The sequence below is a fragment of the Burkholderia sp. LK4 genome, from assembly GCF_001043615.1.
Lineage (GTDB): Bacteria > Pseudomonadota > Gammaproteobacteria > Burkholderiales > Burkholderiaceae > Burkholderia > Burkholderia cepacia.
This window is the reverse complement of record NZ_LDUL01000026.1, coordinates 1-96,979: the sequence shown is the minus strand read 5'-3', so window position 1 is coordinate 96,979 and position 96,979 is coordinate 1. Positions and strand designations below refer to the sequence as shown.

General features: G+C 67.7%; 92 protein-coding genes and 1 pseudogene. 36 read left to right on the top strand and 57 right to left on the bottom strand.

What is annotated here, in order from left to right:
* Nucleotides 1-476, bottom strand: a pseudogene (locus VK92_RS42895) (flagellar hook-length control protein FliK); the annotation flags it as partial.
* A 92-nt stretch (nucleotides 477-568) separates the two neighbouring features.
* Nucleotides 569-1,267: an MgtC/SapB family protein gene (locus tag VK92_RS13790; protein WP_021159681.1), complete on the bottom strand. Its 699-nt coding sequence runs from the start codon at nucleotides 1,265-1,267 to the stop codon at nucleotides 569-571.
* Nucleotides 1,268-1,382: 115 nt separating this feature from the next.
* Here VK92_RS13790 and VK92_RS13785 point away from each other — a divergent pair, with 115 nt between their 5' ends.
* On the top strand, nucleotides 1,383-2,492 hold the full coding sequence (locus tag VK92_RS13785; RefSeq protein WP_048023841.1) for an AGE family epimerase/isomerase: 1,110 nt from the start codon (nucleotides 1,383-1,385) through the stop codon (nucleotides 2,490-2,492).
* Here VK92_RS13785 and VK92_RS13780 read toward each other — a convergent pair.
* Nucleotides 2,465-4,084 carry a methyl-accepting chemotaxis protein gene (locus tag VK92_RS13780; protein WP_048023840.1) on the bottom strand — a complete coding sequence of 540 codons (1,620 nt, stop codon included), beginning with the start codon at nucleotides 4,082-4,084 and terminating at the stop codon, nucleotides 2,465-2,467. The genes VK92_RS13785 and VK92_RS13780 overlap by 28 nt on opposite strands.
* A gap of 271 nt (nucleotides 4,085-4,355) precedes the next feature.
* On the opposite strand from VK92_RS13780, the gene VK92_RS13775 reads away from it, so the two are divergent.
* On the top strand, nucleotides 4,356-4,799 hold the full coding sequence (locus VK92_RS13775) for a PaaI family thioesterase (protein ID WP_011353771.1): 444 nt from the start codon (nucleotides 4,356-4,358) through the stop codon (nucleotides 4,797-4,799).
* 93 nt (nucleotides 4,800-4,892) lie between these two features.
* Here VK92_RS13775 and VK92_RS13770 read toward each other — a convergent pair whose 3' ends face one another.
* From VK92_RS13770 to VK92_RS13760, 3 genes are all read right to left on the bottom strand, one after another.
* Nucleotides 4,893-5,174 carry a type II toxin-antitoxin system RelE family toxin gene (locus tag VK92_RS13770; RefSeq protein WP_048023839.1) on the bottom strand — a complete coding sequence of 94 codons (282 nt, stop codon included), beginning with the start codon at nucleotides 5,172-5,174 and terminating at the stop codon, nucleotides 4,893-4,895.
* Nucleotides 5,164-5,412 (bottom strand): type II toxin-antitoxin system Phd/YefM family antitoxin, encoded by a 249-nt coding sequence (locus VK92_RS13765; RefSeq protein WP_048023838.1) that lies wholly within the window; start codon nucleotides 5,410-5,412, stop codon nucleotides 5,164-5,166. Before VK92_RS13765 ends, VK92_RS13770 begins: the two co-directional genes overlap by 11 nt.
* Nucleotides 5,413-5,549: 137 nt before the next feature.
* Nucleotides 5,550-6,608 carry a CaiB/BaiF CoA transferase family protein gene (locus tag VK92_RS13760; RefSeq protein ID WP_048023837.1) on the bottom strand — a complete coding sequence of 353 codons (1,059 nt, stop codon included), beginning with the start codon at nucleotides 6,606-6,608 and terminating at the stop codon, nucleotides 5,550-5,552.
* Nucleotides 6,609-6,822: 214 nt separating this feature from the next.
* On the opposite strand from VK92_RS13760, the gene VK92_RS13755 reads away from it, so the two are divergent.
* Entirely contained in the window at nucleotides 6,823-7,557 is a 735-nt protein-coding gene (locus VK92_RS13755; RefSeq protein ID WP_048023836.1) for a hypothetical protein, read from the top strand.
* Between the two features lie 31 nt (nucleotides 7,558-7,588).
* Here the strand turns inward: VK92_RS13755 and prpF are convergent, their stop codons facing one another.
* The 4 genes from prpF to prpB form a co-directional block, all read right to left on the bottom strand.
* Nucleotides 7,589-8,782: a 2-methylaconitate cis-trans isomerase PrpF gene (prpF, locus tag VK92_RS13750; RefSeq protein ID WP_048023835.1), complete on the bottom strand. Its 1,194-nt coding sequence runs from the start codon at nucleotides 8,780-8,782 to the stop codon at nucleotides 7,589-7,591.
* 26 nt (nucleotides 8,783-8,808) lie between these two features.
* Entirely contained in the window at nucleotides 8,809-11,400 is a 2,592-nt protein-coding gene (gene acnD, locus VK92_RS13745; RefSeq protein WP_048023834.1) for a Fe/S-dependent 2-methylisocitrate dehydratase AcnD, read from the bottom strand.
* A gap of 82 nt (nucleotides 11,401-11,482) precedes the next feature.
* Nucleotides 11,483-12,655, bottom strand: coding sequence for a bifunctional 2-methylcitrate synthase/citrate synthase (gene prpC / locus VK92_RS13740; protein WP_031400290.1), 1,173 nt, complete (start codon nucleotides 12,653-12,655; stop codon nucleotides 11,483-11,485).
* A 114-nt stretch (nucleotides 12,656-12,769) separates the two neighbouring features.
* Entirely contained in the window at nucleotides 12,770-13,663 is an 894-nt protein-coding gene (gene prpB / locus VK92_RS13735) for a methylisocitrate lyase (protein WP_048023832.1), read from the bottom strand.
* A 170-nt stretch (nucleotides 13,664-13,833) separates the two neighbouring features.
* Between prpB and prpR the strand changes: the two genes are divergently transcribed.
* Entirely contained in the window at nucleotides 13,834-15,816 is a 1,983-nt protein-coding gene (prpR, locus tag VK92_RS13730; protein WP_048023830.1) for a propionate catabolism operon regulatory protein PrpR, read from the top strand.
* A gap of 47 nt (nucleotides 15,817-15,863) precedes the next feature.
* Here prpR and VK92_RS13725 read toward each other — a convergent pair whose 3' ends face one another.
* On the bottom strand, nucleotides 15,864-16,505 hold the full coding sequence (locus VK92_RS13725; RefSeq protein ID WP_048023828.1) for a CGNR zinc finger domain-containing protein: 642 nt from the start codon (nucleotides 16,503-16,505) through the stop codon (nucleotides 15,864-15,866).
* Between the two features lie 253 nt (nucleotides 16,506-16,758).
* Here VK92_RS13725 and VK92_RS13720 point away from each other — a divergent pair, with 253 nt between their 5' ends.
* Nucleotides 16,759-17,142 carry a VOC family protein gene (locus tag VK92_RS13720; protein ID WP_021159659.1) on the top strand — a complete coding sequence of 128 codons (384 nt, stop codon included), beginning with the start codon at nucleotides 16,759-16,761 and terminating at the stop codon, nucleotides 17,140-17,142.
* 189 nt (nucleotides 17,143-17,331) lie between these two features.
* Here the strand turns inward: VK92_RS13720 and VK92_RS13715 are convergent, their stop codons facing one another.
* Nucleotides 17,332-18,180 (bottom strand): ureidoglycolate lyase, encoded by an 849-nt coding sequence (locus VK92_RS13715; RefSeq protein ID WP_048023827.1) that lies wholly within the window; start codon nucleotides 18,178-18,180, stop codon nucleotides 17,332-17,334.
* A 665-nt stretch (nucleotides 18,181-18,845) separates the two neighbouring features.
* On the opposite strand from VK92_RS13715, the gene VK92_RS13705 reads away from it, so the two are divergent.
* Together VK92_RS13705 and VK92_RS13700 are read left to right on the top strand one after the other, a co-directional pair.
* A complete protein-coding gene (locus tag VK92_RS13705) occupies nucleotides 18,846-19,667 on the top strand; it encodes an IclR family transcriptional regulator (protein WP_048023825.1) in 822 nt (273 codons plus the stop codon).
* 208 nt (nucleotides 19,668-19,875) lie between these two features.
* Nucleotides 19,876-20,427 (top strand): hypothetical protein, encoded by a 552-nt coding sequence (locus tag VK92_RS13700; RefSeq protein ID WP_042975149.1) that lies wholly within the window; start codon nucleotides 19,876-19,878, stop codon nucleotides 20,425-20,427.
* A gap of 658 nt (nucleotides 20,428-21,085) precedes the next feature.
* Here VK92_RS13700 and VK92_RS13695 read toward each other — a convergent pair.
* The 5 genes from VK92_RS13695 to VK92_RS13675 all read right to left on the bottom strand — a co-directional run bounded on the left by VK92_RS13695 (nucleotide 21,086) and on the right by VK92_RS13675 (nucleotide 26,842).
* On the bottom strand, nucleotides 21,086-23,443 hold the full coding sequence (locus tag VK92_RS13695; protein ID WP_048023823.1) for a GNAT family N-acetyltransferase: 2,358 nt from the start codon (nucleotides 23,441-23,443) through the stop codon (nucleotides 21,086-21,088).
* 601 nt (nucleotides 23,444-24,044) lie between these two features.
* A complete protein-coding gene (locus VK92_RS13690) occupies nucleotides 24,045-24,344 on the bottom strand; it encodes an H-NS histone family protein (protein WP_021159650.1) in 300 nt (99 codons plus the stop codon).
* A 103-nt stretch (nucleotides 24,345-24,447) separates the two neighbouring features.
* The gene (locus tag VK92_RS13685; protein ID WP_048023821.1) at nucleotides 24,448-24,720 is read right to left on the bottom strand and encodes a hypothetical protein; all 273 of its coding nucleotides are present in this window, start codon (nucleotides 24,718-24,720) and stop codon (nucleotides 24,448-24,450) included.
* A 61-nt stretch (nucleotides 24,721-24,781) separates the two neighbouring features.
* The gene (locus VK92_RS13680) at nucleotides 24,782-25,309 is read right to left on the bottom strand and encodes a BON domain-containing protein (protein WP_048023818.1); all 528 of its coding nucleotides are present in this window, start codon (nucleotides 25,307-25,309) and stop codon (nucleotides 24,782-24,784) included.
* A 54-nt stretch (nucleotides 25,310-25,363) separates the two neighbouring features.
* Entirely contained in the window at nucleotides 25,364-26,842 is a 1,479-nt protein-coding gene (locus VK92_RS13675; protein ID WP_048023816.1) for a sigma-54 interaction domain-containing protein, read from the bottom strand.
* 326 nt (nucleotides 26,843-27,168) lie between these two features.
* On the opposite strand from VK92_RS13675, the gene VK92_RS13670 reads away from it, so the two are divergent.
* Entirely contained in the window at nucleotides 27,169-28,572 is a 1,404-nt protein-coding gene (locus VK92_RS13670) for a GntP family permease (RefSeq protein WP_048023815.1), read from the top strand.
* 256 nt (nucleotides 28,573-28,828) lie between these two features.
* The gene (locus VK92_RS13665) at nucleotides 28,829-29,092 is read left to right on the top strand and encodes a DUF4148 domain-containing protein (RefSeq protein WP_021159643.1); all 264 of its coding nucleotides are present in this window, start codon (nucleotides 28,829-28,831) and stop codon (nucleotides 29,090-29,092) included.
* A 77-nt stretch (nucleotides 29,093-29,169) separates the two neighbouring features.
* Here VK92_RS13665 and VK92_RS13660 read toward each other — a convergent pair whose 3' ends face one another.
* From VK92_RS13660 to VK92_RS13645, 4 genes are all read right to left on the bottom strand, one after another.
* On the bottom strand, nucleotides 29,170-29,535 hold the full coding sequence (locus VK92_RS13660) for a 5-carboxymethyl-2-hydroxymuconate Delta-isomerase (protein WP_042975155.1): 366 nt from the start codon (nucleotides 29,533-29,535) through the stop codon (nucleotides 29,170-29,172).
* 73 nt (nucleotides 29,536-29,608) lie between these two features.
* The gene (locus VK92_RS13655) at nucleotides 29,609-31,207 is read right to left on the bottom strand and encodes a thioredoxin family protein (RefSeq protein WP_048023814.1); all 1,599 of its coding nucleotides are present in this window, start codon (nucleotides 31,205-31,207) and stop codon (nucleotides 29,609-29,611) included.
* Nucleotides 31,204-31,488 carry a hypothetical protein gene (locus VK92_RS41735; protein ID WP_124468723.1) on the bottom strand — a complete coding sequence of 95 codons (285 nt, stop codon included), beginning with the start codon at nucleotides 31,486-31,488 and terminating at the stop codon, nucleotides 31,204-31,206. The genes VK92_RS13655 and VK92_RS41735 overlap by 4 nt, the downstream gene beginning before the upstream one ends.
* 13 nt (nucleotides 31,489-31,501) lie before the next feature.
* Nucleotides 31,502-32,002, bottom strand: coding sequence for a GNAT family N-acetyltransferase (locus tag VK92_RS13645; protein WP_048023811.1), 501 nt, complete (start codon nucleotides 32,000-32,002; stop codon nucleotides 31,502-31,504).
* Nucleotides 32,003-32,595: 593 nt separating this feature from the next.
* Between VK92_RS13645 and VK92_RS13640 the strand changes: the two genes are divergently transcribed.
* The 3 genes from VK92_RS13640 (at nucleotide 32,596) to VK92_RS13630 (ending at nucleotide 36,622) form a co-directional block, all read left to right on the top strand.
* On the top strand, nucleotides 32,596-34,929 hold the full coding sequence (locus VK92_RS13640; protein WP_048023810.1) for a phosphocholine-specific phospholipase C: 2,334 nt from the start codon (nucleotides 32,596-32,598) through the stop codon (nucleotides 34,927-34,929).
* Nucleotides 34,930-35,208: 279 nt separating this feature from the next.
* On the top strand, nucleotides 35,209-35,478 hold the full coding sequence (locus VK92_RS13635) for a hypothetical protein (RefSeq protein WP_011353737.1): 270 nt from the start codon (nucleotides 35,209-35,211) through the stop codon (nucleotides 35,476-35,478).
* A 151-nt stretch (nucleotides 35,479-35,629) separates the two neighbouring features.
* Complete coding sequence (locus VK92_RS13630; protein WP_021162447.1) at nucleotides 35,630-36,622, top strand: DedA family protein/thiosulfate sulfurtransferase GlpE; 993 nt, start codon at nucleotides 35,630-35,632, stop codon at nucleotides 36,620-36,622.
* 51 nt (nucleotides 36,623-36,673) lie between these two features.
* Here VK92_RS13630 and VK92_RS13625 read toward each other — a convergent pair whose 3' ends face one another.
* The 7 genes from VK92_RS13625 to VK92_RS13595 form a co-directional block, all read right to left on the bottom strand.
* Nucleotides 36,674-38,134: an OprD family porin gene (locus VK92_RS13625; RefSeq protein WP_048023808.1), complete on the bottom strand. Its 1,461-nt coding sequence runs from the start codon at nucleotides 38,132-38,134 to the stop codon at nucleotides 36,674-36,676.
* Nucleotides 38,135-38,299: 165 nt separating this feature from the next.
* On the bottom strand, nucleotides 38,300-39,319 hold the full coding sequence (locus tag VK92_RS13620) for an ABC transporter ATP-binding protein (RefSeq protein WP_048023805.1): 1,020 nt from the start codon (nucleotides 39,317-39,319) through the stop codon (nucleotides 38,300-38,302).
* Nucleotides 39,316-40,308, bottom strand: a complete 993-nt coding sequence (locus VK92_RS13615; protein WP_048023803.1) for an ABC transporter ATP-binding protein — start codon at nucleotides 40,306-40,308, stop codon at nucleotides 39,316-39,318. The genes VK92_RS13620 and VK92_RS13615 overlap by 4 nt, the downstream gene beginning before the upstream one ends.
* A gap of 1 nt (nucleotide 40,309) precedes the next feature.
* Complete coding sequence (locus tag VK92_RS13610; protein WP_021162451.1) at nucleotides 40,310-41,212, bottom strand: ABC transporter permease; 903 nt, start codon at nucleotides 41,210-41,212, stop codon at nucleotides 40,310-40,312.
* Nucleotides 41,213-41,225: 13 nt separating this feature from the next.
* A complete protein-coding gene (locus VK92_RS13605) occupies nucleotides 41,226-42,164 on the bottom strand; it encodes an ABC transporter permease subunit (protein WP_021162452.1) in 939 nt (312 codons plus the stop codon).
* 11 nt (nucleotides 42,165-42,175) lie between these two features.
* A complete protein-coding gene (locus tag VK92_RS13600; protein WP_042977043.1) occupies nucleotides 42,176-43,786 on the bottom strand; it encodes a peptide ABC transporter substrate-binding protein in 1,611 nt (536 codons plus the stop codon).
* Nucleotides 43,787-43,965: 179 nt separating this feature from the next.
* A complete protein-coding gene (locus VK92_RS13595) occupies nucleotides 43,966-44,547 on the bottom strand; it encodes a cupin domain-containing protein (protein WP_021162455.1) in 582 nt (193 codons plus the stop codon).
* Between the two features lie 499 nt (nucleotides 44,548-45,046).
* Here VK92_RS13595 and VK92_RS13590 point away from each other — a divergent pair, with 499 nt between their 5' ends.
* Both VK92_RS13590 and VK92_RS13585 read left to right on the top strand, forming a co-directional pair.
* A complete protein-coding gene (locus VK92_RS13590) occupies nucleotides 45,047-46,567 on the top strand; it encodes a peptide MFS transporter (protein WP_048023801.1) in 1,521 nt (506 codons plus the stop codon).
* Between the two features lie 117 nt (nucleotides 46,568-46,684).
* Nucleotides 46,685-46,891, top strand: a complete 207-nt coding sequence (locus VK92_RS13585) for a hypothetical protein (RefSeq protein ID WP_048023800.1) — start codon at nucleotides 46,685-46,687, stop codon at nucleotides 46,889-46,891.
* Nucleotides 46,892-46,925: 34 nt separating this feature from the next.
* Here the strand turns inward: VK92_RS13585 and VK92_RS13580 are convergent, their stop codons facing one another.
* The 4 genes from VK92_RS13580 to VK92_RS13570 form a co-directional block, all read right to left on the bottom strand.
* On the bottom strand, nucleotides 46,926-48,047 hold the full coding sequence (locus tag VK92_RS13580) for an OpgC domain-containing protein (protein WP_048023798.1): 1,122 nt from the start codon (nucleotides 48,045-48,047) through the stop codon (nucleotides 46,926-46,928).
* Nucleotides 48,048-48,222: 175 nt separating this feature from the next.
* Nucleotides 48,223-48,594, bottom strand: coding sequence for a hypothetical protein (locus VK92_RS42440; RefSeq protein ID WP_197094492.1), 372 nt, complete (start codon nucleotides 48,592-48,594; stop codon nucleotides 48,223-48,225).
* Nucleotides 48,549-49,448, bottom strand: coding sequence for an EamA family transporter RarD (gene rarD, locus VK92_RS13575; RefSeq protein ID WP_048023797.1), 900 nt, complete (start codon nucleotides 49,446-49,448; stop codon nucleotides 48,549-48,551). The genes VK92_RS42440 and rarD overlap by 46 nt, the downstream gene beginning before the upstream one ends.
* A gap of 16 nt (nucleotides 49,449-49,464) precedes the next feature.
* Nucleotides 49,465-49,761 carry an acylphosphatase gene (locus VK92_RS13570; protein WP_006480292.1) on the bottom strand — a complete coding sequence of 99 codons (297 nt, stop codon included), beginning with the start codon at nucleotides 49,759-49,761 and terminating at the stop codon, nucleotides 49,465-49,467.
* 164 nt (nucleotides 49,762-49,925) lie between these two features.
* Between VK92_RS13570 and hpnA the strand changes: the two genes are divergently transcribed.
* Together hpnA and VK92_RS13560 are read left to right on the top strand one after the other, a co-directional pair.
* Entirely contained in the window at nucleotides 49,926-50,933 is a 1,008-nt protein-coding gene (hpnA, locus tag VK92_RS13565; RefSeq protein ID WP_048023794.1) for a hopanoid-associated sugar epimerase, read from the top strand.
* A gap of 108 nt (nucleotides 50,934-51,041) precedes the next feature.
* On the top strand, nucleotides 51,042-52,496 hold the full coding sequence (locus VK92_RS13560) for a hypothetical protein (RefSeq protein ID WP_048023792.1): 1,455 nt from the start codon (nucleotides 51,042-51,044) through the stop codon (nucleotides 52,494-52,496).
* A gap of 102 nt (nucleotides 52,497-52,598) precedes the next feature.
* Here VK92_RS13560 and VK92_RS13555 read toward each other — a convergent pair whose 3' ends face one another.
* Nucleotides 52,599-53,786 carry a glycosyltransferase gene (locus VK92_RS13555; protein ID WP_048023790.1) on the bottom strand — a complete coding sequence of 396 codons (1,188 nt, stop codon included), beginning with the start codon at nucleotides 53,784-53,786 and terminating at the stop codon, nucleotides 52,599-52,601.
* A 402-nt stretch (nucleotides 53,787-54,188) separates the two neighbouring features.
* On the opposite strand from VK92_RS13555, the gene ispH reads away from it, so the two are divergent.
* Both ispH and hpnH read left to right on the top strand, forming a co-directional pair.
* Nucleotides 54,189-55,130 (top strand): 4-hydroxy-3-methylbut-2-enyl diphosphate reductase, encoded by a 942-nt coding sequence (ispH, locus tag VK92_RS13550; RefSeq protein ID WP_048023788.1) that lies wholly within the window; start codon nucleotides 54,189-54,191, stop codon nucleotides 55,128-55,130.
* Between the two features lie 12 nt (nucleotides 55,131-55,142).
* Nucleotides 55,143-56,303, top strand: a complete 1,161-nt coding sequence (gene hpnH, locus VK92_RS13545) for an adenosyl-hopene transferase HpnH (protein WP_021158681.1) — start codon at nucleotides 55,143-55,145, stop codon at nucleotides 56,301-56,303.
* A gap of 237 nt (nucleotides 56,304-56,540) precedes the next feature.
* Here hpnH and VK92_RS13540 read toward each other — a convergent pair whose 3' ends face one another.
* Both VK92_RS13540 and VK92_RS13535 read right to left on the bottom strand, forming a co-directional pair.
* Nucleotides 56,541-57,029, bottom strand: coding sequence for a hypothetical protein (locus VK92_RS13540; protein WP_048023786.1), 489 nt, complete (start codon nucleotides 57,027-57,029; stop codon nucleotides 56,541-56,543).
* Nucleotides 57,030-57,252: 223 nt separating this feature from the next.
* Nucleotides 57,253-57,630, bottom strand: a complete 378-nt coding sequence (locus VK92_RS13535; RefSeq protein WP_048023785.1) for a hypothetical protein — start codon at nucleotides 57,628-57,630, stop codon at nucleotides 57,253-57,255.
* Nucleotides 57,631-58,135: 505 nt separating this feature from the next.
* On the opposite strand from VK92_RS13535, the gene VK92_RS13530 reads away from it, so the two are divergent.
* The 3 genes from VK92_RS13530 (at nucleotide 58,136) to VK92_RS13520 (ending at nucleotide 60,462) form a co-directional block, all read left to right on the top strand.
* Complete coding sequence (locus VK92_RS13530) at nucleotides 58,136-58,489, top strand: DOPA 4,5-dioxygenase family protein (protein WP_021158679.1); 354 nt, start codon at nucleotides 58,136-58,138, stop codon at nucleotides 58,487-58,489.
* A gap of 138 nt (nucleotides 58,490-58,627) precedes the next feature.
* Complete coding sequence (locus VK92_RS13525) at nucleotides 58,628-59,059, top strand: nuclear transport factor 2 family protein (protein ID WP_048023784.1); 432 nt, start codon at nucleotides 58,628-58,630, stop codon at nucleotides 59,057-59,059.
* Nucleotides 59,056-60,462 carry an MFS transporter gene (locus tag VK92_RS13520; RefSeq protein ID WP_048023783.1) on the top strand — a complete coding sequence of 469 codons (1,407 nt, stop codon included), beginning with the start codon at nucleotides 59,056-59,058 and terminating at the stop codon, nucleotides 60,460-60,462. Before VK92_RS13525 ends, VK92_RS13520 begins: the two co-directional genes overlap by 4 nt.
* 227 nt (nucleotides 60,463-60,689) lie before the next feature.
* Here VK92_RS13520 and trhA read toward each other — a convergent pair whose 3' ends face one another.
* Nucleotides 60,690-61,310, bottom strand: coding sequence for a PAQR family membrane homeostasis protein TrhA (trhA, locus tag VK92_RS13515; RefSeq protein ID WP_021158676.1), 621 nt, complete (start codon nucleotides 61,308-61,310; stop codon nucleotides 60,690-60,692).
* A gap of 210 nt (nucleotides 61,311-61,520) precedes the next feature.
* Nucleotides 61,521-61,907, bottom strand: coding sequence for an ArsR/SmtB family transcription factor (locus VK92_RS13510; RefSeq protein ID WP_104768188.1), 387 nt, complete (start codon nucleotides 61,905-61,907; stop codon nucleotides 61,521-61,523).
* Between the two features lie 135 nt (nucleotides 61,908-62,042).
* Here VK92_RS13510 and VK92_RS13505 point away from each other — a divergent pair, with 135 nt between their 5' ends.
* A complete protein-coding gene (locus VK92_RS13505; protein WP_053076279.1) occupies nucleotides 62,043-63,200 on the top strand; it encodes an MFS transporter in 1,158 nt (385 codons plus the stop codon).
* Between the two features lie 116 nt (nucleotides 63,201-63,316).
* On the opposite strand, the gene VK92_RS13500 is transcribed toward VK92_RS13505, so the two are convergent.
* Nucleotides 63,317-63,523, bottom strand: a complete 207-nt coding sequence (locus tag VK92_RS13500) for a YbdD/YjiX family protein (RefSeq protein ID WP_006480280.1) — start codon at nucleotides 63,521-63,523, stop codon at nucleotides 63,317-63,319.
* Between the two features lie 12 nt (nucleotides 63,524-63,535).
* The gene (locus VK92_RS13495) at nucleotides 63,536-65,614 is read right to left on the bottom strand and encodes a carbon starvation CstA family protein (RefSeq protein ID WP_021158673.1); all 2,079 of its coding nucleotides are present in this window, start codon (nucleotides 65,612-65,614) and stop codon (nucleotides 63,536-63,538) included.
* 270 nt (nucleotides 65,615-65,884) lie between these two features.
* On the opposite strand from VK92_RS13495, the gene dapF reads away from it, so the two are divergent.
* Complete coding sequence (gene dapF, locus VK92_RS13490; protein WP_048023776.1) at nucleotides 65,885-66,703, top strand: diaminopimelate epimerase; 819 nt, start codon at nucleotides 65,885-65,887, stop codon at nucleotides 66,701-66,703.
* Nucleotides 66,704-66,934: 231 nt separating this feature from the next.
* Here dapF and VK92_RS13485 read toward each other — a convergent pair whose 3' ends face one another.
* The 4 genes from VK92_RS13485 to VK92_RS13470 all read right to left on the bottom strand — a co-directional run bounded on the left by VK92_RS13485 (nucleotide 66,935) and on the right by VK92_RS13470 (nucleotide 71,161).
* Nucleotides 66,935-67,363, bottom strand: coding sequence for a PRC-barrel domain-containing protein (locus VK92_RS13485; protein WP_042974211.1), 429 nt, complete (start codon nucleotides 67,361-67,363; stop codon nucleotides 66,935-66,937).
* A 188-nt stretch (nucleotides 67,364-67,551) separates the two neighbouring features.
* Complete coding sequence (locus VK92_RS38950; RefSeq protein WP_021158670.1) at nucleotides 67,552-68,508, bottom strand: hypothetical protein; 957 nt, start codon at nucleotides 68,506-68,508, stop codon at nucleotides 67,552-67,554.
* Between the two features lie 16 nt (nucleotides 68,509-68,524).
* Nucleotides 68,525-69,655 (bottom strand): 3-deoxy-7-phosphoheptulonate synthase, encoded by a 1,131-nt coding sequence (locus VK92_RS13475; protein WP_048023775.1) that lies wholly within the window; start codon nucleotides 69,653-69,655, stop codon nucleotides 68,525-68,527.
* Between the two features lie 189 nt (nucleotides 69,656-69,844).
* The gene (locus VK92_RS13470; RefSeq protein WP_048023773.1) at nucleotides 69,845-71,161 is read right to left on the bottom strand and encodes a lipase family protein; all 1,317 of its coding nucleotides are present in this window, start codon (nucleotides 71,159-71,161) and stop codon (nucleotides 69,845-69,847) included.
* A gap of 405 nt (nucleotides 71,162-71,566) precedes the next feature.
* Here VK92_RS13470 and VK92_RS13465 point away from each other — a divergent pair, with 405 nt between their 5' ends.
* Genes VK92_RS13465 through VK92_RS13455 form a run of 3 tightly spaced genes read left to right on the top strand, consistent with a single transcriptional unit; the run spans nucleotide 71,567 to nucleotide 73,837 of the window.
* Nucleotides 71,567-72,121, top strand: a complete 555-nt coding sequence (locus VK92_RS13465; protein WP_048023772.1) for a hypothetical protein — start codon at nucleotides 71,567-71,569, stop codon at nucleotides 72,119-72,121.
* Nucleotides 72,122-72,149: 28 nt separating this feature from the next.
* The gene (locus VK92_RS13460; RefSeq protein ID WP_048023770.1) at nucleotides 72,150-72,572 is read left to right on the top strand and encodes a hypothetical protein; all 423 of its coding nucleotides are present in this window, start codon (nucleotides 72,150-72,152) and stop codon (nucleotides 72,570-72,572) included.
* Nucleotides 72,572-73,837: a hypothetical protein gene (locus VK92_RS13455; protein WP_048023847.1), complete on the top strand. Its 1,266-nt coding sequence runs from the start codon at nucleotides 72,572-72,574 to the stop codon at nucleotides 73,835-73,837. Before VK92_RS13460 ends, VK92_RS13455 begins: the two co-directional genes overlap by 1 nt.
* A 91-nt stretch (nucleotides 73,838-73,928) precedes the next feature.
* Here the strand turns inward: VK92_RS13455 and VK92_RS13450 are convergent, their stop codons facing one another.
* Nucleotides 73,929-74,636 (bottom strand): YceH family protein, encoded by a 708-nt coding sequence (locus tag VK92_RS13450; protein WP_048023768.1) that lies wholly within the window; start codon nucleotides 74,634-74,636, stop codon nucleotides 73,929-73,931.
* A gap of 410 nt (nucleotides 74,637-75,046) precedes the next feature.
* On the opposite strand from VK92_RS13450, the gene VK92_RS13445 reads away from it, so the two are divergent.
* Nucleotides 75,047-75,811 (top strand): SDR family oxidoreductase, encoded by a 765-nt coding sequence (locus VK92_RS13445; RefSeq protein WP_048023766.1) that lies wholly within the window; start codon nucleotides 75,047-75,049, stop codon nucleotides 75,809-75,811.
* 13 nt (nucleotides 75,812-75,824) lie between these two features.
* Here VK92_RS13445 and VK92_RS13440 read toward each other — a convergent pair whose 3' ends face one another.
* From VK92_RS13440 to VK92_RS13430, 3 genes are read right to left on the bottom strand one after another with little or no spacing between them, the layout of a single operon-like run.
* The gene (locus tag VK92_RS13440) at nucleotides 75,825-76,532 is read right to left on the bottom strand and encodes an MOSC domain-containing protein (protein ID WP_048023765.1); all 708 of its coding nucleotides are present in this window, start codon (nucleotides 76,530-76,532) and stop codon (nucleotides 75,825-75,827) included.
* Nucleotides 76,529-77,425 (bottom strand): dihydrodipicolinate synthase family protein, encoded by an 897-nt coding sequence (locus VK92_RS13435; RefSeq protein ID WP_048023763.1) that lies wholly within the window; start codon nucleotides 77,423-77,425, stop codon nucleotides 76,529-76,531. The genes VK92_RS13440 and VK92_RS13435 overlap by 4 nt, the downstream gene beginning before the upstream one ends.
* A 49-nt stretch (nucleotides 77,426-77,474) precedes the next feature.
* Entirely contained in the window at nucleotides 77,475-78,257 is a 783-nt protein-coding gene (locus VK92_RS13430) for an aldolase (protein ID WP_048023762.1), read from the bottom strand.
* A gap of 133 nt (nucleotides 78,258-78,390) precedes the next feature.
* Here VK92_RS13430 and VK92_RS13425 point away from each other — a divergent pair, with 133 nt between their 5' ends.
* Together VK92_RS13425 and hutC are read left to right on the top strand one after the other, a co-directional pair.
* The gene (locus VK92_RS13425) at nucleotides 78,391-78,933 is read left to right on the top strand and encodes a helix-turn-helix domain-containing protein (RefSeq protein ID WP_021158662.1); all 543 of its coding nucleotides are present in this window, start codon (nucleotides 78,391-78,393) and stop codon (nucleotides 78,931-78,933) included.
* A 31-nt stretch (nucleotides 78,934-78,964) separates the two neighbouring features.
* A complete protein-coding gene (gene hutC, locus VK92_RS13420; protein WP_048023760.1) occupies nucleotides 78,965-79,702 on the top strand; it encodes a histidine utilization repressor in 738 nt (245 codons plus the stop codon).
* A 104-nt stretch (nucleotides 79,703-79,806) separates the two neighbouring features.
* Here the strand turns inward: hutC and VK92_RS13415 are convergent, their stop codons facing one another.
* A complete protein-coding gene (locus VK92_RS13415; RefSeq protein WP_048023758.1) occupies nucleotides 79,807-80,655 on the bottom strand; it encodes a phytanoyl-CoA dioxygenase family protein in 849 nt (282 codons plus the stop codon).
* 39 nt (nucleotides 80,656-80,694) lie between these two features.
* A complete protein-coding gene (locus VK92_RS13410) occupies nucleotides 80,695-81,498 on the bottom strand; it encodes an ABC transporter substrate-binding protein (RefSeq protein WP_048023756.1) in 804 nt (267 codons plus the stop codon).
* A 440-nt stretch (nucleotides 81,499-81,938) separates the two neighbouring features.
* Between VK92_RS13410 and VK92_RS13405 the strand changes: the two genes are divergently transcribed.
* Entirely contained in the window at nucleotides 81,939-82,418 is a 480-nt protein-coding gene (locus tag VK92_RS13405) for a helix-turn-helix domain-containing protein (RefSeq protein WP_048023846.1), read from the top strand.
* The gene (locus VK92_RS13400; protein WP_021158658.1) at nucleotides 82,415-83,104 is read left to right on the top strand and encodes a nucleotidyl transferase AbiEii/AbiGii toxin family protein; all 690 of its coding nucleotides are present in this window, start codon (nucleotides 82,415-82,417) and stop codon (nucleotides 83,102-83,104) included. The genes VK92_RS13405 and VK92_RS13400 overlap by 4 nt, the downstream gene beginning before the upstream one ends.
* A gap of 3 nt (nucleotides 83,105-83,107) precedes the next feature.
* Here VK92_RS13400 and VK92_RS13395 read toward each other — a convergent pair whose 3' ends face one another.
* Complete coding sequence (locus tag VK92_RS13395; protein WP_021158657.1) at nucleotides 83,108-83,782, bottom strand: ankyrin repeat domain-containing protein; 675 nt, start codon at nucleotides 83,780-83,782, stop codon at nucleotides 83,108-83,110.
* Between the two features lie 185 nt (nucleotides 83,783-83,967).
* Between VK92_RS13395 and VK92_RS13390 the strand changes: the two genes are divergently transcribed.
* Nucleotides 83,968-84,831: a LysR family transcriptional regulator gene (locus tag VK92_RS13390; RefSeq protein WP_048023755.1), complete on the top strand. Its 864-nt coding sequence runs from the start codon at nucleotides 83,968-83,970 to the stop codon at nucleotides 84,829-84,831.
* Nucleotides 84,832-84,938: 107 nt separating this feature from the next.
* On the opposite strand, the gene VK92_RS13385 is transcribed toward VK92_RS13390, so the two are convergent.
* The 3 genes from VK92_RS13385 to VK92_RS13375 form a co-directional block, all read right to left on the bottom strand.
* On the bottom strand, nucleotides 84,939-85,424 hold the full coding sequence (locus VK92_RS13385; RefSeq protein WP_048023753.1) for a nuclear transport factor 2 family protein: 486 nt from the start codon (nucleotides 85,422-85,424) through the stop codon (nucleotides 84,939-84,941).
* A 67-nt stretch (nucleotides 85,425-85,491) separates the two neighbouring features.
* A complete protein-coding gene (locus VK92_RS13380; protein ID WP_048023752.1) occupies nucleotides 85,492-86,676 on the bottom strand; it encodes an amidohydrolase family protein in 1,185 nt (394 codons plus the stop codon).
* Between the two features lie 102 nt (nucleotides 86,677-86,778).
* Nucleotides 86,779-87,978, bottom strand: a complete 1,200-nt coding sequence (locus tag VK92_RS13375; RefSeq protein ID WP_048023751.1) for an amidohydrolase family protein — start codon at nucleotides 87,976-87,978, stop codon at nucleotides 86,779-86,781.
* Between the two features lie 538 nt (nucleotides 87,979-88,516).
* Here VK92_RS13375 and VK92_RS13370 point away from each other — a divergent pair.
* Nucleotides 88,517-89,164 (top strand): glycine zipper 2TM domain-containing protein, encoded by a 648-nt coding sequence (locus tag VK92_RS13370; protein WP_021158654.1) that lies wholly within the window; start codon nucleotides 88,517-88,519, stop codon nucleotides 89,162-89,164.
* Nucleotides 89,165-89,377: 213 nt separating this feature from the next.
* On the opposite strand, the gene VK92_RS13365 is transcribed toward VK92_RS13370, so the two are convergent.
* The 3 genes from VK92_RS13365 to VK92_RS13355 form a co-directional block, all read right to left on the bottom strand.
* Nucleotides 89,378-90,769 carry an amino acid permease gene (locus VK92_RS13365; protein WP_048023748.1) on the bottom strand — a complete coding sequence of 464 codons (1,392 nt, stop codon included), beginning with the start codon at nucleotides 90,767-90,769 and terminating at the stop codon, nucleotides 89,378-89,380.
* Between the two features lie 106 nt (nucleotides 90,770-90,875).
* Nucleotides 90,876-92,126, bottom strand: a complete 1,251-nt coding sequence (locus tag VK92_RS13360) for an NAD(P)/FAD-dependent oxidoreductase (RefSeq protein WP_048023845.1) — start codon at nucleotides 92,124-92,126, stop codon at nucleotides 90,876-90,878.
* Nucleotides 92,127-92,157: 31 nt separating this feature from the next.
* Entirely contained in the window at nucleotides 92,158-92,511 is a 354-nt protein-coding gene (locus VK92_RS13355) for a RidA family protein (RefSeq protein WP_042974203.1), read from the bottom strand.
* A 301-nt stretch (nucleotides 92,512-92,812) separates the two neighbouring features.
* Here VK92_RS13355 and VK92_RS13350 point away from each other — a divergent pair, with 301 nt between their 5' ends.
* Together VK92_RS13350 and VK92_RS13345 are read left to right on the top strand one after the other, a co-directional pair.
* Nucleotides 92,813-93,448 carry a helix-turn-helix domain-containing protein gene (locus VK92_RS13350; protein WP_048023746.1) on the top strand — a complete coding sequence of 212 codons (636 nt, stop codon included), beginning with the start codon at nucleotides 92,813-92,815 and terminating at the stop codon, nucleotides 93,446-93,448.
* Nucleotides 93,449-93,612: 164 nt separating this feature from the next.
* Nucleotides 93,613-94,122 (top strand): GNAT family N-acetyltransferase, encoded by a 510-nt coding sequence (locus tag VK92_RS13345; RefSeq protein WP_048023743.1) that lies wholly within the window; start codon nucleotides 93,613-93,615, stop codon nucleotides 94,120-94,122.
* Between the two features lie 215 nt (nucleotides 94,123-94,337).
* Here VK92_RS13345 and VK92_RS13340 read toward each other — a convergent pair whose 3' ends face one another.
* Nucleotides 94,338-94,952 (bottom strand): hypothetical protein, encoded by a 615-nt coding sequence (locus tag VK92_RS13340; RefSeq protein ID WP_231600606.1) that lies wholly within the window; start codon nucleotides 94,950-94,952, stop codon nucleotides 94,338-94,340.
* 413 nt (nucleotides 94,953-95,365) lie between these two features.
* Between VK92_RS13340 and VK92_RS13335 the strand changes: the two genes are divergently transcribed.
* On the top strand, nucleotides 95,366-96,724 hold the full coding sequence (locus VK92_RS13335; protein WP_048023739.1) for an aspartate aminotransferase family protein: 1,359 nt from the start codon (nucleotides 95,366-95,368) through the stop codon (nucleotides 96,722-96,724).
* Nucleotides 96,725-96,979 lie beyond the last annotated feature (255 nt).

Here is a 96,979-nt window from a genome sequence, read left to right as displayed (position 1 = left end):
ATATCGACCGCCTTCATCGCAACAGCCCCGGAGGCCGGCACGATGTCGGCATCTGCAACCTCCTCCCCTTGCGGCACCGAAACGCCATGGGTCACCGTCGCGACTTCCGGCGTCACCGCGCCCTCTACCGCTTCCGCATGTGCCGCCGCGCCCGCCCCTTCCCGCGCACCGAACCCGTCCAGCGCGGGCTGCCGCCCGGAGGCCACGTCGTCCGCGATATCGGCCGCTGCATCGACCTGCGCACCCGCTTCGTCGCGAACCGCAACCGGCGCGCGCTCGCCCGGCTCGAACACCGGATCGCCGAACAGGTCGAGCGTGCGCTCGTCCCGCGACGCGTCGGCGGCCGGCGCACTGCCGGACCGCGCCGTCGCCCTCGCGGACGTACTCCCCGCGGCAGCAGCCGAGCGCTGGCGGGAACGGGCCGATGAACGATTGGAACGGGAACGGGAGCGAGGCGAGGAAACGGATTCGGTCATGGAGATCGGATAGCGGGGCCCGCGAACACGGAACCGGATGTCGAACGGAATCGGTGGTCGGCCATTGTCGCATGCCCCGTTGCCGATTCAGCCTATTCGTCGCCCGGCAGCCCGTTGCCCTCTTCAAAACGCGTCACGCCCTTCAGCGCGCGCAGCTTGTCGCAGATCGCCTGGTATTCGAGCGCCGACACCCGCGCGAGCGCGATGCGCACCTCGTCGTGCTCGCCCGTGTCGTCGGCACGCTGCACGATGAACTGCTTCACGCGCGCACTGTCCGGGCCGAGCGCCGCGTGCAGCGAATCGAAGTTCAGCGCGCCGCTCACGACCGTCAGCGCGACCTGGCGGCGCTGCCGCACGGTGAAATAGCGCCGCTCCAGCGGCTTGATGCCGGCCAGGATGATCAGGATGATGATCGTCGCCGAAATCGACGCGACGTACAGCCCGCCCCCCACCGCAAGGCCGATCGCGGCGACCGACCACAGGCTCGCGGCGGTCGTCAGCCCGCGCACGATCTCGCCGCGCAGCAGGATCGAACCCGCGCCGAGGAAGCCGATGCCCGACACGACCTGCGCGGCGATCCGCGACGGATCGAGCACGATGTGCTCACTGCTGCCGAGCACGTCGGCGAAACCGAATGCCGACACGATCATGATCAGCGTCGAACCGACACAGACGAGCATGTGCGTGCGCAGGCCGGCGGCCCACGACAGGCGCTCGCGCTCGAAGCCGATGACGCTGCCGAGCGCCGCCGCGAGAACGAGCCGCATCACGAGTTCCAGGTTGCTCAGCATGCGATTTATCTCCTTTTTTTGGTGCCGGCCGCGCGGAATGTTTTATCCTTGGCCCCGGCCGCGCCGATCCTCCGGGCCGCGCCGACACGTTTCGAACCCAGCGCTCAACCCCGTCATGTCCGTTTCCGACTCCGCTTCCGCCCAGGCCGCCCAGCTGCGCCACCATTTCGCGCACGTCGTCTTGCCGATCTGGCGGGGTTCGGGGTTCGACCAGACATTGCAGTTGCCGTTCGAAGCCGTCGATCCGGCCACCCACGCGCCGCTGCCCGTGACCCGTTATCGCGCAATGGCGTGCGCACGGCAACTGTTCGTGTTCGCGCAGGCCGGCGACACCGCGCACGCAGCCACGCTGTTCGACGCGCTGGGCCGGCGCTTTCGCGACACGCGCCACGGCGGCTGGATCTACAGCGTCGACGCGCAGGGCGCGCCGCTCGACACGACCAAGGATCTCTATACGCACGCATTCATCGTGTTCGCGTGTGCCGCCTGGTATGCAGCATCGGGCGAAGCCGCTGCGCGTACGGTGGCAGAAGAAACCGCCGCGCTGATCCAGGACCGCTTCGCACCGCGCCACGGCGACGCGTTGCTCGATGCCGCCCGCCACGCCGATTTCTCGTCATCCGGCAGCGGCGCGCTGCAGAATCCGCTGATGCACCTGACCGAAGCGTGGCTCGCGGCCGCCGATGCGTTCGGCGACACCGCGTTCGACGATGCGCTCGCGCGCACCGCGCAGGCCGTCGAGCGCACGTTCGTCGACGCGGCGACCGGCTGCGTGGCCGAGCTGCCGCTCGGCGCGGCCGACAACCGTTTCGAACCCGGCCATCAGTTCGAATGGTTCTATCTGGTCGATGCGGCCGGTGCGCGGCTCGCGCAGACCGGGCTCCCCGCCGCGCTGTCGCGCGCGTTCGCGTTCGCCGAGCAATATGGCGTCAATCCGCGGACGGGCGGCGTCTGCGCGGCGCTCGATGCGCAAGGTGCGTGCGTCGACGGCACGCAGCGGATCTGGGCGCAGACGGAGTACCTGCGCGCGCTCGCGACGCACGGCGGCACGCCGGCCTCCGCGCCGCTCGCGCGGCAGATCGAGCGCTTCGCCGCGCGCTTCCTGCATCCGCGCGGCTGGTTCGAGTGCAAGACGGCCGACGGGCAGGTGTCGCGCGCCGACATGCCGTCGACGACGCCCTACCACCTCGCGACCGCCTACGCGGCGCTGCCGGCCGGTTCGTAACCCGTCCCGGCGAACGACGCCGCCGCGCGTTCATCGCGCGCGGCACGGCCATCGCCCAGTTCGAATACCGACACGGCCTGCATCAGGTGCGCGGTCTGGTCGTTCAGCGACGCGGCCGCCGCCGCGACTTCCTCGACCAGCGCCGCGTTCTGCTGCGTGAGCTGATCCATCTGCGTGACGGCCTGGTTCACCTGCTCGATCCCGACGCTCTGCTCGACCGACGCCGAGGTGATCTCGGACATCGTCTGCACGACGCGCGTGATCGACGTCGACACCGTCCGCATCGCTTCGCCGGCGCGCTCGACGAGCTCCGCGCCGCCGTTGATCTGCGCGACCGAATCCTCGATCAGCGCCTTGATCTCCTTCGCCGATTGCGCGCTGCGCTGCGCGAGCGAGCGCACTTCGCCCGCGACGACCGCAAAGCCGCGGCCCTGTTCGCCAGCCCGCGCGGCTTCCACGGCCGCGTTCAGCGCCAGGATGTTGGTCTGGAACGCGATGCCGTCGATCACCGAGATGATCTCCGCGATCCGCCCCGAGCTCTGCGCGATGCCGCGCATCCGGTCGATCACGCTGTCGACCACGCCGCCGCCGTGGCTCGTCGCCTCGAGCGCCGCGTCGGCCAGCGCGCTCGCCGCGCGTGCGCTGTCGGTGTTCTGACGGACGGTTGCCGTCAGCTCCTCCATGCTCGCGGCCGTTTCCTCGAGCGACGCGGCCTGGGTGCCGGTGCGCGCCGACAGGTCGGCGTTGCCGCCCGCGATCTCGCCCGCGCCCAGGTGGATCGCATCGGATGCCTGGCGCACCGTGCGCACGGTGCCCGCGATGCTCGTCTGCATCGTCGCGAGGCCGCGCAGCATCCGATCGATCTCGAACACGCCGCCTGCCCGCACGACTTCATCGAGCCGGCCCTGCGCGATCCGCTCGAAATGGCGGCCGGCTTCCTCCAGCGGCGCGACGACCGCGCGCCGCGCGGCCGCGTAGATCGCCGCGCTCGCCACGAGCATCGCCACCAGCAGCACGATGCCGACCGACTTGAACCACAGCATGCCGCCGTCGATCGTATCGAGCGCCGAGCGGCTCGATGTGCCGCCGTAGTCGGTGAAGCGGCGCAGCTCGGCGATATAGGCGTCCTGGATGCTCTGCGTCGGCTGGTCGAGGAATGCCTGGATGTTGTCGGCGTCGAGGAACTGCACGAGTTCGCCCAGCGCGCCGCGCAGCGCGCGATAGCGCTCGGTGAGCGCCGCGACGCGCGCGCGGTTGGTCTCGTCGACCGGCTGCACGGCCGTCAGCGCGGCGAACGCCTTGTCGGCTTCCGCGAGCGAAGCGCCGGCATGGCGGATGATGTCGTCCGGCTTCGGGCCGCCGCGCACCATCCGCGTGCCGGCGCGCGACAGGTTGATGCGCGCGTCGAGCAGCTGCTGGGTGGCCTGGCTCGCCGCGCCGACCTGCGTGATCGCGACGTTCGACAGGTCGTCGACGCCGCTGCGCGTCGACGTGAGCGCCCAGAAGCCGAGCGCCTCGATCGCGAACAGGAAAAGGCAGAACACGGTCAACACGCCGAGCAGACCCGACGCGAGCTTGATTTTTCCGAACATGGGGGAGATTCCTGGAAAGCGGACGATGAGGCAATGCCCCGGCATTAGCGGCATTTCTTCGTCGGACTTTAGGACCGGGAGACGGCAAAGTTCACGTTGCTCGTGCATTCCCGCGGAATCGCCGGCAAACCGGGGGATCTTCGATATTCGACGCAATAATCGCGTCGCATCGCGCCGGAATTTGCACGAAATGCGGACGAATTTCCTTGCTTATCCGCAGCCCCCTTCCTAGAGTTCAGCGCAAGCGGGCACTCATTGCGAAGGAAGTTCGATGACCGATATCACGGATCACGCGCGCGGCGCATTGCGCGCGCAACCGTTCAGCATGCTGCTGGGCACGGAGCTGATGCATATCGGCGACAACGAAGTGTCGCTGTGCCTGCCCGTGCGCGAGGAACTGCGGCAGCAACACGGGTTCGTGCACGGCGGCGTCATCAGCTACCTGGCGGACAACGCGCTGACGTTCGCCGGCGCGCTCGTGCTGGGCCCGCGCGTGATTACGGCCGAATACAAGATCAACTACCTGCGGCCGGCCGTGAACGGCACGCTCGTCGCGCGCGCGAAGCTCGTGTACGCGGGCCGGCACCAGGCGACCTGCCAGTGTCACGTGTTCGTCATCGACGGCGATCACGAACGGCTCGTCGCGATCGCGCAAGGCACGATCAACCGCGTCGGCGACGGGAAGATGCCGGATGCGCCGGAGGAGACGGCCTGAAGCGATTGTCGGCACGCCGAACGACGTGCGTGAACTCGAACCCAATCGCCGAGCATGGCAGCAAGACCGCACACCTGTACAGCGCGTCCCGCTCTAACGTTTCATCGCAGCAAGATAGACTGCATCGCGCTCACGTCGCCCGACTGCGACGACGAGAACGACGACTTCCGCATCGCGCACTTCGTAGACAAGCCGGTAACCGACGCTGCGCAGCTTGATCTTGTAGCGATCCGGGTGGCCATGCAGCTTGGCCGACGGGATGCGACGATTCTCGATCCGCTCGGCAAGCTTGGTCTTGAATTGATCGCGAGCAGTGCGATCGAGCTTCTTCCACTCCCTCAATGCAGGTTCGAGAAAGGCAAGCTCAAAGGTCATTCAGCTTGACCTTGACGACCTTCTCCTTGGCGCGCGAATCGGCCAACGCATTGTCTTCGATGTCTTCCAGACGTTCGACCATGGCTTCCCACGTCTTCGCCGGGATGCAATAGAACGCAGGCTCGTTGTGATTCAGAATCGCGACCGGAAACCCCTCTCCTGCCGCGACCGTCCCCATCGGGTTCCGTTTCAGCTCCGAAACGCTCGCGGTCACGCTGGCCAGAATGGTGTGAGGCATGTCGACTCCTTCTTCAACAAGGCATCGATTGTACTCTATTTGATGCAAAATTTAGCACCAAAATTAGCACCGTTTGAATTCGCCGTTACCGGGCTGAAACGCGGTTTCGCAAGCGCCAGACCGGAACGACTTGCACACTACGCCGGATCTGCCTCATCTCCCCCCAGCGGCAAAAAGCGCGGCGCCACCCGCGCCCGCACGTTCCCGTTCTCATCAGTTCGATAGATCCCGCGTGCGACGTTATGCGGATGCGCGACCGCGTCGGCCACGCTCAGCACCGGTGCAAAACACGCGTCGGTGCCTTCGAGCAGCGCGCGCCAGTGCGCGGACGGCTGCTGCGCGAACACGTCGGCGAAACGCGCCTTCAGCGCGGGCCAGCGTGCGCGGTCGTACTGCGACGCCGGATCGATGTCGGTCAGCCCGAGCCGCTCGACCAGCAGCGCATAGAACGGCGGTTCGAGCGCGCCGATCGTCACGCATTCGCCGTCCGCGCAGCGATACACGTCATAGAACGGCGCATCGTGGAAGAGGCTCGGCTGCGCGCCGTCGAGCTGACCGTTCGCACGCGCCCACAATGCAAGCGAACCGAGCATCGACACGATGTCGACGATCGCGCCGTCGACCACGCGCCCCGGCCCGCCGCCGCGCACATCGAACAGTGCGCAGACGATCCCGAACGCAAGCCCGAGCGCGCCGCCCGCATCACCGACGACGGTCGGCGGCAGGCCCGGCCGGCCGTCGTTCGGTGCCGACAGCGACAGCAGCCCCGTCAGCGCGACGTAGTTCAGGTCGTGCCCGGCCGCGGCCGCGAGCGGGCCGTGCTGACCCCAGCCCGTCATCCGCCCGTACACGAGCTTCGGGTGGCGGCGCGCGCAGTCATCGGGCCCGAGACCGAGCCGCTCCATCACGCCGGGTCGTAGGCCCTCGATCAGCGCATCGGCCTGCGCGATCAGGTCGAGCGCGGCCTCGCGGCCGGCCGGCGACTTCAGGTCGAGTTCGACGATCGTCTTGCCTGCGCGCAGCAGGTCGCCATCGCGGGCCTTCAATGCGTCCGGCGCGCTCGTGCGGCCGGCCGGTCGCGCGATCAGCGTGATCCGCGCGCCCATCCCGGCAAGCATCCAGCCCGCGAGCGGGCCGGGGCCGAGACCTTCGAATTCGACGATGTGGATGCCGGCGAGAGGGGAATGCATTGACATACGGGGCTCCTTGCACAGAGGCAAACCGGGCCGGGGGACGTAGTGGCGATATGCGGCCCACTTCCACTCGTTGACTTTCCGCCACGGTTCTGCCCGCGAAGGATCATTGCCGCGGCGTGCGCAATTTCATCGACGCATTGACCATACCGCCCCGGCGCATCAATTATCGACATTTCGCACCCCGATTCCATCCAATTTGATCCGAGGAAAATGAATGACCATCGCCAATAACGCGTTCTTCAAAATCCTGAAAATGCTCGACGGAATGAAGCAACTGCCCCCGCAAGCAATGCAAACTGCGTTCGACAAATGGGTGGCACGTATCGCAGCCGTATGCAGATGGACCGGGGTGGCGCTATTTGCGATCCTGCTGGGCTTCGCTGGGTGGGTCAAATTTGTCCACCCGATTCAAGGCGGCTGGCTCACAGTGGCTCTTTTCATTGGTATCGCCACGACGATCCTCGCGCTGCTATCACTCGTCGTCGACATTATTCCCGCCGCGGTGATGCTCGTCCGCTTCAAACACAATTCCCTGAAGCGATTGATTCTGGAGATCGAGCACGACTCCACGCAAGCAAGAAAGCTGCTGATATTCGATCGGCAAATGCTCGAAAGAACCGACGCATGGCTGTCCATCCAAATTGCGCGAATCAGGGATCGCCTCGGTTTCTTTCTGGGCGGCGCGGATAAGGTTGCCATTCTTGCACTCGGCAGCATGGGATGGGCAACGCTCAACACGCTCAAGAGCCTACAAAACACTTGGCAGCAGAACGCGTTTCTCTATGGTGCTGCTTTTCTCGGTGGCCTCGCGATCGGCGGAGTCATGTTGAACGTGATCGTCCAACGATACACCTACCAGCGCGACCTGCTTGCGCTGGCTCTCGACCTGATCGACCAGCACGACGAACTGGACCGCCGACGCCGACAACAGCGCGGCGGCCATGCCTAACGGTGTTGATGCCGTGGAGCTCTGATACCTGTCAGAACGCATCCCCCGGCACCCGCACCCAGCCTTCCATCAACACGCGCGCGCTGCGGCTCATGATCGCCTTGGTGACGGTCCACTCGCCGTTCTCCTGCTGCTGCGCTTCCGCGCCGACGCGCAGCGTGCCCGACGGATGCCCGAAGCGCACCGCGTTACGTTCGCCGCCGCCCGCCGCCAGGTTGACGAGCGTGCCGGGGATCGCCGCGGCCGTGCCGATCGCGACCGCCGCCGTGCCCATCATCGCGTGGTGCAGCTTGCCCATCGACATCGCGCGCACCAGCAGGTCGACGTCGCCCGCATTCACGCGCTTGCCGCTCGACGCGACGTAATCGGCCGGCTTCGCGACGAACGCGATCTTCGGCGTGTGCTGCCGCGTCGCGATTTCATCGAGCGTGTCGATCAGGCCCATGCGCAGCGCGCCGTGCGCGCGGATCGTCTCGAACTTCTCGAGCGCCTTCGCATCGCCGTTGATCGCGTCCTGCAGCTCGGTGCCCGTATAGCCGATCGCTTCCGCGTCGACGAAGATCGTCGGGATGCCCGCGTTGATCATCGTCGCCTTCAGCGTGCCGACACCCGGCACCGCGAGATCGTCGACGAGGTTGCCGGTCGGGAACATCGAGCCGCCCGCGCCTTCCTCCTCGGCGGCCGGGTCCATGAATTCGAGTTGCACTTCGGCGGCCGGGAACGTGACGCCGTCCAGTTCGAAGTCGCCCGTCTCCTGCACCGCGCCGTTCGTGATCGGCACGTGCGCCACGATCGTCTTGCCGATGTTCGCCTGCCAGATCCGCACGGTCGCGACGCCGTCGCGCGGCACGCGCGACGGATCGACGAGCCCGCCGCTGATCGCGAACGGGCCGACCGCCGCCGACAGGTTGCCGCAGTTGCCGGTCCAGTCGACGAACGCGCGGTCGATCGCAACCTGCCCGAACAGGTAGTCGACGTCGTGCCCCGGCCGCGTGCTCTTCGACACGATCACCGTCTTGCTGGTGGACGACGTCGCGCCGCCCATCCCGTCGATCTGCTTGCCGTACGGATCGGGGCTGCCGATCACGCGCAAGAGCAGCGCGTCGCGCGCGGCGCCCGGCGCCTGCGCGGCATCCGGCAGGTCCTGCAGCCTGAAGAACACGCCCTTGCTGGTGCCGCCGCGGATATAGGTCGCGGGAATCCTGATTTGAGGAATGTGAGCCATGTTTGCGTTATCCCTGTGTGCGCCGGTCAGGCTGCCTGCGATTCGAGGAAGTCCTGCGCGAAACGCTGCAGCACGCCGCCCGCTTCGTAGATCGACACTTCCTCCGCCGTATCGAGCCGGCACGTCATCGGCACCTCGACGCGCTCGCCGTTCCTGCGATGAATCACGAGCGTCAGGTCGGCACGCGGCGTACGCTCGCCGATCACGTCGAAGGTTTCGGTGCCGTCGATGCCGAGCGTCGTCCGGTTCGTGCCGGGCTTGAACTCGAGCGGCAGCACGCCCATCCCGATCAGGTTCGTGCGGTGGATCCGCTCGAAGCCTTCGGCGGCGATCGCCTCGACGCCCGCGAGCCGCACGCCCTTCGCGGCCCAGTCGCGCGACGAGCCCTGGCCGTAGTCGGCGCCGGCCACGACGATCAGCGGCTGCTTGCGATTCATGTACGTCTCGATCGCTTCCCACATCCGCATGACCTTGCCTTCCGGCTCGACGCGCGCGAGCGAGCCCTTCTTCACCGCGCCGTCGACCACCGCCATCTCGTTGATCAGCGTCGGGTTCGCGAAGGTCGCGCGCTGCGCGGTCAGGTGGTCTCCCCGGTGCGTCGCGTACGAGTTGAAGTCTTCTTCCGGCAGGCCCATCTTCGCGAGATATTCGCCGGCCGCGCTGTCCAGCAGGATCGCGTTCGACGGCGACAGGTGGTCGGTCGTGATGTTGTCGCCGAGCACCGCGAGCGGGCGCATGCCCTGCAGCGTGCGTTCGCCGGCCAGCGCGCCTTCCCAGTACGGCGGGCGGCGGATGTACGTGCTCTGCGGGCGCCAGTCGTACAGCGGCGCCGCGCGCTCGCCCGCATCGGCGCTGCGCGCGAACATCGGCTCGTAGACCTTGCGGAACTGCTCGGGCTTCACGCTCGACGCGACGATCGCGTCGATCTCCTCGTCGGTCGGCCAGATGTCCTTCAGCGTGACGGGCTTGCCGTCCTGATCGTGGCCGAGCACGTCCTTCTCGATGTCGAAGCGGATCGTGCCGGCGATCGCATACGCGACGACGAGCGGCGGCGACGCGAGGAACGCCTGCTTCGCATACGGGTGGATGCGGCCGTCGAAGTTGCGGTTGCCGGACAACACGGCCGTCGCGTACAGGTCGCGATCGACGATCTCCTGCTGGATCTTCGGGTCGAGCGCACCCGACATCCCGTTGCAGGTCGTGCACGCGAACGCGACGATGCCGAAGCCGAGCTTCTCGAGTTCGGGCAGCAGGTTCGCTTCTTCCAGGTACAGCTCGACCGCCTTCGAGCCGGGCGCGAGCGAGCTCTTCACCCACGGCTTGCGCGTGAGGCCGCGCGCATTCGCGTTGCGCGCGAGCAGGGCCGCGGCGATCACGTTGCGCGGGTTGCTGGTGTTCGTGCAGCTCGTGATCGCGGCGATGATCACCGCGCCGTCGGGCATCTCGCCCGCCTTCTCTTCCCACTGGCCGGCGATCCCGCGCGCGGCGAGGTCGGACGTCGGCAGCCGCTTGTGCGGGTTCGACGGGCCGGCCATGTTGCGCACCACGCTCGACAGGTCGAACGTCAGCGTGCGCTCGTACTGCGCATCGTTCAGCGTATCGGCCCACAGGCCCGCCGCCTTCGCGTAGGTCTCGACGAGCTTCACCTGCTCGTCGCTGCGGCCGGTGAGGCGCAGGTAGTCGGTCGTCTGGCCGTCGATGAAGAACATCGCGGCCGTCGCGCCGTATTCGGGCGCCATGTTCGAGATCGTCGCGCGATCGCCGAGCGTGAGGCTCGCCGCGCCTTCGCCACGGAATTCCAGATACGCGCCGACCACCTTTTCCTTGCGCAGGAACTCGGTCAGCGCGAGCACGATGTCGGTCGCGGTGATGCCGGGCTGGCGCTTGCCGGTCAGCTCGACGCCGACGATGTCGGGCAGGCGCATCCACGACGCGCGGCCCAGCATCACGTTTTCCGCTTCGAGCCCGCCGACGCCGATCGCGATCACGCCGAGCGCGTCGACGTGCGGCGTGTGGCTGTCGGTGCCGACGCAGGTGTCCGGGTACGCGACGCCGTCCTGCGCCTGGATCACCGGCGACATCTTCTCGAGGTTGATCTGGTGCATGATGCCGTTGCCCGGCGGGATCACGTCGACGTTCTCGAACGCCTTCTTCGTCCACTCGATGAAGTGGAAGCGATCCTCGTTGCGGCGATCCTCGATCGCGCGGTTCTTCGCGAACGCGTCCGGATCGAAGCCGCCGCACTCGACGGCGAGCGAGTGGTCGACGATCAGCTGCACGGGCACGACCGGGTTCACCTTCGCCGGGTCGCCGCCGCCATCGGCGATCGCGTCGCGCAGGCCCGCGAGGTCGACGAGCGCCGTCTGCCCGAGGATGTCGTGGCACACGACCCGCGCCGGGAACCACGGGAAGTCGCGTTCGCGCTTGCGCTCGATGATCTGCTTCAGCGAATCGGCGAGGATCGCCGGATCGCAACGGCGCACGAGGTTTTCGGCGAGCACGCGCGACGTGTACGGCAGCGTGTCGTACGCGCCGGGCGCGATCGCGTCGACCGCGGCGCGCGCGTCGAAATAGTCCAGCGACGTGCCGGGCAGGGGTTTGCGGTTGGCGGTATTCATGATGTGGGGCGGAATTCGGGGTAAGACGTTCCGCGCGCGCCGGCGGCCCGCATCACGGGCACCGGCGCGCGCGGCGGGCGTTTCAGCGCTTCTCGATCGGCACGAACTGCAGGTCTTCCGGACCGGTGTAGTTCGCGCTCGGGCGGATGATCTTGTTGTCGATGCGCTGCTCGATGATGTGCGCGCTCCAGCCCGACGTGCGCGAAATCACGAACAGCGGCGTGAACATCGCGGTCGGCACGCCCATCATGTGATACGACACCGCGCTGAACCAGTCGAGGTTCGGGAACATCTTCTTCGCTTCCCACATCACCGATTCGAGGCGCTCGGCGATGTTGTACAGCTTCAGGTCGCCCGCTTCCTTCGACAGCTTGTGCGCGACGCCCTTGATCACCTTGTTGCGCGGATCGGAGATCGTGTAGACCGGGTGGCCGAAGCCGATCACGACTTCCTTGTTCTCGACGCGGCGGCGGATGTCGGCTTCGGCGTCGTCCGGCGAGCTGTAGCGGCTCTGGATTTCATACGCGACTTCGTTCGCGCCGCCGTGCTTCGGCCCGCGCAGCGCGCCGATCGCGCCGGTGATCGCCGAGTAGATGTCCGAGCCCGTGCCCGCGATCACGCGGCCGGTGAACGTCGACGCGTTGAATTCGTGCTCCGCGTACAGGATCAGCGACGTGTGCATCGCCTCGACCCACGACTTCGACGGCGTCTTGCCGTGCAGCAGGTGCAGGAAGTGGCCGCCGATCGAGTCGTCGTCGGTTTCGGTCTCGATGCGCTTGCCGTTGTGCGAGAAGTGATACCAGTACAGCAGCATCGAGCCGAGCGATGCCATCAGGCGATCGGCGATGTCGCGCGCGCCCGGCAGGTTGTGGTCGTCCTTCTCCGGCAGCACGGTGCCGAGCACCGACACGCCCGTGCGCATCACGTCCATCGGGTGAGCCGACGCCGGGATCTGCTCGAGCGCGGCCTTCAGCGCGTTCGGCAGGCCGCGCAGCGCACGCAGCTTGGTCTTGTACGCAGCCAGTTCGGTCAGGTTCGGCAGCGTGCCGTGAACGAGCAGGTGCGCGATTTCCTCGAATTCGCACGACTCGGCGACGTCGAGAATGTCGTAGCCGCGATAGTGCAGGTCGTTGCCGGTCTTGCCGACCGTGCACAGCGCCGTGTTGCCGGCCGTCACGCCCGACAGCGCCACCGACTTCTTCGGCTTGAATGCGCCTGCGGCGGCCGGTGCTGCTGCGTCTTTCGTCTCGCTCATGTTTCCGTTCTCCAATGTATATCGGGGGTGTCATGTCCGCCGGGCGCGGCACGGGTGCGCGCGGCCCGGTTTCATGCAAGTCGTTCCGGGAATCGTGCCCGGCGCGCGGGCGCGTTACTTCTTGCCCTGCGCGAACAGCTCGTCGAGCTTGCGCTCGTATTCGTGATAACCGAGGAAGTCGTACAGCTCGGCGCGCGTCTGCATCGTCGGCACGGCCGCCTTCTGCGTGCCGTCGCGACGCACCGTCTCGTAGAAATTCAGCGCGGCCTTGTTCATCGCGCGATACGCGCCGCAGCAGTACAGCGCGATGTCGACGTTCGCCTCGCGCAGTTCGTCGGTGGTGAAGAACGGCGTCGAACCGAACTCGGTCAGGTTCGCGAGGATCGGCACCTTCACGGCCGCCTTGAAGCGGCGATAGTCGTCGAGCGTCTTCATCGCTTCCGGGAAGATCATGTCCGCGCCGGCTTCGACGTAAGCCACCGCGCGCTCGATCGCCGAGTCGATCCCTTCGGCCGCGGCCGCGTCGGTGCGCGCCATGATCACGAACTGGTCGTCGGTGCGGGCATCGACCGCGGCCTTGATGCGGTCGGCCATTTCGTCGGTCGGCACGACTTCCTTGCCCGGACGGTGGCCGCAGCGCTTCTGGCCGACCTGGTCTTCCATGTGCACGGCCGCGACGCCGGCCTTGATGAACGAGCGCACCGTGCGCCCGATGTTGAACGCGCCGCCCCAGCCCGTGTCGATGTCGACCAGCAACGGCAGGTCGGTCGCGTTGGTGATCCGGTTCGCGTCGATCAGCACGTCTTCCATCGTGCTGATGCCGAGGTCGGGGATCCCGAGCGAGTTCGCGGCGACGCCGCCGCCCGACAGGTACACGGCCTTGAAGCCGACGGCCTGCGCCATCTTGGCCGCGTACGCGGTGATCGCGCCGACCACCTGCAGCGGCTGCTCGGCCGCGACTGCCGCGCGGAATTTCGCGCCGGCGCTCTGAAGATGCGTGTTGCTCATGAACGGCCTCCTGATGGAATGCCTGATAACAGCAAGGACCGGGCCAGCTCGCGGAATGTCGCTAACCCACTGATTCTTAAGCAACCGGCACGGGCGATGCGGCACCCGGCGATTTCAATTCAGCAATTTCAAGTTTCAAAAATGAAATCGCGCGCGCATAATCGACCGTCATGGACCTCTCCTCGACCAAGCCCGTCGGCCCGGCGGATCGCGCGGCACGCCCGCGCATCTGGGCGATGGGCATCAGCCGCCTGCGCGAACTCTTTCGCGAGATCGCCGGCGAATTCGACGAACGCGCCGACGTGCGCATCGTGACGCGCGCCTATGAGGATGCGCTCAGCGCGATCGCCGAGGCCGGCACCGCGCGGCCCGACGTGATCGTCGCGGCCGGCTCGAACGGCGGCTTCCTGAAGACGCGTGCGCAGGTGCCCGTGGTGGTCGTGTCGCCGACCGGCTTCGACGTGATGCAGGCGCTCGCGCGCGCCCGGCGCGACGCGTCGCGGATCGCGCTCGTCAGCGCCGGCGAAACGCCGCCCGAAGTGCGCCGTTTCGTCGCCGCATACGGCCTCGACGTGCAGTTTGCGTCATATCAGACCGCGCAGGAAGCGGAAGCCTGCGTGCACGAGCTGCGCGACCGCGGCATCGAGACGATCGTCGGCCCCGGCCTCGTCACCGATCTCGCCGCCAGCGCCGGCATGGGCGCGGTGTTCCTGTATTCGCACGCGTCGGTGCGCAAGGCCGTCGATACGGCGCTCGAAGTCGCGTACGCGACGCATGCCGAGGCGTTCCGCCGCCAGCGGCTCGACAACCTGCTCCAGCACCTGCGCGACGGCGTGGTCGCGCTCGACGCGCGCGGCCGCGTGGAGGCGATCAACGAGCGGCTTGCGTCGGCGCTCGGGGTCGAACCCGCGGCGGCCGTCGGCCGCGCGCTCGTCGACCTGCGCCCCGAGTTGCGCACGCTGCGCGGCGAGGACGGCGACGCGCTCGCGACCGTGCGCGGCGTGCGCTACGTCGTGCATCGCGGGCCGCTGGTCGATCGCGGCGTCACGTCGGGCAGCGTGCTGACGTTCCAGGAATCGCGCGCGGTCGAACGCCTCGACCGCGCACTGCGTTCGCAGCCCACCACGCAGCAGTTCGCGGCGCGCTACGCGCTCGACGACGTGGTCGGCGCATCGGCGCCGATGGCGCGCGTGCGCGATCTCGTGCGCCGCTACGCGAAATCCGACGCGACCGTGCTCGTGCTCGGCGAAAGCGGCACCGGCAAGGAAATGATCGCGCAGAGCCTGCACGCGCTGTCCGCGCGGCGCAGCTACCCGTTCGTCGCGGTCAATTGCGGCGCATTTCCGGAAGCGCTGCTCGAAAGCGAGCTGTTCGGCTATGAGGAAGGCGCGTTCACCGGTGCGCGACGCGGCGGCAAGACCGGCCTGTTCGAAGCCGCACACCGCGGCACGCTGTTTCTCGACGAGATCGGCGAGATGCCGCCGTCGCTGCAGAGCCGGCTGCTGCGCGTGCTGCAGGAGCGCGAGGTGATCCGCCTCGGCTCGACCGAGCCGATCCGCATCGACGTGCGCGTGATCGCCGCGACGCACCGTCCGCTGCTCGCCGCCGTCGAGGCCGGCACGTTCCGCGCGGATCTCTATTACCGGCTCAACATCCTGAACGTCGGCCTGCCGCCGCTGCGCGAGCGCGCCGCCGACATCCCGGCGCTCGCGGCCACGCTGCTCGTACAGGCCGCACGACGCGAATCGCGGCTCGCCGAGCGCCTGCGCGACGCCGACGATGCCGCACGCGTGCTCGGCGCGACGCAGGCCGTGCTCGCGCGCTACCGGTGGCCCGGCAACGTGCGCGAACTGCAGAACGTGATCGAGCGGATCGCGGTGGAGCTGGCCGAGGAAGCCGACGAAAACGATCCGGCCGCCGCCTGTGGCACGCTCGATCCCGACGCGCTGCAGGCGATCGCGCCCGAGCTGTTCGCCGCGCCGCCCGACGCGGCCGACGCCGACGATGCGCAGACGCTGCACGCACGCCGCCGTCGCGCGGAAGCCGACGAGATCCGCGCGGTACTCGACGCGTGCGGCGGCGACCGCGATCGCGCATGCGCGATGCTCGGCATCAGCAAGACGACGCTGTGGCGGAAGTTGTCGGTGAAATAGGCAGGCCGGATGCGGCGCGCCGGCGCGCGCCTGCGTAACGAGGAACGTCAGTCGACCTTGTGATAGTGGCGATACGCCTTCGCGCGATTGCCGCACGACGACATCGAACACCAGCGGCGGCTGCCGTTCTTGCTGTCGTCGATGAACAGCCACTGGCAGGCGTCGTTCGCGCAACGCTTGACCTTCGCGAGCCGCGCTCCGCCAAGCAGGTCGATCGCCGACCACAGTACCGGGCTCAGCAGCGCCTCGAGCGTGGCGCCCGCGCCGCCGATCCGCCACGCATAGGCGCCGTCGATGCGCGCCAGCGCAACGCGCGGCGCCGCTTCCACCAGGAAGCCGCCGAGCAGCGCCAGATCGTCGGCGTGCGGCTCGCGCTGCTCGGCCTGCGCATGAAACAACCGATAAAGCGCCTCGCGCAGTGCGAGCGCGCGCGCGAGCATCGCCGGCTCGTCATCCTTGCCCCGCACCCGACACGCGTCGGCCAGGCCGGCCGGTACGCCCGCCTGCTCGCGGCACCACGTCAACAGGTCGTCCAGCGTCCCGAAGGTCTCCGTCGGCGTGTCGGCGCCGCGCCAATACAGCGTATTCGCGAAATCGATGCTCAGCGTTTCCGGCAGCGCCGGAATCAGGCAGTCCGTCGTAACGGAAGGTTGCGTTTTGCTCATGACGCGATCGTATCTAACCAGCATGCCGGTTGACAAGCATCCGGACGCTTTCTAACATAACCGGCATGGTGGTTAAAAACCGGTTGGCCGCACTGCGCCCTTTCAGTTCAAGGAGACACAGATGATCGATCGCCTTTTCTTCAGCGTTATCCACAACGACCGCAGCCGGGTGTTCGACGACAGCGCACCCGGCGCGCTCCGCTACAAGCGGCTGGCATGGTGCTTGTAGGCAGGTTTGCCGTACTGATGTCCCCTCTTCAGTTCAAGGAGCCCACAGATGATCGATCACCTTTCCTTCGGCGTCGCCCACATCGGCCGCAGCCGGACGTTCTACGACAGCACGCTCGGCGCGCTCGGCTACAAGCGGCTGTATAGCGACGACGGCTCGATCGGGTACGGCGAGACCGAGCCGGTGCTGTGGCTGCAGCATGCGGCTCGCCCCATCGCCGCCGATCCCGACTCCGGGCTGCACCTGTCGTTCAAGGCCGCGTCGCCCGTCGAGGTCGACGCGTTCTACCGCGCCGCGCTCGAGCACGGCGGCCAGGACAACGGCGGGCCCGGCAAGCGCGAGCACTACGGCCCCGGCTATTACGCGGCGTTCGTCGTCGATCCCGACGGATATCGGCTCGAAGCCCATTGCGAGCTGGACAACGTCGTCTGATCCGGTTCGCACCGACGCGGGTGAACGACAAGGGCCCGATTCCGCCTCGCGCGGAATCGGGCCCTTGTCCTTGTTTTTGCTGCATCGAGGTTCGGTCGCGACGCTCGCCGCAGGCAAGCACGCCGATGCCGGGCGGCGCGACCGGCTCGCGGCTGATTGCCCCGCGATCCGCCCGCACCGGGCACGCGCTTACTGCGCGTTGCGCGTGCTCTGCAACTGCTCGCCGAGCCCGTCGATCCCGAGGCGTACCTTCTGGCCGGCCTTCAGGAACACCGGCGACGGCTTGATGCCCATCCCGACGCCCGGCGGCGTGCCCGTCGTGATCACGTCGCCCGGCTGCAGCGTCATGCAGCTCGACAGATAGGCGATCAGCTGCGCGACGGTGAACACCATCGTGCGCGTGTTGCCGTTCTGATAACGGTGGCCGTCGACTTCGAGCCACAGGTCGAGACGCTGCGGATCGGGCACCTCGTCACGCGTGACGACCCACGGACCGATCGGGCCGAACGTGTCGAAGCCCTTGCCTTTGTCCCACTGGCCGCCGCGCTCGATCTGCCATTCGCGCTCCGACACGTCGTTGACGACGCAGTAGCCCGCGACGTAATCGAGCGCGCGCGCTTCGTCGACGTCCTTGCAGGTCGCACCGATCACGACGCCCAGCTCGACTTCCCAGTCCGTCTTGACCGAACCCTTCGGGATGTCGATGCCGTCGTTCGGGCCGCAGATCGAGCTCGTCCACTTGCCGAACACGACGGGCTCCTTCGGCACCGGCATGCCGGCTTCGGCCGCGTGATCGGCGTAGTTCAGGCCGATGCCGATGAACTTGCCGACGTGGCCGACGCACGCGCCGATGCGCGGCTCGCCCGACACGAGCGGCAGCGTGGCCGGATCGATTGCACGCAGACGCGCGAGACCCGCGTCGGACAGCACATCGCCGGACAGATCCGGCACATGCGCCGACAGGTCGCGAATCCGGCCGTCCGCGTCGAGAATACCGGGCTTTTCCTGGCCGGACGGGCCATAGCGAAGCAGTTTCATCGTGCTCAACCTCTGTTGTCGAATGGGACAGGATACCGGCGAACGCGGCCCTTCGCGGCCACGTGCCGGACTGATTGTCGATCGTCGATTGCGCGCGTCGGCGCCGCATCCGGCATGCCGTTCGACGCGCGAGGGTCGCGCGGGCGCAGCGATCGTGGCGCCACACGGAAGTATGGCGCGCATCGAACGGGCGGCCGCCGGTCTGCGCATCGGCGACGACGGCCCGGCACCCGCGCCATGGCCCGGCCCGTACCGGCCGGCGTCACGCGCGGCCGCACCGTCGCTGGCCCGCCAGTCTTTGTACCATCGGCCGCGCGCGATGAAATGACGCGCGACGGATACCGACTATTGGTGCCCCCGCGGGCGCTGCGGCGCAGCATCGCGGACGGCGCCGCCGCCCGAGTTCCTTTCGAATACCTTGAACCGGTGCCACCTGTCATGAATACCGGGTATTCGGGGCTTCCCTGTCATCCTGAAAACGAATTGATCCGTTCTTGTCAGGTAACGATCGGTAAAAAGACGCTGCATTGCACACTAATTGTTTGTTGTTAAGCTCGAACGGATGGCGTGCGTCGCCACACGCGAGCCCGACACAGGCGAAGTGCAGAATCGGTCAGCGTGCGTCGCCAATCGATCGACAGTCATCCCCCAACCTCACACCGACAATGCAAACAACCAACGACCTGCTTCCCGGCTGCGACGCACGGGAATCGATGGGCGCAATCGACCGTTATCGCGCACCCGCGCTCGACAAGGGTCTCGACATCCTCGAACTCCTGTCGGAGCAGAAAGAAGGCCTCACCCGCACCGAAATCACGAAGGAACTCGGCCGCAACGCGAGCGAGATCTACCGGATGCTCGAACGCCTCGTCGCGCGCCGCTACGTGATGCGCTCGACCGGCGGCGACCGCTATACGCTCAGCCTCAAGCTGTTCTCGCTCGCGCACCGGCATCCGCCGATGAGCCGGCTGATCGCCGAGGCGCTGCCGCCGATGCAGCGCTTCGCCGATTCCTCCGAACAATCGTGCCACCTGTCCGTCTACGATCGCGGCAACCTGCTCGTGATCGCGCAAGTCGACGGGCCCGGCCCGTGGGGGGTGTCGGTCCGGCTCGGCTCGCGCATCGGGCTCGCCGATACGGCATCGGGGCGGGTCATGCTGTCGTTCCAGGGCGCCGAGCAGCGCGCGCACATGCTCGCGGAGCACCGCAAGGTCAAGGGCGAAGCGCCGCTGAACGAGCAGGAACTCGCGTACGCGTGCCAGTCCATCCGGCAGGCCGGCTACCTGCGCCAGGACAGCCGCCAGGCATACGGCGTGACCGACCTGACCGCGCCGATCCTCGGGCCGTCCGGGCATGCGATCGCGGTGCTGACCTGCCCGTACATGCGCCGGATCGATGCGCACATGGCGCCGTCGGTCGACGCGGTCGTCGAAGGGTTGCGCGAAACGGCCGCCCATCTGTCGATGTGCCGCACCGAAACCTGCTGACATAGCTGAGCCTGCCGACACGCAGGCTCGGCGGAACGCACCGGGTACGGCGCGATCGCGCCGATCCCGGCCGCCCGCGATCACGCCGGTGCGAAGCGCGAAGCGCGAGGCGCGACGGACGGTGCCATATCGTGCGTCCACGGCGCTACGCTAAAATAGCGGCCCTCTCAAAAACTACGGCGGCCGGTTGTCGCGGCCGTCGTGTCCGATGGATGTCATGGCCAAACTTCTGAACGATCAAGAATTCCAGCGTTTCTCCGAACTTCAGCAGAAGCAGGCAAGCTTCACGATCACGCCCGAGGAGGCGGACGAACTGCGCGATATCGTCGCGCGCGCGCAGAAGAAGCGCGACGATCGTGCCGCCGCGATGCAGGCGATCGAGAACTACATCGAGCAGTTCGACATCACGCCCGACGAGCTCTTCTCGCCCGAGCAGATCGGCGACGCGGCCCGCACCTACGGGCTCATCACGGCGACCAAGAAGGAACGCACGCTGCCGCCGACGATCACGTTCAACGGCAAGCCGTACCAATGGACCAAGACGCTTCCGGACGACGTGCGCGGCGCGCTGTTCGAAGCATTCACGTCCGGCGAATCGGTCAAGCGCTTCATCGCGATGCCGAAGGACATCGCGCGCTGCGCGCTGACGATCGCCCGCCTCGAGCGCGAAACCGGCGCCGTCTATGCCGATCCGCACCTCGAGGAACTCGCGATTTCGCGTGACCAGGTGAACGACGCGGCGGCGAAACTCGCTGCCTGAATGTAAGCGCGGGCACGGTTCATGCGTGCCCGCGCCCTGCATGACGCCGACCTTGGCCGGCGTTGCGCTTGCGCTAGCCGTGCGTCCGGACACTCCCGAAAAGTCTCACCTTGGCGTCCCGCAAGCGCTCACCCACCCCTCCCGAAAAAGCTCACCAAGGCTCCCGGAAACCCTCACCGAAGCCTCCCGGATGTGCTCACCGACACGTCCCGCAGCCCCTCACCGATGCGCCCCGGAAAGGCTCACCGACACCTCCCGCAGGTACTCACCGGCCACTCCCGGGAAGGCTCACCGAATGCTCCCGTATCGGCTCACCTCGACCATCCCGGAGAAGCTCACCGGCGGCTCCCGAAAAATCTCACCTTTTGGGCAGGCTCGAATTTTCGAGGCTGAAATACGGCGGCAAATACGTGTGGGTACCTCGCGGAAAACTGCGCTGCGGGACCGATATCGCGGTAAACGAAACGCGTCTCGCGATGCCTGCCGGATGCGCGTCGTTGTTTCCATCGCGAACAGGCAGCGACACGTTCGCCGTCGTTTCGCTCGCGAGACCGGTTCGAATGCCCGGCATTCGTGACCGGAAACATCCGCAACGTGCCGGGAAGCCGGGGACATCGACGGCATATGGCGTCCGTACGCGCCGAACCGCCGACGGACGCTACGGCTGCAGCTTCATCCTGAAGCCGACGACGCCCGGCTCCTCCGTCGTCGACACGGCGAAACCGCACGACTTCGCAAGCGCGATCATCGCCGAGTTCTCGCGCAGCGCCTCGCCGATCATCCATGCGGTTCCGCGCGAACGCGCGTAGTCGATGATCCGGTTCATCATCAGCCGGCCAAGCCCCTTGCCCTTCTGGTCGGGTCGTACCGCGATCGCGAACTCCGCCGTCTCGTTGTCGGGATCGGCCACCGCGCGCGCCACCGCGAGCGTGTGGTCGCGCCCGGACACGTCGGTGAACGACACGATGAAGGCCATCTCACGGTCGTAATCGATCTGCGTCATGCGCGCCACCTGCGAATGATCGAAGCTGCGCACCGCACCGAAGAATCGCATCCGCAGATCGTCCGGCGTCATCGCGCCGAGCAGCTCGTTGTGCGCGGCCTCGTCTTCCGGACGGATCGGGCGGATCGTCACGGTCTCGCCGCGCCACTCGAGCGTCTGTTCGAGGTGGCGCGGATACGGCATGATCGCGAGCCGGCTGCGGCCCGTGGCCAGCGTGATACGCGGTGCGATCACTTGAGCACGGTCGGACAGCACGCGCAGCGTGACCGACATCGCAACGACTTCACGCACGTCGCAGACGACCTGCGACAGCGCCGTCAATGCGTCGAGCGTCGGCTCGACGGGTGTGCGGCGTGCATACGGCGAGCGCTCCATCACCGCGCGGGCGAGCACGGTGTTCAGCGGCGGCAGGCCATAGACGACGAACGGCGCCGATACGCCGTCCGCGGGCGGCACGGCATAGCGAAACACCGGGCCGAAGTTCGCATCGTCGTACATGTCGACCGTGACATCGACGACTTTCGTGCCGGCCGGCTCGGCGGCCTGCTCGCCCTGCAGGCCGAAACGGGACAGCCAGCCCAGCGCGGCTTCGCCGGTCAGCTCATGCTCGCCGGCTTCAACCATCCGGCGCGCGTCGGCCTGTGCGGATGCAACGCACTCGGCCGGCTGCAGCGGCGTGCCCTCGGGCGTTTGCATCAGCAGTTGCCGCCCGAGGTTGTAGTCGACGAGACGCGCATACGCGCGTGCGAGCCGCTGCGGCGTGGTGTGCACGGGAATGCCGTTCGCATGCAATGCATCGCGCGTCGCCGCGTCGACCGCGCCGAAGAAACACGCGAGGATGCCGCGATGCGCGTGCTGCCGCGCTTCGATCAGCGTGTGCGCAACCGCATCGGCCGGCGCGCTGTGGGAAGTCGAATGGACGACGAACAGCGTGCCCGTTTGCGGGAACGGCGCGAGCGCCTTGACCGCCGCGGCAAAATGCTCGGGCCGCGCATCGTCGCCCAGCGTCAGCGGATTGCCGGGCGACGCGAGATGCGGCAGCGCGGCCGAGACGGCCGACGTGGCGGCGGGCGGCCAGGCGGCCAGTACGTCGCGCACGTCGGACACCGCGTCGACCGCGAGTTTCGCGACCCCCGCATCGCTCGTCACGAGCGTGGCCGCGCCGCGCGCCGTGACGCGGCCGACGCCGAGCGTCTCGATCTCGTCGAGCAGATCGTCGAGCGCATCGACCCGCACCATCCCCGCACGCTGGAACGCCGCCGTATAGAGCGCGTCGCCGGGATCGGCACGCCCGGTGCGCAATGCGAGCACCGGCTTGTTGCGCGCGGCCGCGCGGGCGGCAGACATGAACTTGCGCGCCGCGCGCACGGTATCGAGTTCGAGCAGGATCGCGCGCGTGCCGGGGTCGCTCGCGAGATAGTCAAGCACGTCGCCCGCATCGACGTCGGACTCGCCGCCGAGCGCGACGACATGCGAAAACCCGAGGCCCCGTGCGTCGGCCCAGCCGAGCACCGCGTTCGTCAGCGCGTTCGATTGCGACACCCACGCGACACCGCCCGATCGCGCCGTATAGGCCGGTGCGCCGAAATGGGCATGCCGTGCGGGCGACAGCACGCCGAGGCTGCCCGGCCCGACGATACGGAGCACGAACGGCTTCGCCGCCTTCAGTGTGCGATCGAGCGCGGCGCGATCGGCATCCGTGCGCGCCTCGCCGACGATCACCGCCACGCGCGTGCCGAGCTCGCCGAGCTTGCGCACGATGCCGGCCCAGGTCGCGGGCGGCGTGCAAATCACGGCCACCGACGGCGGTGCGGGCAACCGGTCGACATCGGCAACGACCGCATGCCCGTGCAGGTCACGATACTTCGGATTGACGGGCCACACGGGCCCCTGGAACGCGCCGTCGAGCACGCGCGACCACACCATCGCGCCGATACTGCCCGCGCGCGACGACGCGCCGACGACCGCAACGGACTTGGGCTGGAACAACGCATCGAGATGGCGAACGGTCACATCGGCTCCCTGCGGTAACGAAAGACGACCGATCGGCATGCGGCACGGACAGGCCGTACACCGATCGACGCGAACCCCAAGCATAGGCGAAGCGCATGCGGCTGCCTATATGCCGGACGGCCGACTATTCGACAGACGTCAACGCACGCACCATGGGCCTGTGACACGGGCACGAAAGCCGTCGCCGCACGCCGGGCGTCCACATTCGCTCGACGCGGGCGGCGTTCGCATTCGGCGCGCCGCTGTGTCCGCTTCGTCAAAGGTGAGGATTTACAGGAGCTATGGTGAGTAAATTCGGGAATTGCACGGCGCGACGCGCAAACACGCGAAAGGTGATCGGAATTCGCGGCGCGCGTGCACCGCGAGAATGGCGCGGGCCAATGCGGATATGCCGTGAAATTGCGGCGCTGTTTACCGAAAATCGCCGCGATATGCAGCCGAATCGCAGCGAATTCGCAAAACGAGATCCGTTAATTGCGCGGCATCGCAGTTCAATACGCCGTCGGGAATCGCGCCGGAATGCACAAAAACAAAACGGTGCGACGGCCGCATGGCCGTTCGCACCGTCGGTCGGCACGCGAAAGGTGAGAATTTTCGGGAGTCAGTCCTTGATCAGGAAACGCGCGCGATTCTTGCCGAGCCACGTCGGCGAGCGTCCACGGCCACTCCACGTTTCACCCGTCTTCGGGTTCAGGTACTTCGGCGGCGACGTACGCTTCGGCTTCGCGGCGGCAGCGGCCGTCCCTGCCGCACGGAACCCGAGCTCTTCCGGCGTAATGTCGTATTCCTCGATTTTCGCGCGGATATCGGCAATCGCATCGGCAATCGCCTTTTCGCGTTCCTTGTCGATCTTTTGCTGAAGCCGTTCGAGCTGCGCGGTCAGTTGCCTGTAGGTCGCCATATGGATGGGACTCCGTGAGTGTTATTCGTGAAAAATAGGTGACTCTCAGCAAACAGAAAAGCGCTTCGCCCGATCGTGGTCTCCTCAGCCGGTTATCTCGAGGTCAATAACCGCTCTTTTTCTTGCACGCGAAGAGAAGATTTCGCGTGGCGTCATCGCTCGATTGCTGAAGCACTTCGAAATCCCCGTTGCAGATCGCCCGGGCGTTGTCCGTGCAATTGCTCCAGTCGCTGCCGGTGCATTGCACCTGGGTAGTCGGACGCCCGTCCGAAGTGAACAGCGGCGCGCTGCCGCCACACCCGCCGAGCCCGGCAACCAGACCCAGCACAACGGCCGCCCGAGGCCACCGACAGACCGACGCAAGCATGTGTTTCATTGTTCTTCCCGTCAACCTTTTTTTGAATGTCGCGAGTATGCCATGCGCGGCCCTTTCTCCGTCAGTCCGGCGTGCGCCCGGGTTGCCCTCGCGCCTTGTACGGCAAGCGCTTGCGCGGATCGTCGGTGATGCGAACGAACACCTGCTCGACGTCCGGAATCGCCTCGAGCTCACGTTGCAATGCCTGCCGGTCGAACGCCGTATCGGCACATCCTTCGACGTAGATGAAACGCCGCTGCACCGTGATCCACAGGCTCGTGCCATGCAGTCGATCGGAGCCGGCGAAGTGCGCCTTCACGGCGTCGGCGATCGGTGCGTCATACATGTAGGAGTTCGGCTTCGTGCAGCGGTGCGCGAGCCAGCACGTGGTGCCGCGTTCGGCACGGTAATGCGCGTCGTCCGTCATCTCGGCCCGGGTCATCCACGGGCCGAGCGGCAACGGGCATTCGGCTACGTCCCGCGACAGCGCGATGAACGGATCGTTGTACCAGTTGCGCCGTGCCTCGGGGGCGTCGGCGTCGCCAGACTGCGCGAGCGCGGCGCTCGCCAGCAACAGCGCCAGCCATCCTGCGATGCCGATCCGTTTCATCGTGATCTCCTGTTCGATGCCGCACGTCCGGCCGCATCGGCCTTGCCGATCGGCCTACCGGTCGATGCCCAGCGCCGCCAGCTTCTTGTACAGCGTCGCGCGGCCGATCCCGATGCGCGCGGCCGCTTCCACCACCTTGCCGTCGCAAGCCGCGAGCGCATCGGTCAGGAACTGGCGCTCCCACGCCGCCAATGCATCGGCATACGACGCTGCCGGCGCAGCCCGCACGTCGCCCGCGCGCCGCTCGACCGTCTGCACAGCCACCGGCTGCGCCGGTACTGCACCGTCCGTCGATACACGCACCGGCCCAAGGAACGGCGCGAGCGCACGCGCATCGATCACCGACCGGTCCGACAGCATCAGCGCGCGCTCGAGCGTATTGCGCAACTCGCGCACGTTGCCCGGCCACGGATACGCACACAGCATCCGCAGCGCATCGTCGGTCAGCTCGCAATGGGCCGCGCGCCCGTGTTGCGCGGCCAGTTCCTCGAGGGTTGCGTAGACGAGCGCCGCGATGTCGGAGGCGCGCTCGCGCAGCGGCGGCGCGTGGATCGTCAGCACGTTCAGGCGGTAATAGAGATCCGCGCGAAAACGCCCGGCCGCGACCAGCGCCGGCAGGTCGGCGCTCGTGGCCGCGATGATCCGGACGTCCGCGCGCACGATCCGGTTCGAGCCAACCGGCTCGAACTCCTTGTCCTGCAGCACGCGCAGCAGCTTGCCCTGCAGCGGCAGCGGCATGTCGCCGATCTCGTCGAGAAACAGCGTCCCGCGATCAGCCAGCTCGAACTTGCCGACGCGCCCCTTGCGGTCGGCGCCCGTGTAAGCACCGGGCGCGGCGCCGAAGAATTCGGTTTCGAGCAGCGTGTCGGGAATCGCGGCAACGTTGACGGTCACGAGCGGCTGGAGTGCGCGCGCCGACGCCGCGTGGATCGCATGCGCGAGCAGTTCCTTGCCGGTGCCCGTCTCGCCGAGCAGCAGCACCGGCGAATCGACCTGCGCGGCGCGGCGCGCCTGGCGCTTGGTTTCGAGACTCGCCGCACTCGTGCCGACGAAACTCGCGAACGTGTATTTCGCGCGGCGCGCCTGCGCGAGCGAACGCTGCGTCGCGATCAGTTGCTGCTGAAGCTGCGCGTAGCGGGAAAAGATCGGCGTGAGCGTCTTCAACTGGTCGAACAGCGCGAAGCCGATCGCGCCGACCGTCTCGCCGGCCTCGTTCTTCAGCGGCAGGCGCGTGACGACGAGCGGCTCGCGGCCCGTCTCCATGATGTCGAGCAGGATCGGCTGGCCGGTCGACACGACCTCGCGCATCAGGCTGTTCGGGATCACGGCCTCGCAGTCGAGGCCGACGGCCTGCTGCGGATCGGCGAAACCGAAGCGCGCCGCATACCGCTCGTTCATCCACACGACGCGTGCATCGCGATCGACGACCACCGTGCCCGCGCTCGAATCCTCGAAGGTCCGGAACAGCGACTCGGCGGCGCGCCGCAGCACGTCGCCGTAGTTGACGGGCAGGCGGGCCCAGTCGTTCATCATCGTGTCTTCGTCTCCGTGTATCGTCGACCGGCTGTCTCCGGAACGAGACGGATTATCTCACTCCGGAGACACGCTGCAATACGTTGTCGGGTAAAGCCCTGCACGATGTCGAGGCTTGGCCGGATAGCCAAAACGTCTCCAGATGGAGACGTTTTATGTAGAATCGTCAGACAACGACCGGCGCGGGCCCGCCGGTCCCCGGCGGACCCATGTCCGGCGGCGCTATCCGGCCGATGGCACGAAACCTGCACGAACCTGAGCTGGTCCGCGGCGCATCGCGCGATCGAACAACAACCAAAGCCATTCCAAGCTTTTAGGAGACTCCCTTGTCTTTCGTGATCGTCCTCGCCGCGCTGGCGTTCCTGATGTTCGCCGCGTATCGCGGCTACAGCGTGATCCTGTTCGCGCCGATCGCCGCGCTCGGCGCGGTGCTCCTGACCGAACCCGCCGCCGTCGCACCGGTCTTCTCCGGCATCTTCATGGAGAAGATGGTCGGTTTCGTCAAACTGTATTTCCCGGTGTTCATGCTCGGCGCGGTGTTCGGCAAGGTGATCGAACTCTCCGGGTTCTCCGAGTCGATCGTCCACGCGGCGATCCGCTACATCGGCCGCTCACGCGCGAATGCGGTGATCGTCGCGGTGTGCGCACTGCTCACCTATGGCGGCGTGTCGCTGTTCGTCGTGGTGTTCGCGGTCTATCCGTTCGCGGCCGAACTCTATCGCCAGAGCAACATCCCGAAACGGCTGATGCCCGGCGCGATCGCGCTCGGCGCGTTCTCGTTCACGATGGATTCGCTGCCCGGCACGCCACAGATCCAGAACATCATCCCGACCACGTTCTTCAAGACGACCGCCTGGGCCGCGCCCGCGCTCGGCACGATCGGCTCGCTGTTCATCATCGTCGTCGGCCTCACGTATCTCGAATGGCGCCGCCGTTCGGCGATGGCAAAGGGTGAAGGCTACGGCACGTCGCTCGTCAACGAACCGGAACGCGTCGAGGCGAAGTCGCTGCCGAATCCCGCGCTTGCGATCCTGCCGCTGATCCTCGTCGGCGTGTCGAACTTCGCATTCACGAAGCTGATTCCGCAGTGGTACGGCGCCGCATCGTACACGGTCGCGCCGGAAGTGCTGCCCGGCGTGCACGCGCCGGTCACGACGTCGATCAAGACCGTCGTCGCGATCTGGTCGGTCGAGGCTGCGCTGCTGCTCGGCATCGTGCTGGTCGTGCTGACCGCGTTCAAACGCGTCAGCGGGCGCTTCGCGGACGGCTCGAAGGCCGCCGTCGCCGGTGCACTGCTCGCCGCGATGAACACCGCGTCGGAGTACGGCTTCGGCGGCGTGATCGCGGCGCTGCCGGGCTTCCTCGTCGTCAGCGATGCCCTGAAGAGCATCCCGAACCCGCTCGTCAACGCGGCCGTGTCGGTCAGCTCGCTCGCCGGCATCACGGGCTCGGCGTCGGGCGGCATGAGCATCGCGCTCGCCGCGATGTCGGACCTGTTCGTCAAGGGCGCGCAAGCCGCCAATATCCCGCTGGACGTGCTGCACCGGGTCGTCGCGATGGCGAGCGGCGGCATGGACACGCTGCCGCACAACGGCGCGGTGATCACGCTGCTCGCGGTCACGGGCCTCACGCACCGCGAGTCGTATCGCGACATCTTCGCGGTCACGATCATCAAGACGCTCGCGGTGTTCTTCGTGATCGCCGTGTACTACACGACGGGCCTCGTGTAATACCCCCGCATGCGGCGGCCCGTCTCCGGGCCGCTGCCCGCCGGCCGCCGGCCACGTCGCGGCGGCCGGCTTCTCCCCCGCTCCTCCCCTTTTTGCCGGGCACCGTCCAGGGGCGCGCGCCGGCCGCTCATTGTTGTCTTCCGGAGAACACTACGTTGGGCGCAGCGGCATTTTTCGCGCGTCAGGCGAGGCCTACACTGCTTTCGACGGTCACCGTACGTGATCGGCGCCGTCGAAAACCTGGAGGTATCCGCTCATGAACCCGCTGCTCCGCACACTCGCCCTCGCCGCCGCATTCGCCGCTCCCGTCGCCGCGCAGGCGCAAGCCACCCAGCCGCTCACGCGCGCCGAAGTGCATTCCGAAGTGGTTGCACTGAGAAAAGCCGGCTTCCAGCCGAGCGACTGGTTCTACCCTGCCAGCATCCAGGCCGCCGAAGCGAAGATCGCCCGGCAGCAAGGTGCGCCGCGGGCCGCGGGCGCCGGCTACGGCAATCGCGGCGCGTCCGCCACGGGCCAATAGTCCGGTTTCAAGCCAGCGGGCTGCGCTCGCGTCAGCGCCGCGTTCCCGCCGCGTGCAGCGCGCACCGCGCTGCACGGTCAGCGCGGCTCGATGCCCGCTTTCGCGTAGGACTCGCGTTCCAGTTCCAGTATTTCCGCGGACAGTTGCAGGTGCATGCCGGGCGGCGCGACGACGTGCCGCTTCAGTTCCGCCAGCACCCGCTCCGAGAATTCCCGCTTGACGTCAGTCGGCCGGCCGCTCAGCACCGCGAGCTTCGCGTGGACGAACGCGCGAGGCGCCGGCGACGTGCCGACCGCAAATGTATCGAGCCGCAGCGCGCGGCTCTTGATATCGCGCTCGTCGAAATGGCCGGACGCGGCAAGCGCAACATTGAGCGCGCGCAGTGTCGCGCCGGCGTCGAACCCGTCGAGGTTCGCGGAATATTCGAGCGTCAGGTGGGGCATGGGGTCGGTGGCCTCGTCGGTATCGGGAAATACGCCGGCCGGCATCCCGAAAGCCCACGCAGTGCTACCGGATCTATGCCTTGACCGGCTGGATCAGGCGCTCGCAGGCGCTTGCCTGCGGATCGCCGGCGGGCAGTTTCCCACAGATGCCGTCGAACTGCTTCGCGATCGATCTGACCGATGCGTCGTGCGCACCGCTGCCACGCCAGCGGTTCAACTGCGTGACGACCTTGGTCAACGCGCGCAGGTTCGCGCCGTAGAACGCGTCCCGCGTCTTGTCGGCCTGCGCGAGCACGCTCGCGGCGATCCCTTCGATGCGCGCCGAATCGTCCGGCGCCAGTTCGACCGCGTTCGCAAAATAGGTCGCGCCCCAGCGCAGCTTCGTCGCCGGCCCGCTCGCCGCATCGTATGCCTTGCGGTACCAGTCGAGCGCCGCGGCCTTGTCGCCGCGCGCCTTCGCATTCGCGGCCAGCCCGGACATGAAGTAGTAAGGCGTGGACGAGCGCGGCAACTCGGCCTTCAGCAAGGCATCCGACTCGTCGTACAGCCCCGCGTCGGTCAACGTGTCCGCGCCTTCGCTGACGAGTGCCTGCCGCTCGTATGCGTTCGCGGCGCCCTGCACCGACGCCAGGATCTGTTTGCGCGCCGTGTCGGCCAGCGCCGGCACAGCGAGCTGTGCGCCCTTGCGGGCATCGCCGCGCGCGAGCAGCACGCGGCCGTGCAGCGCCATCAGCCGGTCGATCGACGACAGCGTGGTGTCGGTCGACAGGCGCGCAAGCGCCGTGTCGTACGCGCCGCGCAATTTCGCGCGCTGCGCGTCGCCGCCACCGAGATACGCGACCACACGCGCGGGCGCGGCGACCAGCACGTCCGAATCGGCCCGCGACAAGGCGGGGTCCTGCAGCACCGCGCGCAGCGAATCGGCCAGCGCCGACTTGTCCAGCGCGCCGGCCTGCGCGGGATCGTCGGACGCCGCGACCACGGCCGACTTCAGCGCGAAGCGCGCCGATTCGGCCTTCGCGCCGGCCGCCCGCGCGCGTTGCGCGAGCGACTGCAGCGTCTCGGCCACGCGATCGGCCGGCACCGGCAGCGCGCCGTCGGTATCCCACGAATAGTCGGCCAGCAGGCGCCATTCGTCCGGCGTCAGCGACGCACCGTTCTTCAGCGCGGTCGCGAGCGTCTGCCGCACCGGATGCGCGGCCGTCATCCCGAGCGACAGCGCCTGCATGTAGCGGTCGAGATCGGCTTCGCCCGGCAGCCGCGTCACTTCGGTGCCGTCGGGACGGAACAGGATCATCGTCGGGTAGCCGTGCACCTTGAAGCGCTCGCCGAGCTTCTGCGCGCTTTCGGTATCGCCGTCGAGATACACGGGCACGAAGAACGACGAGCGGGTCTTGAATGCCTGCTGGCTGAAGATCGTCGATTTCACCTGGTTGCACGACGGGCACCACACCGCGCCCCAGTAGAGCAGCAGCGGCTTGCCGGTGCGCTTCGCCAACGCGAAAGCGGCGTCGACGTCGCCGTGCTGCCACGCGATGCCGGGCGGCAGGTGCGCGCCGTCGGGCGATGCGCTCGCGACCGGCGTGCCCGTGGGCGCGGCGGCGGCAAACGCCGCACCCGCGGCGGCAGCGAGCAGGCAGGCGGCAGTCAGATTCCGGAGAGCGGTTTTCATCGAAGCGGGTCCGTTGAAAAAGAAGGTTGCGGAAACGAGTGGCGCGCCAGGCGACGACGGGAAGCGACGACCTGAAGCGACGCCCATGCAGCGAGATTCATGAAGCGATGAAGCGCACCGGCGTGCGGCGTGGCGCAAGCCGGCGTGCGCCGACGCAAGCCGCGCGCATCGATGCGGCGACCGCCAACGCCGCCCGAAGCGGCCGGCAAATCCTTCAACGATACGATCCGCGCAGCCGGCGGGAAACGAACGAATTCTTGAATGAATATGACGCGCGGCATCGTCGCCGCGCGTTCACTCTCGGCCCTTGATCCGCGCCATGTGATACACGGACATGTGCACGCCGTCGCGCAACGCGTAGCCCGGCGATTCGCCCTCGATCCGGAAGCCGTGCTTCTCGTAGAGCGCGATCGCCGCGCGGTTGTCGGTGAACACGGTCAGCTCGAGGCGCGTGAGGTTCAGCCAGTTTTCCGCGAGATCGATCGCGGCCGCGAGCAGCCGGCTGCCGATGCCGTGCCCGTGCCGGGTCGCGTCGACCATCATGCCGAGCCCTGCCGCATGGCGCCGACGCGGATTCGGTTCGAACTCGAGGCCGAGATGGCCGACCACCGCGCCGTCGATTTCGGCGACGAGGCTCGCGCCGCGCTCGTGCGCGTTGGCGAGCCGTTTCTGCCATTTTTCGAGCGATGGAAACGGATACTGCAGCGTATACATGTACACCGCGGGGTGCGCGGCGATCTGCCGGATCGCGTCGACGTCGTGCGTCTCGCTGTGCCGGATCTTGATGTCGGTCATGGGTGGGCCGGTTCCGAAAAGTCGCGCCCGCGGCGCGGGCTGCGCACATGCGCAGCAACGGATCGAGCTTATCCGATTTCACGCATTTGAAACATCGGCGTCATGCGATGCCGTTGCACCCGCAACGACCGGCGCTCAAGCCACGCCTCCACGCGCAGGGAAAATCTGACCGGCCCGGCGACCGGAAACCGGTAATTCCTTACCCGCTTCCGTCACGTATCGCTTCCCGATGTTTCCCCATGCTTCCCGATCGATCGTTGCGCACGCAACGTCACGCGCGCGACACGCGATGTCATGCCTTCATCACGTCGACGTCACGTCGGCTCCCTAGACTGGGCGCCGCCCAATCCGGCACGTACCCGGCCGGTGCATGCCGACGTCCTGGCCCGCGCATCACGAGCGCGCGTCGCGCAGGATCGCGGCACCGGCCCAGGCATCCGCGCGACACCACGGATCGTGCGCGATGCGCGCACTTCCGCCACGCGCGGCCGCCGCACTCGCCCTCCATGCCGCTCGCATCGCCCCGGCGGGCGACGCACGGGCACCGCCAGACGAAGTCACGAACGCTCCCATCATCACAGGACCCGAACGCCATGACGTCACGCCGCACATTCCTCCAGCAGACCGCCACTTCCGGCCTCGCCGCTGCCGCGCTCGCCGCGTTTCCGCCGAGCATCCGCCGCGCGCTCGCGATTCCCGCGTTTCACGAAACGGGGACCATCCAGGACGTCAAGCACGTCGTGCTGCTGATGATGGAGAACCGCGCATTCGACAGCTACTTCGGCACATTCAAGGGTGTGCGCGGCTACGGCGACCGCTTTGCGGTGCCGTCGCCGAACGGCCGCAACGTGTTCTACCAGACGTACACGAAGCCGACGCCCGCCGCCACCGTCACGCCGTATCACCTCGACGCGAGCCAGGGCAACGCCCAGCGCGCGGGCGGCACGCCGCACACGTGGGCCGATGCGCAGGCCGCCTGGGACCATGGCCGGATGAACCGCTGGCCCGACGCGAAGACGCCGCTGTCGATGGGCTACTACGACGCGGCGGAAGTCCCGTTCCAGCGCGCGCTCGCCGATGCGTTCACGCTGTGCGACCACTATCACTGCGGGATGCACACGGGCACGATCGCGAACCGCCTGTTCTACTGGAGCGGCACCAACGGCCCGAACGGCATCAGCCCGGCCGACGGCAGCCGCGTGAAGATCGCCGCGCTGAACAACCAGTTCAACGGCGGCAACGACATCGGCCCGTCGAGCCAGGGCTGGACCTGGACCACCTACGCCGACCGGCTGCAGCAGGCCGGCGTGAACTGGAAGGTCTACCAGAGCCTGATCGACAACTTCGGCTGCAACGAGATGATGAGCTTCCGCCACTGGCGCGCGGCGATCGAGCAGATGCCGCCCGCGCGCCGGCCCGCCTACGTCGCGTCGACGGACATCACGCAGCCGGTGACGGCGGCCGGCGCGTTCTACGATCCGGCGATCGACGATCCGCTGAGCCCGCTCGCGAAGGGGTTCGGCAACACGATGCCGTACGGCTTCCTCGAATCATTCCGCGACGACATCCGCAACGGCAAGCTGCCCGAGGTGTCGTGGATCATCCCGCCGTCCGTGTACAGCGAACACCCGGGGCCGTCGAGCCCCGCGCAGGGCGGCTGGTACGTGCAGGCGGTGCTCGATGCGCTGACGGCGAACCCGGAGGTGTGGAGCAAGACGGTGCTGCTGGTCAACTACGACGAGAACGACGGCTTCTTCGACCACATGCCGTCGCCGGCCGTGCCGTCGCGCAACGCCGACGGCACGCTCGCGGGCGGGCATACGCTGCGGGACGCCGACGTCACGGTCGAGTACCACGACTTCACGCCGGCGACGTCGAGCCAGCCGGCGATCGACGGCCGCCCGTACGGCCCGGGCCCGCGCGTGCCGATGTGGGTCGTGTCGCCGTGGAGCCGCGGCGGCTGGGTCAACTCGCAGGTGTTCGACCATACGTCGACGTTGCTCTTCCTCGAAAAGCGCTTCGGCGTCGCAGAGCCGCAGATCAGCGCGTACCGCCGCGCGGTGTGCGGCGACCTGACGAGCGCGTTCAACTTCCGCTCGCCGAACAACGAACCGCTGCCGACGCTCGCGGGCCACACGACGAAAAGCCAGGTCGACGCGCTGAGCGCCGCGCAGCAGGCCGCGCCGAAGATCGTGCCGCCGGCCGCGCCGTTGCTGCCGGCGCAGGCGACCGGCGTGCGCCCGTCGCGCGCGCTGCCTTACGAACTGCATGCGAGCGCGCGTGCCGACGCCGGCAACGGCACGCTCACGCTGAAGTTCGCGAATACGGGCCGCGCCGCCGCCGTGTTCCACGTCTATGACAAGCTGCACCTCGACCGCCTGCCGCGGCGCTACGTCGTCGAACCGGGCAAGACGCTGCACGGCGACTGGGCGGCGCGCGCCGACGACGGCGGCAAATATGACCTGTGGGTGCTGGGCCCGAACGGCTATCACCGCCGCTTCACCGGCGACCTGAGCCGCCTGGCCGGTGCTCGCGCGCCCCATCCGGAAGTCCGCGTCGGCTACGCGGGCGCGAGCGGCAACCTCCACCTGCGGCTGCGCAACCACGGCGGCGGCACGGTGCGCTTCACCGTGAAGTCGAACCAGGTCTACGGGCCGCTCCCGGGCCGCGGCGCACACGACGGTCGCGGCCATGGCATCGAGGACGGCAACGGCCAGGGTCGCGGCACCGGTACCACGTGGACGGTCACGGTGCGCGCCGGCGACCAGGCCGAACTGGACTGGAAGCTCGACTCGACCGGCCACTGGTACGACTTCATCGTCACCGCGGACAGCGACCCGGGTTTCTCGCGCCGCGTCGCCGGCCGCGTGGAAACCGGCCGCCACTCGGTCAGCGACCCGGCGATGGGGCTCGCCGACCGCTTCTGATGCTGCCGCGGCGACACGCGTTGCGCCACGTTGCGCCGCGTGTCGCCGCCCGCGCGGGCCCGGCCGCGAACGACGCTCGGGCGCCGGCCGCGGCCGACCCCGATCCGGCGCAAACGCCCGCCCCGCGCGGCTCAAACATCAGAAGGATCGGTGGTTCAGCCCTCATTTCAGCGCGCGAAAATGCTCCGACTTGCGGCCCGTTCGCGTTAAACTGCGTGAGGCTGTATTCAACAAAGACATCTTCGCCACTACGGCATCCACGATACGAGGATAGGTTCGATGCGCACTACCGGCTCATCCGGGGCAATGACCCTGCTCACCGAACACGACCCGGCCGACGGCCGCGAACTGCGCTCGCTCCGGCTCGAGGCAACCGGCGACGGCAAAAGCGTGCTGCTGATCGAGATCGACGAACGCAAGCCCGGCATCCATCGCGAAGTCCGTTACGAGATCACGCCGGCCGAACTGATCGCGGCGATCCGCTCGCACGGCGCCGAGCTGCCCGGCGAAAACCACGGCGCCGCGTCGCTCGCCCGCACCTCCTCCTGATTCCGAACGGTGAGCCGCTCGCAGCGCGTCGGCTCACCGCGCCCCTGCCGCCGTCCGGCGCTTTCCGTCATTCCCGCCGTTGTCTTGAAAAAGGCCGATAATCGGCCCATCTGCGTTTCCTGCCCACGCATGTCCTTTTCGGCCAGCCGTCATGCTCCGTGACCTCGTCGCCCAATACGGGCCGCTTCTCGTCTTCGCCAACGTGCTCGCGGCGGCCATCGGCCTGCCGGTGCCCGCGATGCCGACGCTCGTGCTGTTCGGCGCGATGTCCGCGATGCATCCCGAGATGATCGGCTCGCAACTGGTGACGGTGGTGGCGCTGTCGGTGCTCGGCGCATTGATCGGCGACACCGTGTGGTACGTCGCCGGGCGCCGTTACGGCGGCACGACGCTGAAGACGATCTGCCGGCTGTCGCTGTCGCGCGATACCTGCGTGAGAAAGACCGAACGCTTCTTCGGCCGCTACGGCGTGCGCGTGCTCGCGGTCGCGCGCTTCATTCCCGGGTTGTCGCTCGTGTCGGTGCCGATGGCCGGTGCGCTCGGCACGCGCTACCGCACGTTCGCCGGCTACGATGCCCTCGGCGCCGCACTGTGGACGATCGTCGGCCTGGTGGCCGGGCTGGTGTTCTACCGGCAGATCGACTGGCTGTTCGCCGGCGCGAGCCACCTCGGCCGCGCGGTGCTGCTGGTGATCGTCGCGCTGCTCGCCGTGTATGCGGCGATCCGCTGGATGCGCCGCCGCGCGCTGATCCGCCAGCTCGCCAATGCGCGGATCAGCGTCGACGAACTCGACCTGCTGCTGCGCGACGCCACCGCGCCGGTCGTGCTCGACGTGCGCTCGCCCGAGCATCGCAAGCTCGACCCGTTCACGATTCCCGGCGCGCAATTCGCCGACGATCGCCAGATCGGCGACATCGTCGCGCGCTATCCGCTCTCGCAGAAGTTCGTCGTGTACTGCTCGTGCCCGAACGAAGTAACGGCGGCCCTGATGGCGAAGCGCCTGCTCGACGCCGGCTTCACCGATGCGCTCGCGCTGCGCGGCGGCCTCGACGCCTGGCGCGATACGGGCCGCCAGCTCACGTCGCTCGTGGAAGACATGCCGGCCGCGAACGATCCGGTCGCGGGGCTGCACAAGCCGGCCTGATCGTTTCGATCGAAGCCGGCCGTGCGAAGCGGGGGCGCATGCCCCCTTCGATCAGAACGCGTGCAGCGGCAGGTTCACGACCAGGCGGTACTCGGTGTTCGTCGCATCCGAGTAGTGCGCCGAACCGGCGTGCCACATCGCGATGAACGTGACCTTCGTGTCCTTCAGCTTGCCGCTCTGGAACGTGTACGACGGGATGAAGCCGAACTCGTGGTGACGGCCCTGCACCGGCGCGCCGTTGCTCCAGTAGATGCTCGACTTGCTCGGGTCGAGCGCCGCGCTCGCGCTGCCGTCCGCGCCCCAGCCCGTCACGCCCCAGACCATCGCCTTGAAGCCCGGCAGGCCCGCTTCCTTGCCGTAGAACGTGTAACGCAGCTGCAGCGACTTTTCGTGCGGCGCGTTGTAGTCGACGTCCATCGAGTTGGTCAGGAAGATGCCGTTCGTTTCGTTCAGGTAGTCGAAGAACTGGTCGCCGAGCACCTGCTGGAAGCCGAGCAGCAGCTCGTGCGGGCCGTGCTGCGCGGCCAGCGACAGGCTGTACGCGTTGTTGTTGATCTTGCCTTGCAGCGCATCGCCCGTGTCGTGCGTCGAGTAGACGTTGCCGAAACCCGTCCACTTGATCGTCTGCGGGCTGCCGATGCTGTGCTTCACCGACGCGTAGTACTGGTGCCACACGTCGTCGGCCTGGTTCGCGTACAGCGCGATTTCGCCGTTCGGCGAGTAATCCCACGTGCCGCCGACATACGACAGGCGATTGATGCGCGTGCCGCCGTACTGCGTCGTCAGGTTGGTGAGCGTCGTGTGACCGCGCGCGTTGGTCTTCGTGAAGCTGCCGGCCTCGAGCATCACGTTCTTGAATTCATTGCTGACGAGTGTCGCGCCGAGGAACGTCGGCGGCAGCGCACGGTTGTCGTGCTGCTCCATGAACGGGTTGTCGACGGCCTGCAGACCGTACTTGACCACCGTGTTCGAGATGCGCGCCTTCACGTCGTAGATGCCGGGATAGGCCCATGCGAGCTGGTTGCCGCCACCGCCGCCCTTCGCGATGTGCACCATGCTGCCGGCGCCCTGGCCGCCGTCGAGCTTCAGCGCCGCATACAGCGACGCGTCGAAGCCGATACCGATCAGGCCCGTCGTATAGCCCGACTCGAAGTTCGCCATCGCGCCCTGGACCCACGCGTGGCGATGCGGGCCGCCCTTGGCGTCGAGCACGTCCGCATAGTTGCGGAACAGGAAGTTGAGGTGGCTGTCGGCAATGAAACCCTTCGACTGCGACTGGGCCGACGGCTCGTCGGGCGGCGTGACGGCCTGGGTCGCTTCGGCGTTGACAATGGCGTTCGGGGTCGTTGCCTGCGCAACGGTCGCGCCCGGTGCGGCCTGGGCGACCGTCAGCGGTGCGGGGGCCGCGTCGTCGGCGTGCGCGACGCCCGTCAGCGAGACACCGGCGAGTGCCGGCAGCCCCCATGCGAGCAGCATTTTCGATGCTGTCCCGATCGTCTTCTGTTTTTTCATCGTAATTCTCGTCTTGTGTTGATATCGTCCACGCCGGCTGCGATCCGCTCCCGGCCCCCCGGCGCGCCCGGTTAAGGACGCGCCTGTACCCGCGGCGCGAAGATCGTTCGCGCCGCACCTACCCCTGTTGACCTGCCTTGGTTATGTTTGCTGCGTCACTTCAGCTCACGCCACACCCGCGCGGATGCACGCGACACGCGCCGCCGACCCCTGCCGAACTTCCGGCAGCGGCACGTCCTGCGCGCACGCGTCGATCGCGACCGGGCAGCGCGTGCGGAACGCGCAGCCGGACGGCGGGTTGAGCGGCGAGGGCATCTCGCCCGCCAGCAGCATCGGGCGGCGAGCACGCTCGCGCGCCGGCTCCGGCGTCGGCGCCGCATCGAGCAGCGCCTTCGTGTACGGGTGTTGAGGGACGCCGTACACGTCATGCCGCGTGCCGAACTCCATCACGCGGCCGAGATACATCACGAGCACACGCTGGCTGATCGCCTTCACCACGGCGAGATCGTGTGCAACGAAAAGATAGGACAACGACAGTTCGCGTTGAAGATCGCGCAGCAGGTTCACGATCTGCGCCTGGATCGACACGTCGAGCGCCGATACGGGTTCGTCGCAGATCACGAGCTTCGGCTCGCCGATCAGCGCGCGCGCGATGCCGACGCGCTGGCACTGCCCGCCGGAAAATTCATGCGGATAACGCAGCAGGTGATGCGCGTTCAGGCCGACGCGTTCGAGCATCGTGATCACGCGGCGGCGCACCTCGGTGCGGCCCAGGCCGGCCTGGTGCGTGACGAGCGGCTCCGCGACGACCTGTTCGATCGTCATGCGCGGATCGAGCGACGCGAGCGGGTCCTGGAAGATCATCTGCACTTCGCGCCGCATCGCGGTGCCGCGCAGGTGATCGGGCGCGACGGCTTCGCCGCGCCATTTCACGACGCCGGCCGTCATCGGCACGAGCCCGATCAGCGCACGCGCGAGCGTCGACTTCCCGCAGCCCGATTCGCCGACGAGCCCGACGGTCTCGCCGCGCTTCACGTCGAACGACACGCCGTCGACGGCGCGCAGCGTGCCCTTCGGCGACCACGGGTAGCCGCCGAGCGGCACACGGAAATGCACTTTCAGCCCATCGACGGACAGCAGCGTGTCGTCCGTCGCGCCGGTATTGCGGCGTTCATCGACGCTCATCGCAGACCTCCCGTCATATCGGCCACGGGCCGGTGGCACGCGCGCACCGCGCCCACGGCGCCATAGGTTTCGAGCGCGGGGCGCGCCGCGCCGCAGCGTTCTTCCGCATACGTGCAGCGCTTCGCGAACGCGCAGCCGGCCGGCGCGGTGCCGGGCATCGGCGGATTGCCTGGAATCGCGACGAGCGGCGCATCGTCCGCGTCGGTCAGGCGCGGCAGCGCGTTGAGCAGGCCGATCGTGTACGGATGCGACGGCGCCGCGAAAATCGATTCGGCCGGCGCGTATTCGACGGTGCGGCCCGCATACATGACCATCACGTCGTCCGCGAGGCCCGCGACCACGCCCATGTCGTGCGTGATCAGCACGATTGCCGTGCCGCGCTCGCGGTTCAGCTCGCGCAGCAGGTCGATGATCTGCGCCTGCACGGTCACGTCGAGCGCGGTGGTCGGCTCGTCGGCGATCAGGATCTCCGGCTCGGACAGCAGCGCCATCGCGATCATCACGCGCTGGCGCATCCCGCCCGAGAACTCGTGCGGATACATGCGGATGCGGCGCGCCGCGTCCGGGATACGCACGGATTCGAGCGCCTCGATCGCGCGCTTCGTGGCTTCCCTGCGCGACAGCTTGCGATGCAGCTGCAGCGTCTCGGTCATCTGCCGCTCGATCGTCAGGAACGGATTGAGCGACGTCATCGGGTCCTGGAAAATCATCGCGATCCGGTCGCCGCGCACCTTGTTCAGCGCGCGCGCATCCATCTCGAGCAGGTTGTCGCCGCGATAGCGCGCGGCGCCCGACGTCGTGCCGTTGCCGGCCAGCAGGCCGAGCAGCGCCATCACGGTCTGGCTCTTGCCCGAGCCCGATTCGCCGACGATGCCGAGCGTCTTGCCGGCTTCGAGCGAGAACGACACGCCGCTCACGGCGTCGACCGGCGGCGCGTCCTTGCGCGTGAAGCGCACGCCGAGGTTGTCTACTTCCAGCAGTGCACCCATTTCAGCGATCCTTCGGGTCGAGCGCGTCACGCAGGCCATCGCCGACGAAGTTCACGCAGTAGAGCGTCACGCACAGCATGACGGCCGGGGCCAGCAGCAGCCACGGCATCGATTCCAGTTTCTGCGCGCCGTCCTGGATCAGCACGCCCCAGCTCGTCATCGGTTCCTGCACGCCGAGGCCGAGGAACGACAGCACCGATTCGGTCAGCACGATGCCCGGCACCGAGACCGTCGCGTACACGACGACCACGCCGAGCAGGTTCGGCACGACATGGCGCCGCACGATCGTGGCCGGCGACACGCCGATCGCGCGCGCCGCATCGACGAACTCGCGGCTGCGCAGCGACAGCGTCTGGCCGCGCACGACACGCGCCATGTCGATCCACGAGAACGCGCTGATGGTCAGCACGACCAGCATGAACGAGCGGCCGAACAGGGTCATCATCAGGATCGCGATCAGCAGGTACGGGATCGCGTACATCATGTCGACGACGCGCATCATCACGGCATCGGTGCGGCCGCCCGCGAAGCCCGCGGTCGCGCCCCACGCGACGCCGAACAGGCCCGACACGAGCGTGCCGAGCACGCCGACCTCGATCGACACGCGTCCGCCGATCAGCGTGCGCACGAGCAGGTCGCGGCCGAGTTCGTCGGTACCGAACCAGTGCTGGTTGGCCCAGGTCGGCGGCAGGCTGATCGCGCCCCAGTCGCTCGCGGCCGGGTCGGCGGTCAGCAGCCACGGGCCGACGAAACACGCGATCGTGATCAGCGCGAGCAGCACGAGGCTGAACACGGCCGCACGGTTGTGAAGGAAGCGCGCCATGGCGAGCGCGAGCGGCGAGCGCGAACGCGGCGGCGTGTCGGTCTGCACGGGCAGGCCGACGACGGGAGTAGTCGGAGTCATCGCGGTGCCTCGCTCAATAACGGATGCGCGGATCGAGCCACGCGTACGCGAGGTCGACCAGCAGGTTGAACAGCACGGCGCAGACGGTGGTCAGCACGACGAGGCCGAGCACGAGCGTGTAGTCGCGGTTGATCGCACCGTTCACGACGAGCTGGCCGAGGCCCGGCAGCGCGAACACCGATTCGGTGACGACGGCCGCGGTGATCGACGAGATGCAGACCGTGCCGACCAGCGACACGACCGGCATCAGCGCGGGCTTCAGCGCGTGGCGCAGCACGATCGTCGAGCCCGGCAGGCCCTTCGCGCGCGCGGTGCGGATGTAGTTGCTCGACAGCGTCTCGATCATCGAGCCGCGCATCACGCGCGCGAGCAGCGACATGTTGATGAAGGTCAGCAGCACGATCGGCAGCAGCCGGTACTGCCAGCCGCCGTCACCCCAGCCGCCCGCCGGCAGCCAGCCGTTGCCGGCCGACGTCTTCAGCAGGATCGCGAAGATCCACACGAGCACGGGGCCGAGCACGAACGGCGGCACGACGTTGCCGACGTTGCCGATCAGCATCACGATGCGGTCGATGAAGCTGTCGCGGCGCACGGCCGCGACGGTGCCGAGCAGCACGCCGAGCCCGATCGAGATCGGGATCGACAGGCCGCCCACGCCGAGACTCACCGGCAGCGCCTTGCGCACCAGGTCGTTCACGGACCAGTCGACGTAACGGAACGACGGGCCGAGATCGCCGTGCAGCAGCGCGTTCAGGTACATCAGGTACTGCTTCCACAGCGGCTGGTCGAGGTGATACTTCGCGTTCAGGTTCGCGAGCGTCGCCGCGGACAGCTGCTTTTCCGTATCGAACGGGCCACCGGGCGTCAGGTGCAGCAGCAGGTAGCAGACGGTGACGACCGCGAGGATCGTCGGCACCGCCCACAACGTACGCCTCAATGCGTAGGCCAGCATGATCGCTCCGCTCAGTGCTTGATCAGGTACATGTCCTGCGACGCACGCATGTCGATCACGTTCTTCAGCGAGTAGCCACCGACGTACGGCTTCACGAGACGGTCGGCCGAGTACTGGAACAGCGGCACCATCGGCGTGTCGCTCAGTGCGAGATCGTGTGCCTGCGTGAGCAGCGCGGCACGCGCCTTGTCGTCGAGCTTCTGGTTGCCTTCGTCGACGAGTGCATCGGCCTGCTTGTTGCAGTAGCCGACGGTGTTCTGCGCGCTGCCGCAACGCAGCAGGTCGAAGAACGTCATCGCGTCGTTGTAGTCGGCGAACCAGCCGTCGCGCGCGATCTGCACCTTGCCGTCATGGCGCTGCTTCATCAGCACCTTGAACTCGACGTTCTCGAGCTTCGTGTTGATGCCGAGCTTGGTACGCCATTCGGACGCCGCGAACAGCGCGACCTTCTTGTGCAGGTCGTTGGTGTTGTAGGTCAGCGTGAACGACAGCGGCTTCGCGTCCGAATAGCCGGCCTGCTTCAGCAGGTCCTTCGCGGTCGCGACACGTTTCGCCATCGGCCACGACGCCCAGTCCGGCGTGAACGGCTGCACGCCCTTCGTGCCGTTCGGCATCAGGCCGTACATCGGCTTCTCGCCGGCCTGCGTGAGCTTCTGGGTCAGCACGTCGCGATCGAGCACCATCGACAGCGCCTGGCGCACGCGCTTGTCCTTCAGTGCCGGATCGCTGTTGTTCAGGTAGTAGTAGTACGTCGCGAGCTGCAGGCCCTGGCGCAGTTCGCCGCCGAACTGCTTGCTGACCTGCTGGAAGATCCCCGACGGGATCGAGTAGCTGTAGTCGATCTGGCCGGCCTGGTACATGCGCATCGCCGTCTCGTCGCTCTCGATCGGCAGGTACGTGACCTTGTTGATCACGACCTTCGGCGCATTCCAGTATTTCGCATCCTTCGAGATCACGATGCGGTTGTTCGGCTGCCAGTCGACGAGCTGGTAGGCGCCGTTGCTGACGATGTTGCCCGGGCGCGTCCATGCGTCGCCGAGCTTCGTCACCGTGTCCTTGTTCACCGGTGCGAGCGGCACCATCGCGGTGAGCTCGGGGAAGAACGCGACCGGCACGTCGGTCGTCACTTCCAGCGTGTACGGGTCGACGGCGCGCACGCCGAGCGTCGACGGCGCGGCCTTGCCCGCGATGATGTCCTTCGAGTTCTTCACGAACTCGACGAGGATCGTGTACTTCGAGCCCGTCTTCGGATCGACGAGGCGCTGCCATGCATAGACGAAATCGGCGGCCGTCACCGGCTGGCCGTTGCTCCACTTCGCGTCGTGGCGAAGCTTGAAGATCCACGTCGTCGGCGTCTTGCGTTCCCACGACAGCGCGACACCCGGCACGACCTGGCCGGCTGCGTCGATGCGCGCCAGCCCTTCGAACAGGTCGAGGCCGATCGTGTTGCCGGTCCACGATTCGATGTGCGCCGGGTCGAGCGACTCGACTTCGGCGGGCACCTGGCGCGTCAGGTCCTGTTGGGGAGCGAGCGCGACGTTCGACGGAACGGAAACGGCGTGGGCGACAGGCGTCAGGGCGAGCGCGGCCAGCACGGCCGACATGGCATGCAAGGATTTCATCGTGGCAGTCTTGAGAAGGGTTGTTCGGTGAGCGTCGCACGGCGGATGCCGCGGCTTACGCGTGAGACGCTGACGGGCGCAGCGATTGAGGAGGCCCGTGATTCTCGTATTGCATTTTAGTATTCCTTACGTTTCTTTCGACAGGTATTCCGTCTTCGAAACGAAGGAATACCTGTGCGTTAGAACAGCCTCGGCGTACCCACCCAGACCACCACCGACTCGATCTTCGCGGTGTTGACCCAGCTGTGCGGGACCGTCGACTGATAGTGCGAACTGTCACCGGCCTGCAGGACGAACGTCTTGCCTTCCAGCGTCAGCGACACTTCCCCTTCAATCACATACAGGAACTCCTCTCCTGCATGTGTCGTCACCTCGGACCGCTTCTGCCCCGGCGGCATCCTCACGAGGATCGCCTCCAGCTGGCGCCCTTCGGACACGTTCGTCAGCCTCGCGAACAGGTTCGCCGAATCGGCAAACCCGAAGAAGCGCAGCTGCTCGCCTCGGCAGACCGAGCGTTCCTCGCTCGGCGTATCCACGAAGTACTGCACCGTCACACCGAGCGCGTGCGCGATACCGGCCAACGATGTCAGCGACGGCGACGCGAGCCCGCGTTCGACTTGAGACAGAAACGGCTTCGAAATCCCCGCGGCGGTAGCGGTGTCGTCGAGCGTGCGCTTGAGTCGTTGGCGCAACGCGCGAATCTTGCTGCCCAGAGCGGCGGCAGCATCTGCGGACCGCGAGTTTTCAGTGGGGGGAACCATAGCAGGCCGAAAAGTGATCGTCAAAAAATGTTTGATGGAAAATAACTAAGTTAGAACGATATAGCTTAGTCTTCGGGTTCGCACCCGTCTTCGGTGTTGAGCCCGGTGCACTAAACGGGACACGAAGCGAGCGAAACGACGCGCTATCTTGCCAGACTCGCCGGCTTCACAGGCAAGCTGCAAGCGGCTCTCCGGGAATCTTCGGAGAGCCGGCATGAAAGCTTACAAGTAAATGATGAGACGAATGTTCCTGAAAGCTACTGCCACATTAGGAGTTTCCCTAAGTGGCGGATACCAGACGCACCGGACCGGCAGCCGTTACCATGCGCGCGCCGGTCGGGGCCCCTCCCCGCCACACCAGGCGGAGTCAGGCTCCGGCCCGGGCTAACCGCCCGACTGTTCCATCGCCAGCGCAAAGCTTACCCGGCCCATTGTGCATCGGCGCCAGTTCGACCCCAAGACGACGCGCGATCCGTGCCGTCCGTTTCAAACGAGATTGATGATGCAACCACCTGTTTCACAAACCCGATCGTTCACGACGGTCTTCCTCATCGAAATGTGGGAGCGCTTCGGCTACTACGGCATGGCCGCGCTCCTGGTCCTCTTCATGGTCGACCGGCTCGGTTTCACCGACAGCCATGCGAACCTGACCTGGGGTGCGTTTACCGCACTCGTCTATGCCGCGCCGTCGATCGGCGGCTGGATCGGCGACAAGGTGCTCGGCGCCCGCCGCACGATGATCATCGGCGCGTCCGTGCTCTGCGCCGGCTACCTGATGCTGTCGGTACCGAACGACCAGCTGACGTACATGTACGCGTCGCTCGGCGTGATCGTCGTCGGCAACGGCCTGTTCAAGGCCAACGCGGCGAACCTCGTGCGCCGCATCTATGAAGGCGACGACGCGCGCATCGACAGCGCGTTCACGATCTACTACATGGCGGTCAACATCGGCTCGACGGTGTCGATGCTCGCGACGCCGTGGATCAAGGATCACTGGGGCTGGCACACCGCGTTCGCGGTCTGCTGCGGCGGCATGCTGCTCGCGATCCTCAACTTCATGCTGATGCATCGCACGCTCGCACACGTCGGCTCGCTGCCCGACGACCAGCCGATCCGCTGGAAGCGCCTCGGCGCGGTCGCCCTGGGCGGTGTCGGCCTCGCGCTGGTCACGCTGTACGTGCTGCAGCACAAGCAGCTCGCCGTCGCCAGCGTGTGGACGGCAGCGTTCGCGATCCTCGCGATCTTCGCGTACATGATCGCGAAGTCGGAGCGCTCGGAGCGCGCCGGCCTGATCGCGGCGCTCGTGCTGATCGGCCAGGTGATCCTGTTCTTCATCTTCTACGTGCAGATGTCGACGTCGCTGACGCTGTTCGCGCTGCGCAACGTCGATCCGCGCTTCATGCTGTTCGGCACGACGCTGTTCACGTGGAGCGCCGCGCAGTTCCAGGCACTGAACCCGATCTGGATCATGCTGCTCAGCCCGGTGCTCGTGTGGGTCTACAACGCCGTCGCGAAGGGCGGCCGTGACCTCCCGGTCGCCGCGAAGTACGCGCTCGGCTTCGGCGCGGTGGCCGCGGGCTACCTGGTGTTCACGATCAGCGGCCGCTTTGCGGTGGACGGCCGCGTGTCGTCGTGGTTCATGGTGTGGGGCTACGGCCTCTACTCGCTCGGCGAACTGCTGGTGAGCGGCCTCGGCCTCGCGATGATCGCCCGCTACGTGCCGGCGCGCATGAGCGGCTTCATGATGGGTGCGTACTTCGTCGCGACGGGCGTGTCGCAGTATCTGGGCAGCGTCGTCGCGAACTTCGCGCAGATGCCGTCGCACGAACTGCCGGCCACCGAATCGCTGCCGCTCTACCTGTCGCTGTTCGAGAAGCTCGGCTGGCTCGCCGCGATCGGCATGCTGCTCGCGCTGCTGCTGCTGCCGCTGATGAACCGCCTGTCGCGCCAGCACCAGCGTTGTACGGAAGAGCGCCGCGAGGAATCGCTGCAGGCGCAGGGTGCCGCCACGGCCCAGTAAGGACTATCCCTCGGCGTGCGGCCTGCACGCCACATTCTCCCGCCGGTTGCGCGATTGCGTCCTACACTGGTTGCAAAGCAGTGCATCCGCCGCGATGCGCGCTGGCGGGAGAAGACCATGAAAAGCAAGACCACGAGGCTCCTCCGGATCCTCTCGGACATCCGGTACGCGCAGCGATGCACTGCACTGCGCGCCGCCCGGGCAGCAGCCGAAGCCGACGCGGTACTCGCGGAACGCGACGATCCGGCGCCCGACGAGCGCGACGACGCCGAAACCGACGACCCGACCGCCGTTCCCCGCTCCCGTATCGGCTCACCTCACTGACGCCGCGCCGCACGTTCCGTGCCGCCCGCGCCGCTCACGCGGCCGCACCGCGCCACCGCGCGATCCACGTTCCCGAACCGGCCACGGCCATCATCAGCCCGAGCGCGCACGCGTCGGCCACGAGGCCCACGCCGACGTGCCGCAGGTCGGCACTGCCCACGACCGGATGCAGGAGCGAATCGATGACGAGCGAGATCGCCGCGCCCGCGACGAAGCAGATCAGCCCGCGCTGGCCAACGGCCACGACCGGCCGCACGCCCTGCGCGATCCGCGCGATCCAGCCGAAGCGCACACAATCGGCCATCAGCCACGCGATGGCGGCGAAGCTCACGACGCGCGGCAGCGCGAGATCGCGCTTGAACACGCCTTCCGGCAGCGGCAGCCCCGAGAACAGCTTGTAGCTCGCGCAACCGAGCACGACCGCGCAGGCCAGCCCGGTCGCCGCGGCACTCCAGCGGCCGAGCGCGATGCGCCGGTAGAACGGCTGGCAGCGCGCCAGCACGCCGGCGACGAACATCAGTTGCCACGCGAACGGATTGAAACTCCAGCGGAATCCGTCGGTGTCCAGCAGCTCGGGGCCGAGCCAGCCCGCCGCGATCCACGACGCGATGCCGAGCGCGACGAGCAGCCACGGATGCCGGCGCGCGAACGGCACGAGCACCGGCGACGCGAGCGCGAACAGCACGTACATCGGCAGCACCGACGCGAGATAGGGCTGGCGCTGGAACGTCAGCAGCTCGGCAAGGCCCGTGAGCGGCGACGCGAGCATCACGCTGACGTCGTCGAGCGCGAGGTTCGGCGCATCGATCCCGTAATGGTCGAGCACGGCCGACACGACGAGCATCAGCGTCGAGGTCGCGAGAAACGCGCGGTAGATCTGCATCGCGCGGCGCACGAACCGCCGTTGCGCGGCGCGCGCGCCGTGCCGTTCGGCGATCGCGCCATAGGCGCTCGCGGTCGCGAAACCGCCGAGAAAGACGAAGACCTCGGCCGCGTCGCACAGCGCGAACGCGTGCAGCGTGACGCGCGACAGCACGCTCGCGCCGATGTGGTCGACGACGATCATCAACAGCACGATGCCGCGGAAGAAATCGACTTCGATCAGGCGGCCGCCGCGCGGCGGCCGAGCCGTGGCGGGCGGCACGCTCAACGACATGAGCGCACCCGCGCGACAGCGGTGCGGCACGCACCGGGGAATGGATCGGGAAGAAGAAGGCGCGCGGGATCAGCCGCGATACGCGTATGCCCGCATCGCGCCAACCCGGCCGGCCAGGCACGGAGAGGACCGTTCATTGAAAGGCTGCATACGAAGGGAAGTCGGTGAGGCCAGTCTAATGGCCGATCAGGGGAGACCCTAAGTAACAAAGTGCAACCGAATCTTCTGTTCGATTACACGCGCGAGCCTTGTGATGCGAAGCAGGCGGTATCGCCAGATTCACGACAGCGCGACGCCAGTTTGCGGTCAGCATCGACGGGTTCGACCGCCGGGCGATGGCGATGGCGATGGCGATGCTGGTGCTGGTGCTGGTGCTGGTGCTGGTGCTGGTGCTGGTGCTGGTGCTGGTGCTGGTGCTGGTGCTGGTGCTGGTGCTGGTGCTGGTGCCGATGCCGATGCGATCTGCGCCACGTTCCGCCGCCGCCGCGTCGCGATCGACGCCTATCCGCGCGCGGGCAGGCGCCGCATCAGCATCGCGCTGTGCCACGCGGTCAGCGCAACGGCGACCCAGATCGGCCCGTACGTCGCGAGCTTCGCGACGCTCAGCGTTTCGCCGAGCAGCAACAACGACACCGCGACGAGCAGCACGGGCTCGACGTAGCCGAGAATCCCGAACAGGGCCATCGGCAGCATCCGGCTGGCCTTCAGGTAGCTCGCGAGCGCGAGCGTGCTCAGCACGCCGAGCCCCGGCAGCAGCGCGGCCCACAGCACGGGATGGCCGGCCACGCGCGTCGCGCTCGTCGCGACCATTGCGAACGCGACCGGGCACAGCAGCACGATCTCGACCGCGAACGCGGCGAGCGAATCGGCGTTGATCCGCCGGCGCAGCACGAAATACGGCGGATAACCAAGCGCGACGACAAGCGTCGGCCACGCGAACGCGCGCGTCGCCCACACTTCGTGCGCGACGCCGAGCGCGGCGCATGCGACCGCCGCCCATTGCAGCGGATCGAGCCGTTCGTAATAGTAGAAGCGGCCGACGAGCACCATCGTCAGCGGCAACAGGAAATAGCCGAGCGACACCTCGAGCATGCGCCCGTGCAGCGGCGCCCACAGGAACAGCCACAACTGCGCCCCGAGCAGCGCGGCGCTCACGGGCACCGCGATCAGCAGGCGCCAGTCGCGCACGCTGCGCCGAAGGAGGTCGACGAGCGCCGGCCAGCGGCCGCGCAGCGCGATCAGCGCGAGCGCGCCCGGTGCGGTCCACAACACGCGCCACGCGAAGATGTCGAGCCCCGTGAGCGGCGCGAGCAGTTTCGCGTAGGCGGACATCAGCGCGAACAGCGTCGATGCCATCACCGACAGCATGAGGCCGCGCCCGGCCTCCGGATACCCCGTCATGATCGTTCCGTGCCGCTTACTGCTGCTGGAAGCGCTCGAAGCGCTTCTCGGTCCGGCGTTCCTCGAACGTCACCTCGGTCACGCGCGCGGCCGGCGGCCCGTGGCGCAGCCACGCGAGCATCCGGTCGATCTGCGCGCCGGGGCCCTGGATCATCGCTTCGACGGTGCCGTCCTCGAGATTCGCGACCCAGCCGCGCAGCTTCAGCGCATGCGCCTCGCGCACCGTCGCATGCCGGAAGCCGACGCCCTGCACGACGCCGCGCACCCGTACGTAGTAGGTCTCGATCCGTTCGTCCAGTTCATTGCGGCTCATCGCGTCGTCCTCCCGTTGCGTTCAAGCCCGGCATTGTAGTCGCGTCGGCCGCTTCGCACATGCCCGCACCCGCCGCGGCCTTGCGTCGCCGCGCGCGCCGACCACGTACAATCTCGCCGACGCTCAACCGCCGCGCCGCCCGCGCGCGGCCCTGAAGGAAACGCATGACTGATACCTCCCGCGATCTCGTTCTCGTCACCGGCGCGTCCGGTTTCGTCGGCTCGGCCGTCGCGCGCATCGCGCAGCAGAAAGGCTATGCGGTGCGCGTGCTCGTGCGCCCGACCAGCCCGCGCACGAACGTGGCGGATCTCGACGCCGAGATCGTCACCGGCGACATGCGCGACGAGGCGTCGATGCGCGCCGCGCTGCGCGGCGTGCGCTACCTGCTGCATGTCGCGGCCGACTACCGGCTGTGGGCGCCCGATCCCGACGAGATCGAGCGCGCGAACCTCGAGGGGGCGGTCGCGACGATGCGCGCGGCACGCGCGGAAGGCGTCGAGCGGATCGTCTATACGAGCAGCGTCGCGACGTTGAAGGTGACGAGTTCGGGCGATCCGTCCGACGAGAACCGGCCGCTCACGGCCGAGCAGGCGATCGGCGTCTACAAGCGCAGCAAGGTGCTCGCGGAACGCGCGGTCGAACGGATGATCGCCGACGAAGGGCTGCCGGCCGTGATCGTCAATCCGTCGACGCCGATCGGCCCGCGCGACGTGAAGCCGACGCCCACCGGCCGCATCATCGTCGAGGCCGCGCTCGGCAAGATTCCGGCGTTCGTCGACACGGGGCTGAACCTCGTGCACGTCGACGACGTCGCGCACGGCCACTTCCTCGCGCTCGAGCGCGGCCGGATCGGCGAGCGCTACATCCTCGGCGGCGAGAACCTGCCGCTGCAGCAGATGCTCGCCGACATCGCGCAGATGACGGGCCGCAAGGCGCCGACGATCGCGCTGCCGCGCTGGCCGCTGTACCCGCTCGCAGTCGGCGCGGAAGCGGTCGCGAAGTTCACGAAGAAGGAGCCGTTCGTCACCGTGGACGGGCTGCGGATGTCGAAGAACAAGATGTATTTCACGTCCGCGAAGGCCGAGCGCGAGCTCGGCTACCGTGCGCGCCCGTACCGCGAAGGGCTGCGCGATGCGCTCGACTGGTTCGGCTCCGCCGGCTACCTGAAGTAACACAAAGCGGCGTACTTCACGCCGCTTTGCGCACTTTGTTACACGTCCCGCGCGGCCCGGCACCGGCGCAGCGGTTAAAATCGCGGGTCTTACGCAGAGAAGACACGCATGAACCTGAACGATCAGATCGCTTCGCTCACCGTGGGCGTCGATCAGCTCCTCCACGATCACCACGCCGCGCAACAGGCGGCACGCAGCGCGGAAGCCTTCGCGCGCGCCGCAGCAGCGGAAGCCCGGGCCGCGGCAGAGCGTCACGCCGCCGCGGAAACCGAAGCGCAGGCCGCCGCGCAACGCCACACGGCCGCCGCCGCCGAAGCCGAGGCCGCGCAGCAGCGCCACGCCAGCGCGACCGCCGCCGCCGAAGCCGCCGCCCAGCGCCATACCGATGCCACCGCGCAAGCCGAAGCCGCCGTGCAACGCCATGCGGAAGCCACCGCGCTGACCGAAGCGCTCGCGCAGCGTCACGCCGATGCCGAAGCGGCGTCGCAGCGCCACGCGGCGGCGATCGCCGAAGCCGAGGCCGCCGCGCAGCGTCATCACGCCGCGGCCACCGAAGCCGAAGCGGCCGCGCAGCGCCATGCGGCCGCGACCGTCGAAGCCGAGGCCGCCGCGAAGCGTCACGCGGACGCGACCGCCGAAGCCGAAGCGGCCACGCAGCGCCACGCGGCCGCCATCGCGGAAGCCGAAGCCGCCGCGAAGCGTCACGCGGAAGCGATCGCCGAAGCCGAAGCGCTCGCGCAGCAGCACGCGCAGGCGATCGCGGAAGCGCAGGCCGCCGCGCAGCGTCACGCCGACGCCACCGCCGAGGCCGAAGCCGTCACGCAACGCCATACCGAAGCGATCGCGCAGGCCGAGGCGGCCGCGCAACGCCACGCCGATGCCGCCGCGCAGGCCGAGGCCGTCACGCAACGCCACACCGAAGCGATCGCACAAGCCGAAGCGGCCGCGCAGCACCACGCGAAGGCCATCGCCGACGCCGAGGCGCTGGTCGAGGCCGTCGTCAAGGAAGCCGCGACGAGCGCGATGGCCGCCACGGCCGTTGCGGCGGAAGTCGTCGAACCCGCGCCGGCCGACACGCCGGTGGCGGAACCGGCCGTGAACGCGCCCGAACCGGCCGTGGCCGAAGCGGTGGAGGCAACGGCCGACACCGGGACGGCAATCGTCGCGACGGCGCAAGCCGACACGCCGGTTGAAGCCGAAGTCGAAGCCGACGCAGCCAACACGCCGGCGCCGTCCGACAAATCGACGCTGCACGTGTCGCGTCCGACGCAGAACGAACTCACGCTGACCATCAACGGCGAATCGATCACGCTGCATCCGGAGCAACTGGGCCAGTTGATCGAGGAACTCGCGCATGCGCGGGCGTCGATGCAGCCGGAGCCGCCGCCCGGCATCCCGGCCGGCTGGCGCTTCGTGACGACGAAGAACCCGATGATGGCCGTGCAGAAGCAGTCGAACGGCGACCGCCTGCTGGTCGCCCGTCACACGGGCTACGGCTGGGTGCCGTTCACGTTCTCGCCGGACGTCGTGGTCCAGATGTACATGATGCTGACCCAGCGCTAGGCAGCGGCAGGCAGCGCCCGCCGAAAACGAAACAGCCCGACCGTTTCCACGATCGGGCTGTTTGTTTTCCAGCTGCCGGGAGGCACGCCTCCCGGGATGCGCTCAGCGATCCACCGGCGCCTGCACGCGGGCCTTCCACTGGCCGCCCTTGCCGCGCCAGTAGCGCCACGCGGACGCGAACGTCGCGCCGACGTAGAACAGCGCGACGAGCGGCAGCGCGGGCGCCCACAGCGGCGAGCGCCGGTAGTAGCGCAGCATCGGCGCATACGCGGCGCACATCGACGCCCACGCGAGCCACGCCGGCCATGCGCGCGCACCGTACGCGAGCGCCGCGGCGGGCGGCACGAGATAGATGATCGTCATCCCGAGCAGCGTGCCGGCCAGCAGCAGCGGCGAATAGTGCAGCTGCGTGAACGCGGTGCGCGCGATCATGTTCCAGATGTCGCGCCAGCTGTCGTACGGACGCAGCGACACGCTGCGGTCGGCCAGGTCGAGCCGGATCGGGTGGCGGCCGCTGCCGCGGTGCTTGATCTGCGCGGCCAGGCTGCAGTCGTCGATCAGCGCGCCGCGGATCGACTCGATGCCGCCCGCTTCCTCGAGCGCCATGCGCTTCACCAGCATGCAGCCGCCCGCGGCACCGGCCGTCCGGTTGCGCGGGTTGTTGATCCACGAGAACGGGTAGAGCTTCGCGAAGAAGAACACGAACGCCGGGATCAGCGCCTTTTCCCAGAACGAATCGCAGCGCAGCCGCACCATCAGCGACACGAGATCGCGGTTCTCGGCCTGCGCGCGCGTGACGAGCTGCGCGACGGCGTCCGGCGGATGGCCGATGTCGGCGTCCGTCAGCAGCAGGTAGTCGGCCGGCAGGCCGAGCGCCTGCACCGCGGCGATCCCCTGCGACTGCGCCCACACCTTGCCCGACCAGCCGGCCGGCAGCGGCTTCGCGGCCAGCACCGTCAGCCGGTCGGCGCGGTTGATCGCGAGCGCGGCCGCGCGGGCGGCGTCGGCGGTGCCGTCGTCGCTGTGGTCGTCGACAATGATCAGATGAAATTCGCCCGGGTAATCCTGCTCGAGCAGCGAAGTCGCCGCCCGGGCGATCACGTCGGCCTCGTTGCGCGCCGGCACCACCGCGACGACGGCCGGCCAGCCGGCCTCGGCCGCGGCGCCGCGCGCCTCGGGCGGCAACGGCCGCGCGGGCACCGCGCGCCAGAAACCGCCACGCGCGACGAGCAGCACGATCCAGATGATCAGCGACAGCCCGGACACCAGGAAAGCGAGAACCAGCATCATCGGCGCGCCTCCTGCCGGGCGCCGGGTTCGGCAAGATCAATGGGGGTCAGGAACAAAGCGCCCGAAACCGCACGGGCGGCCGGGTAATACGCGTAAGAATCGACGGTCATCGAATGGCCTTGAAATGAGCGCGACGCCGGGCAGCCGGAGCGGCTGCCCGCGAAACCGCATAGTTTACTGGGTTCCGCACGCGCCAGCGCCGACGCGGCTCTCCCGCAAATGCAACACGGCGGATACAGCACCAAAGCAAGGACGGCCCGATAGAGTTAAAATGCGCGATTGATTCGGGGTTCCGGGGCCTGGCCGGCCGGTTCGTTCCTGCCTTCATAACATCAAGCCGGGGCGAGCGAGCGAGTGCCAGCTCCTCGAACCCCGGCGTCTGTCGTCGGAGTTCGCTCACTTATGCGAGTCATCCTTGCCCAGCCCCGCGGCTTTTGTGCGGGGGTTGTCCGTGCGATCGAGATCGTCGATCGCGCGCTGCAACAGCACGGTGCGCCGGTCTATGTGCGTCACGAGATCGTGCATAACCGGCATGTCGTCGAAAACCTGCGTGATAAAGGGGCGCGATTCGTTGAGGAGCTCGACGAGGTGCCCCACGGCGCTGTCGCGATCTTCAGCGCGCACGGTGTCGCCCAGACGGTCGAGCGCGATGCGCAAACGCGCGGGCTCGACGTGCTCGACGCCACCTGCCCGCTCGTCACGAAAGTGCACGTGCAGGGCCGCCAGTACGTCGCGGCGGGCCGCCGGCTGATCCTGATCGGCCACGCGGGGCACCCGGAAGTCGAGGGTACGATCGGCCAGATTCCAGCCGAGGTGATCCTCGTGCAAAGCGAAGCGGAAGTCGATACGCTGACGCTGCCCGTCGACACGCCGGTCGCGTACATCACGCAGACCACGCTGTCGGTCGACGATACGCGCGGCATCATCGAAGCGCTGCAGCGCCGGTTCACCGACATCGTCGGCCCGGACACGCGCGACATCTGCTACGCCACGCAGAATCGCCAGGCTGCCGTGCGCGAACTGAGCGAACAGGTCGACGTACTGCTCGTGGTCGGTGCGACGAACAGCTCGAACTCGAACCGCCTGCGCGAGATCGGCACCGAAAGCGGTGTGCCGAGCTACCTCGTCGCCGACGGTTCGGAAGTCAGGGCCGAATGGTTCGCGAATGCGACGACCGTCGGCCTGACCGCCGGGGCGTCCGCGCCCGAGGAAATGGTTGAAGATGTAATCGGCGCGTTGCGCGCGCTGGGGCCCGTCGACGTCACGACGATGGCGGGCCGTGAAGAAAAAGTCGAATTCAAGTTGCCGGCGAAGCTCACGCAAGCTGTCGCCCGCGAAGTTTAAGGAGGACATCTCTTGTCTATTCCGCTGCTCCAGCAAGTCCGCGTCGGCGCGTACATCACACGCCAACACCTGTCCGGCAACAAACGCTATCCGCTCGCGCTGATGCTCGAGCCGCTGTTCCGCTGCAACCTCGCTTGCAACGGCTGCGGCAAGATCGATTACCCGGATCCCATCCTGAACCAGCGCCTGTCCGTCCAGGAATGCCTGGAAGCGGTCGACGAGTGCGGCGCACCCATCGTGTCGATCGCCGGCGGCGAGCCGCTGCTGCACAAGGAAATGCCGGAAATCGTCCGCGGCATCATGAAGCGCAAGAAGTTCGTCTACCTCTGCACGAACGCGCTGCTGATGGAAAAGAAGATGGACGACTACCAGCCGAGCCCGTACTTCGTCTGGTCGGTCCACCTCGACGGCGACGCGCAGATGCACGACCACTCTGTGTCGCAGGAAGGCGTGTACGACAAGGCGGTCGCGGCGATCAAGGAAGCGAAGCGCCGCGGTTTCCGCGTGAACATCAACTGCACGCTGTTCAACGATGCGATCCCCGAGCGCGTCGCGAAGTTCTTCGATACGCTCAAGCCGATCGGCGTCGACGGCATCACCGTGTCGCCGGGCTACGCGTATGAGCGCGCACCGGATCAGCAGCACTTCCTGAACCGCGACAAGACGAAGAACCTGTTCCGCGAGATCCTGAAGCGCGGCGAAGGCGGCAAGCGCTGGTCGTTCAGCCAGTCGTCGCTGTTCCTCGACTTCCTGGCCGGCAACCAGACGTACAAGTGCACGCCGTGGGGCAACCCGGCGCGTACGGTGTTCGGCTGGCAGAAGCCGTGCTACCTGGTCGGCGAAGGTTACGTGAAGACCTTCAAGGAACTGATGGAAGACACGAACTGGGACAACTACGGCGTCGGCAACTACGAGAAGTGCGCGGACTGCATGGTCCACTGCGGCTTCGAGGCGACCGCCGTGATGGACACGATGGCGCATCCGCTGAAGGCGTTCGCCGTGAGCCGCAAGGGCATCAAGACCGACGGCCCGTTCGCACCGGACATTCCGATCGACAAGCAGCGTCCGGCCGAGTACGTGTTCTCGCGCCACGTCGAGATCAAGCTCGAGGAAATCCAGCGCGCCGGCAAGGGCAAGCTGCAGAAGCCGGCGAAACCGGCAGCCGCCGCTTAAGCGCGTTTCGCCACGCGGGAGGCTTGCCTTCCGCGCCGGCGGGAAAAAAGAAGCGCCACGGAGCCTGCTCCGTGGCGCTTTTGTTTTGGGCCGAGGTGTCGAGTCGCGTTCCGCCGTCGCCCTGTGGAAACGACAGACCACGACAGCCGTTAATCGCTGCTTCGGCGATTAACAGCGGCCGTGCCGGTGCGGCCGGCCCTGTCTCCTCCAGACTCCCGGCAAAACCAACGCGAGACGCTACGCGGCCAGCGATTCGGCCGCGTGCATGCGGATCTTCTCCGCCGCGCCCGCGACGAGCGCCGGCTGGCCGCTCGACGCGAACGCGCAGACGTGCTCCCACAGCTCGGCCAGCCGACGCCGCGTGAGCGTCGTGACGCACGTGTCGTTCGCCGCGAGCACATGCTCGAGCACCGCGCATTCGTCGTCGTGCAGCGTCCATGCGCCGCCTTGCGCCGCGCGTGCCACGCCCGCGTCGAGCACGCGCTCCGCGTCGACGCACAGGTCGATGTCGGCATCCGCGCACACCGCATCGTCGAGCGCCAGGAACACCAGGTAGACGCTCGTGCGCAACCGCATCAGCAGCGCCTCGTTGCCATGCCCGCCGCGCAGCGCGACAAGCGCCATGTGGCATTTCAGCGAGATGTCGCGTGCATGCACCGGAGGCAGCGGCAGCAACCACTCGCGGGTCAGCGGCACGTGGCGGCGGTGCTTCCGGGAGCCCTTCATGACGGGCTCCCGCTTGCAGGCGCATCGCTCGCCGCGACGGCCGGCCACGCGGTGCGGCACGCAACGGCATCACGGCGCGCATGGCGGCGGTGTTTCGCACGACGTCGCGCGCCGCGCGTATCGTCCCGCCGCTGCGACGCTCGCGCGGCCGGCAGCCGGCGCAGCGCCGACGCTCGCACGACGCAGGCAAATCGGATCGGGCAAGCCATGCTCGTCTCCTGCATCAGAACGTGTTCTCGCCTTTCAGGTAGTACGCGGTCTTCACGAAGAACGCCTTGACCGGATGGCCGCCCTGCGCGTCGCGTGCGGCGCGCGCCTCCATCTCGGCCCGCTCTTCGCGCGACCGGTCCGGCACCGGATTGCGGACACGTTCGAGCGCACGCTGCATCGCGAGCGGATAGTTCTGGTTGCCGGCCGACGTCGCGCGATAACCCGCGCGCGTCATCTGCATCAGTTGCACGTTGGTTTCGGCACGCGCCGCCGACCAGCTCGACAGCGAGGCATTCGATGCCCCATCGGAAACCGCCGACTGCGCAAAGCTGACGGCGGGCAGCGCAACGAGTGCGCAGGAAAGTACCGCAACGGGAACGAGGGATCGCATAGTGGCCTCCAGGTGGTTGTCCCCGCATCGATCGTGTTCGACGATGCGTTGAAAGCATCGTATGTCGCGCTGCATGCCGCTTGAATAGCCGATTCCGCAATTGATATTTTCGGCTGCGGAATACGGTGCGCGAATCACGTCATGCGCGAATCCCGCCCAATCGGAATTTCCTTATTTCATTCAATGCCCTGATCGCATTTGTTCAGACGATCCGAAGCCGTGCATACAGCGCTTTTTCAATTTCGGAAATGACGTGTTGCCGATGCGATCGCAGCGGGCGCACCTTCCGGCAAGGCTTCCGGTGTGATATCGCGCGTGCGGATACCCGCGGATAGTTATCTCAAACCGCGGCGTTGCCGGATCGAACGGTTCTCGTGATTCAGGACAAGCATCGCATCCAGCTTGCCGGATAGCGACACGACGTGCGCGGCAAGGACGCGCGATAATCACGCATCGGCCGTTTCGCACGGCACCTCATGCATTCCCATTTTTATCGAGTCCTTCCATGGCTGCCCTCGACACCACCGAGATCCACAGTTGGCATGCGCACGTCTATTTCGATGCGGCCAGCCGCGACGCCGCGTGGGCGTTGCGCCAGGTCGTCGACGAACGGTTCGGCGCGATCATCGAACTCGGCCGCTTTCACGAACGCCTCGTCGGCCCGCACCCGGCGTGGTCGTACCAGATCGCGTTCGACACCACGCGCTTCGACGAAATCGTGCCGTGGCTCGTGCTGAATCACGGCGCGCTGGATATCTTCCTGCATCCGAATACGGGCGACGAACTGCGCGACCATCGCGATTGCGCAGTGTGGATCGGGAAGTCGTACGTGCTGAATCTCGACGCGCTGGCCGGATAACGGCCGAAAATCGGCCGGAAAGCGGCCGATAAGCGCCGCCTTCGCCGCGGCGGCATCCACGTTTCGGGTCGACGTGAAACGTCCCGCGACGGCGCGCTCATACAGTGGGTTCCGTTATCGACACTTCCGGAACCCGCCATGACACAACCCGATCCCGATGCCCGGCGCATTTACGAAGGCTGGCACGCGGCCGTCGTCGCGCGCGACGTCGATGCGCTGATGGCGCTGTATACCGACGACGCGGTGCTCGAAACGCCGCTGATCGTCGTCACGCTGCCCGGTCACGGCTCGGGCGTGCTGCACGGCAAGGCCGCGATCGGTGCGTTCTTCGCGGCCGGCCTGCGCAATCCGGGCAACCGGCTCGGGCGCTGGTACCGCACCGGGTTGTTCTTCTCGAACGGCCGCCAGCTCACGTGGGAATATCCGCGCGCGACGCCGGAAGGCGACCAGGTCGATCTCGTCGAAGTAATGGACCTGCGCGACGGACTGATCGCGCATCATCGCGTGTACTGGGGATGGGTCGGCTTTCTCGCGCTGCGGGCCGCCGCGCCGGCGCCCGAACGCGCATGACGGCCGCCGCGCCGAACCGTGCCGCGGCCCGCCGCGTGCTCGCCGCGACCTGCGTGAGCTACACGCTCGTGCTGCTCGACGCGTCCATCGTCAACGTCGCGCTCACCGATATCGCCCACACGTTCGGCAGCCGTATAGCCGGCCTGCAGTGGATCGTGAATGCGTACACGCTCGCGTTCGCGAGCCTGCTGATGACGGGCGGCACGCTCGGCGACCGGCTGGGCGATCGCACCGTCTATGTCGCGGGGCTCGCGATCTTCGTCGCCGCATCCGCGCTGTGCGGCATCGCGCCGAGCCTCCCGGCGCTCGCGATCGCCCGCGCGCTGCAAGGTGTCGGCAGCGCGATGCTGGTGCCCTGCTCGCTCGCGCTGCTCAACCGCGCGTTCCCCGAGCCGGCCGCGCGCGCATCGGCAATCAGCCTGTGGATGGGCTGCGGCGGCATCGCGATGGCGTCGGGCCCGCTGATCGGCGGCCTGCTGATCCACCTGTCCGGGTGGCGCAGCCTCTTCTTCGTGAACCTGCCGCTCGGGCTTGCCGGCATCTGGCTCGCCCGCACGGTCACGCGCGCCGCCGGCGACGCGTCGCGACATTTCAACTGGGGCGGCCAGGCCGCGGCCATCGTCGCGATCGCCACGTTGATCGGCACGCTGATCGAAGGCCCGTCGCTCGGCTGGCGCTCCGCGCCGATCGTCGGCGGCGCGGCGACGAGCGCCGTCGCGTGGATCGCGTTCATCGCGATCGAAGCCCGCCGCCGCGAACCGATGCTGCCGCTCGCGTTCTTCCGCAACCGGCTGTTCGCCGGATCGACGTTCGTGTCGATGGCATCGGCGTTCGTGTTCTACGGCTTGCTGTTCGTCCTCAGCCTGTTCTATCGGCAGATCCGCGGCGCGAGCCCGCTCGACACCGGGCTCGCGTTCCTGCCGATGACGGCGATGGTCGCGCTCGGCGGACTGTGCTCGGGCAGGCTCGTTGCACGCTTCGGTGCGCGCGGTTCGATGTGCGCCGCATTCGCGCTCTATGCGGCCGGCGCGCTCGGGATGACGGGCATCAGTGCGGCGACACCGGCGTGGCTCGCCGTCGCGCCGATGCTCGCGATCGGCTTTGCATCGGGATTCATCTCGCCGGCCGCGACGTCGCCGGCGCTCGGGACGGTCGACCGCCGCCGCGCGGGCGTGGCGGCGGCCGCGCTGAACGCGGCGCGGCAGAGCGGGTCGGCGCTCGGTGTCGCGATCTTCGGCGCGTGCATCGCGACCGTGCAGCCGTTTCCGGTGGCGATGCGGGTGGCGTTGCTGGCGGCTGTGGCGATATCCGGGTCTGCGATGGCGACGTGGTGGATCGCGACAAGGGAAGTGCTGAAAGTGGGCGCTCACACGGTCGGGATTCGTGTGCTCGAAGGCGAATAGATCATTCGCCCGAAGCGAAAGCGTTTCACGACGAACAGCGCCACGCACGAGCGGATCTTCCTGCACACGCCCCCTGGTTCATCGCATTACGTCCGCATACGCGTTGCGAACACAACGACCTCGTGTGCCGGTGCGCCGACATGCGTCAACCCGATGCCGGTGCGATCGTCGATCAGCGACCGGTCGACACGGCGGCGGCAGCGGCGGCGGCTGACGCCGCCTTCCGCTCACGCAACGTACATCGCGACGCTGACGAACTGGCACAGGCTGCCGGCCAGCACGAACAGATGCCAGATACCGTGCCCGTGGCGGATGCGTTCGTCGTTGATGAAGAAGTAGATACCCGCGCTGTAGATCAGGCCGCCGGCCACGAGCCACGCGGTGCCGACCGGCGGCAGCGCGTGGATCAGCGGACGTACCGCGACGAGCGCGAGCCAGCCCATCGCCACGTACAGGATCATCGACAGCATGCGCGTGCGCCGCCCGAGCGTCAGTTCCTGCACGATGCCGAACACGGCCAGCCCCCAGCTCACGCCGAACAGCGACCAGCCCCACGGGCCGCGCAGCGTGACCAGCGTGAACGGCGTATAGCTGCCGGCGATCAGCAGGTAGATCGCCGAGTGATCGCACTTCTGCAGAATGGCCTTCAGGCGCGGGCTACGCACGCTGTGGTACAGCGTCGAGATCGCGTAGAGCACGCAGAGCATCGCGCCGTACACACTGAAACTCACCACCTTGTACGCGTCGCCTTCGAGCGCGCCCATCGTCACCAGTGTTACCAGCCCTGCCACCGATAGCACCGCGCCGACGAGATGGGTAATGCTGTTGAAACGCTCACCGGCATGCACGACGGGCTCCTCCTGTGCGGGTTCATCGGGTTGAATGATTCACATGATACCGGCCGGGAAACGAAGCCGGGTTGCAGGCAGATCAAGCCCGGCACACGGACGGCTCCGCGGCGCCGCGCGCCCGGCGCGTCACGCTCGTCGCCGCATGGCGAACCGGCGCGTGCCGCCGGGCGGCTCATCCACCCTCCACCTTCCACCCTCCAGCAGCCGTCAACCGTCGCTGTCTGCCGGCGGCGCCCACTCGGCCACGAGCTTCAGCAGGCCGGGAAAACGCAGATCGAGATCTTCCGTGCGCACGCGGCTGCGCCGCTCGAGCCCGTATTGACGCTGGCGCAGCACGCCCGCGTCGCGCAACGCCTTGAAGTGATGGGTGAGCGACGATTTCGGGCGATCGAAGCCGAACCAGCCGCAAGGATGGTCGTAAGCCTCGGATTCCAGCATCAGTTTCCGCACGATCGTCAGTCGCAACGGATCGGCCAGCGCGCCAAGAATGGTTTCGAGCCGAAGCTCGGCGACGTCCGGCTCCGGCAGCGGATCGGGCAAATCCGCGGGCGCCGGCACGAGGCCGGCCGCCCGTTCAGGGTGGGTTCGTTTCATGTCCGCAAGCATATCACCCTGTACGAGTTTTTTCGAACTAAGCTATAGTTCGAAAAAACTCGTACAAGGAGCGCATTCATGTCCGACACCGCCGTACCCCAATCGCGACCCGCGGGCTCGCGTTCCGCGCCTCGCATGGCACACGCCGCCTGGATGGTCACCGCCGTGTTCATGCTGTCCAACTCGCCGACGCCGCTGTACGTGTCCTGGCAGCGCGCACTCGGTTTCTCGTCCGGCACGCTGACCGTCATCTTCGCGCTCTACATCGCCGGCCTGCTGGGTACGCTGCTCGTCGCCGGCCAGCTTTCGGACCGTTACGGGCGCAAGCCGGTCCTGCTGCCCGGCCTCGCCGCGGCGCTGATCGCTTGCGCGTTGTTCGCGACCGCGTCGTCCGTCGCCATGCTCGCGGTCGCCCGCTTGCTGACGGGCATCGCGGTCGGCGTGATCGTGTCGGCGGGCATGGCGTCGGTGATCGATCTCGCGGGCACCGAGCGCCGCAAGGCCGCGCTGCTCGCGTCGGTCGCCATGGTGCTCGGCGCGGGGCTCGGGCCGTTGCTCGCCGGGATTGCCGCGCAAACCGCCGCGCATCCGGTCGCCCTCGTCTTCGGCGTCGAGTTCGTGATCCTGCTGAGCGCGTTGGCCGTCGCGCTGCGGCTGCCGCGCAACCAGCCCGCGCAGGCGCCAGGCGACGCGCCGCCGCTACGTCTGCCGTCCGTGCCGGTTCACAACCGGCGCCATGTCGCCAGCGGTGTCGCCGTGTTCGGGCCGGGCATCACCGCGACCTCCTTCGTGCTTGCGCTGGGTCCGTCGTTGCTGGCACGCCTGCTTCACGTGCGCAGCCCGCTGCTCGCGGGCGGCATGGCCTGCGCGATGTTCATCGCCGCTACCGGCGTCCAGTTCGTCGCGCGGCGCGGATCGATCCGTGCGACGTTCGTTGCCGGCACGGTCGCCACCACGCTGTCGATGATGATGCTTTGCATCGCCGTGCATGCGTCGTCGGCTGCCGTCCTCGTCGCGGCGGCGCTCTTCGCGGGCGCGGGACAAGGCCTCGGGCAGCTCGGCGGCCTGACGCTGATCGGCCTGCACGTACCGGACGCGCGGCGCGCCGAAGCGAACGCCGTCATGAACATCGGCGGCTACCTCCCGGCGGGACTGATGCCCGTGATGACCGGGTACGCGATCGACCGCATCGGCTTCACGGCAGGCGCGACCGGTTTCGCCGTCGCCTTGACGCTGATCGCGCTCGCCGCGGGGGCCGCCGCGGTGCTTGCGCTCCGTCACGACAACGACTGACGGCCGCACGCGACGGCATGCGTTGCACGAGCCGGTCGCCTTGCGGCGACATGAAAAAAGGCGTCATGGCTTTCACGCCATGACGCCTTTTCATTCTTTCCTGTCGTTTCAACCGCTCAACAGCACTTCCCTGCTCCCGACCCGTACCGCGCGTTCTGGCGCTCGCGGAAGAATTCCTCGTACGTCATCGGCTCGCGGTCCGGATGGGTCTCGCGCATGTGCGCGACGTAGGTGTCGTAGTCGGGCAGGCCGACCATCAGCCGCAACGCCTGCCCGAGGTAACGCCCCGCGCTGCGCAGGTCGCTGCCAAGATCGCTGAACATCGCGGCCTCCCCTCAACGTCCGCTGCCGAGCGCCTGCGCGGCCGGCATCGCTTCGTACGGCGTCTCGCGCACGGTCGGCTTCGACTCGCGGCGCGCGCGCAGCACGGCGAGCACGCCGTACACCGCGATCGCCACGACGACGAAGATGAACAGCCCGGCCAGCGCCGCGTCGATGTAGTCGTTGAAGATGATCCGCTTCATCTGCGCGATCGACTTCGCCGGCGCGAGCACCTTGCCTTCGTCCACCGCGGCCTGCAGCTTCGCGGCGTGCGCGAGGAAGCTGACCTTCGGGTTCGCGTCGAAAATCTTCTGCCAGCCGGCGGTCAGCGTGCAGATCAGCAGCCACACGGTCGGCACGATCGTCACCCACGCATAACGCTCGCGCTTCATCTTGAACAGCACGACGGTGCCGAGCACCAGCGCGATCGCGGCCAGCATCTGGTTCGAGATGCCGAACAGCGGCCACAGCGTGTTGATGCCGCCGAGCGGATCGACCACGCCCTGGTACAGGAAGTAGCCCCACGCGGCCACGCACAGCGCGGTGGCGACCAGGTTCGCGGGCAGCGACTCGGTGCGCTTGAGCGCCGGGTGGAACGTGCCGAGCAGGTCCTGCAGCATGAAGCGGCCCGCGCGCGTGCCCGCGTCGACGGCCGTCAGGATGAACAGCGCTTCGAACAGGATTGCGAAGTGATACCAGAACGCCATCATCGCTTCGCCGCCGATCACCTGGTGCAGGATGTGCGCCATGCCGACGGCCAGCGTCGGCGCGCCGCCCGCGCGCGCGATGATCGTCGTTTCGCCGACGGCCTTCGCGGTCTGCGTCAGCATGTCCGGCGTCAGCACGAAGCCCCATTGCGTGACCGTGTTGGCCACCGCTTCCGGCGTCGAGCCGAGCACGGCGGCCGGTGCGTTCATCGCGAAGTAGATGCCCGGCTCGATCACGCACGCGGCAACCAGCGCCATGATCGCGACGAACGATTCCATCAGCATCGCGCCGTAACCGATGAAGCGCGCGTTGGTTTCGTTGTCGATCAGCTTCGGCGTCGTACCCGACGAGATCAGCGCATGGAAGCCCGACACGGCGCCGCACGCGATCGTGATGAACAGGAACGGGAACAGGTTGCCCGACCACACCGGGCCCGTGCCGTCGACGAACTTCGTCAGCGCGGGCATCTTCAGTTCCGGCGCGACGACGAGGATGCCGATCGCGAGGCCGAGGATCGTGCCGATCTTCAGGAACGTCGACAGGTAGTCGCGCGGCGCGAGCAGCAGCCACACCGGCAGCACCGATGCGACGAAGCCGTAGCCGATCAGGATCCACGTGAGCTGCGTGCCGGTGAACGTGAACCACGCGGCGAGCGTCGGCGAATCGTGCACGTGCTGGCCGAACGCGATCGACGCCATCAGCAGCACGAAGCCGATGATCGACACTTCGCCGATGCGGCCCGGACGGATGTAGCGCGTGTAGACGCCCATGAACAGCGCGATCGGAATCGTCGCGGCGACGGTGAACGTGCCCCACGGCGAATTGGTCAGCGCCTTCACGACGATCAGCGCGAGCACCGCGAGGATGATCACCATGATCAGGAACGCGCCGAACAGCGCGATCACGCCGGGCACCGTGCCGAGCTCCATCTTGACGAGGTCGCCGAGCGAACGGCCGTCGCGGCGCGTCGAGATGAACAGCACGATGAAGTCCTGCACCGCGCCGGCGAACACGACGCCGGCCAGGATCCACAGCATGCCGGGCGTGTAGCCCATCTGCGCGGCGAGCACGGGCCCGACGAGCGGGCCGGCGCCGGCGATCGCGGCGAAGTGATGGCCGAACAGCACGTACTTGTTGGTCGGCACGTAGTCGAGGCCGTCGTTGTACTTGACGGCCGGCGTCATCCGCAGCCCGTCGAGCTGCATGACCTTGCTGGCGATGAAACGGCTGTAGAAGCGATACGCGATCAGATACACGCAGACTGCGGCGATCACGATCCAGAGGGCACTGACGCGCTCGCCGTGTGCGAGTGCGATCGTGCCGAACGCGAACGCGCCGAGCAGCGCGACCGCAATCCAGAGCAGGGTACTGGAAGCCCGATTCATGGCGTCTCCTGGTCTCCAATGTGTTTTTGAGTGGATGCGGCGAGGCGCCGAACCCGCGTGACGTCGATGCGTCGTGCCGCGGTCTCGCAAAGGCCGCGGCGATGGGCCGTAGTATTCCGTGTGACCGGGGAGGCTTACAAGCGGTTAACTACGTATGCGGAGCTACGTAGAATTACGTAGATGCCGGTTGCGTAGATATCGTCCGGCGCGCGATTGATCGTGAACGGCGGGCCACGTACAGTGTTCACCTGTCTCTCTGCCGGAACCGCCATGCCGATCGGATTTCAGAAGATGAACGCAAACGGCGACGACTTCGTCATCGTCGACCTGCGCGGTCAGGATCAGGAACACCTGCCGCGTATCGACCGCGACCTCGTGCGACGCATGGGCGACCGGCACCGCGGCATCGGCTTCAACCAGCTTGCCGTCGTGTCGGACTGCGACGACGCGGCGGCCCGCATCGCGTTCTGGAACGCCGACGGCTCGCCGCTCGACACCTGCGGCAGCGCAACGCGCGGCGTCGCATGGAAGCTGATGCGGGAATCCGGCATGGCGTCGCTCGTGCTGCGGACCCGCCGCGGTTATCTCGTGTGTTCGAGGGAGACGAACGGCCTGATCACCGTCGAGATGGGCACGCCGCTCACCGGCTGGCGGGACGTGCCGGTCGCCGACGCGCTCGACACTCTCGCGCTGCCGCTGCCCGGCGCGCCGGCCGCCTGCAATATGGGCAACCCGCATTGCACGTTCTTCGTCGACGACCTCCACACGATCGATGTCGCGGCACTCGGCTCCGCCATCGAAACGCATCCGCTGTTTCCGCAGAAAACCAACGTGCATTTCGTTCAGGTCATCGATCGCACGCATATTCGCCTGCGCATCTGGGAGCGCGGCGGCGGCGTGCCGCTCGGTTCGGGATCGTGTTCGTGCGGTGCGGTCGTCAACGGCATCCGGCGCGGGCTGCTCGACGATACGGTGCGCGTGACCTGCGACGGCGGCGACGTCACCGTTCGATGGGACGGTACCGGCAGCGTGCTCCTGAGCGGGCCGGTTTCGTTCGGGTTCAGCGGGGTATGGGTGGGCGGAGAGTAGCCGGCGATCTGATCGCCGGCATGTGCGGCATTCACGGCGTGTGACGGCGCACCGCGCCGATCCGCGCGCGATGCGCAGTTGCATCGGCATCGATCGTCGAGGCAATTCGCCCGGAGCCACGATGCGAGGCCGAGCCGCCGCCGACTCGCGCCGACTCGCATGGCCATCGACGAACGACGGTCGCCGCCCCCGGCGCGGTGCGCGCCGGGCGGCGATGCATCGAATCGACGATCAGTGCTTGTCGTCGACCTTCTTCGGCTTCGGCGGCGACGGCACCTTCGCGTACTGGAACGCCGGCGTCGCCTTCAGCGCTTCCTTCGTCGCGCCCGGCAGGTAGATGTTGCCCTTGCGCACGTCGAGCGACGCGATCGGCACCGCGACGTCGTGCGCGGCCACGCCGAGGAAGCCGCCGGCCGACACGATCGCCGCGGACACCGAGCCGTCCGGCGCGACGATCAGGTCGCGCACGGTGCCGACCTTCTGGTTGTCGTCGTTGTAGACGGCCTTGCCGAGCACGCTCTTCTTCACGCTCCAGCCTTCGAGCAGCGCCTGCGATTGCTCGACGGTGACGCTGATCGGCTGCGCACCTGCGATCTGCGCGTGCGCGCTGACGCTCGAGGCGAGGACGGTTGCTGCGATGAGGGTCTTGTAGAAAGCCATGCTGTTGTGCACTCCGGTGAATTGTTGTCGGTCGCGGCGGCCGGCCGAGCCGCCGCCGTGCATGCGCCGCGCGAAGCCCGGCGGCCCGCGCGCGACACATCGCACCGGCCCATGTTAGCGCCACTCGCGCAACGCTGCATCGGACGCGATGACGCAGCACCCGTCACCCGCCCCGCGCGATGGCGACACTACGGACAACGCAGCGAATCGCGAACGCGATCGAACTCCGGCAGATAACGCGCGTAGTTCTCCTCGCGCGCCGTGTAGATCAGCGCACAGGTCTTCGTGTCGCCGGCAGTCGCCACGACCGCCTGGTGGACGACTGCGTCGCCGAGCGTCTCCTTGTGCTCGCAAGTCAGTGCGGGCCTGCCGGCTATCGTTTCGTTTGCCGCGTGCGGCGATTCGGTCGCGCTGCCCCCTTCCCCGCCTCCCTCGTCCCACCCGTCGCAGAGGCTCGACAGGGCATCGTCGCTCTTGTCGCCGATGACGAACTCGATCCCGGCCGAGATCAGCCCGAACCTGAAGCGCCGGATCCGGTAGGTCGCGTCGCCGCGATCCTCCGGCTGGTTCGCGACCCGCCATCCCGCAGGCAGACGCAGTTCCGCGGGCGCCGGATAGTCGCGCACGAGCCGCAGGTCGTTGTCGAAGTTCAGCACACCCGCAACACCCAGCACGACAATCGCCGTCGCAATCGACAGCCAGACGCCGAGCAGCGTCAGCAGGCCGATGCCCGCCGCACGCCAGTTCGATTGCAGTGCGCCACCGGCCGCCCGGTGAGCGTCGACGGCCGCGCGCTGCGCGTGCCGTGCATAGACGATCGTCCCGGCGAGGCCGGCAATGACGACCACATGCACGAGCGCGTGGGGCACCGCCGCGGTTTCCGGAACGTCCGCCGCCGCGTAAAGCACGATCGACACGAGCGTGACGAGTGCCGTGACGAGAATCTGCCGCTGCGCGAGCGCGCGGTGGCCGAGACGCCGCGCGTTCGCCGCGAGCAGGATGCCGCCGGCGAGCGGCGAGCCGAGAAACGCCGCCCAGCCTATGCCCGCCATCGTGAACAGCTTGCCGGGCGGCACCGTCGCCGCCCCGCCGGAAGCAGCGGGTTCGCCCGGGACAGCCGGTGCGTCGGAAGGGAAATCGGTCATGCCGGTATCGTCCGTGTCATGCGTTGCGCGACTGTGCACGCCGTTGCCGCACGGCGTCGGCCAGCACGTCGAGCACCGGCTCCGTCTGCGTCCAACTCAGGCATGCATCCGTGATCGATACGCCGTACTTCAGCGGCACGCCCGGCTTCAGGTCCTGCCGCCCTGCCTCGAGATGACTCTCCACCATCACGCCGACGATCCGGTGCTCGCCCTGCCCCAACTGCCGCGCGAGATCCTGCGCCACCTCGATCTGCCGCTCATGCGACTTGTTCGAGTTCGCGTGCGAGCAGTCGACCATCACCTGTTCGCGCAACCCGGCCTTGCGCAGCACCGCGCAGCTCGCCTCGACATGTTCGGCGTCGTAGTTCGGGCCGTTCTTGCCGCCGCGCAGGATCACGTGCGCATCGTCGTTGCCGCGCGTCTCGAAGATCGCGGCCATCCCCATCTTCGTCATCCCCATGAACGCATGGCTCGCGGCCGCCGCGACGATCGCGTCCGACGCGACCTGCACGCCGCCGTCGGTGCCGTTCTTGAAACCGATCGGGCAGCTCAGGCCCGACGCGAGCTGGCGGTGGCTCTGGCTCTCCGTCGTGCGCGCGCCGATCGCGCCCCATGCGATCAGGTCGGCGATGTATTGCGGGCTCAGCAGGTCGAGGAATTCGGTCGACGCCGGCAGGCCCAGTGCGTTGATGTCGAGCAGCAATTGCCGCGCGGCACGCAGCCCTTCGTTGATGCGGAAGCTGCCGTCGAGGCGCGGGTCGTTGATGTAGCCCTTCCAGCCGACCGTCGTGCGCGGCTTCTCGAAGTAGACACGCATCGTGATCAGCAGGTCGTCCTTCAGCGCATCGGCGGCGGCCTTCAGCCGGCGTGCGTAGTCGAGCGCCTGGTCGTGATCGTGGATCGAGCACGGGCCGACGACGAGCAGCAGCCGGTCGTCGCGGCCGTGCAGGATGTCGCCGATCGCGCGGCGCGTGTCCTCGACGAGCGTCTGCGTGGCGGCCGGCACCGGCAGCTCGTCCAGCAGCAGCGCGGGCGAAATCAGCGGGCGCACGGCGCCGATGCGGACGTCGTCGATGCGCGTGGTGTCCTGCGTCGCGTCGGCGCTGCCTACCTCGCGATCGTGGGAAGGATTGTCGAGGTTCTGCATGGTGATTCTCCGGGGGACGTCTGTAATGGTGAGCAGGCTCGATTATGGCACCCGGGCGGGGCGGCGAAGGGTTCCGGCGGGAGGGCCGGGCACGGCAAAGGCCGCGTTGACGCGATCGGGATCAATCCCGGAATGAAAAAAGCGACCCGTGAAGGGTCGCCCGGCCATGCGCCTCGCGGTGCGGTGCGGCTAGTGCAGCGTCTCGGGCGCCAGCGAATTGCTCGGCAGCAGCGACGTCAGCCAGCAGTTGCTCGGCGCGGCTTTCCCGTTGAAACGGTCGTAGAGCCACGGCAGCATGCCGGCCACCCACGGCACGATCGCCCCGGCATGCTCGAGCGGATACTCGTTGTACGTGACCGGCGTGCCGCTGGCGCAGAACTTCTGCGCGAGCGCGCGCACGTCGTACGCGAGCATCACGCCATCACCCACCTGGCTGCTGAAGGTGCCGTCCAGCGCGCCCGCGGTGCCCTGGCCGATGAACATCGGGATCGTCGGCGATGCGGCCAGCCCGGCATTCACCTTGTTGGCATACGTCACGTACGCGGGAATGCTGTTGATGTCGTTCGCGTATTGCGGCTTGAACAGCGTGCCCCAGTGCAGCCCCGTGTATTTCGGCAGGATGTACGCAAGCGACTGGCTCTGGATGTCGTTGAACACGGCGACGCCGGTATCGCTGAGATAGGGCGTCAGGTCGAATCCGTAGCCGCGCGACAGCCCGGCCAGCGCGGCCGCGGCCACGCCGCCCCATACGATGCTGCCGTCGACATAACGCAGGTTGTGCGCGGGGTCGACCAGCACACCGCCTTCCGCCGCGCCGACGAGCTGCCTGTTGATCTCGGGCGCATAGCTCGGCGCGAGCTGCGCGGCCCAGTTCGTCGCGATCGCGCCGCCGGAATAGCCGATCATCGCGACCTTGCTCGACGGACTCAGGCCGGTCGACGGCGTATTGAGCGCCGCGCGGATCGAATCGAGCGTCGTCATCCCGTATTCGGGGCCGGCGGCGAAGTCGGCCGTCTGGCCTTCCGTATCGGGCACGATGACGTTGTAGCCGAGCAGCAGCAGCGTCGACAGCGGAATCGATTCCGCGCTGTAGAGCAGCGTGCCGACGTTGATGATCTTCGTGACGTCGCGATCGCCGGCGATCACCTGCGACGGCTCGTCGTACGGGTTCAGCGAATCGTAAGCCGACTGGTACGAGATGGCCCGGCCGTTGCTGACCTGGCTCCGGATCACCGACGTCACGTTCACGACCGGCTGGTTCAGCGCGTTATTGGTGCGATACAGCAACTGCTGCGCGGTCAGCGCGGTCGGAATGCCGGCCACGTGATAGGTGACGTTGCGCGTCTTGAGCACCGTGCCCGGTGGAATCGATGCCAGCGGCGTGGTGCCGGTGTAGGTATAGAACGGATCGGACACGGCCGGTGCGCCGGCGCTGGCCGGCGGTGCGGCGACCGCCAGCGCGGCGGATACGGCTGCCGCGGCCAGCATGAAACGTCTGGAGGACATGGTTGGGGCCCCTGGGATAACCAGCTCTCATCGAAGGAAGTTCGGCGGTGTTGCAGACCATCGTGTGCGCCGCGTCAAAACCGTTTCCGTGCCATCGACTGTCTCCTGTGAAAGATTGATCCGGCCTGTTCTGAATTCGTCGTTTTAGTAGGAGTACAAACCGGATTAATTGAAGCACATCGAGAACGCGCTCGACGGGCGTTTTCCATTGTTTGAAGGTAAACGTCTAAACGCGCCGCCGCACGATGCGGGGCACGCCGGCCGTTCGGCCGACTGTCCGCGTTTTGCGGAAGTACCGTACGATCACGGCTGTCGGGTACCGAAGCGGCCGCGTCGTGCGATGCCGGCCGCACGGCGCACCGCCTGCCTGTGACCGATCGTTTCCTGCCCAGCCGACACGCCACGATGACCGTCTCCGAACTGCTCCGCGCCATTCGCCAACCGTATGCCGACCTGCTCGCGAAAGCGGCCGCACAACCGGCCGTGATCGCCGAACCGGCCTACCGGCGTGCCGACGGCACGCTCGCCACCGAAGGGCCGCTCGCGCTGCCGTGCCGGGCCGACATCATCGCGACCGAAGGCGAATCGGCCGGCCAGCCGGCGATGGTCGATTCCGCCACGCAGCTGGATTTCGAGCCGTTCGCGTTCGATCTCGACACGGCGGCCGTGTCGATCCGCCCGTTCGTGTGGGACTGGGCCGCGATCGAGGCCGACGGTCTCGACGAAAGCGCGGCGGCCGACGCGTTCAAGGCATGGTTCTTCACGTGGTTCGATGCCGACGACGAGAACACGCCGGCCGAAAGCGGTCTGCACGGGATCGTTCACTACCTGTCGGAACCGGTTCGCGCGGAACAGGGTTGGCGCGTCCATGCGGATCTCGGCTCCGCGCCCGAAACGGCCGTCGAGGATCTGCTGTTCCGGCTCGTCGATGCGGGCGCTTCGCGGATCAGCGTCGGTTGATTGGCCACTTCGTTTCCCTTACGCCATCATGAAAAAACTCTTCGCAGCCGTGCTGCTTTGCGTGTCGCTTCCGGCACTCGCCAAGGTATCCACCGACGTGTTCTGCTTCAGGTCGGACGGCGACAAACCCGTGCGCTTCGAGATGCGCACCTACTATGACGATGCGGTCAAATGGTCGGGCGGCATGGTGCGCTATGCGCAGTCGAAAACGGCCCTGCCCCTGGTGATCGAGCACGAGGAGGATGAGGTGCTCGACGAAAGCCGTCCGCACCAGTACACGACGACCTGGGTCGAAATGGTCGGCGGCAAGGTCAACGGGCGCTACGAAATGATGACCCAGGGCGCGATGGTCTATTCGATGACCTACACCAACGCACGCACCGGCAAGCAGACCGCGTTCGGCCGCGCGCTGGATGTCGATGCGTCCGAACAGACCGGGTGCCGCTGGTGATGCGCCCGCTGATCCGGATCGCATGGGCGCTGGTCGCGCTGCACGCAGGCTTCGCGCATGCCGCGCCGCGCACGGTCTACGAAGGCACGCTGCAAGGTGCCGGAGCCGTCGTGATGGAACTCGACGATCGCCCGGCCGCGGACGGCTCGATCTCCGGCCGCTACTTCTATGCGCAGCACGGCGTCGATATTCCGCTGCACGGCACGCCCGCGCAACTGGTCGAGCCGCTCGTGCGAACGCAGTTGCCGGACGACGCGCGCAGTCCGTTGGGATACCGCGAGCAAGCCAATTTCGATCATGCCGCGGCCACCTGGCAAGGCACGCGGGACAAGGCCGGCTATCGCGGCCGCTGGACCGACACACGCTCCGGCAAGACGCGCAGCTTCACGCTGCGGCGCGTCGCTGAATACGATCCCGACGCGGTTGCGCCCGGCTCCGTCGAAGCCGTTACCAACAGCATCGCCGGTGGCGTCGGCAGCGGTATCGCAAGCGGCGTGGCCATCGACATGCGGCAGGCGCCTTATGCCACGCTGAAGCTTGCCGGGCACGCGCAGCCGGCCGGCCCCGAGATTGGAGACGGCACCGTCGCGTACCGGATGTGGCGCGACCCGCGCACGAAGCTCATGTATCCGCGTCTGAGCCGCCATCCCGATGCAGCGGTCATGGCACGGGTCAACCGCCTGCTCGAACAGCAGCACTGGCAGATGAATCTCGCCGCGCTCGAATGTGCGTCGACCCGCTATTCCGACGATGGGCCGGCCGCCGGTTCGCTCGGCGGCTACGACGACGAACAGGTGACGGTCACGTGGCTGTCACCTGCGGCACTCGGCATCGTGGAATCGGGCAGTACGTACTGCGGCGGCGCTCATCCGAACAATCACTACGATCCGGTCACGTTCGACCTGCTGCGTGGTACGTACCTCGACTGGAATCGCGTGATCGACGCGGCTGCGACAGGCAAGGACGGCGACCGGGGAACGAGCCCCGCGCTGGTGAGTTTCATTACGCAGTTGCGCGACAAGGCAACACACGGTCTTCAGGTGACAGACGGCAAAGACGTCTCGCTGTCGTGCGCAGACGTGTTCCCCGAGTATCTGGCGTTCGAACTCGACGCACCCGGCAAGCTGTCGTTCGTCGTATCCGGGATCGGCCACGCGATGGGCGCCTGTCTCGGGCCGCAACTCGATGTGCCGTTTGCGGCGCTCGCGCCGATCCTGAGGCCGGGCGGCGCGCGTTATCTCGTACCGGGCGTCAAGCTGAAGTAATGCGGCGGTGCCGGCGCTATCCGCGTCGCGCCCCCGCCCGGCCGCGTGACGACCGGGCCGGGCGAGGGCGCATGAACCGCAGTCGCTCGTGTCAGGACGCGTCGCCTTGCGCGTCGACGTCGATGCCAAGCTCGCCGGCCATCCGCAGAACCAGCGCATTCAGTCGCGCCACTTCATCCGCGAGGCGCTTCTGTTCAGCCTTCAGCGCTTCGAATTCCGAAGGCGGCACGGAATCCGCCCCGCCAGAATCCGCACCCGCGAAGTCGGCCACGTTCACTTCGCCGCACATCAGGTGCATCCAGCGGTTCTCGCGCGCGCCCGGCGCACGCGGCAACCGGACGACGAGCGGCTGCGCGCGCGCCGCGAGTTCGTCGAGGAACGCCTCGACCGACGAGATATCCGCGAAACCGTGCAGGCGCGCGCTGTTCAGGCGCAGTTCGGCGGCCGTCTGCGGGCCGCGCAGCAGCAGGATCGTCAGCAGCGCGATCGCCTGGCTCGGGATGCCGAGCACGCGGTTCACGTTGTGCTCGAAACGCGGCACGCGGCTGCTGCTGCCTTCCATCACGAGGCTCAGGTGCTTCAGCCCGTCGAGCGCGGTCGTGACTTCGTCCTCGCTGACGTTCATCACCGGCGAGCGCGCGGTTTTCTGGTTGCAGCCCGCGGTCAGCGCATTCAGCGACAGCGGATAGGTGTCCGGCACCGTGTGCTGTTTCTCGACGAGCACACCGAGAATGCGGGCCTCGAGGGGCGTGAGTTCGCGAAGGGCGCGTGGCGTGGGCGTATCCGGCGTGGTGGTCATGAGTGGCGTCGCAGCGTGCAGCAGGTGAAGGGAAACAGTCGCGGCCCGTCCGGCATCGCGCACGGGCGAGCCATATGATAGCTCGCGACGCATGGCCCGGTGCCGCTCGCCGCGCCGGCGCGCGCACTTGCCGCAGCCGGCTTTCGCCCGCCCTGCCTGCCGGCCGTCGCCGCGCGGCGACGGATGCGCGCCGTGACGGCGATTCCGCCGCCTCGCACGCGGCGGCGTTTGCGCGACACGCATGCCGGCGCTACGATATGCGTCACCCCGACGTCCGCGGCGCCGCGCGAGCGCTTTCGCACGCATCACCACGCATCGCCCGTCCCGCACGCCATGCCGCCATGCATGCGCGTCGCCCGTCGACGCCGCTCATCCGCTCATCCATTCACCCCTTCGACCCGCTCACCGCCATGACCGCATCCTCTTCCGCACCGCACGTGCGCGCCATCGTCACCGGACACACGCGCGGCCTCGGCGCGTCGCTCGCCGACCAGCTGCTGCTGGAAGGCATCGCCGTGCTGGGCGTGTCGCGCAGCCGTCATCCGACGCTCGCGTCGCAAGCCGGCGACCGATTCACCGAAATCGAACTCGACCTGTCGGACACGCCGGCCGTCGCGGCATGGCTGGCCGGCGACACGCTGCGCCGCTTCGTCGACGGCGCGTCGATCGTGCTGCTGTTCAACAACGCGGGCATCGTCGATCCGATCGGCCCGCTCGCCGCGCAGGATCCGGCGATCGTCGCGCGCGCGGTCGGCGTGAACGTCGCGGCGCCGCTGATGCTGTCGGCCGCGCTCGCGCAAGCGGCATCGGCCACGACCGAATGCCGGATCCTGCACGTATCGAGCGGCGCGGCGCGCAACGCGTACGCAGGCTGGAGCGTCTACTGCGCGACCAAGGCCGCGCTCGATCACCATGCGCGCGCGGTCGCGCTCGACGCGAACCGCGCGTTGCGGATCTGCAGCGTCGCGCCGGGCGTCGTCGACACGGGCATGCAGGCAACGATCCGCTCGACGAGCGAAGACAACTTCCCGATGCGCGAGAAATTCGACCAGTTGAAGTCGAGCGGCGCGCTCGCGACGCCCGAGGCGGCCGCGCGGCAGTTGATCGGCTATGCACTGAGCGATGCGTTCGGCTCGGTACCGACCGCCGACGTGCGGGAACTGCCGGGCCACTGAGCCACGCCGAACGTCAACGTCCTTCGAGCCGCTTCGTCCAGTCTTCGACCTGCCGCTCCGCCCGGCGCCTGTCGAGCAGCTTGCGCCAGCCGGCCGGCAGTATCGGGACCTCGCACAGCGCGTCGAGCGCGGCCATGTCGAGCGTGCGCCGGTACAGCACGTCGAGCACCGCCGACAGTGTCCATTGCGGATAGACGCGCCGCTGCAGCGCCAGCACGTCGCCCGGCGCCACCCAGCCCGCCTGCAGCACGCGGTAATACCAGCCGGTCCGGCCGCTTTGCTGCACGAGCGCGGCCATCCGCGGATGATCGAAGCGCGCGTTGAGCTTCCAGCACGGCTGCCGCGACTGCGACACCTGAAGCACGGCGCCGCCGAGCGTGAACTCGTCGCCGAGACACACGTCGTGCTCGGTCACGCCGTGCGTCGACAGGTTCTCGCCGAACGCACCCGGTTGCGCGAGCACGTCGCGCGCGCCGATCTGCGCAGCCCACCATGCGTAGTGATCGTGCGCATAGTGGTGCACCGCCTTGTCGGGGCCGCCGTGATGCCGCGCATCGGCCTGCTCGTCGCCGGCAAAGCCGAGCGCGCCCAGCCACAAGCGCGATCCGACCGGCTGCTTGTCGATCGCGCTGGCGTGCGGCGTACCCGCCAGCGGCCGGCTCGCGCCGATCCGCACCGCGCCGATAACGGCCGAGATCGCCGGCCGTGCCGCGTCGCTCATGTCGTCACACCGTCAGGCAATGCCGCGAGCAGGCGTTCGAGTTCGCGTGTACGCGCGTCGCCGAGCGGCATCAGCGGTTTCCTCGGTTCGCCGGCATCGAAGCCGCACAGGCGCAGCCCGGCCTTCACGGTCACCGGCAAGCCACCGTTGACGATGAACTGCAGCAGCGGCAGCTGCGCCTGAAAAACCGCCCGTGCGCGCGCCAGGTCGCCCGCGCGCATCGCGTCGAACAGCGCCAGCGGCAACGCCGCATTCAGGTTCGGCGCAGCCGTGCACCATCCGGCCGCGCCTGCCGCGAGTGCGGCAAGCGCCATCGGGTTGCTGCCGTTGTAGAACGGAATCGCGCCGTCGCTCAGTTGCGCGAGACGGTGCATCCGCCCGATGTCGCCCGTGCTCTCCTTCACCATCGTCACGTTGTCGACGGTCCGGCAGATCGTCGCGATCAGGTCGGGCGACATGTCGACGCCGCTCGTCGCGGGGTTGTTGTACAGCATGATCGGGATGCCGATGGCGGCGCCGATCGCGCGATAGTGCGCGACGATCTCGTCGTGACCGAGCTTCCAGTACGACACCGGCAGCACCATCACCGCATCGGCGCCGGCCTGCTCGGCGAAGCGCGCGCGGCGCACCGCGCCCGCCGTGGTGAGATCGGAAATGCCGACGACGGTCGGCACGCGCCGGCGCACCGCGCGGATCGACGCGGTGGCGACCGCCTCCCATTCGGCGTCGGACAGGTACGCGCTCTCGCCGGTACTGCCCAGCGGCGCGATCGCGTGGACGCCGTCGGCAATCAGGCGCTCGATCAGCGCATCGAGCGCCGTGAGGTCGACGCCGCCGTCGGCGGAGAACGGTGTAACCGGGTAGGCAATGATGCCTTTCAGCAGGATGGACACGATAGTAATCCTCAGTGATGGTCGGGCGAGGCGGCGGCGAATCGCCCGCTCACGCGACGCAGTCCCGATGCGTGCGCAATGCCCTGCGCGCGTAGTAGTCGAAGGTCACCGCGTCGCGCTTCGGCTTCGAAATCCAGTCGTGCGCTTCGCGCGCCAGCGCCGGCGGCACCGGCCTGATCTCGCCGGCCGCCATCGCGAGCAGTTGCAGCTTCGCGGCCCGCTCGATCAGCAGCGCGAGGATGCACGCTTCCTCGATCGTCTTGCCGACCACGAGCTGGCCGTGATGCGACAGCAGGATCGCTCGCTTGCTGCCGAGCGCCTTCGAGATGATCTCGCCCTCCTCGTTGCCGACCGGCACGCCGGGCCAGTCCTTCAGGAACGCGCAATCGTCGTACAGCGGGCAGGTATCCATGTGCGACACGACGAGCGGCTGCTCGAGCATCGACAGCGCCGCGACATGCGCCGGATGCGTATGGATGATGCAGTTCACGTCCGGGCGCTCGCGATAGATCCACGTATGGAACCGGTTGGCCGGATTCGGGATGCCTTCGCCGTCGACGACGTCGAGATCCTCGTTCACGCGCAGCAGGTTCGCGGCCGAGATCTCGTCGAAACCGAGCCCGAGCCGCTGCGTGTAATACGTGCCGGCGTCGCCCGCGCGGCAGGTGATCTGCCCGGCCAGGCCGGAATCGTGGCCGGCGTCGAACAGGATCCGGCACGTGAGCGCGAGCTTCTGCCGCGCGGACCAGCCGCTGTCGCCCACCTCGTTGTCGAGACGCCGCTCCGCCAGGGCGACCAGCGCCTCCTTCGTCAGATTCAGCGTTTCCGCCATGTTCACCTCCTGAATGGACCGGGTCGGTCGCGCCGTCCGCGCCGCTTTCCCGGGAATACGTGACACACGATACACCACAGGACACTTTGTGTCATGCGTTACAATCGGTTTTTCGAAGGACACCTGGCGCCCCATGACGATTCGCCTGAAGCTGCTCAGAAAACAGAAGGGCTGGACGCTCGATGTGCTGGCCGACGAGACGGGCCTCACCAAGAGCTACCTGTCGAAAGTCGAGCGCGGCCTGAGCGTGCCGTCGATCGCGGTCGCGCTGAAGCTGTCGAAGGCACTGAATGTCGATGTCGAACAGTTGTTCTCGGAAAGCCGCAACCGCGAGCTGATCACGGTCACGCGCGCCGGCGAGCGCACGGCGATGGGCGCGGCGGCCGACAGCCACGCACACCGCTTCGAGAGCATCGCGGCCGGCGTCGCGCCGAAGAAGATGCTGCCGTTCGTCGTGCATCCGCCGCACGAATTCGTCGCATCGACGTTCCGCGAGCACGAAGGCGAGGAATTCCTGTTCGTGCACAAGGGGCGCGTCGAAATCGAATTCCCGAACGAGACGGTGCAACTCAAGACCGGCGATTCAGTCTATTTCAACGCACTCATCCCGCACCGCACGCGCAGCCTCGGCGCCGCGCAGGCGGAGATCCTGGTCATCGTCAGTCACGACGACTAGCCTCGCCACCTCTTCGCGCAAGGATCCCCCGATGGTCACGAAGGCCACCGCACCGTTCCAGCAGATCAAGACGCTCGTTCGACAGAACGTCGACTCGGGCGACTGGCGCCCCGGCGACCGCATTCCGTCCGAGCTCGATCTCGCCGCGCAGTTCGGCGTCGCACGCATGACGGTCAACCGCGCGCTGCGCGAGCTGACCGAGGAAGGCGTGCTGAAGCGCATCGCGGGCGTCGGCACGTTCGTCGCCGAGGTGAAGCCGCAGTCGAACCTGCTGATGATCGCGCACATCCGCGACGAAATCCGTGCGCGCGGGCACGAATACCGCTGCCGCGTGCTGAGCCAGTCGAGCGAGCCCGCGTCGTTCGACGTCGCGGCCGCGTTCGGCCTGCCGGTCAATACGCCGGTTTTTCACGTGGTGTGCGTGCACGAGGAAAACGGCCGCCCGATCCAGCTCGAGGATCGCTACGTGAACCCGGCCGCCGCGCCCGGTTTCATCGACCAGGATTTCCAGGTCGAACCGCCGTCCGAGTACCTGTACAACAACGTGTCGCACTACGAACTGGAAATCGAGCACGTGGTCGATGCGTCGCTGCCGACCGGCGAACAGGCGCGGCTGCTCGACATGCGCGCCGACGAGCCGTGCCTCACGCTCACGCGCCGCACCTGGACGAACGGGTTGCCCGTCACGTTCGTGCACTTCCTGCATCCGGGCAACCGCTACCGGCTCGGCTCGCGCTTCAAGCCGGGCGCCGGGCGCCACCCGACCTGATCCTTCGTCACACACCCTTCGTCACATCCCGACCCGCACAAAAGCGTGCAGCGGCCGTTTCGTCAGAAAACGGCCGCCGCGTCGTTCATGCCCGCCCGCCGGTGTCAGAGCGCGCCGGCCTGCCCCGCGCCACGCGACCACACGACCGGAAACAGCGGGTGATCGAGCGGTGCGCCATCGGGCAGTTGCTCCGCGAGCCCGGGGAAATCGGGCGACGTCTTCCAGCGGCGCGGCGCGTGACGAATATCGTCGCCGACGAAGCGGATCGAGAACGCGCGCCGACGGTTCTGCGTACCGCCCGACGCGTGCAGCGTGAGCATCCGGAAGCACACCATGTCGCCGGGCTCGAGCGCCCAATGGCGGATCGGGAAGGCCGCGCGGTCGCTTTCGATGTCGGGCAGGTCCGCGAGGCTGCCTTCCGGAAACCACTTCGCTTCCTTGTCCATGAACGTGCGCGGCATCAGCCACGGCCCGCGATGCGAGCCCGCGACGAATTCCAGCGTCGATTCGAGCGGCACCGGATCGACCGGAATCCACATGCTGACGTTGTCGTCGCCCTCGATGTTGTAGTACGGCTGGTCCTGGTGCCACGGTGTGCGCTGCCGCGTGCCGGGCTCCTTCACGAGCAGGTGGTCGTGATGGAGCCGCACGTTCTCCGTGCCCATCAGCGCGGCGGCCACCGACGGCGCGGGCGAGCGCACGATGAAGTCGCGATACGCGTCGTTGTGCTGCCAGTTGCAGAAATCCTCGAAGAACCAGCCCGGATCGTCGGGCCGGCTCGCGACTTTCGCGCGCGGGCTCGGCTGCGCGAGATTCGCGTCGATGCCGGCGCGCAGCGCGGCGACCTCGTCGGGCGAGAAGATGCCCTTGATGCAGACCGCACCTTCCTCGCGGAACGCGGCGATCAGTTCGGGCGTCACGGCTTGCGCGACGCGATCCTCGATACTCGTCATGGTGTGCCTGTCGATTGAATGAATTGCGGAGTCACCGAATCACGGTGCCGAAGTCAGCTGCTGCTTCGCACCGTAGATGTCGAAGTCGAAATATTTCGCGGCGATCTTCTGGTACGTACCGTTCGCGCGGATCGCGACGATCGCGTCGTTCAGCCGCTTCTTCATCGCGTCGTCGCCCTTGCGCACGCCCATCGCGACGCCGTAGCCGGTGATCCGCACGTCGGTCACGTCGGGGCCCGCGAACGCATAGCCCTTGCCGCGCGGCGTCTTCAGGAACGAATAGCCGGCCTGCGTCTTGTCCTGGAAGGTCGCGTCGAGGCGGCCGTTGACGAGATCCTGGTACACCTGGTCCTGGTTCTGGTACGAGACGATCGTCACGCCCCTGGTCGCCCATTCGGCTTTCGCGTACGCCTCCTGCGTCGTGCCCTGGTCGATCCCGACGCGCTTGCCCGCGAGCGACGCGGCGGTCGGCAGCAGCTTCGAGCCGACCGGCGCGACGAGCGCGCCCGGCGACGCATACAGCTTGTTCGAGAAGTCGATCTGCTTGAGCCGCTCGTCGGTGGCCGTCATCGCGGACATGATCACGTCGAACTTGCGCGCGCGCAGCGCCGGAATCATCCCGTCGAAGCCCTGCTCGACCCAGACACACTTTGCACGCAGCTGCTCACAGATCGCATTGCGCAGGTCGATGTCGAAGCCGGCGAGCGAGCCGTCGGGCTGCTTCGCCTCGAACGGCGGATACGTGGGGTCGATGCCCCAGCGGATCGTCGACGTGTCCTGCGCGAACGACACGAGCGGCGCGAACGCCAGCGCGGTAACGAGAAGCTTTGCAGTGCGGTTCATGGCGTGTCCTTGATGGTCTCGACGCGGCGCGCAAGCGCCGGCGTCCGGTGGGGGGCGGTGCGCGAACGACTGGGACTTCGATGAAACTGCGATGCAGTCTAGACCGCTCAATTTTTGAGCGCAAGCGGGGGAAGACGGGATGGGCGGCTTAAGGCCGGGTGGAAGCGAGAAGACAGATATCGCGCGCGAAACAAGCCTGAATGGCGAGGATTTTCGCGGTTTTCGGGTGTTTACCCTGCGAGACGCACACCAGCAACAGAGCGTGTTTTTCCGGATATCCGAGAAATAGCGATGTCTATACAGGTATCGCCCGATCCCGATCCAGTGGCGTTGGCGATGCGTCCTATACCGCCCCAGGCGTTCTCAGAGACAATAAGCCATCCGGACATGTAAGATATACTTTACATTCAAGCGTATTGAATCTGCGCCGGGAGGTCAACGTGCAACTCTATGAAATCGGTCAGGCCGTTGCGAAACGGAGGGCGGAACTCGATCTCACGCAGGCCCAGCTTGCCAAGCTCGCCGGGCTGTCTCGGTTCACCGTCAACCAGCTCGAAGCCGGCAAAGTCAAGGATCTCGGAATCAACAAGCTGATCCCGTTGCTCAGCGTGCTCGGCATCGAACTTCTGGCATTGCCGCGACAGGCCCATAACGGCCTCTACAAGGCCGTCGTGAGCGCGAACGTCAGCTACAAGGGTGAATTGACCGAACGCCTGCTGGCCGACGCGTTGACCACTGGACACATTCCGGAAGGATACGAGTCACAGTTCTCCGTCATCCTCGACGAGGTGCCGTTACCTGTCGTGGTGAAGGCGGCAGAGGAAGCCGCCGAACGCTCGGGCACCCCGCTTCGGACCATCTGGAAAAACCTCGCGGCATGGTCGAAGGATCTTCACCTGTATCGGGAGGTATGGGCATGACCGCACCATCCGCGTTGCCTGACGGCCCGTGGCAAGGCCTTTTTCGTCACGCAGTGACGCTGGTTGACGAGATACGCAAGCACGGCACGTCGAATCCGTTCTGGACGTTCGGCGGAGGCACGGTTCTCATGCTGCGCCATGGCCATCGCGTGAGCAAGGACGTCGACATCTTTGTACCCGACCCACAATATCTCGGGTACGTGAATCCCCGCATCAGCGACGCCGCATCCGACATCACGACGGACTACGAAGAACATGCTGGTTTCGTGAAACTGGTACTGCCCGACGGCGAAATCGACTTCGTAGTCTCCCGAAATCTAATGTCTCCCGGCTACGACGAATGGATGCTGATGGATCACGTCGTCAAGGTCGAGACTTCCGCGGAAATCGTCGCCAAGAAAATGTGGCACCGTGGCGATCGCCCGACCGCGCGGGACCTGTTCGATTTGTGTCTGGTCATCGAGCGAGAACCGGACAGCCTGATGCAAGCAGGGGCATTTCTCGTTCGACATCGCGATACGTTTTTGCGTCTGCTCAACGAGCATCGTACCTTCGTCAAGTCGCGTTTCGACGACATCCAGACACTCGGCTACACGCCGTCGTTCGACTATTGCGTCGAACTGGCCGAAGCATTCCTGCGCAAACTTCCCGGCGGCACGCCCGAACAAAAGTCACGCCGCCGCTAAGCGTTACCGCGCCCCCGCCCCCACCAGCACCCGCTCGATCGCCGCATACCCGCGCCGCCGCGCATGCTGCAGCGGCGTCACACCGTTCGAGTCCGCCAGATTGACGTTCGCGTGCCCGTCGACGAGCAACTGCACGATCCGCACATAACGCTCGCTGCCGTCGCCGAGCATGATCGCCTCCAGCAGCGCAGTCCAGCCGAGCCGGTTCACGTGGTCGACGTTCACGCCCGCGTCGATCAGCGTGCGCACCGTCTCCACATGGCCGCGCTCCGCCGCCGGAATCAGCGCGGTGCCGCGATAGCGGTTCGTGCTGCGCAGGTCCGCGCCGTGCGCGAGCGTCAGCCGCAGGATGTCGAGATAACCGCGCGCACCGGCATACAAATACGGGCTGTCCTGGATCGCGTCCTTCGCGTTGACGTCCGCGCCCGCGTCGATCAGCACGCGCGCCGCCTCGACGCGATTGCCGTGTGTCGCGATCAGCAGCGCGGTGCGCCCCTGCCCGTCGCGCGAATCGATCTGCGCGCCGCGTTCGAGCAGCAGCCGCAGTTCGCCCACGTCGCCCCGGTCGGCCGCGCTGCGCAACCTGCCCTCGAGCGCGCCGCCGTCGGCGGCGGCCACGGCCGACGTGAGCGTGGTCAACGCAAACGAGCCGACGATTGCGATCCGTTTGAAAAACATCCAGTGTCCTCCTGGCCTGCCGCGCACGCCGAAGCACGGCCGATGCGATGCATCACGCGCCCCCGTGGCGCCACACGACGCCGCGCCGGGTCCGGCGAAACCGCGATTGTCCGCAGCGTCCGGTCATGTTAAAAGTCGTCGCACGCATTTGAAAATGAAATGTTCGAATCCGCAAAAGTGCAGAAATGAATAGACCCCTGTTCGACCTCGACCTGCTGCGCGCGCTCGTGATGGTCGCCGACTGCGGCAGCTTCACGACGGCGTCCGCGCGCCTGCATTCGACGCAGTCGACGGTCAGCCAGAAGGTGCGCCGGCTCGAGGAAATCGCCGGGCACCGCCTGCTCGACCGCGGCACGCGCGACGTGCGGCCGACCGACGCGGGCGTGACGGTGCTCAGCTATGCGCGTCGCATGATCGCGCTGAACGACGAGATGCTGGAAGCGCTGTCGGGTGCGACGGTCGCGCTGACGATCCGGCTCGGCGTGCCCGACGATTTCGCAGCGGGCCGCACGACGCATGCGCTCGCGGCATTCAAGCGCGAGCATCCGCAAGTGAAGCTCGAGGTGATGTGCGGACTGAGCCGCGACATCAGCGCGGCGTACGATCGTGGCGAGCTCGACCTCGTGCTGATCAAGCAGCGCCGCGACAGCCGCGAGGCCGTCGTGCGCTGGCCCGAGAAGCTGCGCTGGATCGACAGCGCGGCGCATCCGTCGATCGATCTCGACCCGGTGCCGATCGTCGTGTTTCCGCCGCGCGGGCTCTATCGCGACGACATGATCAAGGCGATCGAGGAGCGCGGCCGCCGCTGGCGGATCAGCTTCACGACGTCGAGCCTGAGCGGCATCCAGGCCGCCGTCGCCGACGGGCTCGGCATCAGCGTGCTGCCCGCGCGCGTGGTGACGGACGAACACGTCGTGCTGACCGCGAAGGAGGGTTTCGCGCCGATCGAACACATGGACATCGCGATCCTGCATCGGCCGACGGCCGACCCGATGGTCAGCGAACTGACGAAGGCGCTCGCGGCCATGCTGGAGCACGAGGAGCAGTAGAAAAGAGAAAGCCGGATGCGGCAAGCGGGCGGACGCCGCGACGCCGCCGGCACGGCCGATGCGACGCGATCGCGGGCGCGTCGGCACGTCCGCGCGCCCGATCCCCGTCAGAACATCGTGTTCCCGTTCGCGGCCTGCTCGGGCACGAGTTGATTGACGTCCCAGTGCTCGACGATCTTGCCGTTCTCGAGCCGGAAGATGTCCATGATCGCGCTGCCGCGCGTGCCGGGTTCGCGCACCGCGTGCACGTGCAGGATCACGTAGTCGCCGTCGACGAACGAGCGCTTGATCTCGCTGTGCGACCGCGGATACTTGTCGCGCAGGAACGCGACGAACTGGCGGAAGCCGTCGCGGCCGTCGGCCGCGTTCGGGTTGTGCTGCACGTAACGATCGCCGACATACGCGAGTGCGGCGTCGGCATCCTTCTCGTTCAGGCCTTTTTCATAGAACGCGAGCACCGTGCGCCGGTTCGCTTCCTGCTGCGCGTCCGTTCGTGCATCCGTCGGCCCGGCCGCCATCGCATGCGCGGCACTCACGGCGAACAGGGCCGCCGCCATCCATCGTGCGGCCCGTGCCGCGGTCGTGCGTCGCATCGTCTTCTCCCGGGTAATCCGGCTGAAAACCGGATCATACCGGGGCGATGCTTCGCCCGGGTTTCACTCAGACCAGCGCGCCGTTACGCGCCACGATCTTCCCCGACGACACGACGAGCCGCCGCACCGGCCGTGCGACGACGGCCTCGGCGAACGTCAGCGCGTCGACCAGCACGACGTCCGCGCGGCTGCCCGGCTGCAGCCCGTAACCGTCGAAGCCGCAACCGCGCGCCGCGCCGTGCGTCACGCAGTCGAGCGCGACCTCGAGCGCGTCGTCGCGGCGGAAATCGTTGCGCATGCCGATCAGCATCGCGCGTTCGAGCATGTCGGGCGACCCGTACGGCGTCCACGTATCGCGCACGCCGTCGTTGCCGCCGATGACCGTCACGCCCGCCGCACGGCACGCGGCCACCGGCGGCACGGGCACCGCCGCCGGCGCGGTCGTGACGAGCCCGACGCCGAGTGCCGCCATCCGGGCAAGCAGCGCATCGCGCTCGCGTTCGGCGATATCGCCCAGACAGAACCCGTGGCTGATCGTCACCTTGCCCTGCATGCCGTGCGCCGCCGTGCGCTGCAGGATCAGGCCGAGCGAATACGCGCCCATCGAGCCGCGCTCGTGCAGGTGGAGGTCGAGCCCGCGGCCATGGCGTTCGGCGATCGCGAACAGCACGTCCACCGCCTCGACCGGATCGCCTTCGATCGCGCACGGGTCGAGCCCGCCGAGCAGATCGGCGCCGGCGGCGAGCGCGTCGGACAGCAGTGCGTCGGTGCCCGGCCGCTTGAGCACGCCCGATTGAGGAAACGCGACGATCTGGATTTCAACCTGCCCGCGCAGCGTCTCGCGTGTCGCGAGCACGCCGTGCAGATGCCGCAGCCCGGCTTCGGTATCGATGTCGACGTGCGTGCGGATACGCGTCGTGCCGGCCGCGAGGAATGCACGCGCCAGCGCGAGCGACGCGACGCCGGCGTCGTGGCCGCTCGTCGCGCGATAGTGGCGCTCGTTCTCGATCCGGTCGACGAGGCGCGGGCCGACCTGGTTGCGATACCACGGCATCCCCCAGTGCGTCTTGTCGAGGTGCGTATGGCCTTCGACGAGGCCGGGCAGCGCGAGCGCCCCCGCGCCGTCCTCGATCGCGCAGCCGGCGGGTGCGTCGAGCGACGGGCCGATGCGCGCGATGCGATCGCCTTCGATCAGGATGTCGAGCGCGGCGTCGGCGCTCGGGCGGACGTTGCGGATCAGCAGGTTCGTCATGTCGGTTCCGGTGTGGTCAGTCAGTGCAGTCAGTGCGGTCGGTACAGTCAGTGCAACGGGGCACGGCGCGTGCCGTGCCGCCGCTCAGGTCGGCCAGGCCGGTCAGCGCGTGAAGCGCAGCGCAGGGGCGAACGGCGCGCCCGTGTCGCTTTCGCCGCGGCGAAACACCCAGCGCTCGGCCGGCACGCCCGCGACGGCCGCCGCCGCATTCGGCGCACGCACCGCGACGAACGTCGCGTCGCAGCCGACAGCGATTCCATAGTTCTCCTTGCCGATCATGCGCGCGCCGGCATGCGTCGCCATGTCGAGCGCGGTGCCGAGCGCTTCGTCGGTGTAGAAGCCCGATCGATAGCCGACCATCATCGCGCGCTGCAGCATGTCACCGTTGCCGTACGGCCACCATGCGTCGCGGATATTGTCGTTGCCCGCGATCACCTGCACGCCCGCGTCGCGCAGCGGCTGTACCGGCGGAAACGCGCAGTCGCCCGGCGCATTCGTCAGGATCGACACGCCGGCTTCGGCCAGTGCCGCCGCGGTGCGCCGCACGTCGTCGTCGCTCACCTGGCCGAGCGCGTACGCATGGCTCACGTTCACGCGCCCGCCGAGCCCCGCCGCGCGCGTGCGCGCCGCGATCCGCAGCAGTTGCGCGATGCCCGTCTCGCCCGGCTCGTGCAGGTGGATGTCGATCTTCGCGCCGCGCTTCTCGGCGATGCCGAACACGATGTCGAGCTGGCCGTCCGCGTCGCCGTCGAGTGTCGTCGGGTCGATCCCGCCGACCACGTCCGCGCCCTCGCGCACCGCTGCGTCGAGGATCTCCGCGGTGCCGGGGCACGTGACGACGCCGGCCTGCGGGAACGCGACGAGTTCGATGTCGACGATGCCGCGCCATTGCTCGCGCGCGGCCATCACGGCCTGCAGGTTCGACAGGCCCGTCGTCGCATCGACGTCGACGTGGCTGCGCATCGCGACCGTGCCGAACGCGGCGGCCTGCGCGATCAGCGCATTCGCGCGCTCGACGATCGGCGGCGCGGCCGCGAGCTGGCGCTTCTCGACCGCGAGCCGCTCGCGCAGCGTGCCGACCGTTTCGTGCGGCACCCAGCGATCGCCGACGAAGCTCTTGTCGAGGTGGATATGACCATCGACGAAACCGGGCAGCACGACGCAGCCGTCGAGGTCGATCGTTTCCGCGCCGGGCGCCGCCGCACGATCGGCGCCGATCGCGGCAAAGCGGCCGTCACGGACGACGAGGTTGATGGGCTGGCCGCCGGCATCGACGGCGTTGATGAAGATACGATCGGTCATGGCTCGGAATGTGGGGCGGTCGCGGCACGTCGCCGGCGCGGACAGGGGAAGGCACCGCAGCCGGCCCGGCGCGACCGTTGGCAGGGAATCCGGCCACGATATCGGACGGCGCCGGCAGAGGCCAATTAAATGTCGCGATGCCGCGCATTCGATTTCGCGATGCGCGGCGCAAACGCCGCGCCAGCCACGTGCGGCTGCGGGGTCCGATCTCGTCGGCGACGGCCGCATCACGACGGCCCGTCGGGTGACGTCGCCGAAGCCGACGCTTCGCGCGCCGGCATCGAGGGGCCGACTGCCTCGCAGGACAGGCCGCCGGACCGCTGTCGATCCGCGTCATCGCAGTTGCCGAACGGGCGCCGCCGCCCTCGCCGCGCATTGCGCGATCGCCCCGCCCGGGCGGCGATTTACGCGGCAACAGACTTTACACGTTGTTACCCGGCCGCACCGGACGCGCCACCCGCCATTCCTTATACTCACGCCGAGTTCGCCACCCGTCCTGGCATTCGTCGGCGAACCCGTTGCCGATGCAGGAATCATCATGATGCGCATGCCTTCCACGAAGACCGTTCTGTTCGCCTCGCTCGTCGCCGTCGCGGCGCTTCCGCTGACCGCCTGCGTCGCGCCGGGTTACTACGGCGCGCAGCCGGGGTATCCGCAGCAACAGCAATACGCGACGCCCGGCTACGCGCAGCCCGCGTATTCGCAACCGGGCTACGTGCAGCAGCAACAGCCGTATCCGAACCAGGCGCCGCAACCGTACGACCAGTATGGCAACCCGCAGCAATACGGGTCGCAGCCGTATGACCAGTACGGCAATCAGCAGCAATACGGCAACGGCTACGGCACGCAGTACGGCACGGTCTCGAACATCCAGCCGGTCAACGGTTCGGTCGGCCCGTCGGGCGTGGCCGGCACCGTCGTCGGTGCGCTGGTCGGCGGCCTGGTGGGCAACCAGTTCGGCCGCGGTCACGGCCGCGACGCGGCAACCGTGATCGGTGCGCTCGGCGGCGCGGTGGCCGGCAACCAGATCGGCCAGCAGATGGGGGCCGCGCAAGGTCCGAGCAGCTACCGGATCGACGTGCAGGTCAGCGACGGCACGATGCGCTCGTTCGACGTGCAATCGCCGGGCAACCTCCGGCCGGGCGATCGCGTGCAGATCAACGGCAACCAGCTGGCGCGGTATTGATTCGGATGCGGTGCGCCTGACCTGATCGGGCGCATCGTCGCGCGTTTGACGTCGCGGCCGGTTCGGCGCGACGGCGTACCTGCTTCACCCCATCCTCATCCTTCGTGCCGGCGCGGCGCACATGACGCACGCGCCGGCATCCGCCTTCAGCGCGCCCGGCGCACGACCGCGCCACCACTCGCACTCCGACATCCGCGCCCGCGCGCCTGGCCGTCACACCCGCTCGACCCCGAGCCCGACCCGCGTCGACCGCGCGGCTGCCTGCAGATGCCGCGACCGCCGGTAGACGATCGTCATCACCACCATCACCGCCGCACCGGCATACAGCGACCCGCGCGTCGACGGATCGACGCCGAGCATCACGAACACGAACGCGACGAACACGAGACAGATCCACGACGTGACCGGCGCGTACGGCAGGCGGAACGCGACCGTCTCGCCGCGCGCGGCCAGCACGCGCCGGAACCGCATGTGCGTCAGCACGATCATTGCCCAGATCACGGCCACGTCGAACGACAGGAACGACATCAGCCAGCCGAACACGCGCGCGGGCATCACGTAGTTCAGCACCACGCCGACCGACATGAACAGCACGGTCGCCCGCACCGCGCGCGACGGCGACCCGCTGGCGCTCAGCGCCGCGAACGACGCGGGCGCGAGGCCGTTGCCGGCCATGCTCGACAGCATGCGCGCGCCGCTGAACACGATGCAGTTGAAACTCGACAGCGCGGCCGTCACGACCACGAAGTTGACGATGCCGGCCGCCTGCTGCAGCCCGAGAGATTCGAACGTCGTCACGAACGGGCTGCCGTGCTCGCCGAGCTCGTGCCACGGATACAGCGCCATGATGATGAACAGCGCGCCGACGTAGAAGATCAGGATGCGCCACAGCACCGAGTTGATCGCGCGCGGGATCATCTTCTGCGGCTCGCGCGCCTCGCCGGCCGTGAGGCCGATCATCTCGACGCCCGCGAACGAATATGCGACGATCGGCAGCGCGCTCACGACCCCGAGCACGCCGTGCGGAAACACGCCGCCGTGCCGCCACAGGTTCGACAGACCGACCGGCTCGCCGTGATGGCCGATCCCCGTGAACACGATCAGCGCGCCGCCCGCGATCATCAGCACGATCGTCACGACCTTCACGATCGCGAACCAGAACTCCAGCTCGCCGTACACCTTCACGTTGAGCAGGTTGAACGCCGAGATCGCGGCGATCGCCGCCACGACCCACAGCCACTGCGGCACCTCCGGAAACCAGAAGCCCATGTAGATGCCGATGGCGGTCGTCTCCGCGACGCCGACGCCGACCATCAGCAGCCAGTAGCTCCAGCCGACCACGTAGCCGGCGTACGGCCCGAGGTATTCGAACGCATACGCGCCGAACGAGCCGGATACCGGCCGGTGCACGGCCATCTCGCCGAGCGCGCGCATGATCAGGAAGATCATCGCGCCGCCGATCAGGTACGCGACGAGCGCGCCGGGCCCGGCCGCCTTGATCGCGGACGCCGAGCCCAGGAACAGGCCGACGCCGATGGCCATGCCGAGGGCCATGAACGAAATCTGGCGCGCGCCGAGCTCGCGCCGCATCGTGTGCTGTTGCATGTCGTCTCCAGTCGTTGATCGTCGCGGCAAGCCGGATGGGCCGACCGCTGGACGGAGCGGCCGGCGTCGTGTGCCGGCCGCCCTGCTGCAGCGCACGGACGCCGGTTCAGCGCCCGTGCAGAAAACGTTCGACGCGAAACGGCGCCGGATCGACGAACGGCTGCGTGCCGGTCATCAGGTCGGCGATCAGCCGGCCGGTCACGGGGCCGAGCGTGAAGCCGTGATGCGCGTGCCCGAACGCGAACCACAGATCGCGGTGGCGCGGCGCCGCGCCGATCACGGGCAGCATGTCGGGCGTGCAGGGCCGGCGGCCGAGCCACGGCGTGCCGTCGACGCGCGCGCCGAGCGGAAACAGCTCGCGCGCGACCGGTTCGACGGCGGCAAGCTGGGACGGCGTCGGCGGCGTGTCGCGATGGCCGAGCTCGACGCCGGTCGTCAGGCGGATGCCGCGCGTCATCGGCGTGATCAGGAAGCCGCTGTCGGCGTCGAGCACGGGCCGGTTCAGCCGCGCGCCCGGCCGCGGCGCGTAGTGCATGTGATAGCCGCGCTTGACCGCGAGCGGCAGCGTGTAGCCGAGCCGCTCGCACAGCAGGTCCGACCAGGGCCCGAGCGCGACGACCGCCGCGCGCGCGTCGACCGGGCCTTGCGCGGTATCGACGCGCCAGCCGTTCGCGGCCGACAGCGTCAGCGCGTCGCCGGCCACGATGCGGCCGCCGAGTTGCTCGAAGCGGCGCGCATAGGCGGTGACGAGTGCATTCGGATCGCTGATCGAATCGGAGCCCGTGTAACGCAGTGCGCCGATCAGCGCGCGGCTCAGGTTCGGTTCCGCGTCGCGCAGCGCGGCCGCATCGAGCGCATCGAAGGTCACGCCGTATTCGGCATGCCAGCGCTCGGCGTCACGCGTCTCGGCATCGCGCGTCGCGGCCGTGCGGAACACCTTCAGCCAGCCGCCTTCGCGCAGCAGTGCGCCGGCGCCGGACGCTTCGATCAGTGCGCGATGCTCGGTCACGCAATGTTCGATCAGCGGCGCATACGCGCGCGCGATCTCCGCATGGCGCGCCGGATGCGAATTGCGCCAGTAGCGGTACAGGAACGGGATCAGCTTCGGCAGCGCGCCGACGTGATAGCGGACGTCGGGCGAGCGGTTGCACGCGTATTTCAGCAGCGTGCCGAAGCCGCGCGGAAACGCATACGGGTACACGCCTTCGCGCTGGATCAGCCCGGCGTTGCCGAGCGACGTCTCGTTGCCGGGCGCCTTGCGGTCGACGAGCGCGACCGACAGGCCGCGCTGCTGCAGGTGAACGGCGACGGATACGCCGATCATGCCGCCGCCCAGGACGAGCGTGTCGTAGGTCATCGGGAGGCTCATCGGGCGGGCGGCGCCGGCGTCAGGCGAGCGCGGTCACGGCGATCTCGACGTCGAGACCGGGCTTCATCAGCAACGCCTGCACGCACGCGCGGGTCGGCGCGTGGCCGGCCGGCACCCAGGCGTCCCACACCGCGTTGAACGCGTCGAAATGCGCGGCGTCGCTGAGCCATACGTTGGCCGTGAGCACGCGCGTCTTGTCGACGCCGGCCGACGCGAGCAGCGCGTCGATGCGCGTGAGGATTTCGGTCGCCTGCACGGCGATCGGCGCGCCGGCCGTATCGGGCACCTGGCCGGCCAGATGGACGATGCCGTTCGCGATCACGACCTGGCTCATGCGTGCGCCGGTCTGCAGACGTTTGATTTCACTGGACATGGATTGCACCTTCACGGGCCCGGCCGCGACCGGCCGGAAAAAATGACTGGGAAAGACCGCTGGCGTGCGCAGGATCGGGGCGCCGCCGCACGGGCGAGCTGTGCCGATTCGGACACGATTCGTACACGTGTCGCGCACCTGTCGTTCAGGCCGGCCGCACCGGCCGCGCGAGTTTCGCGTCGTCCGATGCTAGAGTGGCCGTCACGCCGACCGTCGGCGCTTTCGACGAAAATTATCATATACGAGAAAATTTATTCTCGTATACGACAAAACCCGTATTCACGTCGCGCCCTGTATCCGCATGCCCAAATCCACCGTTCCCGTTCCGCCGCCCACCGACACCGCGCCGCAACTCGACCACCAGACAGTCGGCGCGCGGCTGCGCGACGCGCGCAAGTCACGCGGCCTGACGCTCGCGCAACTGTCCGAGCGTTCCGGTATCGCGGTGTCGACGATTTCGAAGGCCGAGCGCGGCGACATTGCGCTCACCTACGACAAGTTCGCGGCGCTCACGCATGCGCTCGCGCTCGACTTCGACACGATGTTCGGCCGGCCCGCGCCCGCCGGCGCGATGACGCCGTCGTTCACGCCGGCCGGCCAGCAGATGGTCTACGACACGCCGAACTATGCGTACGGGATGCTCGCGAACGACCTGACCGGCAAGCGGATGGTGCCCGTGCGCGGGCGGATCCATGCGCGCAAGCTGTCGGACTTCGCGGACTACATCCGGCACAGCGGCGAGGAGTTCGTGTTCGTGCTGAGCGGCGAGCTGGAACTGCGCTTCGAGAACGGCCACGCGTACCGGCTCGGCGCCGGCGACAGCCTGTACTTCGACAGCGCTGTCGGGCACGTGTACCTGAGCCTCGGCGACACCGATGCCGAGGTGCTCGCGTGCTGCGTCGACGGCGACGCGCGACGGCCGCGCGACGCGATCTGAACGCAACGGCGCGGCCGCGGCGAGCGATACGCGGAACGCGGAACGCCGACACGCGCGATCCGGATTCCTATTAGGATTAGTACGATGCATTCCGTGGCCCTATCGGTCATAGCGGCCATAGCGGCCCGCGCCGGCATGCACGCCCCTCAACCGGAATCCCCTCGATGACGATCACGACTCGCCTGCTCGACGCGGCCGACGCCGCCCGTTTCCAGACCGTTCGCCTGCGTGCGGTCGACACCGCGCCCACGTCTTTCCTGCCGACGCCCGACGAAGAATCGCAGGTGCCGGTCGACGAATTCGCGATACGCATCACGCCGACCCACGAACGTGCCGTGTTCGGCGCATTCGACGGCGATACGCTCGTCGGCATCACCGGCGTGCGCCGCGATGCGCGCGCGAAGATCGCGCACAAGGCGACGATCTGGGGCGTGTTCGTCGATCCCGCCTATCGCGGGCAGGGCATCGCGCAGACGCTGCTCGAAAGCGCGACCGCGCATGCGGCGCAGACGTGGGGCTGCAAGCAACTGATGCTGTGCGTAAACGAGGTCAATGCCAACGCGGAGCGGCTGTATGCGTCGCAGGGGTTCGTCCGGTTCGGCACGGAACCGCGCTCGCTGTTCGTCGACGGGCGGTTCTACGACGAACACCACATGGTCAAGACGCTGGCTTGACGCGTCCGGTCTGGCGATCGCGTTTGCCGGCCGCGCCCGGACGCAAACGCTCGCCCCTTCTCGCCCATGCGCATGCCGGCATGCCTGCCCGGCAATCGTCTCGTTCGTCGGCGCCGACTACTGGCGGCGCCTCCCCGACGAGATATTGTGAATATTTATGCGCAAAAACTTTTATTGAAAAACGCGCGCCAAGCGATGCCCACCGGATCGATTGCTCACTCACCCGTCGCCGCGATCGTTCCCGTCGCCGGCTCGCGCCCTGCGGAGGCGGCCGGCTCGAAGATCAGCACCATGTCGCCACGGTAACGTCCATTGGCTGGCGCCGCGTCGCCGGCAGCCCGCACTTGCGCGCTGACCTTCACCTGACGGGTTTCGTCATAACCGTCGAAGCCGTCTTGCCCACGCTTTCCCAGCGTGAGCACGCGAGCGGCGTCGGCAGTAATTTCGGCGTCGGCCGCGCTGCCCGCCAGCACGACCTTCGCGTTGGTCAGGTCGTCGCGGCCATTCGACAGCCTTAGCGGCTGCAGCAATGTGACGTTGATGTCGGGATTCGTCGTCCGTACGCGGATCGGCAGCGTTGCGCCGAGGGCCCGCTGGTCGCGATCCGTCGCGGTCAGTTCGACCACGTCGTATGCGGCGTTGTCCGGGCTTGAAACGAACAGGCTGTCACCAATGTGCGCGGTCAACGTGATCCGCTTGACGACGGCTTGCGGCGACGTCGGGCCGGCGTGGGCAATGCCGGCCAATGCGCCGCATACGACGAGTGCGGTGAGATGTGTTCCGATCTTCATTGGAGTGCTCCGTTTTCCGGATGGCTGTCGTTCGGGCACCTGATTCCGTCATCGCAGGAAAATCCGGGATTCTTTTATCCCAAAATTAGCCGGCAATATCCCCGTGGAATTCGATATACCCAGCCGCATACGCGAACGCGCCGAGTCGGCGGATGCCATCTCGTACGCCGCCAGGATACGATCGCCAGCCTTTACGCATCAGGCTCCGACGCGCTCCTCTCGTCACGGCATGCAATAACGATAGGTCACGGAACGTCCACTAAAAATCCATGGAAACCTGCACGGTTCTTTCAGGATTCCATTCACCAATGCCATCTCGGAATCAAATAGGACACGGGAGTCGATCGCACCAATTTCCGCCCGTCCCCAACCCGCCTCGGTAATTCCGCCTCTGTTCAGCCCCCTGCCGGCCGCGCTATCGTTTCTCCTTCTTCACAGCCCAGGAGCTGCCTTTGCCTTCCCGCCACGGAGTCGACCTCATCCGCGCCCGCGCGCTGTTCGATCGCGAGCGCCAAGCGTTCACCGAAGCCATGCCGGTCTCCCGCGCCCTGTCCGCGGAAGCATCCGAGCACTTGCTGTTCGGCGTGCCGTTGCACTGGATGCAGGATTGGTCGACGCCGTTCTCGCTGTATGTGAAGGAGGCGCGCGGCGCAACGTTCACCGACGTCGACGGCCATCGCTACGTGGATTTCTGCCTCGGCGATACGGGCGCGATGTTCGGCCACGCGCCCGAACCGGTCGCCCGCGCGCTCGTCGAACAGGCTACGCGCGGTTATACGACGATGCTGCCGAGCGAAGACGCCGCATGGGTATCGCGCGAACTCGCACGCCGCTTCAAGCTGCCGGTCTGGCAATTCGCATTGAGCGCCAGCGACGCGAACCGCTTCGTGCTGCGCTGGGCGCGCGCGGCCACCGGCCGCAACACGATCGTCGTGTTCAACGGCTGTTATCACGGCACGGTCGACGACGTATTCGTCGATCTCGTCGACGGCCGCCCGGTGCAGCGCGACAGCCTGCTCGGGCAATCCTACGACCTGCTCGCGAACACGCGCGTCGTCGAATTCAACGACCTGGCCGCGCTTGAAGCCGCGCTGAAGGATGGCGACGTGGCATGCGTGCTGGCCGAGCCGGCGATGACGAACATCGGGATGGTGCTGCCCGACCCGGGCTTCTGGGCGGCAGCGCGCGAACTGACGCGCCGCTACGGCACGCTGCTCGTGATCGACGAGACGCACACGATCAGCAGCGGCCCGGGCGGCTACGCGGTCGCGCACGATCTCGACGCGGACATGCTGGTGGTCGGCAAACCGATCGCGGGCGGCGTGCCGTGCGCGGTGTACGGGTTCAGCGCCGAATTCGCGGAACGCGCGAAGCAGGCGAAGCTGAACGCGCCGCCCGGCCATTCGGGCATCGGCACGACGCTCACCGCGAACATGCTCGCGATGCATGTGATGCGCGCGACGCTCGCCGAAGTCGCGACCGACGCCGCGTATGCGCACATGTTCGAACTCGCCGCGCGGCTGGCGACGGGGCTCGAACAGGCGATCGCGAAACACGGGTTGCCGTGGTGCGTGACGCGTATCGGCGCGCGCACCGAGTTCCAGTTCGCACCCGTGCCGCCGCGCAACGGCACGATCGCCGGCGCGCAACTCGACAGCGAACTCGAGCACATCGTGCACCTGTACCTGCTGAATCGCGGCGTGCTGATCACGCCGTTCCACAACATGATGCTCGTGTGTCCGCAGACGACGGCCGACGATGTCGACCGGCTCGTCGCGCAGTTCGACGCGTGCCTGGGCGAACTGGCGTGACGTGATGCACCGCGCGTCCGGCCCGCCCGCAACGGCGCGGCCGGACGCACACCCGGCGCGACTTCCGCAGATCAGTCGGCGCGCGCACCCGCTTCCGGCTCCACACGCTGCGCCTCCCACGTATCGCCATGGCTACTTCGGCAGATCCGTCGGATCGACCTGCGTGCCGGGCACGCCTGCGGAGCGCGCACTCACTTCAAGCTCGTCGCGCAGCGCCGCACGCGTATCGGCGCCGCCCGAGCCCGGCCCCCACGC

Coding starts and splice junctions, on each gene's coding strand:
- VK92_RS13395 (WP_021158657.1), bottom strand. CDS start 83,782: ATGTTTTTCAAACGGATCGCAATCGTCGGCTCGTTTGCGTTGACCACG.
- rarD (WP_048023797.1), bottom strand. CDS start 49,448: ATGACGGGGTATCCGGAGGCCGGGCGCGGCCTCATGCTGTCGGTGATG.
- VK92_RS13460 (WP_048023770.1), top strand. CDS start 72,150: ATGAAAAAACTCTTCGCAGCCGTGCTGCTTTGCGTGTCGCTTCCGGCA.
- VK92_RS13410 (WP_048023756.1), bottom strand. CDS start 81,498: ATGAACCGCACTGCAAAGCTTCTCGTTACCGCGCTGGCGTTCGCGCCG.
- VK92_RS13635 (WP_011353737.1), top strand. CDS start 35,209: ATGCGCACTACCGGCTCATCCGGGGCAATGACCCTGCTCACCGAACAC.
- VK92_RS13625 (WP_048023808.1), bottom strand. CDS start 38,134: ATGAAAAAACAGAAGACGATCGGGACAGCATCGAAAATGCTGCTCGCA.
- VK92_RS13400 (WP_021158658.1), top strand. CDS start 82,415: ATGACCGCACCATCCGCGTTGCCTGACGGCCCGTGGCAAGGCCTTTTT.
- ispH (WP_048023788.1), top strand. CDS start 54,189: ATGCGAGTCATCCTTGCCCAGCCCCGCGGCTTTTGTGCGGGGGTTGTC.
- VK92_RS13520 (WP_048023783.1), top strand. CDS start 59,056: ATGACGGCCGCCGCGCCGAACCGTGCCGCGGCCCGCCGCGTGCTCGCC.
- dapF (WP_048023776.1), top strand. CDS start 65,885: ATGCCGATCGGATTTCAGAAGATGAACGCAAACGGCGACGACTTCGTC.
- VK92_RS13700 (WP_042975149.1), top strand. CDS start 19,876: ATGGATGTCATGGCCAAACTTCTGAACGATCAAGAATTCCAGCGTTTC.
- VK92_RS13470 (WP_048023773.1), bottom strand. CDS start 71,161: ATGTCCTCCAGACGTTTCATGCTGGCCGCGGCAGCCGTATCCGCCGCG.
- VK92_RS13610 (WP_021162451.1), bottom strand. CDS start 41,212: ATGACTCCGACTACTCCCGTCGTCGGCCTGCCCGTGCAGACCGACACG.
- VK92_RS13720 (WP_021159659.1), top strand. CDS start 16,759: ATGATCGATCACCTTTCCTTCGGCGTCGCCCACATCGGCCGCAGCCGG.
- VK92_RS13640 (WP_048023810.1), top strand. CDS start 32,596: ATGACGTCACGCCGCACATTCCTCCAGCAGACCGCCACTTCCGGCCTC.
- VK92_RS13675 (WP_048023816.1), bottom strand. CDS start 26,842: ATGATGAACGACTGGGCCCGCCTGCCCGTCAACTACGGCGACGTGCTG.
- VK92_RS13645 (WP_048023811.1), bottom strand. CDS start 32,002: ATGACCGACATCAAGATCCGGCACAGCGAGACGCACGACGTCGACGCG.
- VK92_RS13660 (WP_042975155.1), bottom strand. CDS start 29,535: ATGCCCCACCTGACGCTCGAATATTCCGCGAACCTCGACGGGTTCGAC.
- VK92_RS13715 (WP_048023827.1), bottom strand. CDS start 18,180: ATGAAACTGCTTCGCTATGGCCCGTCCGGCCAGGAAAAGCCCGGTATT.
- hpnA (WP_048023794.1), top strand. CDS start 49,926: ATGACTGATACCTCCCGCGATCTCGTTCTCGTCACCGGCGCGTCCGGT.
- VK92_RS13590 (WP_048023801.1), top strand. CDS start 45,047: ATGATGCAACCACCTGTTTCACAAACCCGATCGTTCACGACGGTCTTC.
- VK92_RS13580 (WP_048023798.1), bottom strand. CDS start 48,047: ATGTCGTTGAGCGTGCCGCCCGCCACGGCTCGGCCGCCGCGCGGCGGC.
- VK92_RS13615 (WP_048023803.1), bottom strand. CDS start 40,308: ATGGGTGCACTGCTGGAAGTAGACAACCTCGGCGTGCGCTTCACGCGC.
- VK92_RS13365 (WP_048023748.1), bottom strand. CDS start 90,769: ATGCAACAGCACACGATGCGGCGCGAGCTCGGCGCGCGCCAGATTTCG.
- VK92_RS13620 (WP_048023805.1), bottom strand. CDS start 39,319: ATGAGCGTCGATGAACGCCGCAATACCGGCGCGACGGACGACACGCTG.
- VK92_RS13570 (WP_006480292.1), bottom strand. CDS start 49,761: ATGAGCCGCAATGAACTGGACGAACGGATCGAGACCTACTACGTACGG.
- VK92_RS13505 (WP_053076279.1), top strand. CDS start 62,043: ATGGCACACGCCGCCTGGATGGTCACCGCCGTGTTCATGCTGTCCAAC.
- VK92_RS13355 (WP_042974203.1), bottom strand. CDS start 92,511: ATGTCCAGTGAAATCAAACGTCTGCAGACCGGCGCACGCATGAGCCAG.
- VK92_RS13425 (WP_021158662.1), top strand. CDS start 78,391: ATGACGATTCGCCTGAAGCTGCTCAGAAAACAGAAGGGCTGGACGCTC.
- VK92_RS13790 (WP_021159681.1), bottom strand. CDS start 1,267: ATGCTGAGCAACCTGGAACTCGTGATGCGGCTCGTTCTCGCGGCGGCG.
- VK92_RS13525 (WP_048023784.1), top strand. CDS start 58,628: ATGACACAACCCGATCCCGATGCCCGGCGCATTTACGAAGGCTGGCAC.
- VK92_RS13605 (WP_021162452.1), bottom strand. CDS start 42,164: ATGCTGGCCTACGCATTGAGGCGTACGTTGTGGGCGGTGCCGACGATC.
- VK92_RS13500 (WP_006480280.1), bottom strand. CDS start 63,523: ATGTTCAGCGATCTTGGCAGCGACCTGCGCAGCGCGGGGCGTTACCTC.
- VK92_RS13665 (WP_021159643.1), top strand. CDS start 28,829: ATGAACCCGCTGCTCCGCACACTCGCCCTCGCCGCCGCATTCGCCGCT.
- VK92_RS13450 (WP_048023768.1), bottom strand. CDS start 74,636: ATGACCACCACGCCGGATACGCCCACGCCACGCGCCCTTCGCGAACTC.
- prpC (WP_031400290.1), bottom strand. CDS start 12,655: ATGAGCGAGACGAAAGACGCAGCAGCACCGGCCGCCGCAGGCGCATTC.
- VK92_RS13600 (WP_042977043.1), bottom strand. CDS start 43,786: ATGAAATCCTTGCATGCCATGTCGGCCGTGCTGGCCGCGCTCGCCCTG.
- VK92_RS13785 (WP_048023841.1), top strand. CDS start 1,383: ATGTCCGTTTCCGACTCCGCTTCCGCCCAGGCCGCCCAGCTGCGCCAC.
- VK92_RS13510 (WP_104768188.1), bottom strand. CDS start 61,907: ATGAAACGAACCCACCCTGAACGGGCGGCCGGCCTCGTGCCGGCGCCC.
- VK92_RS13370 (WP_021158654.1), top strand. CDS start 88,517: ATGATGCGCATGCCTTCCACGAAGACCGTTCTGTTCGCCTCGCTCGTC.
- VK92_RS13385 (WP_048023753.1), bottom strand. CDS start 85,424: ATGCGACGCACGACCGCGGCACGGGCCGCACGATGGATGGCGGCGGCC.
- VK92_RS13475 (WP_048023775.1), bottom strand. CDS start 69,655: ATGCAGAACCTCGACAATCCTTCCCACGATCGCGAGGTAGGCAGCGCC.
- VK92_RS13555 (WP_048023790.1), bottom strand. CDS start 53,786: ATGATGCTGGTTCTCGCTTTCCTGGTGTCCGGGCTGTCGCTGATCATC.
- VK92_RS13440 (WP_048023765.1), bottom strand. CDS start 76,532: ATGAGCGACGCGGCACGGCCGGCGATCTCGGCCGTTATCGGCGCGGTG.
- VK92_RS13690 (WP_021159650.1), bottom strand. CDS start 24,344: ATGGCGACCTACAGGCAACTGACCGCGCAGCTCGAACGGCTTCAGCAA.
- VK92_RS13455 (WP_048023847.1), top strand. CDS start 72,572: ATGCGCCCGCTGATCCGGATCGCATGGGCGCTGGTCGCGCTGCACGCA.
- VK92_RS13755 (WP_048023836.1), top strand. CDS start 6,823: ATGACCATCGCCAATAACGCGTTCTTCAAAATCCTGAAAATGCTCGAC.
- VK92_RS13380 (WP_048023752.1), bottom strand. CDS start 86,676: ATGACGAACCTGCTGATCCGCAACGTCCGCCCGAGCGCCGACGCCGCG.
- VK92_RS38950 (WP_021158670.1), bottom strand. CDS start 68,508: ATGACCGATTTCCCTTCCGACGCACCGGCTGTCCCGGGCGAACCCGCT.
- VK92_RS13390 (WP_048023755.1), top strand. CDS start 83,968: ATGAATAGACCCCTGTTCGACCTCGACCTGCTGCGCGCGCTCGTGATG.
- VK92_RS13360 (WP_048023845.1), bottom strand. CDS start 92,126: ATGACCTACGACACGCTCGTCCTGGGCGGCGGCATGATCGGCGTATCC.
- acnD (WP_048023834.1), bottom strand. CDS start 11,400: ATGAATACCGCCAACCGCAAACCCCTGCCCGGCACGTCGCTGGACTAT.
- VK92_RS13775 (WP_011353771.1), top strand. CDS start 4,356: ATGACCGATATCACGGATCACGCGCGCGGCGCATTGCGCGCGCAACCG.
- hutC (WP_048023760.1), top strand. CDS start 78,965: ATGGTCACGAAGGCCACCGCACCGTTCCAGCAGATCAAGACGCTCGTT.
- VK92_RS13495 (WP_021158673.1), bottom strand. CDS start 65,614: ATGAATCGGGCTTCCAGTACCCTGCTCTGGATTGCGGTCGCGCTGCTC.
- VK92_RS13595 (WP_021162455.1), bottom strand. CDS start 44,547: ATGGTTCCCCCCACTGAAAACTCGCGGTCCGCAGATGCTGCCGCCGCT.
- VK92_RS13705 (WP_048023825.1), top strand. CDS start 18,846: ATGCAAACAACCAACGACCTGCTTCCCGGCTGCGACGCACGGGAATCG.
- VK92_RS13765 (WP_048023838.1), bottom strand. CDS start 5,412: ATGCCTCACACCATTCTGGCCAGCGTGACCGCGAGCGTTTCGGAGCTG.
- VK92_RS13585 (WP_048023800.1), top strand. CDS start 46,685: ATGAAAAGCAAGACCACGAGGCTCCTCCGGATCCTCTCGGACATCCGG.
- VK92_RS13770 (WP_048023839.1), bottom strand. CDS start 5,174: ATGACCTTTGAGCTTGCCTTTCTCGAACCTGCATTGAGGGAGTGGAAG.
- VK92_RS13375 (WP_048023751.1), bottom strand. CDS start 87,978: ATGACCGATCGTATCTTCATCAACGCCGTCGATGCCGGCGGCCAGCCC.
- VK92_RS13560 (WP_048023792.1), top strand. CDS start 51,042: ATGAACCTGAACGATCAGATCGCTTCGCTCACCGTGGGCGTCGATCAG.
- VK92_RS13430 (WP_048023762.1), bottom strand. CDS start 78,257: ATGGCGGAAACGCTGAATCTGACGAAGGAGGCGCTGGTCGCCCTGGCG.
- VK92_RS13540 (WP_048023786.1), bottom strand. CDS start 57,029: ATGAAGGGCTCCCGGAAGCACCGCCGCCACGTGCCGCTGACCCGCGAG.
- VK92_RS13725 (WP_048023828.1), bottom strand. CDS start 16,505: ATGCTGGTTAGATACGATCGCGTCATGAGCAAAACGCAACCTTCCGTT.
- VK92_RS13445 (WP_048023766.1), top strand. CDS start 75,047: ATGACCGCATCCTCTTCCGCACCGCACGTGCGCGCCATCGTCACCGGA.
- prpR (WP_048023830.1), top strand. CDS start 13,834: ATGGACCTCTCCTCGACCAAGCCCGTCGGCCCGGCGGATCGCGCGGCA.
- VK92_RS13530 (WP_021158679.1), top strand. CDS start 58,136: ATGGCTGCCCTCGACACCACCGAGATCCACAGTTGGCATGCGCACGTC.
- VK92_RS13655 (WP_048023814.1), bottom strand. CDS start 31,207: ATGAAAACCGCTCTCCGGAATCTGACTGCCGCCTGCCTGCTCGCTGCC.
- VK92_RS13760 (WP_048023837.1), bottom strand. CDS start 6,608: ATGTCAATGCATTCCCCTCTCGCCGGCATCCACATCGTCGAATTCGAA.
- VK92_RS13780 (WP_048023840.1), bottom strand. CDS start 4,084: ATGTTCGGAAAAATCAAGCTCGCGTCGGGTCTGCTCGGCGTGTTGACC.
- VK92_RS13680 (WP_048023818.1), bottom strand. CDS start 25,309: ATGAAACGGATCGGCATCGCAGGATGGCTGGCGCTGTTGCTGGCGAGC.
- prpF (WP_048023835.1), bottom strand. CDS start 8,782: ATGGCTCACATTCCTCAAATCAGGATTCCCGCGACCTATATCCGCGGC.
- VK92_RS13485 (WP_042974211.1), bottom strand. CDS start 67,363: ATGGCTTTCTACAAGACCCTCATCGCAGCAACCGTCCTCGCCTCGAGC.
- VK92_RS13415 (WP_048023758.1), bottom strand. CDS start 80,655: ATGACGAGTATCGAGGATCGCGTCGCGCAAGCCGTGACGCCCGAACTG.
- VK92_RS13350 (WP_048023746.1), top strand. CDS start 92,813: ATGCCCAAATCCACCGTTCCCGTTCCGCCGCCCACCGACACCGCGCCG.
- VK92_RS13465 (WP_048023772.1), top strand. CDS start 71,567: ATGACCGTCTCCGAACTGCTCCGCGCCATTCGCCAACCGTATGCCGAC.
- VK92_RS41735 (WP_124468723.1), bottom strand. CDS start 31,488: ATGCCGCGCGTCATATTCATTCAAGAATTCGTTCGTTTCCCGCCGGCT.
- VK92_RS13345 (WP_048023743.1), top strand. CDS start 93,613: ATGACGATCACGACTCGCCTGCTCGACGCGGCCGACGCCGCCCGTTTC.
- VK92_RS13630 (WP_021162447.1), top strand. CDS start 35,630: ATGCTCCGTGACCTCGTCGCCCAATACGGGCCGCTTCTCGTCTTCGCC.
- VK92_RS13535 (WP_048023785.1), bottom strand. CDS start 57,630: ATGCGATCCCTCGTTCCCGTTGCGGTACTTTCCTGCGCACTCGTTGCG.
- VK92_RS13685 (WP_048023821.1), bottom strand. CDS start 24,720: ATGAAACACATGCTTGCGTCGGTCTGTCGGTGGCCTCGGGCGGCCGTT.
- prpB (WP_048023832.1), bottom strand. CDS start 13,663: ATGAGCAACACGCATCTTCAGAGCGCCGGCGCGAAATTCCGCGCGGCA.